The sequence below is a fragment of the Hwangdonia sp. genome (genome assembly GCF_048381975.1).
In the GTDB taxonomy this organism is placed as follows: domain Bacteria; phylum Bacteroidota; class Bacteroidia; order Flavobacteriales; family Flavobacteriaceae; genus Hwangdonia; species Hwangdonia seohaensis.
In genome coordinates this window covers 1-109,830 of the sequence record NZ_JBLWYT010000009.1, presented here as the reverse complement: position 1 = coordinate 109,830, position 109,830 = coordinate 1, and the positions used below count along the sequence as shown (strand labels likewise).

The following is a 109,830-nucleotide window of genomic DNA, read 5'->3' as shown; positions in this document are numbered from 1 at the left end:
CGAATTATCTATAATCCACTTTGATTTAACAAACGCCGGTTGTCCGTATTTTTAGCGTAAAAACAATCGAATTGTAAGTTTAAAGGTGAAGCTCAACTATTGCTTCACAACAATCATATATAATTAATATTAACTATATATCTATTATGTCTGCACTAAGATAGCAAATCTTTGATTTCTGTAAAGGAATTCATATTTTTTTTCGCACAAAACCCAATGTTTTCATATTTTATAACTTAGGTGTCTAGTTTTAAGAAATTCAGTATTTTTGGCATAATAAATGTCCCATGTTTTACAGATGAATTTTTTAAAATACATATGCGTACTTTTTCCGTTATTGGCCATGGCTCAAATCGGTGATATCGAGCCAGATTCTACGGACGTAAAGTACATTATTATTGAGGGCGATTCCATACCGCGGACAGCGATTGACTTAGACGAGGTGATGCTGTTGCACGAGCTTAAATTTGATGGTAAAGAAGATCGTATACGCTATTTGATTTTACGCCGGAAAACCATAAAAGTGTATCCGTATGCAAAAATGGCCGCCGAACGTTTGGATTCCATGAATAAACGATTGGCAAGTATTGAAAAGAAACGCCATAAAAGAAAATATGCAAAGCGTGTTCAAAAATATATTGAGGGCGAGTTTTCGGATGAATTAAAAAAATTAACGCGTACCGAAGGCCAGATTTTGGTAAAATTGATTCACAGGCAAACCGGTGAAACGGCCTTTAATTTGGTTAAGGAATTGCGCAACGGTTGGCGCGCCTTTTGGTACAACACCACGGCGAGTATGTTCGATATTTCCTTAAAGCGGGAGTTCGATCCGCTTAACGTAAAGGAAGATTATTTAATTGAAGATATTTTACAACGCAATTTTCAAAGCGGTCGTTTAGAGCGGCAAAAATCGGCCACCAAATACGATTTTTTCGATTTGACCAATAAATGGCTAAAACCAACTACAAACAACCAATAATTTATGCGTACACAAAGCCCCTTTGAGGAAAATTTAAACAGCATCACGCACGGTATTGGTGCTTTATTTGGTATTGCGGCATTGGTGTTGCTTATTGTTTTTAATACCGAAAAAACAAATTGGAGCTTATTTAGCGTTATTGTCTACGGCATTTCCATTATCGTGTTGTTTATGGCCTCAACCTTTTATCATGCGGTAAAAGGGGAGAAGCGCAAGCATTATTTTAGGATTGTAGACCACATAAGTATTTACATTTTAATAGCCGGAACCTACACACCGGTGTGTTTAATAGCCCTTGAAGGAAGTTTGGGCTGGCCACTATTTTGGGCAGTTTGGATTATTGCCGCTTTTGGGGTGATTTTAAAACTGTTTTTTACAGGGCGTTTTGAGGTGTTTTCCACACTTTTGTATTTGGTAATGGGTTGGCTTATTGTTTTTGACTTTACCAATCTATCCAAAGCTATGGGTACCGATGGCATTTTGTTTCTTTTTGCCGGCGGTTTATCGTATACGGTGGGCATTGTTTTTTATGCCATTCAAAAGATACCGTTCAATCATGTTATTTGGCATTTGTATGTTCTGGCTGGGGCCATTTGTCATTTTTTTATGATTTTCTTTTATGTGATATAAGGCTTGGAATTCTTATGAAAGAAAGATAAAACATCTATTATAATGTCCATTTTTATAAAGAATGGAATTTATAAGTTATTAATTGATAGCTTAAGAATCAATTACCTAATATTCCTTCTTAATCAATTTAAATGAACGCTCTTTTTCGTTTTGCGTGATTTTCAAAATATAGATTCCTATTGAAAGTGTATTCCCGTGCAACGGCAGCTCGTAAGTATCGTTGCCTTCGGACATGTTAAACGTATTGCTGATAATGGTTCTTCCTAAAATATCGTATAGAGCATATTTTACCGGCGCGTTTTCATCTAAGGAAACCATTCTTAAAGTCACGTTATTTATAAACGGATTTGGATATGCCATCGCGTTAAAAACATCGGCTTCTTCAACCACTAAAAACGGATCGGTTATCGACATTTTCAACTCGCTAAAGCCGTAACAGTCGCCACCAAAATTTGAGGTTGGCGTAATTAAAACAAAGCGTGCTTTAGTGGCGTTAAAATCGGGTCCTTCGGCGCCTTCGTAAGTCGATATTCCCGAAGCTTGCTCTAAGTTGAACGCTCCTAAGTTGGTCCACGTAACACCATCTAAAGAATAATCGACAATAAATTCATTGATGCCGTAATTCAGGTTTTTGGGTTCGTTGGCATTCCAAAGTTTTGTTTCGTTCAACACATAGTTATATCCCAAATCGTACATAATCCAATGGGTTTCGCCGTAAGATGCAATGGGGTTTGGAGATTTTTCGCAAGATACCCAGCCATCAAACCAATTGGTACTATGGCGATCTGGGTAACATTGGGCGCTAATAAATGGAGTGCTCAAAAACGAAAGAATCAATATGTATAAATGGCTTTTTTTCATCATGTCATATTCATAAAACCTATTGGCGGAACACCGGAATTTGTGTCGTAAAAATTTGAAATGTTCGGGAGAATGATACTTAATTCAGATGCGGGCACACCAAACCAAAGTGCCAATTCTGCCATATATAAATCGGCTGCCGTTGTTGGAATCATCACGCCATCTTGAAAATCGACATCGCTATTCAAAGCCAAAACCGGATATTCGCCGTATAGCTCTTTTCCGTTTACGGCGCCACCCATCATAAAAGCATTGCCACCCCAAGCGTGGTCGGTGCCATTTCCGTTTGATGTTAGGGTTCGTGCAAAATCCGAAACGCTAAATGTTGTAACGCAATCGTTCGTGTTTAACTCGGTCATTAAATCGTTAAAATATTTTAAGGCCTCATTCACCTGCGCCAATTTACCAGCTTGATTTATGAGGAGTTCATCGTGATGATCCCAACCACCAAGTTGCACAAAAAATGTTTGTCTGGAAAACCCTAAAGTATCTCTGGACGCAATGGTTTTTGCAACCATTCTTAATTGTTTTGCCAAATTATTGTATTCCGGAAGCGGCGTACTAAAATCCAAAACGCCATCAATGGCCGATTGAAATTCCAAATTCGCTTCGTTTGAAGATTTGATGGTGTTTTTATAGGTATTCTTGAAAATATCTTGATAATCCCTTTCCAACATCGAGTTTAAAGCTTCGGTACGCAGGCTGTTAAACAGGTTGGTGCCACCATAACCATTAATGCCAACGCTACCTTGATTGCCAATAGCGTATGGGATAATTTGGTCTCCGCGCTGAAAAATGTTACTTCCCCTTAACGAAATATTCATGGAGATATTCTGGTTGGAATTCATGGACTGTACCAAGTCTGCTATTTTTCCGCCCCAACCAATATTGGTTCTTTCGTGTGGTCTTCCCGTTTGCCATTGCTGTATTTGGTCGGCGTGCGAAAATAAACCAAGCGGTGTTTTAACCCCATTGTTTTGTATATCGGTTTTGGTTGAAGGCTCTATAAGCGTGCCCACATTGGAAAGAAAAGCCAAATTTCCGCTTTCAAATAATTGTTGCATATCGGGCATTGATGGATGCACTCCAAAAACCCTTCCGTCAGAAGTATTGGGGTTTATCTGTAAAATATCGTTTTGCGGAATGGCCAAATTGGAGCGTGTGGTGGCATATTCGTTATATTCATTAGTGCCTTTTGGCATCAGCATGTTAAAAGAATCGTTACCGCCACCAAGCATTAAACACACCAAAGCTTTGTAATCACCGCCCAAATTAGTGATTAGTGACGAATTATCCATAGCCGAGGCAGCCATGGCCTTAAGGTTGATTAAAGATGAAAACAGCGTGGTGTAACCAAGTGCAGCACAGGAATCGCCAAGGAATTTTCGTCTGGATATATTATGTTTTTCTTTGCTCATTGGTTTTATTTAAGAATCGCATAGTCTGGACTTATCAATATAAGATAGAGGGCCATTTTTACTCTATAAAAAGTATAATCAAAATCGCCACCCAAATCTGTAATGCCATCAACAGCTTCAGTTATAACGCGTTTGGTTTCATCGGATAATTGCCCATGTGTGAATAATTAATCCAATTGACTAACCAAAACCTCGCTGTCTTTTGCAAAATATTTAAGCGCTTCAAAATCTAACGGTGTGTCTTCAATATCTAAATCCCAAGTGTTTAAAACGGAATAATACTGCGGATACGTCCATAAATCAACTTCATTTATATAAGAAATACTTGTTGCGGAATTGTGGATTTCAAATTCTGGGCCAACAAGATTTGCAGTCGTAAATTTGGCATTGGGCACATATTCCGGCAAATAAAAATTAAATACGTGCGGTGCCGCTAAAGGGGATTGACCAGTGGCTTGATAAAAATTATAACCCACATTCCAATTTAATCCGCTTTTATTATCCAAATCAATTTGTCTGGTGATGTTAAAATACCGCACCATGGGTTCAATTAATTTCCCGCTTGACGGATTGTCTATCCAACTGCAACTTCTGGCTTCTTCATCCAATAAAATGGCTTTTATTACAGCTTTCATATCGCCTCTAACGCCTTTGGTATTGTTAAAGGCCGCACTAACTCGGGATATATAAGCAGGCGATGGATTGGATTTTACCATTTGCTGAATGAGGCGTATAGCTATAAACGGCGCGGTGTTTTGATGGTTGAACAGATTGTCTATTGCATCTTCCACATCTTGCATTCCCGATTGCCCGTTTGGGATAACATAGCCATTCAATAATTTTTTTTCTCCGGGCTGATGCCATTCATCATACATCACCATGGGGACATCTTTTTTCGCTAAGTATTGATTCACCCCAAATCGTGGTACAACGCCCCAAGGGTTTTCGTTAACCGCTGCGGCGCCAAGACCGGTAAATACTTTGGCAAATTCTTTTATATCGTCGTTATCGTAAGTGGGCACCCTGTTGCCTTCGCCATCCAAAACATAGCTTCCGTCTTGGTTGAGCTCGTACAAACCAATGGAAAATAATTGCATAACTTCCCTGGCAAAATTTTCGTCTGGATGTATGTTTTGGTCGGGGAAACTTCTGGGGTTGTTATAATGGCTTAAGTAAATGCCCATCATGGGGTGCAAAGTCATATCTTTTAAAAGGTCTCTAAAATTCCCGAAGGCATTATCTTTTAAAACATCGTAAAAATCGCCTAAACCAACCCCATAATCACCAAGACTTGAGTTTCTTGAAATCACCATAATTTCGCTTAAGGCCAGCGCAACTTTTTGGCGAAGTAAATCCTCATTACCTATATTGCTTTGCCACCAAGCGTATTGAAAATGCAACCAATACGGACCAAAATAATCCTCTTCATTACCGCCATTGGCCACAAAAATTGAAAGGGCCTCATCGTAAATGGTTTGGGTAAGTTCGCCCGTGGATGGCGAGTTAAAATCGAATTGTGCATCAATCCAATCTTCAAAAGAGTTTTCTGCAACGGTTTTTATGTAGTTTAAGTCTGTGCCAAAAGTGGCCTGCGCTAAAAACCGCGACGTTTCCAATAAACGCGCATCCAGCCCCGTACCATTAATAGTGTTTTCTGCGCTGGCGGTCTCGTTCCAACTTGTTCTGTTTTGCTGATTGCTGGAAGTTACCGTAATGCCATTGCTGTGTCCGGCACCCAAATAATCTCTGTATTCCTGCGAAAACATGCAAATAGGAAAGCTTAAAAATAAGGCGAGTATTAGTTTTTTCATAAGGCAATTTATAGCGTTGCTTAATAAAAAAGGAAACTGGATTTGGCAACTAAGCTATCAAATATAACTAAAAATCAGATGAATAGCTGTATTTTTCGATGAACTACAATTTAGATTTTTCAAGAATCTGCTTTTATTCATTAATTATTATTTTATTTGAATAACGATTTTTACGATGTAATATGATACACATTACTGAAGCCAACCAAACATCCGATTATATTTTATTGGAAAACTTAGCCGATACCATTTGGCGCGAACACTACATTCCCATTGTTGGTAAACCGCAGATTGATTATATGCTCGAAAAGTTTCAATCGGCCAAAGCCATAAAAAATCAAATTGTAAACGAAGGCTTTGAATATTTTATCATGCATTTTGATGAAAAACCAGCGGGTTACCTAGCCATTAAAAAGGAAAAGGAGCATTTGTTTTTAAGCAAGATTTATGTATTGCGTTCCCATAGACGAAAAAAAATAGGAAAAGCGGCCATGTTAAAAGCTGAAGAAAAAGCCAAGGCATATCATTTAAAAGCCATTAGACTTGGGGTAAATATTAACAATACAAACTCCATTAAAGCTTATGAAAAATTGGGATTTAAAAAAGTAAGCACCTTTGTAACCGATATTGGCAACGGCTTTGTAATGGACGATTTTATTATGGAGAAAAGGGTTTAAATTGTAACCGTCAATACGAAGAGCGGAGCGGATTGGTAATCTTTTAAATTGAAAATTAGAACTGTATTTAAACAGATTGCTTCACTATGTTCGCAATGTCGATTAATGATCAATTACCTCCTTGTATTCCTCAAAAAAAGCTTCAAACAAAGTCATTTTTTCATTGAAGAATTCCATCACATCGCGCCATGAGTTTTTATTATGAATCGATACTTTTTGATTTAAGGGCACATAAATTCTTGAGATTTCTTTATGGTTTTCTAAATAGTATTCTTCATCAAAAATAGCATCCGGCAAATATTCATCCAACAAAATCGATTTTAAAGCCAATAGTTTTTCCCAGTATTTAATACGGTATTCCAAATCGTCTTCAACATCCAAAGCCACCAAAGCGGACTTGGTGTCAAAATGAAATTTAAACGAGACCCCTTTCAGTTTGGTGTTGTATAAAATCCATTTCCGTGGAAACGATTTTCCAAAACTCGTCCAGAATTCTTGTCGTAATAATCGCGATTCTTCTTTTGAAAACATTGAAAATATTATTTTTTTCTATTCCCTTTTAGAAGGGAATCTGTTTTTCTGTCATTCCTGCGAAGGCAGGAATCCACTTTATCATAATTTAGTTTCAATTGATGAGATTCCTGCCTTCGCAGGAATGACAAATTAAATCAAATAAGCCACAGCTATACCCAAAATAATGGCAATAAATTTCGATAAATTAAACTTATGGCCTTCGCCACTTTCAAACAAAATAGTGGTTGAAATATGAAAAAATATACCAATTACCATGGCATTGATAATGTGCGCGTAATCTGTAATGGCTTCCCAAGTACTCGAAATATACGTCCCCAACGGGGTCATAATCGCAAAAACCACTAAAAACGCCGTGATTTGCAATTTGCTAAAATTAGACTGAAACAAAAACATACTTATTAAAGCAGCAATGGGGATTTTGTGCACCAAAACGCCATAAAGCATATCGTTGTGATCGTGAATTGGAAAACCTTCCAAAAAACTATGAATACATAAACTGATAAACAATAACCACGGAAAATCGGTTTCGTCTTTATGGATGTGCACATGCCCGTGTTCGGCACCTTTCGAGAAGAGCTCCAAAACAATTTGCAGCACGATTCCGCACATAATGTACAATCCGGTAAGCTTGCCGCTTAAATGGTGGTAAACTTCCGGGAGCAGTTCAAAAAGGGTTATTGCCAATAAAAAAGCGCCACTAAAAGAGAGTAGGAGCTTGGTGTTCCATGTTTTTTTATACTTGCTCAAACTTGCTATGAGTACGCCCAAAACAACAGCTAATACAGGAAATAAAAATTTATTCATTCAAAAAATAATATTCAATGTGATAAAATCAATCAATAATTACGCGCAACAGTGATACTAATTAAATGTCGATTATCGACCTATTTAAAAATCATGACTAAGCGTTCCGATGTTTTGGCATTAAATTTATGCAATTTATAATCGCCAAAAACATCCAATAAATGCACATCGGCAGCTTCAAACATGGTTTCAAAATCGGCTAAAGTAAAGGCCTTAACGCGCTCTTGGAATTTGTAGTCTTCGCCATCGGCCGTAAACAAAATATCTTTTATAATGTAACCCTTATCCACATAACGCTTTAAATTAAAGGTAATGCCATCAACCGTTTTCACCTCTTCGGGCACTAAATTATCAATAACAAATTCGCTGTTCATAAAATCAATCACGCCAAAACCAAAGTCGTTCAAATTGGCTTTAATGGCCTTAATCGTGCTCAGGTTGTCCTCATCTTTTTCAAAATACCCAAAACTGGTAAACAAATTAAAAACCGCGTCAAACTGTTTGTGGTAAGGTTGGCACATGTTGTGCACCTCAAAACGGAGGCTGTTGTTTTCAAATTTTTTGGCAAAATCAATGCTGTTTGCGCTCAAATCAACACCCGTAACATCGTATCCCATTTTGTTTAAATATCGGGCATGACGGCCTTTGCCGCAAGCCAAATCCAAAATGGTACCATGCTCGGGAATATTCAAATAATTGGTAAGCGTATCCATAAATGCACGCGCCTCGGTATCGTCTCTATCTTTATATAAAATGTGGTAAAAAGGCGTGTCAAACCACGATTTAAACCATTTTGTAGTATTGTTGTTCATATTATTTTTATGGGGTTACCGCGCTAAGGCGCGGTCAGGCTTTCCGCTATATCTTTTTAATGCACCATTGCGAAAACGAAGGACATGGCAATCTGCCAAATTTCTGTCCGCAACAAAATCATTACAAGTCCGCATTAAAAAGGATGCCGCATCAATCCTTAACCCATTATCTGCAATTGCTAGTTAATTTGTGCAAAATTACGTTATTTTTGCAATCTATTCGACGTAAAAAATGGAAGAAAATTTTAACATGGTGGCCAAAACCTTATTTGGTTTTGAAGAATTACTGGCAAACGAACTCACGCAACTCGGTGCGCAACACGTAAAAAAAGGCGTGCGGAACGTCGCTTTTTCAGGCGATAAAGGCTTTATGTACAAAGCAAATTTAGCATTACGTACGGCCGTTAAAATTTTAAAACCCATCCATTCGTTTACCGTAAATAGCGAAAAAGATTTATACGATAAAATCTACGCCATGGATTGGTCGCCATACCTTAAGCCAACAGGCACATTGGCGGTTGATGCTACCATACATTCCGATTTGTTTTCGCATTCGCTTTACATCGCGCAAAAAACAAAAGATGCGATTGTCGATAAGTTTAGGGATACCGACGGACAGCGGCCAAACGTCGATTTAAAGTTCCCCGACCTAAAAATAAACGTGCATATCGATAGGCGCCAATGTACCATTTCGTTGGATTCTTCGGGCGAATCGCTGCACAAACGTGGCTATAAAACCGCCACCAATATTGCGCCCATAAACGAGGTGTTGGCAGCCGGATTAATCATGTTGTCCGGTTGGGACGGACAGTCCGATTTTATGGATCCCATGTGCGGTTCGGGCACCATGCTTATTGAAGCGGCGATGATAGCCTGCAACATACCACCAAACCTCATGCGCAAAGAATTTGCCTTTGAGCGTTGGCAAGATTGGGATGTTGAATTGTTTGAAAAAATTGAAGAATCCTTATTGGGTAAAACCCGCGATTTCCACCATAAAATTATAGGTTACGATAAAGCACCAAGTGCCGTAGCCAAAGCCAAGGAAAACGTAAAAAATGCCCAATTGGAGGATTTTATTGAAGTTAAGCACGAAGACTTCTTTAAAACCCAAAAAGGTGGCGACCAAAAACTGCACATGGTATTTAACCCACCCTATGGCGAGCGTTTAAACTTGGATATGGAATCTTTTTACGCCAACATTGGCGATACCCTAAAACAAAACTACCCCGGCACCGATGCTTGGTTTATTACCTCAAACCTCGATGCCCTTAAACATGTGGGCTTGCGACCTTCGCGGAAAATACATTTATACAACGCCAAGCTCGAAGCGCGTTTGGTTAAATATGTGATGTACGAAGGCAGTAAAAAAGGGAAGTATATGAAGTAGCTGTCATTGCGAGGGAGGAACGACTGTGGCAATCTGTTTAATGTAAATAATAATTTTTATCTATTATGTTGTCATTCCGAACGCTTGTGAGGAATCTCATTATCTTTTTTCGAGTGACTTTATGAGATTTCTCCTAGTGCCGAAATGACAGCACCGTAAAAAACTCAAAGCGTTTGGTTAAATATGTAATTTACGAAGGCAGTAAAAAAGAGGAATTTATAAAGTAGAATTCTAAGAGTTACGCTTATCGGTCTCGGCTATGAGTAGTTGCGTGGTTTAGTACTTAACTTTGCAAGTACGCACGAAACTGAAAATCCTCGAGGATTTTCAGAAGTAGGCGAGGACAAGCAATTACTTATAGCCATTGTTGTGCGTTCGTTTTTATTCTCTTGTGTCTATTCCGTCCTTGCCCCAATATTCATAAAAAAGTTTACCAATTTCTGCTGAAAATTCAAATCCTGCATTCGTCGAATTAAGCGGTTTTGAATCATCCACATCGGTACATTTTAGTCCAATAACATATTCATTTTTGGATGTTTTGATATAAGCGACATCTCCTCGATAACCAGGTGTATATCCCGCTTTACCATATAACTCAATTCCTGCATAAATTGGTTTGTATTTTTCGAATGCTTGCATAGTTGTCACTTCTTCAACAAATGGACTCCAAGGCAAGTGACGAGCCAATCCATTATCCTCATAATGTTTTAGCATAATGCTTTTGCATAAATCAGCTGCTTTTTTCGAATAGCCATATTTTTCTGGTCGAGCTAAAATCTGAGCTGCATTTGCTAATGACTTTGCCGAAGTTGAAATCCATTCTCCTTTAAAAACCTCTCCTTTCACTTCGGCATCATTAATGCCAACTTTTTTCAAAAATTTGTCAACCGCTTCTATTCCTCCGACTTCTCTTAATAATATATTGGTTGCAACATTATCGGAAATAGACATCATCAGGTATGCAACAAATGATAGTGAAACTTGATTTCCAGCTATTTCAAAACGCAACACACCTGAACCATAAACTTTGTCTTTTTCTGATAGTGTTATTAGGCTCGTTGGGTCTAAAGTGCCATTAATAACTTGTTCGGCATACGTAAGTAAGATGTAAAGTTTTGCTTCACTTGCTGCATTATGAACACTACTTGCTTCAATATCTATTACTTGTCCAGTTTTGAGATTTTCAGCGTATAAATGAGCATTGCCATCGAAGTTTTCAATCAATTCATTTAATCGACTTTCAAGGCCATAATCCTCTTTAACTTTAGCATTACAAGATACAAGTAGTATAAATAAAGCAAGTATTGATATTCTAAATGGATTGATTTTCATTAATGATAGTTATTCTGTTGGTTAGTTTTGTCAAATGACGCACAATGGTTTTTGGATATCAATCCGTTTCAATGATTTATATCCACCGATAAGCGAAGTTATATTTTTTTTATCAGAAAATCAATACGTACTTCTACGTAGTTTTAGTATTAAAGGTTATTTGAAAGAATGTATGCGGAAGTCATCTTTTAAATTAAAACCTGTTCGTTTTAAATTAATTAATAAACAGATTGACATGTCGCTTTAATACGGACCTAATAATTATCATCGCTGTGTAAAACGAATGTTTTAATTACTTTGCCATCTTTTAATTCATTTAGAACCCAAGTATCTTTGTTTTTGCCTGCTTTTAAGGTCCAGTTTTTTTTAGGGTTAACCAATAATTTTTTTACACGTATTGGAAATGCATTGGCGCTACGGGCGTCTTCCCACGTTCGAATGGCTTTAAAAATAGCATCTTTTTCTGGACAGCTTTCCACATCTTTCTGATTTAAAATGAGACTGTACGTGGTTCCCATCCCAACTGAAATAGCTTGTATATGCTCGTATTGTTCAACGGTTGACTGTGCATTGATAGCAAAATTACCTCCCATACCAACTGGGAAATAGTTGGCAAATGTTACATCACGAAGGTCCTTACCTTGGCTCGTGGTGCTGCCCCATTCTCTGGTGTTAACATCGTACAGGTTTTTACCACTACCAACATTCCAAATACTTTGATAATGCCACGAACCTTCTGATAGGGTAGCTCCAGTAAAGCGAATAGGAGGTATGCCAAGTGCTTCTGCCTTTTCAAACATTTTACGAAAAAAACGTTTTGCCGAGTAATACCCATGCCCATTGTTAAACAAAAATTCCTGTCCGTCGAAATCGTAATAGCCTAAACCATTAATAAAAGAAACATCGGCATAATATTCGGCTATTTTATCCTGAAGTTCCATATTGGGTATCAGGCCATCATATCCATAGTTTAAGGTAACCTGCAACTTGTAAATAGTATCGTTCTTTTGATGGTTTGCGGGTGTGGTATTCCAATACCCGCGTTTTACATTTAAAAGGCGGTAGGGTTCATTATTTGAAACACCCAGATAATGAATTAATTCTTTACCGATTTTTATCATATTCAGGTTTTTTGCATGTCCTTCCCAACTAGCAATCTCTTCCATATACTTAGGGTCGTTTACAAAAATGAGTGTATCACTAGGGTTTATACTTTTCGTTAATAAACGTTTTTGCTGATAACACAAGCTGTCACTTGGAATGGGGCTAGCATCTTTGGTTTTTGGTGCCAATGCATTTGTAATTGGTGTTCTCCCAATGGTTATTCCGTATGCCGCTGCCACTTCGGAAAATGCTTTATGCGATAGGTTGCCACTTGTTAGTTTTATTGGTTTATTTTCAAAATTTTTACCATCAATATAACCTTCATTACCACGGTCGGGCAATATAAAACCCTGGTCGTACAAACTGATGGCTTTAAAACCTAGTTGTGAAGTATAAGTAATTATACTATCGTATAAATTACCACTGGTAAGTGCATCCGGAACAAAAGCTGTTGGATCTTTTACCCACTTTCCATTAATGGTTGGATACGGCAAGTTTTCTTTTAATACAATGTCTTGAATCACATCCATCAACGCCGTACTATCGGCACTTCCCCATAAAGCAATAGAAGACCCAATATAATCGACTCCCGGCAATGGCTGAACTTCCAAATGATTAGGCGTATTGGCTGCCATATTTGGTATTAGTGAATAATATACTTCTCTTTCAAATGTTCTGTCTCTGGAGTGGTAATTAATTGAAATTCTTCCTTTGTCATCAACGTGTGCTGAGTTGCCATACATAATTCTGTAATACGGCTCTTTGTGTGCATAAAAGGCAACATCACTAATTCCATTCCCTCCCAGAGTAAAAATTTGTCCTTCGTGTAATGAATCTGGTAGCGGGTAAAGTTCCGCATCGGGAGAATGGATGATGTACTGAAAAGGTGCGGCGTCGGCTATGGTTTCAGAAGTACCGCCTAATGTGTTGTCGTCGAGGGCAAGCATTCCAACTGCATAATTGACCACCTTGCTAGTATCTCTTGCAACACCTATAATTTCTCCAATCAGGTTTGTAATATTTGTGTGGTATGGTCCCCATTGAATACCATCAACTCCATGGCGTGGTGTAAGTGACTGGAGTGTGAATTTGAAATATTTTTCTTGAGGTGTCAGTTTGATTTGAGCAACTGAACCATTGGTGTAGCTTAGTGTGATAGATTGTTCTATGCTGTTAAATTTTGCCTTTATAGGTTTATAATATATTTTCTTTTTACCATCGTAAAGTTGCATTAATGGGGATGGTTTATCAAGAGGGCTAAATTCTCTATAGGGTTCTTTTGTGGTGTTTTTCATGCTTTTTATAAAGCCCTTATTATCAATATGTATTTGAAAATAGTTCGTGCTAAATTTGGTCTTTTTGTCGTTTGAGCAGTTGTAAAGCAAGATTGCAAGCATTAGTAATATTAAATTACTCCAGGAATTTTTAAAAATTAACATGTACGTTTTTTTAGTTTGTCGTAACAATTAGGATATGAATCCGTTATTAGAGATTTATATCCACTCATAAGCGAAGTTAGATTTTTTTATCAGAAAATCAATGTGAACTTCTGCGTAGTTTTAACAATAAAGGTTATTAGGAAGGAAGTATTGAAGTAATTTTTAAAATTTAACCTTTACAGTTTTTTAGGGATTAAAAAAACGAATAACAAATTGCCACGTCGTTTGCTTCTCGCAATGACGTAACTTTGACTGTGTTCATTATGAACTAATTGAATGGAATAAGATAATACTACTATTAAAGCATTTCAAAAACCAAAATCAGTTTTGATAATTCCCAACGGCATACCGCGCCACAATTTTACGGTCTGCTGTTCTGCAGGCATTGGGGAAATCGAAAAAATAAAGGCACTCCGGTAAACCGTCGGTAAATGTTATTCTAACCGAGCCATTGTTGCGTCCGCTAAAACCTTGGTACACGTATTTGGTTCGTATTTCGATAAGTTTGCCTTGGTTGTCTTTTATTTCGGAAACGTCAGATATGCTTCCGCGTTGGTAGCGGTTCATGGCCCATGTTTTGGAGTGTTCGAACACCAAATCTTCGGCTAGTTTTGTTAAATTTTGGTTTTTAGAAGACACCACAGCTTTTGCTTTTCCGCTTATAGGAATGGGTTGTTTACCCAATGCAAACAGACGTAAATTGTCTTGAAAACGCATTAAACCCTCACTTTTGCAACCGTTCATTTTAAGCAGCGCTTTCATATCGGCATCGGCAGCCTGCGAATTGTTTAAAACGCTCGATGCGATTCCAATGGGGTTGTCCTGTTTCATCATTTTATACATATTCCGGAATGCATCTCCAGCTTGTAAATTATCAAGAATTACTTTGGTATTAAACATTTCGGGTGCCGCGTATAAACCTGTGCCAACATCAATCCACTCTATACAAGTTCTGCTAATTTCCCAACCATAACCATCTGTAGTTACCCGTTCTTTAACGCATTCCGGTCGGGTTAATTCAATTTTGTTAGCCGGCAAACTGGAGGTGCAATGTTTGGCGTAAGTGGTTACATAGGCGTTAAAAAGCAATATAAAGGTGGTTTCGTCTCTATCAAAAGGAATATCGATAAAATTGCCTTCAAAAATGTTGGTTAATACGGTTTCAAAATGAAGGCCCTTAGCATTAAATGTAATATTATCTGGTTTGTTGTTTGAAGGTGAATCTGAATAGCGATTGTTTTTAGGACTTGCGGAAGTTAACAGCAACGACAGGGTAAATAACACCATTAATTTGAAGGTAAAAAGGGCTTTTGATTGATACGGATTCGTTTTCATATTCATTGTAATGTTGGATTAATCACTTTTTTTTGAAATTTTTAGGCATTCCAAACTTGTGAAGCGTGTGTTAAAGCACAGTATTTCACTAATATATGCTATATGAAAAAAGGGAGTAATCTAAAGTACAACAACTTTATGAATGGTGCAAATATTTGTCAATTCGGGTGAATTTCACTCATCTTTACATGAGAAAACAGGATCGATAATCAATTTTATTTTCACCTTTTGAAAACCTCTTATCTATCCAATTTTCTTCTATTGGAAAATCGCTCAAACAGGCATGGTTTCAACAAATAAGAAGATAAACCGTTTGTTTTAATTTTTTAGCAGATTAGGGTTGTCTGTAATAATGCCATCAACCCCAAGTGAAATTAATTCCTTGGCGTAACCAGCGTCATTTAAATTCCAAACGTTGACTTCTTTACCTTTGGATTTTAAAAGATTGATGATGTCGCGATTGGCGAAAGCATAATTTATACTGTATGCTTTTATGTACGGCCGTTTATCAATATGAAAAGATTCAAATTGATTTGAAATGATAAATGGCATAAATTTTAATTTGCCAACCAACAATTTATGCAACGCAATATTTGGGTTTAATTGATGCACGCGTTCCAAAACCTTAGAATCGAACGAATGAATTATCACCCAAGATTCAGCTTGGTGTTTCGTTATAATATTTACGATGTTTTTTTCGATATTCGGATAGTAATCATCGCCTTTTTTAATCTCGATAATTAATTGGCATTGGCCATCAATTAATTTAATAATAGCTTCTAAAGTGGGAATTCTTTCATTTGAAAAATCACTCGAAAACCAAGAGCCCGCATCTAATTTTGAAAGCGCTGAAAAGGTGTTTTCTTTTATTAATCCCGTGCCATTGGTTGTTCTATCCAAAGTAGTATCGTGCATTAAAACCACCACCGAATCTTTAGTTTGTTGTACATCAATTTCAATACGATCGGGTTGCTGTTTTAAAGCCGCTTTTACCGACGATATCGTGTTTTCCGGCGCTAATTGTGCCGCACCACGATGGGAGATTATTAAGAAATCATGGGTTGTTTCACTCGAAAAATCTTGAAAGAAAATAGGTGAAATGGATAGGCATACATAAACAACACCAATTACCATAATGCTGCCAATGATTTTTACTAATTTCTTCATTTTAAAAATGAATTAAAAGCTATTTGTCCTTTTTATAAAGCGGAATGCGATACGAAATGGTATAGCTGTAACCCACGCCAATACGACTGCTATCGTAGGTTTTGTTAAATCCGGGAATGTATATATTTTGAAAATTCCCAGGCTCTGTTTCGCTTGCCAAAACCTTAAGCTGCACATTTAAGACCATGTATAAATTGGTGAACAATTCTGCCTTTAAACCCAAAATAAGTTCTGCCCAAATAGCGGTTAAGCCATTAAATTCCTGAGGCGTATCAGATGAAAGTTGCTCGCCCCAATATTGGTTGGTATTATAAACCGTAAAGCTATTTAAAGTATGGCTAAACGAACTGGCACCAACGCGAAACCCAAAGTAAATCATGTTGTCCATATCCAACCAGTTTTGATAGGCGTTGTAATCGATACCGCCTTTAAAATAGCTGCCTTTGGTTGTAATATCTAAATAATCGGTTGCGTTGTTTTTTTCTTCAACACCAATTTCCCCGGCTAAGTAAAGCTTCTTTTTAAGTCGGTAATCGCCAACAATTTCGAAACCGGAATACTCATCGTCAACAGCCGTTCGAATCAATTTGCCAATATCGGCACCAACCCGAAGTCCGTATTTTTGCTTGATTTTTACAGAGTCGTTTACCGTATTGGGAATACTGTCGTTTTGCGCATTTACAGAAACACAAAATAGCAGTAAAAACGCACTACTAATGAAATAAGTTAAAATGTGTCGCTGTTTCATCTTCTACAGATTGTGGGTTATTTACAGGTTGTATTAATTGGATCCAATTGTCGCTATCGGCTTCAACAACAACTTCAACATCTTTAAAAATAGTTTTGTAACCGCAGGCACGCGAAACAAAAACTTCTTCTCTGGTGTAGCTTATGGTTATTATATCTTGGTTGCCATCATAAAAATCATCTGTGGTATCATCAGGCGTGCCGTTATCGTTTATGGTGGCCTCATTTATAAGTACATATTGCGTGGTGTCCTCCGTGGTTTTTAATGGCAGAATAAGGTTGGCGGTTCGGGTAATGGCGTATCCGGGCAACACACTGTTGTTGCCAATACCGGCGACAACCAAATCGAAAACGTTTTTGACATCCTCTTGATTGTCAATATCGAAAGCGTCAATAATTAAACTGGGAGTGGTCGAGGTGCTTTCGGGACAAATATCGTCGCGTTCGCAACTTGCTGTAATTCCAATTACCAATACCATAATTGGTAAAAAAAGATATTTAAAATACTTCATTTTCATTTTATACAAATAAACGAATAAACTTTTAACGTTTTTCCAGCAACACCACATTTTCAACATGGTGCGTTTGCGGAAACATATCAACCGCTTGGGTTTTTACAACTTTATACATAGCATCCATTAACGCCAAGTCCCTGGCCTGTGTGGCACTGTTACAGCTTACATACACTATTTTTTTTGGCGCAATATTTAATATTTGCTGCACCACATCTTTATGCATACCATCGCGTGGCGGATCGGTAATAATAACATCGGGTTGCCCATGCGCTGTGATAAACGCGGTGTTAAAAACCTGTTTCATATCGCCAACAAAGAACTCAACGTTATTAATGTTATTTAATTGTGCATTTTCCTTTGCAGCTGTTATGGCATCGGGCACTGCTTCAACACCAACCACTTTACTCGCTTTTTTTGCGACAAATTGTGCAATGGTGCCTGTGCCTGTGTATAAATCGTAAACGAGTTCGTTGCCTGTTAATCCAGCAAAATCGCGTGTTATTTTATAAAGTTCGTACGCTTGCGCGGAATTGGTTTGATAAAACGATTTGGCATTTATTTTAAAGCGCAAACCTTCCATTTCTTCAAAAATGTGGTCGGTACCTTTATAACAAATTACGTTTTGATCGTAAATGGTATCGTTCGCCTTTCCGTTTATAACATATTGTAATGAGGTTATTTCCGGAAAAGTTTCAGCAATAAAATCCAATAGCAATTCACGTTTTTCTTGATCGTCTTTAAAAAACTGAATCATAACCATAATATCGCCCGTACTGGATGTGCGAATCATCATGGTACGCAACAATCCGGTTTGATTTCTGGTATTGAAAAATTCCAATTCATTTTCAATGGCAAACGCCTTTACCGCATTCCTAATCGCATTTGAAGGATCGGCCTGTAAATGGCATTTTTTAACATCTAAAATCTTATCCCACATTCCGGGAATATGAAAACCTAAAGCATTTCTGTCGCCCAAATCTTTATCCGATTGTACTTCTTCAAAAGTTAACCAACGCGAATCGCTAAACGAAAACTCCATTTTATTTCTGTAGAAATAAGGATTGGCAGAACCCAAAATAGGGGTAACTTCCGGTAACTCAATGTGCCCAATTCGGGTTAAATTATTGGTAACTTCCTTTTGCTTGTAAAACAGTTGGTGTTCGTAAGCCATATCTTGCCATTTGCAACCGCCACAGGTTCCAAAATGCTCGCATACAGGCTCGGTTCTTTTATCGGATAATTTATGAAAAACCGTTGCTTTTCCTTCATAATAAGCTTTTCGCTTTTTAAAGGTTTGCACATCAACCACATCGCCAGGAACGGCATTGGGTAAAAAAATAACTTTCCCGTCGGGTGCTTTGGCAATGGTTTTTCCTTTTGCCCCGGCATCGATTACTTCTACGTTTTCAAAAACTTGTTTTCTCTGTTTTCTTCTTTTTGACATGCTGCAAAAATACTGAACTCATTTATACTTTTTCAATTCAATTTTAAGAAGTTTAAATAAGTTCTAAAATCGCATTAAAAACTTGTCGTTTTATTTCCATTAACTTTAGGCACATGGTAAAATAAGTTGAAAATAAATGAACCTTTTATAAAATTTGCCGTCTTTATAGTATGGTGGTTATAATTATCCGTAAACGAAAAATCAATCAATTTGATATAAACCTTTATAAATGGTAAAATCAGTTTTCATCAGAAAAAAAAGAAACAAAATATAATTTTTGGGTAAAATTTCTTAGAATGATTAAAGGCAAAAAAAGGAAAAAGCAATATAAACCAAACCGCATTGAAAAAGGATAAAACCATAGATGCGATGTTGGTTACCCAATACCTTTCTGGGCATGCAAGCGCACTTACAGAATTGGTTAAACGCTGGCACAAGCTGTTTTGCGAAAAGGCATTTTGGCTGGTTAAAGATGCCGATGTTGCCAAAGATATTGCGCAGGAAAGCTGGAAAACCATCATTGATAAAATATACAAGCTAAAAGACCCTAGTAGCTTTGGTTCTTGGGCATTACGCATTGTTTACACCAAGGCTTTAGATTACATCAATTCTAATAATCGAACACGAGATAATTTAGAACATTACAAATACGAACAAGACACCCTAGACATTGAAAACGAGACTGATGAAGCCTTAAAAAAAGCACTTTTAAAAGCGATTAATAATTTAGTGGAACATCAGCAAACCGTGATTAAATTGTTTTATGTTGAAGACTATTCGTTAAAGGAAATTAGCGCTATTTTGAATATATCGGTAGGTACTGCAAAATCAAGATTATTTCATGCCAGGGAAAAATTAAAAGACACATTAAAAGAAAAACGAAACGATTATTAATAATTAAAAACGACACAAATGAAAAATAATATGGAAGACATCGATAAATTAATAAAAGAAACATTAACCCAGGAAGAGGCTAAGTTTTACGACGATTTGGATGAGCAAAACACATGGCAAATGGTTGGTGGTTTGTTTAAGGGAAAAAACAAATGGCTGTTGGTTATGATGAATATTATGACTTTGGTTTTTTTCGGACTGTTCATTTATTGCCTCGTGCAATTTTTTAATACTGAAACAACTAAAGACCTTTTAAAATGGGGATTGGGAAGCATTGTATTCTTGCTTGGTGTAAGTATGTTAAAGGTGTTTGCGTGGATGCAAATGGACAAAAATGCGATTTTAAGAGAGATGAAACGGTTGGAATTGCAAGTGTCATCATTATATCATAAAATGAAATAGAATTTTAAAACGCCATAAATATTTGTTAATATTGCAATTCCTAGGGATGATTTCTCTCCCACGCTGCTTTTTCGTCCCGATAAACATTGGGATTCCGAAAGAATAAAGGTACAGAAGGAATTGCATTTTTTTAATATTTAAATTCTTTAAAATGGCAATTTTAAACCAATTAACTTCGCAACAAGCGATCGATTTAGAAAACAAGTATGGTGCACACAATTACCATCCGTTACCTGTGGTATTAAGCAGGGGAGAAGGTGTGTATGTATGGGATGTAGAAGGAAAACAGTATTACGATTTTCTATCTGCATATTCAGCGGTAAACCAAGGGCATTGTCATCCAAAAATTGTTGGAGCCATGACCAATCAAGCACAAACCTTAACATTAACATCTAGGGCATTTTACAATGATATGCTTGGGAAATACGAAAAATTCGCTTGCGAGTTTTTTGGATTTGATAAGTTATTACCCATGAATACAGGGGCCGAAGCCGTAGAAACAGCTTTGAAAATTTGTAGAAAATGGGCTTACGAGGTTAAAGGCATTGATGAAAACAAAGCCGAAATTATTGTTTGCGAAAACAACTTTCATGGACGGACAACCACTATTATTTCATTTTCAAACGATCCTGTGGCGCGTAAAAATTTTGGACCCTATACTAAAGGATTTATAAAAATTGAATATGATAATTTAGAAGCCTTAGAAGATGCTTTAAAAAACAATCCAAATGTTGGTGGTTTTTTAGTAGAGCCCATTCAAGGGGAAGCTGGTGTTTATGTTCCGAGCGAAGGGTATTTAACAAAAGCAAAGGCATTATGCGAAAAATACAATGTGCTTTTTATCGCAGATGAAGTGCAAACGGGCATTGCACGAACCGGAAAACTTTTGGCTGTAAACCATGAAAATGTAAACCCCGATATTTTAATTCTTGGTAAAGCCTTAAGCGGTGGTGCGTATCCGGTTTCTGCGGTTTTAGCAAATGATAACATTATGAAGGTTATAAAACCAGGAAACCACGGAAGTACTTTTGGCGGAAACCCTATTGCTGCTGCTGTAGCTATGGCTGCTTTAACGGTTGTAAAAGAGGAAGCATTGTCAAATAATGCCGAAACATTGGGGCAATTGTTTAGAAGCGAAATAAATAAATATATAGAAACAAGCAACATTGCTACTTTAGTAAGAGGTAAAGGCCTTTTAAATGCTATTGTTATTAATGATGATGAAGACAGCGATACGGCTTGGAATATCTGTTTGGCGTTGCGCGATAACGGTTTATTAGCAAAACCTACACACGGAAACATCATTCGATTTGCGCCTCCTTTGGTTATGACTGAAGAGCAATTGTTGGACTGTGTGCGTATTATTACTGATACCTTAAAACAGTTTGAAGCCTAAAAAATATGGAACAGAAATCGGCTTTTGAAAGCTTTGAATTGGAAATAGGTGAAGACATTAAAGGACTTTTAAAAGAAACCTCCTCTTGGACTTATTTGTTATCTATAATTGGTTTTATAGGAATAGGTTTAATGGTAATTGCCGGCGTGTTTTTAGGCGCCATGATGGGAACCAACACTTTTGGAAGTAGCAACCCATATGATGCTATGGGGTTTCCAATGGGGTATTTCGGGCTTATTTATGTGGGCATGGGCCTCATTTATTTTTTCCCGGTACTCTATTTGTTTAATTTTTCAAGAAAGATGAAAAATGCTTTGAGCACAACAAATAAAGCGGATTTTAAATCGGCTTTTACCAATTTAAAGTCTCATTATAAATTTATGGGCATTTTTGCCATTGTAATTATTAGTATTTATGTTTTAATGTTTTTGGGTGGTATGTTGTTTGCATCAACGTCATTTTAATAATAAGGATATTATGTTATAAAAAAAGCGACCGATTGGTCGCTTTTTTTATTGGTTCTTCAATTTATTATTCTAAGTAGTCTATGGCAATATTTTTGTCAAGGTAATCAGCCAAACCATCGTTATTGGAATCTACTATGGTTACCGTTTTTATGGTAATAATACCGGCACTTTTTGATCGGCTAAACTCAAATTCTTCAGCAGCTAAAACAGGTTCTTCTTCGCCTTGGTTGGTGTCAACCGTATAGGTTTTATGCTCAAGTTCATTAAGGGTCGGTACGCCATCGCCATCATCATCTATATCAAAATAATCAGGAATACCGTCATTATCGGTATCATCGCCATCATTCGTGTCTACACCCGTATTCAGGGTAAATTCCCCATCGCCATTTAAATCTTCTAAATAAGATGGAATGCCATCATTATCATGGTCGTTTTCAGCAACTTGGAACAAATCAAACTTAAAAGCAATGGATGTATATGCTGAAATTCCGCCTGTAGCATTGCTAAAATAGCCCAATCCAGAAGGCAAAAACATAACGCCAACACCGTGGTTTGTAAAACTAACGGTACCGTCGTTCTCGTTGGTAAAAGATTCGGCTGCCTTAAAAAATGGCATAACCTTTCTCCATCCCGGTACAAGCGAAATCAAATCGAAATCTACTGGGGTTACGGCACTATCAAAAACTTTATTATCAAGTGTGAAACCTTCATAGTTTACGCGAATTTGATCTGAGAATTTAGGCGATTCACCTCCAGCATTTGGGTTTAAATCAAGAATATAAAACTCGTAATCTGTTTCAGAGAACTTCACCGTTTTTAGGTCTACGGCATTAATTAACAAAGAATCGGCATCGCTGGAAATGACTTCGTCGGTTATTGTGGTTATTACTAAATCTTTAATACTCGGGTTGGTATTATTGATAAATGCACTCGCATTGTAATAATGTCCGTTTAAATATTTAACTAAAGAATCTTTGTCTGAAGCCTGCTGTTCGGTTCGGTCTCTTTGTGGCACTTCAGTAAAACTGCCACCGTCATCTTTGTTACAAGACAGAAATCCAACTATTAAACATAAAATAGATAAAGCTATTTTTCCTTTTCTCATTATTGATTATTTTTGAGGCGCAAGATACAATTTTAATATAGTTTTGCACAACAACATTAACGTAGTTTTTAGAATAATTGTATGCGGATAGACAAGTATTTATGGTGTATTAGATATTACAAAACCCGATCTTTGGCTACAACAGCTTGTAAAAAAGGACAGGTTAAAATAAACAACGATGTTGTTAAACCCAGTAGAGAAGTGTTTGCGCAGGATATTGTGGAGTTACGGAAGAACCAAATTAACTATAAACTAAAAGTTAATGATATACCTGAAAGTAGAATTGGCGCAAAACTGGTTGATATTTATAGAACCGATATGACGCCAAAAGAACAATTTGAAGCCCAAGAGCTTTTAAAGTACGCTAAAGATTATTACCGAAAAAAGGGCGTTGGCAGACCTACAAAAAAAGATAGACGCGATATTGATGATTTTACTGAAGGAAATGAGTAATTTTAAACCTTAATTTAACAAGCTGAACCCTAGTGCCATGAACAATGTAATCCTGACCCATACCGAAATCAATCATAAAATAAGACGTATTGCTTTTCAGATATACGAAAACAACGTGAATGAAACCGAGGTTATTTTGGCTGGCATAGACCGAAATGGTTACATTCTTGCAAAAAAACTAAAAACAGCGCTGAGTAAAATATCTGATATAAATCCGGTGCTTTGTAAAGTTAGTATTGATAAAAAAAATCCGTTATCGCCAATTAAAACATCAATTCCTGCCAAGGAGTATCAAAATAAATCTTTGGTTTTAATTGATGATGTTTTAAACTCTGGCACCACTTTAATTTATGGTGTAAAGCATTTTTTAGATGTGCCATTAAAACAATTTAAAACCGCTGTTTTGGTTAATAGAAATCATAAAAAATATCCTATTAAAGCCGATTTTAAAGGAATTTCTTTATCAACATCGTTACACGAGCATGTTAATGTTTTTTTAGAAGGTGAAAAAATTGAAGCGGTTTTAGAATAACTCCAAAAGGATAGCTTCAATAATCTCTTTTTCAGTTTTGTTGTCGGTTGAAATAATTTTATCGGCTTGACCGTAAAACGGCGCGCGTTCAAACAAATGCTTTCCTATAAATTCGGCGAGTAAATCGTCCGTTTCAATATGCGCGATTAAAGGTCGTTTGGCTTTTTCGTTTTTCAATCGGTTAACCAAGGTTGGTATAGTAGCTTTTAAATAGATGCTTACCACATCCTTTGAATTTAAAACGGTTTCCATATTGTTTCCGTAGCAGGGTGTGCCACCGCCTAAAGACAAAATCAGCTTCTTTTTGGTTTGTAAAATATCGGTTAAGTATTGGGTTTCTTTTTTTCTGAAATAGATTTCGCCCTTCAGTTTGAAAATGTCGCTAATGGTTGTGTTTTCCCTTTCTTCAATATAATCGTCTAAATCAATAAAGTCGTAACTTAATTTTTTTGCTAAAATCCTACCAAAAGTAGATTTTCCAGAAGCCATATACCCAATTAAAACTACAATCATTTTTATGCTATAAATTGATTATTAAAAACATACGTTTAAGAGCTGCAAAAAAACGAAAATTTAATTAAAAAAAGTATTGTTTTATTAATTAAACATTTTATATTTGCACCCGCTAACGGTAATAAGGTTGGCAACGTTGAAATAATGACCGGGTAGCTCAGTTGGTAGAGCATCTCCCTTTTAAGGAGAGGGTCCTGGGTTCGAGCCCCAGCCCGGTCACAAAACAAAATATCTTTTTTAAATCAAAACCTTGCTAATTATTTAGCAAGGTTTTTTGGTTTTTGGAATTGTTTTTACTTCTTCTCAAAGTCTTCCACGAGGCTCTGCTTCTGGTTTTCGTTGAAACTGTCATTCCCGAGACATCGGGACTCTAATTAACAAATTTCGGTTTTTAGCCCTAAGAACAAAATGAAACGAGCTAAATACCTTTATGGCTTTGCCTCGAAGATACTTCGCTTCAAGAAATTTTTTATTTCTGCGTAAAGTCTTCGACCATTTTATTTCCGCTTTTATTTTTGTTAAATTAGTACTGTCGAACAGGTGATATAATTTTATAAAAAGATCGATTGCGCTAAGTTTGAAAAACAAAAAATTCATTGATATGGAAAATTGGATTGCACAGATAGACAAGACGACTCAAAATTTTTCTGAAACTTTTGGTGAATTAAGTTTCGAACAATTAAATTGGAAACCAAACGCCGAGACTTGGAGTATTTCTCAAAATATGGAACATTTAATTGTAATCAACGAGAGCTATTTCCCGGTAATCGATTCCATTCGGAAGGACACTTATAAAACCCCATTTTTAGCCAAATTTGGATTTCTTGTATCATTTTTTGGGAAAACTGTTTTAAAGGCAGTTCAGCCCGATAGGAAAAAGAAAATGAAAACATTTACCATGTGGGAGCCAAATGAAAGCGATATCGCAATTGGGATTCTCGATAGATTTAGAAAGCATCAATCTGAATTGAAAAACATCATTCAAAATTCGAAAGACCTGATAGAAAAAGGAACCGTAATCTCATCTCCGGCAAATAAAAATATAGTTTACAAATTAGAAAAAGCTTTTGATATTATAGTGACCCACGAACAAAGACATTTTGAACAGGCCTTGGAAGTCCATCAATTAATGAAAAAGAAAGCAGCCAAAAACTAAAAGGCTATAACCGAAATTTGCATTAAAAAAAACTAAACAATAAGGTTGTTGCTTAGGTTTTTATCCGATAAAATCTTGGGTCATTTATTTTGCGACTAGACAATTTTTTTAATCACCCTTAGTTTATGCGTGTGCATTTTTTTATCTACATTATAAATACCGGAATGGTCTAATCTGTCAATGCGTACTTTGCCGTAAGCGTGAATAATGTAATTGTCTTTCATGATAATGCCAACATGCGTTATGATGCCTTCGTTGTCATCAAAAAAAGCCAAATCCCCGGGTTCGCTTTCTTCAATAAAACTCAATGCTTCACCCTGTGTGGCTTGCTGCGAGGCCTCTCGTAACAATTTATAACCATTTAGTTTGTACACCATTTGGGTAAAACCAGAGCAATCAATACCAAAAGGCGTTTTTCCGCCCCAAAGGTAGGGTGCGTTTAAGTATAAAAAAGATGTTTTTATAAGGTTGCTTTTTGATAAATTTTCGGTGTTTGAATTTCCATCGAAATGATGTTTTAAAATCGATAACCCATTTAACGAAGACCCCAATGGAATGGAATACAACTGTTTGTCCGCATCTTGAACAAACTCAACCAAATCCAGCGAAAGCTTTGGGGTTTCTTGGTTTAAAGCTTGGTATTGTTCTTCGGTAATTTCAATGTATTGTTTATTGTCTATCCAACCTTCATAATTATCAAAAGCGACTCTGATTTTGCTCCAATATTTACGCTGTTCTAAAACTTTAAAATATTCACCGTATAATACTTGCGAAATAAGTTCACTTTTATCAGAGGGTTCTAACCTTAAGGAAACAATGCTTAAATTACAAATTCCGTATTGCATTCAATATTAGTTTCGTTCAATAACAACTGCCGATGCACCACCGCCGCCATTGCAAATAGCCGCTGCACCAATTCTAGCATTATTCTGTTCTAAAACATTTAATAAGGTAATTAGAATCCGTACCCCAGAGCAACCTAACGGATGCCCAAGAGAAACCGCACCACCATTAACATTAACGTTGCTATCATTAAGTCCGAGAATTTTCATATTGGCCAAACCAACAACTGAAAACGCTTCGTTAAATTCAAAATAATCAACATTGTCCATGGTAATACCTGCTTTGTTTAAAGCTTTAGGTAACGCTTTTGCCGGTGCCGTTGTAAACCATTCTGGTTCGTGTGCGGCATCAGCATAGCCTTTTATGGTTGCCAAAGGTTTTAAGCCCAATTCCTCTGCTTTTTCCTTACTCATTAAAACCATGGCTCCCGCGCCATCGTTAATGGTAGAAGCATTGGCCGCAGTTACGGTACCATCCTTTGTAAAGGCTGGCCGCAATGCAGGGATTTTTTCCATTTTCACATTGGTAAATTCTTCATCTTTGTTAACTATAATAGGTTCGCCTCGGCGTTGTGGCACTTCAACAGGAACAACTTCGTTATCAAATTTTCCGGCGTTCCATGCTGCTGCAGAACGTGTGTACGATTGTATGGCAAAAGCGTCTTGATCTTCTCTGGAAAACTTATATTCAACAGCACAGGCATCGGCGCAAACACCCATGGCATTTTGGTCGTAAGCATCAACCAATCCGTCTTTTTGCATCCCATCAATTAAAGTGGTTGGGCCAAATTTTGTACCCGTTCTCGCATATAAATAATGCGGAATTAAACTCATGTTTTCCATTCCGCCGGCAACAATAATATCGGCATCGCCAAGGGCAATACTTTGAGCGGCTTGCATAACGGATTTCATGCCTGAAGCACAAACTTTATTTATAGTAGTACAAGGCACTGTATTGGGTATGCCGGCATAAATTGCGGCTTGTCTTGCCGGTGCTTGTCCGGTACCGGCTTGAATAACATTGCCCATTAAAACCTCTTCGACCAACTCGGGTTTAAGGTTGATTTTTTCCAGGGCACCTTTAATTGCAATGGCGCCCAATTTTGTAGCGGGAACTGTAGATAAAGCCCCTAAAAAGCTACCAATTGGTGTTCTTGCAGCCGATACAATAACAACTTCTTTGCTCATTTTTTTATGCTTAAATTTTGATGCAACGAAAATAATCAATTTTTAGTAGAAATTTGAATGATTACTATATTATAAAATAAATAGAATACGCTTAGAAATTTATTACATTTGAAAATACTAAAGTATTAAATGAAAGACTTTATTAATAAACTTTACCGAAACCATTCCTTAATCTATAAAGGATTATTGTTTATATGCACAACGTTTTTAATTGTGTATTTATTCCCGAAAAGCGGAAAATTCAAATATAATTTTGAAAAAGGAAAACCTTGGCAATCCGAAAATTTATACGCCCCGTTTAATTTCGCCATTAAAAAAACCGAAGATGAAATAAAGGAGGAGAAACAAACCATTAGAACCAACTCCATTGTATATTTTAATATTGATAACTCTATTGAAACTAAAGTAATCAATACGTTTGAAGCCCAATTTAAAAACACGTTTACCGATTCCATTAGTAAAACCGACTTAGATAATTTATTAAAAACAGGACATAAAATCATAGACGAATTATATCGGTTTGGTATTTTAAATGAAGATTATAGTTTTTCAGACAATCAAGTTGTAGCCTTACTTGACGACCGGGTTGAAAAAGAAAAAGTATTGTTTTCAAACTTAATCAAGCAAGATGAAGTGGTGCAGGTTATTGAAAAAACACTGTCGAGTCAGAACTTATTAAAATATAAAAACAATTTTGTATCGCTGTTTTTCGATTTGGTTGAACCGAATTTGGTTTTCGATAAATCGACTACCGATAAGGTTTTACAAGAAGAGTTTGACAAAATAGCCTATGCCCGGGGAAGTGTTGAAAAAGGTACCTTGATAATTTCGAAAGGTGAAGTTATTGAAGGTGACAAATACCAAATCTTAAAATCGTTACAATCGGAATACGAATCGCAAGTTTGGACCAAATCCAATTACAACTGGATATTGTTTGCGTACATTTTGTTGGTGGCATTGGCTTTATTAATGTTGTTATTGTTCCTTAGAAAATACAGGCCAGATGTATTTGAAAACAACACCAAAGTCACTTTTATTTTCTTCAATATATTATTAATGGTTTTTATTACAACATTGGTTGTAAACTATAATTCAAAGTACATTTACGTGGTGCCCATTTGTATTTTACCGTTGGTTTTAAAGGCTTTCTTCGATGCCCGATTGGGAATGTTTGCACATGTTATAACCGTGCTATTGTTGGGCTTTATTGTACCTAATAGTTACGAGTATATGTTCCTTCAGATTATAGCGGGGATTGTAACTATTTTAACGGTTTCGGAATTATACAAAAGAGCCAATTTATTTATTTCCGTAGGGCAAATTACCCTGATTTATATCGTGGCGTACTTTGCTTTTTTTGTAATACACGAAGGCACGGTTGAAACCATTGAATGGCAAACTTTTATTTGGTTTATTCTGTGCGGGCTTGCCACTTTATTTGTTCAACCTTTAATTTATATTTATGAAAAAATATTCGGTTTAGTTTCAGATGTATCGCTTTTAGAATTGTCCGATACCAATTCAAAATTATTAAAGGAACTTTCAAATATAGCTCCGGGAACATTTCACCATTCGTTAAACGTAGCTAATTTAGCTGAAGCATCGGCTAACGAAATTGGTGCCAATGCCATGTTAATTAGAGTAGGGGCGCTGTACCACGATATTGGGAAAATGAAAAGCCCAACCTATTTTACCGAAAACCAGTCCACGGGAATCAATCCACACGATGAATTATTGGCAACAGAAAGCGCAAAAATTATAACCGACCACGTTATAGATGGTATTGAAATTGCCAGAAAAAACAATCTGCCCGATCGGGTTATAGATTTTATACGAACGCATCATGGTACAAGCATGGTGTATTATTTTTATAAGAAAGAAAAAGAGCAGAATAAAGATGTTGATGAGGCGGATTTTAGTTATCCCGGACCAAAACCATTTAGCAAGGAAACCGCTATTTTAATGATGTGCGATAGCGTTGAAGCGGCTTCGAAAAGCTTAAAAGAACCAACATCCTCTAAGATTGATGCTTTTGTTGAAAACATTATAAACAAACAAATAGAAGAGGGTCAATTCTTAAATGCAAACATCACGTTTAAAGAAATACAGTCTATAAAAAAAGTGTTAAAGCACAAGCTTGCAAATATTTACCATTTGCGTATTGAATACCCAGAATAAATTTTACAAAAAAGTAAATAAAATAGTTGCGTTCTTACAGATGATATGTTACATTTGCATCCGCAATTTTATTGCAAAGTTCATTAAAAAGGAGAGGTGCCTGAGTGGCCGAAAGGAGCGGTTTGCTAAATCGTCGTACCCCAAAAGGGTACCCGGGGTTCGAATCCCCGTCTCTCCGCAATAATTAGATAACCAAATCGGGGTGTAGTCTCTTGCTTAACGCGAGATAAACTACACTGCGATTATACATTTTCGGGGTGTAGCGTAGCCCGGTTATCGCGCCGCGTTTGGGACGCGGAGGTCGCAGGTTCGAATCCTGCCACCCCGACATTTTACTTAATAAAAGCCTGATAATTAAATGATTATCGGGTTTTTTATTTTTATAGTATTGTGTGTTTGATAAATTCTTATTTCGAGGCATGTATAATCGGGGTAGTATAGTTTGTTTTATATCACAATTTGCTATAGACCGGGTTGTTTAAAGATATTTCTCCAATTTTTTTGGTTAATTCAATATCTTGGTAAAATTCAATTATTCGATCTTCAAATTGGTACGTAAACATAGGACTTGGAATAGTAATATTAGCTGTATTTAATTCTTTATAAACAATACGAACCTTTATAGCAGAATAGATGAATTCTGTTGACCTTCGACTATTAAAGTCTATACCTCTATTATTTAGAAAATCTTCTGCCTTATCTGCAGATATGGGTAACAATATTTTTGGATAAGTATTTTTAATACTGTTTAAATAAGCATTCTCAAAAGATTCTTCTGGAAAAAATTCGAAGAAAAAGGCTTCGTCTAATATGCCAAAACCAAAATACTCTTTACTATGTGGGGGCAATTGTACCCAAAACCCGCCTTTATCAAAATCGTACTGTCCAAATTTATGCCGCGTAACAAAATACCCAATTTCATCATTATTCTTAAAAAAATCAACGCTCCAGTTTCTTAATTCTTCTAAGTTGGCTGCAACAAAAGCAGCGTATTTTTCCTGTGCTACAAATTCATCTCTTGTGCCTCCCCACTTACCAGTAAATCTACATTTTGGATTTTTTTCTATGTCACAGAAATAGGTACGCTTTATTTCCTCAGAAACTAAAGTATGCATGGCTCTTAATAAGTGATTTTGGGCTGTAAATGAATGTATGTCTTTTTTGTTATCTCGGTTTTCATGTGTTAGCGCAGTTATATACGTGTTGTCTATATCATTATAATAGCGTGCCATATATTTCATTTTAACCATGTTGGCATAATTGGTAAAACCTTCTTTTATCAGCGTATTTTTGGGTCTGTCTAAACCCAAACTATTATACTTATTTATAAAGCGATATTGATTGTGTGCACCAAACCTTGGTAATCCTTTATGGGCTTGCAGATGTATTGATTTAAACTTGTTTGAGGGCGAATTGATTGTAAGCACATCGGTCATGTCGATAGCTACTTCGCTTGTTTCTTGCGCTACGGTATTATTTGTTGATAATGAAAATATTACGGTAATTACGAATGAGTAAATAAATGATTTTTTTTTGCGTGTCATAATTAATACTATTTAGTGTTTAAATTATCCACTGAGATTTCTCCTATTTTTTGAGTTAGCGTTTTGTCTTTATAAACCTCTATGATTCTACTTTCTAGGGAAAAAGACAGTTTTAACTTATTGTGCTTGGTATCTTCGGAAGCTTTTATTTTTACCTTATAAACTAAAAAAATTGGACTCCCTTTTTGAAACTTAAGCGCTTTTGCTTTTTCAACGGCCATTGGTAAAAAGATACCACTACTGCTGTGCTTTAGTTTTTTCTCATTTTCATCAGTGGCTTCAAACCAAGAAGAATGAAGAAATTGCTTTCCGTTCAAGGGATTAAAGATAAAATAGCCTTTTTTATTAAAATCATAAGGGTTTTGACCAAATTTAGCACTTATGCCTGCCTTACTTACGTAATATGCTATAAGCTCATCCTTAGGGAAAAATGTTTGGCTCCAAGTTTGTAATTCTTCTAAAATATCTTTTGTAAAGCTCGTATAGCTTCGGTGTTGTTTAAACTCATTTACATTAAAATTACGCACACCACCCCAGTAAGATGGTTTCGGGCGCTCACCATATTTGCCTATGGCATAAGAACAGGGTTGGGTACTTGAATCATCACAAAAATATTTCTCCAACACCATTTCAGAACACACCAAACCTGCCAATCTTAATAAATGACTTTGTGCAAAAACCGAATTATCAACTTTTTTATCAGCAGCTTGAGAATAATCTTTTTTAGTGAGTTTGTTTTTATCCATATCACTATAGGCAACAGACATATACTTCATTTTCACTAACTCTTCAAATGCCTTTTGAGTACTTAATTCTTTGTTTATCTTTTTAAAAAGAAGGTCTCCGAATCTTGGCAAACCATTATGGGCTTCAATTTCTACATCGATAAAGTTAGAAGAAGGAGCCATAAATGTTATATAACCATCATTAACGTTTTTGGATTGCGCGTTTAATTGTAAGGTTATCGCGCATAATACATAGAAAGTAATGGTTTTTAAAATGATTTTGTTATAAAGCTTCATGGTATAATTTATTTAACCGATAAGTTTTCATCTATCGAAATTTCGCCTATTTTAGTTTTTAAATCTTCGGTATCGTACAATTCTATGGTAGAGTTTTCTAATGAAAAAGATGATTTAATAGCCTCTCTATATGGGTCTATGCCCTTTAACAATACCTTTATTTTAAAAACCATATAGATAACCCTCGTCTTTTCAGAAAATTGTTCAGCATTATTTGCAGGCATTTTATATAAAATAGATGAAACATTTGAACTTGTTAGTTTTCGCTCATTAGCTGTATTAGGAGCCAAATTGTAAAACCGAAGGGAAAACCAACTACTCTGGCTGCTATGGAAACTTAGCCAAAACCCCTTATTTTTAAAATCGTAAGTACCAAGTCTAGATGTTAAAACCATATAAGCATCTATGGTATTGTTTGTAAATAAACTAGTACTCCAATTTTTTAATGGTTCGAGATGTTGCGAAACGTAACTTGTATAACTATTTAATTTTCTAAACTCGTTGGCTCCTTGGCCTCCCCAGGGTAATAAATGGCGAGTTCCTCTATAAAAATTTTCAGGTGTATAATTGCAGTCGTTTATTTTTGGATTACAGAAATATTTATTTATAAGCCTAACACTACTTACGGCATTTGCAAGCTTTAGCAATTGGTTTTGAGCTTGCAACGAGTTTTTTTCGTTTTTATACATACTACTAGCTTGCACAGTGAATGATTCTTTATCCAAATCTTTGTAAACTTCTGCCATATATTTCATGCGTAGAAGTTGTATAAAAGCTTGTCTGCTTTCAGAAAGTTTAGCATTTTTTATGTCAATTCCTTGTGCTTGAACTATTTTATGACTTAAATGGCTACCGTCTGGCAGTAGGGAGTAACTGTTTTGTTTTCCAAACCTTAAAAGGCCATTATGGGTTTGCAAAACAAGAGGTATATGGTTTTGAGAGGTCGACTTAAATGTTTTTGTATCGTTATATCCTATTTTTTTGATAGCATCGGTGGTGTCTGTTTGGGCATTTGCTATGCCGTAAAACATTACAAATTGTATTACAAATAATACTTTCAATTTTTTTATGTGTATCATAGTTTAGTTTTCTAAAGAAATCTCACCAACCTTTTTTGTTAAAGCTGCATCTTTGTATAATACAATAATCGGGCTTATAAAATGATGATCAAACTCAGGGATTTCTGGAGTTCTATTGTTTTGATCTTCAACAAAGGGTTTAATTGTAACTTTTATTTTAGCAGCTGCATACAAGGTATTAAGCATTACAGTTCCTCTATTTAATTTAGTTGGTTGTTGTATTTTTTCTGCCTCTTCGGGCGAGATTTTAAATAAAACTTTTATAGCAGGTGTTGTATTGAGTTTGTTTTTTTCTGAATACAATTTAGTTTCGAAACCATGTTTTGGGACATAATTTTTAAAAAAATTATACTTAGTTGAAAACCTACTATTACGCTGACGCACGGTAGAGAGTATAATGTTTACCCAATAGCCTTTTTTATCAAAGTCATAATCTTTTAGTCTTATCATATTTACCCAATAGCCATTAATGCTATTGTTTTTTAGTATTGTGTTGCTCCAATTTCTTAAACCATCTAAATTATTAGCTACAAAATCTTTATAATTTCTCCTGCGTTCAAACTCATTTGTACCCGCATGAATATCTCCAGTGGTTTCAGTACAGATTTGACTAGCAAGTTTCCAGAAATGTTGTTGCGCTTTATATGAGTTTTCCTCTTTTTTGGTAGTGCCATTAGGCCTGGTTAAAGCCCGAACGGTTCTATTAAAATCGTTGTACATCGCTTTCATATAATCCATTTGAATTAGGCCTATGTAACTTGAATAGCTTTCACTTATTAACTTTGATTTCTCTCTTGAATTGGGCTCAATTTTACCTCGAGATATTTCATATCTATTTAAAACACCAAACCGTGGTAAACCATTATGGCTTTGCAATAGAATGTCTTTATAGTTTTCAGAAGGGGATTTTATCATAAAAACATCACTCGTATCAAAATTATAGGTGCTGGTTTGTGCATTTATTGAAATGCAAAAAAGAAGAATATACGGAAGCAGTTTTATAGTTTTCATACCAGAATATTTATTTCATAGCTAATTAAATTTAGGCATAAACTTTATAGGTAATTTTTATAATTAGTATTCGGGGTATTTCGGTTTATATTCGGGAATATTTGAAGCAAATCAATTCGACTCTCCATTTTATATCAAGATACTGTTTTTGTTTTATTCCACATTATTTTTGGAATTCGTAAAACATGTACGATGTAAACCAGATTAGATTAATCTTATTAAGTATGGGCAAATCAAGTATAACACAGTGTTATATCATGGATTACAAATGGTAAAAAAATATTTTGACTTGCAGCAAAATTCGCATACAAAAAGGATTATATTTACATTATAACCGTAAACTTAGTTGAAATTGAATGAAAATTTTAAAGAAAAAAATAATATTACTTCTACTTTTTTTAATTCAATTTACTTTCGCACAAAAACAAGATTCAATTTCGACACTATTAAATAGCTACATTCCTTCAGACACTTTAAGGAGCAGGCAACTAATAAATGCCTCTAATTATTTCACATATAGCAATCCGCAAAGAGCCTTAAAGTATATTAATGAAGGCTTGACTATTGCAAAGAAAAAGAATTGGAAAAACGGAACAGCTCTAGCCTTAAATCAAAAAGGTAGTATCTATTACACAATGGCCGACAATCTGAAGGCTTTAGATAATTTTTTAGAAGCTTTGAGTATGGCGGAACAAGTTAACAACCAAAAGCTTACACTTAATTTATACAACAATATCGCCAATATTTATGCCGACATGAAAGATTTTGATAAGGCTTTGGATAATTACAATAAATGCTTAAATATTTCTGCGCAACAAAAAGACAGTATCAATCAAATAAGGGCATTTAATAATATTGGCAATGTGTATAGCGAAACGCATCAAGTAGATAAATCGCTAACCTATTTTGATAAGGCATTGTTTTTAGCCCAAGAACTAAACAATACTTTTTTTGTTGCTGCAATTATTAACAATAAAGGACTAGCGTATAAAAGAAAAGAAGACTATAAAAATTCTTTAAAATATTACTCAGAAGCACTACGGCTTTCGCAAAATATTAATAATAAATATATTGAAGCAACGGCGTTAAACAGTTTAGGCAAGGTATATGTGTTACAAAATGAATTTAATCAAGCAAAAAAATATGCCGAAAAAGCGCTAATAGTTTCTAAAAATATTGATGCTGTTGAGTGGCAAGCAGATTCGTGGCAGGTTTTAAACCAAGCTTACGAAAATGATAAGAATTACGAAAGGTCTTTATTCGCCTATAAACAATATATAAAATTAAGAGATAGTGTTACTTCTCAAGAAAAAAATGCTGATTTAACAAAAAAGGATATGCAGTATCAGCTTGATAAGCAAGACGCTTTGGCCTCTGCAGAAATTAGAAGGCAATCTTTAATTAAAAATACGGCCATTGGTATTGGAGGCTTTTTATTGCTGTTTGCTGTAGTTGGCTATTTATTATACAAACGAAAGCGCGATGCCGATCAGCTGAAAAACACGGCAGAAATTAAAGCAAAAATGGCAGAAACTGAGTTAAAGGCATTACGCTCACAAATGAACCCTCATTTTATTTTTAATTCCTTAAACTCTATTAGCAATTATTTACAAACCAATAATACGGTAAAAGCAGACGAATATTTAGCTAAATTCTCTAGATTAACACGTTCTATTTTAGAAAATTCTGAAAAAAAATGGATTCCGCTTCGTGAAGATTTAGAGCTTTTAAAACTTTATATAGAGATAGAATCATTACGTCTTAAAAATAAATTGTCTTATCATATAAAAATTGATGAAAACATGGATATTGACAACACTTTGATTCCACCATTAATTTTACAGCCATTTATTGAAAACAGTATATGGCATGGAATATCAAAGAAAGAAAATGATGGCACTATTTTAATAGAAATTAGCAGTGCCAATCAAAACTTAATTTGTGCTGTTGAAGATAATGGCCTTGGCAGAAATGGTACAATTAAAAATCCTAATAAAAACAATAATTCTATGGGCATAAAAATTACGAATCAAAGATTAGACATTATTAACGAGATTAAAAATGTAAAAGGAACCATCAATTTTATTGATAAAAAACAGGGGTTACGCGTTGAAATTTCTCTGCCTCTTGAGCTTAAATTTTAATTAGGATGATAAAAGCAATATTAATAGATGACGAACTGCATTGTACAGAGCGCTTACAGACCTTACTTTTAAAATATTCAGATAATATACATATCATCGGCGTATATCATAACGTAGAAGATGCCAAAAATAGTATAGAAAAGTTAAAGCCAAATTTAGTCTTTTTGGATATTCATTTAAATGAAAGTACCGCCTTCGATTTATTAAAGTCCCTTAAACAAAAAAAATTTCAAATTATATTCACAACCGCTTATGATAAATATGCTATAGAAGCAATAAAATTTAGTGCTTTTGATTATTTATTGAAACCCATTGATAGCTTCGAACTAAAAGATACTTTGGCAAGACTAAAAAACACAACAAACTCACACAAAAAGTTAGACGCATTGTTTTACAACACCTCTAAAGAAGTGGAAAAAAAAATAATTATTGCTACCGAGAAAGAAACTTTCTTTTTAAATATATCTGACATTGTACGCTGTAAAGCAGACGGAAGTTATACAACGTTTTTTTTAGCAAATGGAAAAAGTGTCATTGCCTCAAAAACTTTAAAACACTTTGATGAATTACTAAGCACATATGCATTTTATAGAACGCACCAATCTCATCTTATAAACACAAAATTTATTGGCAAAAATATTAAAGGAACAAATGCTTATGTTATTATGAACGACAAAAGTGAAATCCCTATCGCAAAGAGAAGAAAAGAAGATTTTTTAAACACCATAAACGAGTTATAAAATAAACAACTCTAAACAAAACCGCGTAAAACCTTCAAACACGCTCCATCTTGCAAAACAGATTGACTATTCTTACCACGTATAATTTATTTCAGTGAATAATACTGCACAAAGGTATTGGTTATAATCGCTATATTTGGTCTTAAAATCAGACAGCCAATAGCTGACAATATAAAATTAACTTAAAACACTAAAAATGAGAACGATTAAATATGCATTAGCATTTATTTTTTCCTGCGCCATATTGCTTGGTTGTGGAGGAAAAGAAGAAAAAAAGAAAGAAGGTTTTACTTACGAAAACAAAAAAAGTACGACAAAAAAAGTTGAAGAAAGCGACCCTAACCAGGTGGTCTTAACCTCTAATGACCAAATGCAGTTTAATAAAACTGAAATTAGGGTAAAAGCAGGTAAAAAGGTCAAGTTAACGCTTAAGCATATAGGGAAGTTAGACAAGAAAATAATGGGACATAATTTCGTTTTACTAAAACAGGGCATAAGTGTTTCTGCTTTTGGTAACCAGGCAGCCACTTTTGCTGAAAACGAATATATTCCTGAAGATACCAAAGATATTATTGTACACACCAAACTAATTGGCGCTGGTGAAACAACGGTGATAGAATTTGATGCTCCGGCAGTTGGCGAATACGATTTTTTATGTAGTTTTCCGGGGCATTATGCCATTATGAAAGGTAAATTTATTGTAGAGTAATTTAAAATAAACCATACCAATTGTACCAAAAAGTCTGAGATTTATATCCTCAGACTTTTTTGTTTTCTAGCATTGGCGCAACGATTAGTGGTTTGTTTTTTTAGTTTAATTTTTTTCAGTGAATAATACTGAACAACATTATTGATATAAATATCTATATTGTATGTTTTAACAAGATATATTTATGAAACTTCTATAACGAGAATTCAATATCCAAGAAGATGATTATATGGAAGCTACATGTGACCATTGAATAACAATTAACATAAACACATGAAAATCAAATTTTTATTAATCCTTGTCCTTTTTGGGCTTTGTCTATCTGCTCAAGAAGAAATAAAACTCGATAACTTAAACGACTTCAAAGCACAAGCCGGAAACTGGCAAATAGTGGGTGACGTAACGGTAAATAGGCATGTTGATGTGCATCACGAAGCAACAGAAGAAGACGATTCAAAAAAGAAAAAGAAACGTAGAAAGAAAAAAAGAAATGCCATCGAGCCTCCAAAAGCCATTGTGTCTACCCCAGGAACAGGGATTCTTTTAAATATAAATGATAAAGAAAAGCATGATGCTTTAATTACCAATTGGGAACACGGAGATTTACTTTTGGAGTTGGAGGTATTGCTTCCCAAAGGATCCAATTCTGGGATCTATTTTCAAGGGCGTTATGAATTGCAGTTAAAAGACAGTTGGGGCGTTAAAAACCCCTTAGGGTCTGATATGGGTGGATTTCATAACAATTGGGAAACAGATGAAGCTAAAATTTTCAGAGGCATACCGCCAACTAGCAATGCTTCAAAAGCACCGGGGTTATGGCAAACATATAAAGTGCATTTTCAGGCACCACGTTTTGATGAGACGGGTAAAAAAACAGCAAACGCTAAATTTATTTCAGTCGATTTAAATGGTGTTCGAATCCATAGCAATGTCGAAGTTCCAACATATACCGGCGGCCCCATTGAAAAGAACGAAGTGGCCAAAGGCCCGCTATTAATACAAGGAAACCACGGACCCGTTGCCATCAGGAATTTTAAATATCAATTATTGAAAGAATCTTCAGTGGAGCTCACATCACTTTCGCATGTTATCTACAAAGGCGCGTTTAAGGGATTGGACGAATTGAACGAAAACGCTAAAGTGGCAACCGGTAAATCCAATAAAATCGATATTCTTAGTGTTGGTGAAGAAGATGAATATGGTATCATGTACATCGGAACTTTGGATGTTGCCGAAAAAGATGATTATATAATTAGCGTGGGTTATACCGGAGGTGTAAAGCTTATTTTTGATAATAAAAAAATAGTAGAAGATAATTCTTCGAGCGGTGAAGGCTGGCTAAATGAAGAAGTGACCTTATCAAAAGGAACACATAAATTCATTCTTATCAATATTAAATCTGCTGCGTGGAGAGCACCACGATTGGGATTGTCTATTAAAAGCAAATCCACCAATTCAAAAGATTTTCACACCTATGATTCTTATCCGCCCAATATAAATACGGTATCTCCAATTTTTGTGCAACCGGATTCTAAACCCCGTTTGTTAAGAGCCTTTGTGAGTTTTAATGGTAACGGCAAACGCTTGTCGCACACCATTGGCGTTGGCACACCGGAAGGTGTCAATTATATTTACGATTTAGGCGCAGGCAACCTTGTGGGTGTTTGGCGTGGCGAGTTTGTCGATGCAACGCCCATGTGGCACAGCCGTGGTGATGGATCGTTTAAACCAAAAGGTGCGGTGCAGTGGACGTTCTTGAACCAACCTATTGCGCAACTTTCTGATTTAAATACTGCTTTTCCGGAAACAGGAACCGCACCAGAATTTGTTTCAAAAGGTTATGTAATCAATAAAACCACTTGGTTGCCAGTCTTTAAATACCGTTACAAAGATGTTGATATTGAAAATAGAATCACACCCGACCCTAACAATAATTATGTGGTTCACGACATTCAATTTTCAAAATCCGGATTAACAAATTGGTATTGCAAATTGGCTTCCGGCGAGGTTGAAAAAATGTCTGACGGCGCTTATCTTATAAAGGATAAACAGTATTATGTTAAAGTACGCACAGGTCAAAATCCTATAGTTCGAAAAGTTAACGGCGAAACAGAATTGATAATTCCTGTTGATGGTAGTAACATTAAATATGAAATAATTTGGTAAAGATGATAAACAAAGTAATTCATAATAAAATTAAAGTAATAATCGTATTGATTGTGATTGGTTTTTCACAAATTGTACTGGCTCAAAATGCACCTAAAGAAGAAGATTACTACCGCATAACAAAAGTGCCCACTCCAGAAGGGGTTAAGGTTGAAGGCGGCGGTGTTTTGTCGTTACCCGATGGCACCATTGCGGTTTGTACCAGACGTGGCGATGTTTGGATTATCGAAAACCCAACCATGGCAAATGGCTATCCGTCCAAATTTATAAAGTTTGCATCCGGATTGCACGAACCTTTGGGTTTGGCCTATAAAGATGGCGCGCTATACACGGCACAACGCGGCGAACTCACTAAGCTTGTAGATACTGATGGCGATAGGATAGCCGATGTTTACGAAACGGTTTATGCATGGCCATTATCAACACATTATCACGAATATTCTTTTGGTCCCGTTATAGCTCCAGATAACGCTTTTTTTGTAACGGCTAATGTGGCTTTTGGAAATGAAGAGTGGTGGCGAGGCGAAAGTCGTGTGCCATGGCGCGGATGGACCATGAAGATTTATGAAGATGGCCGAATGGAACCTTGGGCCACTGGAATGCGTTCGCCAGCGGGTTACGGACTTATTGATGATGAATTGTTTTATACCGATAACCAAGGCGATTGGGTTGGTTCTGGAGGTTTGTGGCACTTGCCTAAAGGCGTGTTTACAGCACATCCGGCGGGTCTTAAATGGAGCGAACATAAAGATTCGCCTATAAAGCTTACCAAAGAAGCATTTTATGGTAAAATTGATAAACGCCAAGTTAAAAAAAATGGACGCTATGTAAAGCCTGAAAATATTATAGATGAGGAAGACCCCGATTTTGTTTATGAAGCAAAAGCATCTTTTCCCGAAGTGCAATTGCCTGCAGTGGTATTGCCACACGGTATTTTGGGTATTTCAAATTCCGAAATAAAAGTAGATAAAACAGGAGGGAAGTTTGGGCCATTTAGCGGACAGGTTTTTGTTGGCGATATGGGACAAAGCAAAATCATGCGCGTGGTTCTTGAAAAAGTAAAAGGCGAATATCAAGGTGTGGCTTTCGATTTTAGATCGGGCTTCCAATCGGGTGTGATGCGTATGGATTTTGACCAAAACGGAAACCTTTTTGTAGGCGAAACCAATAGAGGTTGGGGGTCGGCCGGAACTACTAATTCTGGTTTGGAGTTCCTTACTTGGACAGGACGTATACCATTTGAAATGAAAACCGTAAAATCGATGCCCGATGGTTTTGAGATTGAATTCACAAAACCAGTCGATAAAAGTTCTGCTGAAGATTTAGACTCGTATCAAGGTAAAAGTTATATTTATAAATATCATGCCGCTTACGGAAGTCCGCAAGCCAATCTGGAAACCATTAATTTAAAAGGGGTTAAAGTAAGTGACGATGGTTATAAGGTGCGTATTGTAACCGATAATTTAAGACCGTTTTATGTACACGAAATCACTTTAAATGGTGTTAAGGAAAAGGGATCGGGGCAGATAACATTGCACCCAACGTTTTATTATACTTTAAATAATATTGCTGAAGGCGACAAGCTAGCATTATCTCAACTTTCAACCAAACGATCTTCAAGTATTAAAAAGAAAGTTGCAAAAAAAACCAAGGCCTCTAAAACAGCCGTAGCTAAAAAAACAAAAACGGTTTTAACCGATGCACAGGTGCAACCACTTTTAACCAACAATACCTGTGTAGCTTGTCATCATAAAGAAAAAAGAATTGTTGGGCCATCTTTTAAGCTAATAGCCAAACGCAATTATACCGATGAGGAAATGGTAGACCTTATTTACAATCCGCAGCCTAAAAACTGGCCGGAATATGCCACACCAATGGCGCCGATGCCTCAGGTTCCAAAAGACGAAGCGCTTAAAATTGCGGCTTGGATTAATTCTTTAAAATAGTTATTGATATAGTTTATTCAAGATTTAAGTTCAATTTTTTAGCAATTTCTTGGGTTATTAAAGTAGCTTCAATCTTAACACCCTCATTGTTAAAGTGTACGCCATCATTTGTGTAATAATTTAAGTTATGAGCTGTATTTGAATAAAAATCTATAAGAGGAATATTGTTCTCTTTTGTGAAATTAGTAAGGTATTTGTTGCGCTCAATAATTTGCTTATTTCTAGGAGCAAATTCATTCAAATTATTCTTGTCCCTTATAGCGGTTGAATTCACCCAAATAACAGATTTTTTTGCATTTTTATTTAGCAAATTATAAGCTATAGGCACATATTTTGAATAGGCTTCAATAGGATAATCTTCTCCGTGCAAACCGTTGTTAAAGGATATAACATCAAATGTGTATTGCTTTAAAACCAATTCGAGTTGTTCAATAAAAATAGGGTCTCCAAGGCTTTTAGATGTTGTAAATTTACTGCAGCTCGCATACGATTCGAGGTTGCTTGCAACAATACCATAATATCTTTCTACATGAGAATCTCCCACAATTAAAACTTTAGGAAGCTTGGTGTCATTAGTGTTAACAATCCAAGACCGTGTCCATTCTGTATTTTCATTGATAGTAATCCCGTTTTTCTTGTCAGTTTGATTAACGCATCCTAAAATTAAGCAGCATAACAATAGTAAAACACCTTTATTTAACATGAGATTTTTATTTATTAGTTGCTAGTTTTAGTATTTCTTTTTTAACGTTTATAATTCAACAAAATCCAATTGGCATTTGTAATGTATTGTTTTTTATCTTTTTCATTTTTAAATACAAGAAATAGCTCAGCTTCACCTGTTGTTGGTTTTACGGGTATGTTGTAATATTTCATTTGGCCTTTGTCTTTGTTGAAATATTTTAAATGGGTTTTACCAATAAGATTTCCGTTAGGTGCGTTTTCTCTAATTTCAATAGCACCTTCGTAAGCATAATTGCCCGCAAAAAAGGCAGCGAACTTTATGCTTTCCAACCCTTTTAAAGGCACCGTATCAAATTTTAAATAGGAATTATGAACAATAGAACCCACAAGATTTTCACCTGCGGCACTCCAATTACCTAAGCCACTACTTTTTTCAATGGCGCTTTCGGCTTGGATTTTTGGCGCTTTAAAAATAATTTGGTCTCTGGCCGAAAGTGTGGATTCTGGTTGTCCGTCGTTGCCACTATCCAAATAAGAAGCCATTAAAACGTACATGCCTTCGTTTTTACTGCCCATGTGTTCGTTAAATGTAATGCTGCCTTTAATTGGCAATTGCTTTTTTGTTTCGGCTTTGCCTGGTTTTAGCGATAAAATATAGGTAACCATTTTGTTAACTTCATCGGGCTTTAATTGCGGGTGCGCAGACATCATGGTTTCTCCCCAAACACCGCTTCCGCCTTCGATGATTTTACTGACTAAGTAACCAGCATCTTTGGTGTTGTATTTATTGGCAATCTCGATGTAAGTGGGGCCATTTACTTTTTCCTTGGTTGCATGACAAGCTTTACAATCGCTGCCATCAATAAGTTTTCTGCCTTCGGGCACCGTGTTTTGTTGATGCCCCAAAGTGGCTTTTATTAAATCGTTTCCTTCCGGAATATAATCTAAAGTTACTTTTACTTTATTGGCATCAATAGAGCCGTCTTCGGTACTTCCGTCTTGCTTGTCGTTAACAATTACGGTGTAATTTACTTTTTTATTATCCCAATAAGACTTGTTATTGGGCTCAATTTGAATGCTAATTTCGGGCGGGTCGTTTCCTATCAAAAGTTTGGTGTTTGCCGTTGATGTTTCGCCTTCTTTATCGGTTACTTTTAATTGGACGTTATACGTTCCAGATTGCTTAAAGGTGAACGAGGGAGTTGCTTCCGTTGATTGCACTTCGTTATTGGTAAAGGACCATGCGTAAGTTAGTTTATCATTATCATAATCTACAGACTTCAACCCTGAAAAATTAACCGTTAATGGTGCGGCTCCAACCGTTTTATCTGATGTTATTTTGGCAATTGGTTTTCTGTTTCCGCGTATATAGGAAACTCTATTTAAACGCGCATCCAGATTTTGGGTGTTCCATTTTTGACCATATTCCAAAACATATAAATTTCCGTCTGAACCAAAAATCATATCCATAGGATGCGAAAATTCGGTGTTAGGCATAAACGGTTCTGCTTTTTTATAGTTGTGGTTTTCGTCAAGCGTCACTACATAAATCCAATCCCTCATCCATTCGTAAACTATAAGTTTGCCTTCAAAATATTCGGGAAAAGCATTCGCGTTGGCATTAGGGTAATTTGAAGCGTGATAAATAGGACCCGACATGGGGTTTACACCACCAACGCCCAACCAAGGGAATTCTTCTGACTTATCATAAGAATACCAAATGAGTGATTCCTGAGCCACGGGAAGTTCTTTTAAACCCGTGTTATTTGGCGAATTATTGACCAAATGATTCGGGTCGAATTTTGCTCCCGATTCTTGGGTTGTAAAATTATAGTCGTTATAAACTTGATTGTTCCCTCGGGTGTATGGCCATCCCCAAAACCCGGCTGTTCTGGCTTGGTTGAACTCTCCCATACCTTTGGGGCCTCGGTTGGCATTATCAACACCAGCGTCTGGACCAACATCGCCCCAATATAAGAATCCTGTTTTGCTGTCGATTGAGGGTCTGAAAGGGTTTCTACAGCCCATCACATAAATTTCCGGTTTTGTATTTGGTGTGCCTTTGGGGAACAGATTGCCCTCTGGAATGGAATACGTGCCATCGTCTTCGGGCTTAATCCTTAAAATTTTTCCTCTAAAATCGTTGGTGTTGGCGGCTGATTTTTGAGCATCCCAAAGTACTCTCCCTTCGCGCTCGTCAATGGGAGCATAGCCAGAAGATTCAAAAGGGTTGGTGTTATCGCCTGTTGTGATAAATAAATTTCCATTAGGGCCAAACTCTAAAGAGCCACCGCTATGGCAGCACTCTCTAATCGTGGGAATTTTGATAAGTATTTTTTCAGAATCTAAATCCAGTTTTTTGTCAATTAGATTAAAACGCGAAACATGTTGCAAAGGTTCTTCACCTGGTGCTGAATAAAACAAATAAATCCAATGGTTTGATTTATAATTGGGGTCTACAGCCAAACCCAACAAACCATCTTCGTTGCCATAAAATAAATCGAGTTGCGCAATGGTTTCGGTTTGTTCTGTTTTAAAATCAAATAATTTTAACGCGCCTCGTCGTTCGACAAATAAGATACCTTCACCTGGAAGCTCATCCAACTCCATAGGTTCATTCAAATTGAAGTCTAACACCTGTTTTACAAATCGATTTTCTGGAGGTATGCGATCCGATTTTGCTTTTGCATAATCGAGTGTGTTTTTACCTATGGCATATTTAATTCCACCCAATAAATGTTTTAAAAATATGGGGTTTTTAAAGGTTTCGTCTGTGTGTCCCATTTCGGTATAAAAGGCACGCCCGCCATCAAAATCATGATACCACGAAATTGGATGATTTTCACCATTCGTGCCACCTTCGTAGCTTGTTTCATCAATGGTAATTAAAACATTAATATCTGGATTGATGTCTTTAAAATTATACCATTCATCTTCTTTTACCCAAGGAGTTTCAAGGTTTTTGGTCGACTCATGATTTTTATCTATCACATTGAGTGTCGCTTTTTGAATTTTTGGATGCCCATCAAAATAGGCGCCAACAAGTTTGTTGTACCAAGGCCATTCGTATTCCGTATCGGTAGCAGCATGCACGCCAACAAACCCACCACCGGCTTGAATATAGCGCTCAAAATCGGCTTGTTGTTCGTCGTTTAGAATATTGCCCGTGGTGTTTAAAAAAACGACTGCTGAAAAATGTTTTAAGGAATCCTCAACAAAATATAATGAATCTTCAGTGGCAACCACTTTAAAGTTGTTTTCTTTTCCCAGTTTTTTCAATGCTGTTATTCCAGCTTCAATTGAACCGTGTCTGAAACCTGCAGTTTTACTAAATACCAGTATTTTTTCTTCTTTTGTGCCACACGAAATAATCAAAATACTTATGATGAAAATCAGAATGGATTTTATAAATTTAGGTTTCATTTTAATGATAGTTAAGTTAAATATTGGTTGTTATATATAGCTGTTTATAAGCTGTTCCAAAAGTTCTTGTTTGCCGCTTTTCAATTCGGGTTCTCCATTTTTTGAAGCTAATTGATATAAGTCTTTTAAGCTTAGTTTGCCTGCTTCAAAATCCTTACCCGAACCGGAAATAAACGACTCATATCTTTTTTGCTTCATTTCCAAATAATTGGAATCAGACAATATTTTTTCTGCAGTTAAAAGTGCTCTCGCAAAGGTGTCCATACCGCTAATATGGGCTATAAATAAATCTTCCATATCGGTAGAATTCCGTCTCGTTTTAGCATCGAAATTAATACCGCCATGTTCAAAACCCTTGTATTGCAATATAATCATCATTGCCTCTGTGACCTCGTATATATTGGTTGGGAATTCGTCGGTATCCCAGCCATTTTGATAATCGCCTTTGTTGGCATCAATGCTTCCCAACATATTCGCATCGGCAGCTACTTGTAATTCATGGGCAAAAGAATGACCCGCTAAGGTGGCGTGATTGACTTCTAAATTTAATTTAAAATCCTTTTCCAAACAGTATTTATTTAGAAAACCCAATACGGTTGCGGCATCAAAATCGTATTGATGTTTGGTAGGCTCCATAGGTTTGGGTTCAATAAAAAAGGTGCCCGTGAAGCCTTGAGCCCTAGCATAATCTCTCGATTTGGTTAAAAACATGGCTAAGTGCTCTATTTCCTTTTTCATGTTGGTATTGTGTAACGACATATAACCTTCGCGTCCTCCCCAAAACACATAACCAGTGCCTCCAAGTGCTATGGTGGCATCAATGGCATTTTTCACCTGAACTGCCGCATTAGTTAATACATTAAAATCTGGATTTGTTGCCGCGCCATTCATGTATCGCGGGTTTGAAAACACATTGGCAGTGCCCCAAAGTAGTTTAATACCGTATTCGGCTTGTTTGGCTTGGGCGTAAGGTAAAATTTGATGTAATCGTTTTTCGATGTCAAAAACACTGCCATCACCCACTAAATCGGTATCATGGAAGCAATAATAAGGAATACTAAGCTTATCAATAAACTCGAAAGCCGCATCCATTTTGTGTCTTGCAGCGGTTAAAGGATCCGTATGGGCCCAAGGAAACGTTTTTGTTCCGGGACCAAAAGGGTCGCCGCCTTCGCCACAGAAGGTGTGCCAATACGACACAGCAAATTTTAAATGGTCTTTCATAGTTTTGCCGTTAACGAGTTGGTCTTCGTTATACCATTTGAAAGCGAGAGGATCTTTTGAATTTTTTCCTTCGTATTTAATTTTATTGATTTTTGGAAAGTATGTGCTCATCTTAGTATGTTTTTTTTAATTCTTTTTCCCAATTTTGATACGCATCTTCTAATTTAGATTGCATTTGCTTATTGGGTTGAATGGTTTCTAGTTTTTTAAACCGGCTAAAGGCTTCGTCTGAAGATTTATAAACACCAGCGCCAAGACCACTGCCAATTGCTGCTCCAATGGCGCCATCGGTGTCGTATATTTCTATTTGTGCACCAGATAGGGTCGCTAAGGTTTCTTTAAAAATGCGACTTTGAAACATATTATTGTTTCCTGCTTTTATAACATCTAACTTCAATCCCATGGATTTCATAATATTAATGCCATACTGAAAAGAAAAAACAATGCCTTCTTGTGCCGCGCGTAATACGTGCGCTTTGTTATGGATGTTAAAGTTAAGAAGTTTCCAAGTGCAGCCATTATTTGCGTCTTCCAAAATACGTTCGGCACCGTTCCCAAAAGGAAACACTTGCAAACCATTTGAACCCACCTCAACAGTTTCAGCCAATGCATTCATTTCGGAATAACTCAAACCCTGGGTTATGTTTTTTCTAATCCATGCATTCAATATGCCTGTGCCATTAATACAGGCCAATACGCCATATCGTGGTTGCCCGACTTTATGGTTAACATGCGCAAATACATTAACACGCGAACGTAAATCGGGTTTTATATCATCAACAACGCCATAAATAACACCGGATGTTCCCGCCGTTGCTGCAATTTCTCCGGGTTTTAATACGTTTAACGATAGGGCATTATTAGGTTGGTCACCAGATTTATAAGACACGGGGATGCCTTCGGGAAGTCCTAATTGTTTCGCAATTTCGCTTGTAATCGTGCCATGCGAGCTAAACGTATCGTGGATTTCCGGGATTAAAGAGTCTTTTAAATCATAATGGTTTAAAAGCGTTTCCGAAATGTTATCGGTTTTAAAATCCCAAAAAACACCTTCGGATAAACCGCTTACGGTAATTGTAATTTTATTGGTGAGTTTCATGGCAATAAAATCACCGGGTAGCATTATTTTGTAAATACACTCATACACATCGGGTTCATTGTCTTTAACCCATTTTAGTTTTGATGCGGTAAAATTTCCGGGAGAATTCAATAGGCTGTCCAAGCAGTATTTTTGGCCTAAAGCGTTAAAGGCTTCCTTTCCAATTTCGGATGCGCGACTATCGCACCAAATAATTGAAGGCCTTAATACCTGTTTGTTTTTATCAACTAAAACAAGTCCGTGCATTTGATAAGAAATACCTATGGCCGTAATAAGCGACTTATCAATTTTTGCGCTTTCAATGAGTTTTGGAACGATTAGTTTAACATAATCCCACCAAAGTTCGGGATCTTGTTCTGCCCACCCATGGCGATGCGCCATAATATCCATTTCGTTTTTTGGTTCGAAATTTTGAGCAATTATGGCACCATCAGAAGCTTGCAATAAGCTTGCTTTTATAGATGATGAACCAATATCCAATCCTAATAAATACATCGTTAAACTAGTTTATTTTTTTTTAGGTTTATGCTAAAAACTATAATTTAATTTCAATAAAGCCCTTCTTCGCAAAACGGGAAAAACCACAAAACTGGCATCCGGATTTGCGGCAATAAATTCGGGTGTTGCGCCATTGGCATTGGCTCCAAAACTATTGGCACCAAAAAAATTAGCTAAGCCTTCTGAATTAAAAAGATTGGTGACTAAAATATCTGCTGAAAGGTTTTTACTTATTTGATAGCCCGCGCCTATGTTAAAAATACTATAGGCCGGAAGCTTAAATCCGTTTGAAACGTTGCCATCTCGTTTACCCATAAACTGCCATTTGATAAAGGCTGAAATTTTATCTTTTTGATATTCGTTACTCAGATTAAACATAAGTTTAGGATTAAAAGGAAGCATGTTTCCTGAAAAATCTAAAATACTGTCGTCACTTGTATCAACGGAACCTGCGGCGTCATAAACTTTCCATTCGGTAGCTTTTGGATTTTGGAGAATCCCGTTAAAACGGAAGGTGAAATTTTGAAGCGGTGAATACGCGCTTTCCCACTCTAAACCTATGGTTCTCGATGTGTTAAATTGAATGGGCGTGTAAAAAATACTGTTATCGTCTGAGTCAAATTCAAAATTAGCAACACCAATATTTTTAAGCTGACTCCAAAATAAAGTGCTTGTAAATGAAAAGTCTTTAAGGTTATATTTTACACCAACTTCGGCTTGATATATTTTTTGTACTTCGCCTTTTTTGTTGATGGGAACGTTAGAGAAATTATTAAAATAATAGTTTAATTCAGGCGCTTTGTTTCCTTGTGAAAATCTGGCAAATAAAGCGGCTTCGTCATCAATTTTAAAGTTGATGCCGCCTGAAAAAGACAGATAGCTGTAGTTGTAATTGAAATTATCTTGTTCGCCTGTTGGCGCTAAAATACCATTATCGTAAGCTGTATTGTCATTTCCGTCTAAACCACCATTTTGTGTGAATGGTGCAAAACGGTCTTTGCTACCTTTATGTTTAATGGTCTCATAACGCAAACCTAAATCTAAATGCACGTTGTTGGAAACCTTCCATCGGTCATTAATAAACGTTGCTACTTGACTTACTTTAGCTCTGGAGTTCACAAAAAACAACCCGCCGTAATTACTAAGGCCGTTGGCATCTGATAATTCAATTACTGGGTCTCCAGGATTTTCAAGCGTTACCTGTAGCATTCTCGGGTTTGGTTCGTAGGTTACAAAGGCAAAACTTCCTTGTGTAAATAAAGAGGTGTCTGAAAAACCTAAAGCAAATCCTGTCGTAATATCATGACTTTCTAATGTTTTTTGCAAAGTAAATTGATTCATAAACTCGTCGGCTTTATTGTCTTTGTACCAAGCCGAGGTTCCCATAATGGCATCATTGGGCAAAGTGCCACTATCTAAATACTGTGCAGGTTGTCCAGCTAAAATACCGCTGTTATTTACTCTAGCGAGTTCAGAGCCTGATTGCGCATCATGAAAAACAACTTGCCCAATGGGGAAACTGGCACCACTAATAAAATAGGCTAGTGGGTTGTTTAAAGACACAAAAGCGTTACTTATTGAAGTTTGCCAATTCGCATCTTTGGTAGAAAATTTAATATTATTTTTTAGCAACCAATTATTGCCTAAATCTTGGAAGATATCAAAACCAAAAGCCAAATCTTTGGCGTGAACGCCCTGTGATGGATCAAAACTATTTGATGCACCTTGTGTAAGGTGTCGCCCGTCTGGAATACGGCCGTTAAAACTTGGCATTAACAGCGATGTTGAACCAAAATCCTGACCAAAAGCGGGCGTAGGGTTATCCCAATTTGTGGCAGCAACACCTGTGTATCTATTAGTTTTATCGTTTAAAATCTTTCCATAAAATTTTAAATATCCACGAGCATTCTTTTTAATGACATTGAATTTAAACTGTCCGCCTTTGCTAAACGTAAAATCTGTGTTTCTTGCGCCATCATCATGTCTGTAATGTCCGCCAGCATTGATAAACCAATCATTGCCTAATGGACCACCAAAGCTCGCATCAATTTTATATAAACTATTCCCTTCACCTTGAAAACCGTTGGATAATTGGATATCGCCACTAAACTTATTTCGAATACCTTGCGAAATAAAATTATAAATACCTCCGGGAGCATTAAGCGCCGTAATAGATGAACTGCCACCTCGTATGGCTTCCACTTTTTGGGTGGTTAAATCTAAACGATGGAAAAGGTCTGGACTATAATACGAGTGTTGCACAAGGCTAACGGGCAGCCCATCTTCTTGAAGCGATACATAATACCATCCCGTATCGTCTTCAGCGGAAGCTGAAATACCTCGTGTATAAACTTTCGTGAATACTTCACCTGCAGAGGCATCGGTGAATGTTCCCGGAATATTTTGAAGCAAATTTGCGGTACCTTGTGGATACACCTGTTGCATGTCTTTTGAACTGAGCGTGCTCATTGAGGTGCTTGATTCCAATTGAATTCTGGGATCAAAAGTACCTGTAACCACTATGGTTTGTAAGTTTAACAAATCTTCTTCCATATTAAATGAAAGTGTTACATCATTTTGTTCAACTTTAATAGTGTCTTTTATGGTTTTATATCCTAAATGGGATATGGTAATTATATAATTGTTAGAGCTGATATTAAGGATTTTAAAAACGCCATCTGTATTGGTTGTAGCCGCTTGGTTTGAAGGGCTTAATTGAATATTTGCACCTTGCAAAGGATTGCCAGAGGTATCTTTTACCATTCCGTTTATGTTAGCTTGAGATGAAACGGTTTTGCAAAAAACACATGTTATTGCTATTAAAAAAAGTACTGTAATTTTATTCATTTTTTATTTTGAAATAGGTTAAGTTTTTAAAATTAAGTTTTAATTATCATTTGAAAAAATGGAACGATTTTGAATCTTTTATCAACAATTATAACTAGGTTTTATGGCTGTTTTTTCTAATCCTTAATTGATAAAAAATGCCAAAAGCAGCTATTATAAGCCCAATAAATTCTCGGGTGCCTTCCAAATAAGGTTTGTCGTAAACCATTTCGCCGAAAATTTCTTCTTTGTTTTCTGTGTTTAAATAATCCATAAACAATGAAAAATGAAACACAGCGTAAGCCAACAAAGCGACTAGCGTTATGACTAAAAAGAGTTTTGGGATAGGTTTAAAACTGTTATAAAGGCACATAATTGCTACAATAAGGTAAATGGCGAACCATAAAATGCCATCGGGGTCATTCAATTGTAAAAGCGCAAAAATGATGAAGAGAATACAAAGGATAAAATTAATAACCTTCTTCTTTTTGCTTAATGGTTGAATAGGAATCATTGGTTTAATGTTGCTTTATAAGGTCCAGCCCTCGCGATAGGTTCTTTTTACAAATTGGTTGGCTTCATCAAAATTCGTGATTTTCATGGTTTCACCATGCCACAATAGTTTTTTTCTTCCTGGGTATTCAAATCCATTTCCTTTTGGTGTTCTTAAATTATAACTTCTAATGGCAAGATTACCCATTAAAACGCTTTCGGTTAATGGTCCGGCATAATCAAAAGAGGAGGTAAGTGCTTTGTGCTTTTCTTTGCCATAGCCGTCTTTACAAGCTTCGACCCATGAGGCATTATGCCCGCTTTCAGGAAGTGTGCTTTTTTCGGTATCTTCAAATGTTAGTATATCTCCATTATTCAAATACACTTTCGGAGCCACGCCATAGGTGCCACAGGTCATAATCCCTTTGTCGCCAATCATAATAACGCCATTTGCGCTATCGTGATCTCCAATAGGGTGGTCGGCCGGAATTAAATCCGGGTGGAAAGGTCTTAAGCCGCCATCAGACCATGTTAATGATACTTCCGATTCGTTTTTAGCTGAAGCCGGAAATTTTAACTGCGTTCTTGATGAAGGCGGACAAGATTCCGGTAAATACTCAGGCGACCAATCTTTTTTGAAAACCGCGCCAACACTACTCTCAACTTCTGTAGGATAACCTAATCCTAAAACCCTAAACGGTGGATCGATTAAGTGGCAGCCCATATCGCCTAAAGCACCCGTGCCAAAATTCCACCAACCACGCCATTTAAACGGATGGTATAACGGATGGTAATCGACCATTTTAGCGGGTCCAACCCAAGAGTCCCAATCCAATCCATCTAACATAGCTGGTTTGTCTGTCGGCGTATGTATACCTTGGGGCCAAACGGGTCTGTTGGTCCAAACATGAACTTTATTTACGGTGCCTATTTTGCCTTCATCAAACCATTTAATCATTTGTTTAACGCCATTTCCAGAAGCCCCTTGGTTGCCCATTTGCGTTACCACTTTGTATTGGTTTGCTGCTTCGGTAAGCATTCTGGCTTCGTAAATGCTATGCGTTAATGGCTTTTGCACATACACGTGTTTGTTCGATTTTATGGCAGTCATGGCAATAACAGCATGGGTGTGGTCTGGTGTGGAAACTGTAACCGCATCGATGTTTTTTACATCGTCAAATAACTTACGATAATCGCGATACTTTAATGCTTTTGGGAATTTCTCCATCAATCTTTTTGACTGATTCCAATCTACATCGCAAATGGCTGCAATGTTTGATGCCCCATGGTTCCAAGCGTTTACGGCATCAGAATACCCTTTACCACCACCGCCAATAACGGCAATATTCAGTTTATCGCTTGGTGCAACAAACCCTTTGCCCATAACATGTCTTGGAATGATTGATATTCCCAACGATGTCAACGCGGTTTTCTTAATGAACGACCTTCTGTTATTTGCTTTGTGATTTTTTTTCATTTGTTAATAATTTAAAAATTATCTGAAGCTTTATAAGCTTCAATAACCGCTAATTCACCTTTTTTACCATGCGTTGAATTTCCGTGTTCCATTCCTAAAATGCCTTTAAATCCTTTTGAATGAATGTGTTTGAAAACATTTTTGTAATTTATTTCGCCTGTTGTTGGCTCGTTTCTGCCAGGGTTATCGCCGATTTGAAAATAAGCAATTTCGTCCCAACACGCATCAATATTTGGGATTAAATTACCTTCTTGGATTTGTTGATGATAAATATCGAACAGGATTTTGCAGGTAGGCGAATTTACAGCTTTACATATTTGATAAGCTTGAGGTGATTCCGTTAAGAATAGCCCCGGATGATCTCTAAAATTTAAAGGTTCTAACACCATCGTTAAATTATGAGGCTCTAAAATCGCCGACGCTTGTTTTAGGGTTTCAACAATATGAGCGGTTTGATAATCGATATTTTGACGTAAATCTACATGACCCGGAACCACCGTCATCCATTTGGCATTAACCCGTTTTGCCACTTCTACTGAAGCTTTAATCTCATTTAAAAACTCCTGTCGTTTGTCGGGGTTTCCACTTGCAAGGTTGGGCTCTTTCCAGTAAATTTTATGTGCTACAAAAACGCCCATCGTCATATTTCTGTCACTCATGGTTTTCGCCATTTTTCCTTGGGTTTCAACAGAACGATTTTTCATTCCGTTGTCTTCAAAAGCAGTAAAACCTTGATCTGCCATAAAATTCAACTGGTCTATGGGGTCATCTCCCGCATGATTTTTAAACATCCCCAAATGCGGTGCGTATTTTAAATTAAAATTATGACTGTTTTTTGGCGCATCTAAAATATTCATCGCATTAACTCCAGTTACACTAACACCAATTAAAGATGCCGTAGCTGTGCTTTTTTTTATGAAAGATCTTCGTTTCATCTGTTTATATTTATTATGTTTTAGAGACCATAGAATTTGATTTCTAAACGCCTATTTTGGGAACATGTTATGAGAAATTGGTTTTTCCGGGAATGGGAATCGGATAATTGCCAAATTCGTCTGGTGTAATGGGCGGCACAGTATCAAAGGTAAGGGTGTCTTCATCCGGAACCAAATTATGGTCAAGCGCCATAGCTTCATCCCAAGTTATTTCTTTTCCCGAATAGGTTGCCATTCTTCCTAAAATAGCGGTCATTGTGCTTTTTGCACCGTTTTCAGTATCGCTAATTACCTCACCATTTCGTATAGCTTTAAACAAGAGATTGTGTTCCTGTTGATAGGGATTGATATCATTTTCATTATCGTGCGTGTAGATGCTTGTTCCATCGTATTTCTTTAATTTTGCAGAGCCGCCTCCATCGGTGTAAGCGGTTCCTAAAGTGCCTTGAAAAGATTCATCAACTCGTGTTTTTGTTCCCGGTTGATGTCTGCACTGGCTGGAGATAATAATGCCATTTTCATATTCAAATTCTACCACGTGATGGTCAAAAATATGTCCATGATCTTTCCCTTTGCGAACTTCCCTTCCTCCAGTTCCGCTTGCTTTTATTGGGTAGCCACCAATAAACCAATTGGCAACATCAATGTTATGAATGTGTTGTTCTAAAATATGATCGCCGCAAATCCAATTAAAATAGTACCAATTTCTCATTTGGTATTCCATTTCTGTTTGGCTCGCTTCACGAGGCCTTACCCAAACGCCTGCGCCGTTCCAATACACTTGCCCGGAAACAATTTGACCAATATCGCCATTTTGAATGCGATTATAGGTTTCCATATAACTTGCTTGGTAGTGCCTTTGGAGGCCAACCACCACATTTAATTTTTTGGCTTTTGCAACTTTAGCGGCTTCCAAAACCTTTTTAATTCCCGCCACATCGGTAGCCAAAGGTTTTTCCATAAAAACATGTTTTCCTTGAGATACGGCATACTCAAAATGCTGAGGCCTAAACCCCGGAGGTGTGGTTAAAATAACAACATCGGCGGCATCAATGGCTTTTTTATAAGAACCAAAGCCTACAAATTTATGCGATGGTTTGACGTTAAGTTTCCCTGTTTGAAACATTTTTGTTAAGTTGGAATAAGCGTTTTCCAACCGATCCTCAAAAGCATCGGCCATAGCTACCAGTTCTACATTTTCATCTGCCCTTAACGCTTGACTTACCGCGCCTGTACCACGACCGCCACAACCAACAACAGCTAATTTTAACTTTTTAGTTTTATTGAATATTGGGCTAGCTGTGAGTAGAGAAGGGGTTAGTAAAATACCTCCCGCAGCTAAGGATGTCCCTTTTACAAAGTTGCGTCGTGTTACATTGCTCTTTTTTTGTTCCATGGTGTTTGTTTTTTAATTTAATCCGTAATCTTCAATGGCGGTTAGCCAATAGGTTTTTATGTCTTCTTTTGAGGGTTGGATTTTTGGGCGCACTACACGAAATCCCACAAAAGGCGCGTTGGTGTGCCACCAATTACTTTTTGGAATTTGCGGGTCTCTTCTTTTCCATTTTTGTTTAGATTGACCTCTTGCAGTACAACACAATTTATCTTTGGTGTCTTTCCAGGAACCTCCGCGAACTACCCTAGGATATAATTCTGATGGGGTATTCCAAGGATTTATTTTTGGAGACGTGCTGTAATAATTGGCATCATATTGGTCCATAACCCATTCTGAGACGTTGCCCAATAAGTCGTATATTCCTAGGCTGTTGGCTGTTTTCAATCCAACTTTTTCATATTTATCATTGGTGTTTTCATCAAACCATGCCACGCTTTCAAGGTCGAGATTCTCATCGGTTTTTCCTTTTTTACATACATATTCCCATTCTGCTTCGGTTGGTAATCTATAAAACACACCGGTTTTTGAGGTTAACCATTTACAATACATAAGGGCTGCATATTGGGTCATGTTTACGGCCGGATGGGTTGCTTTTCCCATATTAAAACTCATATCAACATAAGGTGGCGTTGCTCCGGAAACGGCATCAATTCCCAAATCGTTCAGTTTTTCCTTGGTTTTAAATTGTTCGGGGCCAAATTCACCAAATACAAAGGCGTCATATTGTTCCCAAGTAATTTCGTATTTGCCCATCCAGAAATCGTCAACTTCTACTTGATGACTAGGTTTTTCATCTGCTTTACGCGTTGTGTCATTTGTTCCCATTATAAATGTGCCTCCTTTTACGGCTACCATTTCAATGGTTATTTGGTCGTCTTTTAAATCTTGGGAATAATCTTCAAACTCTTGAGCGTTCATAGTTCCCATTTGAATGATGCCCAAAAAAATAAACACTAAATTTAGGTTGCTTTTCATCTTTATAACTCTAGTATTTCTATGTTTTTAAACTCAACCGGATGGCTTTCGCTTTGTAATGAAATATATCCTTTCTTTAAGGGTGTTCCCGCTTTACTTTTCCAATAAGCTTCATTGTAATCTACTGAGCCACCAATTTGGGGTTTTGAATATGTGAGCACATTTTCACCATTAATAAAATGCTTAATGATGGAATCGTTTCTAACCTCAATTTCAAGATTTACCCATTGATCGCCATTGAATGTTTTTGATGAGGAATTGACGCAATGCGGTGTAAATAATTCGCCATTCATCTCAACATGGGTTCCCGGGGTACATAAATTTCCGGTTGGGCGCTCTCCAGTTCCTAAGCCGCCTAAAAGCTGCACTTCAATAGACACCGGAAAATTTTGGTTTAAGCCTATGTTTTTAGGGTCTTCGCAATGAATCATAACACCGCTATTTCGTTTTGCCCATCCTGCGCCGTCTTTTATTTGTTCGCCAATAAATCGGTATTGCATCCTAAATTTATAATCTGAAAATTCTTTGTTGTAAAAAATATGTCCGTAAGAATTGTTAAAAGTGCCGTTGTATTCATCATAATTAACTTTCAGTACGCCATTCTCTACAATAAAAGTGTTCTTGTAATTTTCGCCTAAAGGCTGTCCCTTAATTTTAATGGTCCAATCGTTTAAATCTTTTCCGTTAAATAATTTAACCCAATTGTTTTTTTGAGGTGTTTTTGTAGATTGGTCTTTATTGCTTTTACAAGTAAATAAAAGAGCCGTAGCAATGAATACGACTGTAACTATATGGTTTTTTATCATCTGTGATGTGGTTTTATGCCCTGTGTTTTGTTATGGTGTTTCATTATAAAGGTTAGCGTATTAATAGTTATAAATGATTAAAAAGAATAAAATAACAATTAAATTCTTAAATACTTCGAAAATTAATTAATTTGCGCTATAACAATGTTCAAATTATTTCAGTGAAAATAAACATACAAAAAATACAGCCCTACGAGGCCAATGGAATTGTGTATCATGCCGATACCTGTTTGCCGTTGGTTGATGCCTATAACCGAAAAAAACTAAAATTTAAGGCATTGGCAAGACATACTTATCCGGGAGACCGATTGGATAAAAACACTTTAGGTTTAAACAGTATTGGGTATTGGGATGCCAACGAGCCACAGGATTGGGGCTTGGATTGGCACCGAAATGAAGGTATAGAATTTCATTTTTTGGAATCGGGTACCATGCCGTATTCTCAAGAAAATAAGGAAATGGTTTTGCAACCCAATTACCTGACCATTACCAGGCCATGGGAAGCCCATAAAGTAGGAAACCCACATATTGGCATGGGGAAATTTTATTGGGTTATTATCGATTTGGGTGTGCGCAGACCGCATCAGGAGTGGGTTTGGCCCGATTGGATTACACTAACGCCGGAAGATTTAACGAGACTTACAACCATTTTAAGGCAAAATGAAAAGTCTATTTTAAAGACCGATAATAATATTAGGGATTGTTTTTTGCAGATTGGTAAAGCGATTGATGCCGACGTTGACGGAAGTAGCGCTTCAAGAATAAGACTGCTTCTTAATTACTTGTTGATTTTGATACTCGATTTGTTGAATACAGACGATATTGTGTTGAACGAATCCTTAACAGACAGCTCAAGAAGCGTTAAGTTTTTTCTTAAAGAACTTGAAAACAATTTAACCGAAAACTGGACTATAGAATTAATGTCGCAGTCGGCAGGCGTTGGCTTAACACGATTTACACATCATTTTAAACGATTGACAAATTTAACGCCAATGCGCTACCTAACCATGAAGCGCCTTGAAATGTCGAAAAAAATTCTTTTAGACAAAAGAGATTTAACCATTGCCGAAGTAGCTTACATGTGTGGTTTCGCAACAAGCCAATATTTTGCAACGGTATTTAAAAAACACGAGAAATGTTCGCCAAATGCTTATAGGTTAAAGCATTCGGTTGAGCATTTTCAGTTTAATTAAGCCAAATAAAAAATACATTCTAGTTGTTTAAATTCTTTCACTGAATAAAAATACACATGCTTTTAAGTTCTTATATTTATATTCACGTGGTTAACTAAATTTTACCGTTTAATTAAATAATTACTAAACATGAAATTAAAACAGTCACTTTATAATACTACTGGGGTACTTATTATATTGTCCTTATTGGTTTTTTCTGCTTGTAAAAAAACCAAAGAAAACACAACCGCCGCAATAACCCAAAAAGAGGAACAGCCTATGTTTTTTAAAATCTCGTTAGCACAATGGTCTTTGCATAAAAAGATTGGAAGTGGAAAAATGAGTCCGTTCGATTTTGCAAAAGAGGCAAACGCTTTAGGTTTTGAAGCTATTGAATATGTTAGCGGACTTTATAACAAAGAAGTCAAGGAATTGGGTATTGATGCTGTTGTTGAAAGATTAAAAGCCGAAAGTGAAAAACATGGCGTAAAGAACCTTCTAATTATGGTTGATGGCGAAGGTAATTTGGCAAGCCATGATGAAGACGAATTAAATTCGGCTGTAGAAAACCACAAAAAATGGGTGGATGCCGCAAAAGCTTTAGGTTGTCATTCTATAAGGGTGAATGCCCACGGTAAAGGTACTTATGATGAGGTTTTGGAACAGGCCGTAACAGGTTTAACCAAATTATCCGAATACGCTAAAACCAAAGGCATTAATGTTTTGGTAGAAAACCACGGAGGTTTTACATCAAATGGAAAATGGTTGGCAACAGTTATGGAAAAAGTAACCATGCCCAATTGTGGCACGTTGCCGGATTTTGGTAATTTTTGTATCAAACGAAAAAGCGATGGGTGTGCAGATGAGTACGACAAATATAAAGGTGTTGAAGAATTGATGCCCTATGCAAAAGCTGTAAGTGCGAAGTCCTATGATTTTGACGACCAAGGGAATGACATAACAATAGATTACACTAAAATGTTGCAAATTGTAAAGGCTGCTGGCTATACGGGGTATATTGGTGTAGAGTACGAAGGCAGTAAGCTGAGTGAGAGAGACGGCATTTTGGCTACTAAAAAATTGCTATTGCGAGTTGGAAAGGAGCTTTCTAATTAAAAACTAACCAAACTATATAATAATGGAGAATATTAATAAAAACAAGCTTTTTTTAGCAAGCTGTTTGGCGTTAATTACAACAGCCATGACCTTTGCCATTAGAGCAAAACTGGAAACTGTTTTTGGTCCAGATGGTATCGGGTTAACTTTAGAACAACTTGGGTATGCTTTTGCGCCAGCCTTTTTTGGGTTTACTATTGCCATGATTGTTGGCGGGCCTTTAGTTGATTTGTTGGGAATAAAAAAAATCACTTGGATTGCGTTTTTTACCCATATTATTGGCATTGTTTTAACGTTAATGGCAGATTCCATGACCTCGCTTTTTATTGCAACACTATTTGTGGGCATAGGAAATGGGATGGTAGAAGCTGCATTAAATCCGTTAGTGGCATCCATGTACCCAGAAAGCAAAACCAAAATGCTTAATAGGTTTCATGTGTGGTTTCCGGGTGGAATTGTAATTGGTTCCATATTAGGATGGCTTATTATGGATGTAATGAGGTTAAGTTGGCAGGTTATGGTGGCTACTTTATTTATCCCGTTAATTATTTATGGCATACTGTTTTTTGGACAAAAATTCCCGGTAACAGAGCGTGTTCAGTTAGGAATTAGCAACAAGAAAATGTTTAAAAGCGTATTAAATCCATTGTTCTTATTTATGGTATTTTGTATGTTTCTTACCGCTGCTTCAGAACTGGGAACCACACAGCGCATCGAATCCTTGTTAAAAGAATCTGTTTCGGCGCCTTTGTTGGTGTTGGCTTTTATAAACGGTATTATGGCTTTGGGCCGATTATCAGCAGGTCAGGTAGTCCATAAATTAAGACCATCAGGTATGCTGTTGTATTCGGCTATCATTACTTTTATAGGTCTTTGGTTGCTCACCATTACAAGTGGCGGCATGACCTTTGTGGCGGCAGCCATTTTTGCTATTGGCGTTACTTTTTTCTGGCCAACAATGCTTGGTTTTGTAGCGGAATATTTACCGGAAACCGGAGCGTTGGGACTTTCAATTATGGGCGGAGCAGGAATGTTTTCGGTGTCCATTGTATTGCCCGTTATGGGTAAATTAATGGACGATGCTAATGCTGCCGAGGCATTGCGAACCATGTCTATACTGCCCGCTATTTTAATTGTGGCGTTTTTAGGATTGAATATTTATATGAAAAAACGAAGAACCGTAGAAGCTTAAAATATATGATGGGTAGAAAATTAAGAATGGGAATGATTGGTGGTGGTATCGGATCATTCATCGGTGATGTCCATAGAAAAGCTTCCGCAATCGACGGCATGATTGATTTAGTCTGTGGGGCCTTTAGTAGCAATGCTGAAAAATCAATAGCTTCTGGGAAAGCGCTTTATCTCTCAGAGGAAAGATGCTATGGCAGTTATGAAGAAATGATTTTAAAGGAAAAACAGCTTCCAGAGGATGTTCGAATGGATTTCGTGGCTATAGTTACACCGAATCACATGCATTTTCCACCGGCTAAAATGGCACTTGAACATGGGTTTCACGTGGTTTGCGACAAGCCCTTAACATTGACTTTGGAAGAGGCTGAGGCACTTCAAAAAGTAGTTGAAAGCAGCGGAAAATTACTTGCATTAACCCACAATTACACGGGCAACCCCATGGTTAAACAAGCCAGAGCCATGGTGGCCAATGGCGATTTAGGCGAGATTAGAAAAGTACAGGTTCAATATCTACAAGGTTGGTTATCAACTGCCGTAGAAAGTACAGATAATAAACAAGCCGCTTGGAGAGTAGATCCTAAAAAATCAGGAATTGGTGGTGCATTAGGTGATATTGGGACCCATGCTGAAAATTTATTGGAATATATAACAGGTTTAAAAATAGCTGAATTGGCTGCAGATTTAGGAAGATTTGGTAAAGGAAGGGTTCTTGATGACGATGGCAATTTATTATTGAGAATGGAAAACGGTGCCAAAGGAACCATGTCTATTTCGCAAATAGCACTGGGTGAAGAAAATAATTTGGCCATTAAAGTTTATGGCGAAAAAGGGAGCTTTGAGTGGTATCAAGAAAACCCAAACGAATTAATAACGCGTTGGATAGACCAGCCTAAAAAAGTGTATACACCCAATGGCAACGGATTGTACCAAGAGGCCCTAAACGTATCCAGAATTCCGGCAGGCCATCCCGAAGGGTATTTGGAAGCATTTGCTACCATTTACAGAAATTTCGCTTTACACATAAAAGCAGTTAATAACGGCGATATTATTAAAAATCCAGATTACCCAACGGTTGAAGACGGCATTCGAGGCATGAAATTTATTTACGCGGCCGTAGAGAGCGACAAGAACAACACCATTTGGGTGAAAGTATAAAAACCACGCTTTGGCTTATAGTCAAGGTTTTCATTAAAATAAACTATTGTAAATCCGATAGTTACCTGGAAGGAAATTGGTTTAAAGATTAATAAGATATGAAAACAATAAAAGGACCAGCAGTGTTTCTAGCGCAATTTGCCGGAAGCGAAGCTCCGTTTAATTCCCTAGAGGGCATGTGCCAATGGGCTTCAGATTTAGGGTATAAAGGCATTCAAATTCCAACATGGGAAGCTAATTTAATAGATATCGATAAAGCAGCCGAAAGTCAAATTTATTGTGATGAATTAAAGAGAAAAGTCGAATCATACGGATTGCAAATAACCGAGCTTTCAACGCATTTGCAAGGGCAGTTGGTTGCGGTAAATCCAGCTTACGATACCATGTTTGATGGTTTTGCACCCGAAGCTGTTAGAAACAATCCCAAGGAAAGAACAGCCTGGGCCATTGATTTTGTTAAAAAGTCAGGAACTGTAAGCGGTAGATTGGGTTTAAATTCGCACGCTACTTTTTCTGGTGCATTGATGTGGCACACCATGTATCCGTGGCCTCAGCGCCCTAACGGGTTGGTGGAAATGGGATTTAAAGAATTGGCAAATCGATGGATTCCCATCTTAAATCATTTTGATGAAATGGGCGTCGACGTCTGTTTTGAGCTTCATCCCGGAGAAGATTTGCACGATGGTATTTCATTTGAACGTTTTCTGGAGGCAACCAAAAACCATAAAAGAGCAAATATACTTTACGATCCCAGTCATTTTGTGCTTCAGCAGTTGGATTATTTAACTTTTATAGATTATTATCACGAACGCATTAAAGCATTTCATGTGAAGGATGCCGAATTCAATCCCACAGGAAAACAAGGTGTTTATGGCGGATATGCCAATTGGAAAGACCGCGCAGGACGCTTTAGGTCGTTGGGTGATGGGCAAGTGGATTTTAAAAGTATATTTTCAAAACTAACCACTTATGGTTGCGATGTTTGGGCGGTTATGGAATGGGAATGCTGTATAAAATCATCTTCTCAAGGTGCTAGGGAAGGAGCGCCATTCATTCAAAAACATATTATAGAGGCTGCAGAACGAAGTTTTGATGATTTTGCTGGAGGCGAAACCGATGAAAATCAAATCAAAAACATACTTGGTATATAATTATTAAAATCAATTAGATATGAAATCGTTAATTCAATTACTGTTGGTGTTGTTGGCCATTGTTTCTTGCAAACAAAAAAACACTAATTCACCTATTCAAAAAGATGAGGTTAATAGCATTGAAGCAGATGTTACCGGAGAATGGATAACTCTTTTTGATGGCTCTTCTTTGGATAATTGGCGCGGTTATTTGGCTGATTCTATGTACCCGGAATGGACCATTGAAAATAAGACTTTGGCCTTTACACCCAGTGAGAATGGCGGTAAAAATATTATAACCAATGAAAAATATACCAATTTTGTTTTATCGCTGGAATGGAAGATTTCAGAAGGGGGCAATAGCGGTATTTTCTGGGGTGTTTATGAGGACGAAGCTTACCCGGAAGCGTATCACACAGGTTTGGAAATTCAAGTATTGGACAACGATAGGCATCCGGACGCCAATGCAAATCCAAAATTTCATCAAGCGGGAGCTTTATACGATTTGGTAGAGCCAGCTTACGATGTGTGCAAACCAGCAGGAGAATGGAATTTATGTGAAATTAAAATTGACCATAACGCCAATAAAGGAAGTGCGTCGTTAAACGGAATAGTAATAGTGGAGTTTCCACTTAGGGGTGAAGCCTGGAAAAAAATGATTGAGAATTCCAAGTTTAAAGATTGGAAAGGATTTGGTACCTACAAAACCGGACATATCGGATTGCAGGACCATGGCGATAAAGTATGGTACAGAAATATTAAAATAAAAGAATTATAAATTCCTTATTCATCATTTTTTTGCGGTTTCCAAAAAATAGAATAATTTATCTTGTATAATAATGAATAGCATATTATATTTGCACCCACATTTGCAAGAGTAAAAATAAAACTTAAGTTCTTTTCAAATTAATTGCGCGTGCTACTCCGTATTACGGTTGTTAAATCGCAATTTTTATTGATTGTTTAAATAAAATAAAGGGTGTGGTATTTTATTTGCCAACTCAACCCTGTTTTCGTAGAAACACAAAAACTACGGGCTCTTAGCTCAGCTGGATAGAGCACCTCCCTTCTAAGGAGGCGGTCGAAGGTTCGAATCCTTCAGGGCTCACTTAAAGCTTCACTATTTTTTTAGTGGAGCTTTTTTGTTTTTGTAAATTACTTTGAATTTTAAAATTATTTGCTTAATTGGTTATAATATTTATTAGTTTAGCAATAGCGTATTATGAAAAACCTCTGCCTACTTATCTGCATCATACTATCTTTTAGCGCCTTCTCACAAGATGCTGAGATTGCTACGAAATTCAGTGAAAACGGTACGTTGTACGATAGTTTAGACAAACCTTCAAAACCTTTAACGCAATTTAAAAAAGATGAAAACTGTATTGTAATTGGTTATTTAGGGAAAGATAATTACAAAGTAAAATATAAAGAATGGGTTGGAGTTTTAAGTTCTGATTTTCTGTTGATAAATGATGAAATGATGGATTTATACTATGATTTTCAAGAAAAGGCAAGAAAAAAGCTTATTGAAGAAAAAGAGAACAGAAAGAAACGGTTACAAGAAATAATTAGGAATAGTCCGGAGGAAAAGGCGAAACGAAGAAAAGACTCCATTGCTAAAGCGAAAGTAGCCGAGGAAAAAGCACAGCGAAAACGCGACTCCATTGCCAAAGTTAAAGAGATAGAAAGGCAACGACTTGCTGCAGAAGCCTTATTGCGCAAACAGGCCGAGGAAAAAGCACAGCGAAAACGCGATTCCATCGCCAAGGTTAAAGAAATAGAAAGACAACGACTTGCCGCAGAAGCCTTATTGCGTATACAGGCCGAGGAAAAGGCACAACGTGAGCGCGATTCCATCGCTAAGGTAAAAGAGATAGAAAGACAGCGACTTGCCGTAGAAGCCTTATTGCGCAAGCAGGCCGAGGAAAAAGCACAACGGGAACGCGACTCCATCGCCAAGGTAAAAGAAATAGAAAGACAACGACTTGCTGCAGAAGCGCTATTGCGCAAACAGGCTGAGGAAAAGGCACAAAGGGAACGCGATTCCATCGCCAAGGTAAAAGAAATAGAAAGGCAACGACTTGCTGCAGAAGCGCTATTGCGCAAACAAGCCGAGGAAAAAGCACAGCGGGAACGGGACTCCATCACCAGGGTTAAAGCGATGGAAAGGCAGCGATTGGCAGAGGAAGAATTCCAACGCAAGAAGGCCGCTTTGCGAGCACTGAGGATAAAAGATAGCATTGCGAAAGTTGAAGAAGATGAGAAGCAACGACTTACCGAGGAAAAAGCACAGCGAGTGCGCGACTCTATCGCCAAGGTAAAAGAGAAAGAAAGACAGCGATTAGCAGAGGAAGAATTCCAACGCAAGAAGGCCGCTTTGCGAGCCCTAAGAATAAAAGACAGCATTTCGAAAGTTGAAGAAGCTGAAAAGCAACGACTTGCCGCACAAGCCCTATTGCGCAAACAAATTGAGGAAAAAGCGCAACGTGAACGCGACTCAATCGCCAAAGCCATGGAGATTGAAAAACAACGGTTGGCAGAAGAAGAGTTCCAACGCAAAAAACTAGCATTGCAAGCCCTAAGAATAAAAGACAGCATTTCGAAAGTTGAAGAAGCTGAAAAACAACGATTGGCAGCACAAGAATTACAGCTTAAACAAGCTGAGGCAAAAGCCAAAAGACATCGCGATTCCATCGCCAAAGCCAAACCATCCGAAGAACAACGTTTGGCCACCGAAGCGATGTTGTTAAAACAGGCCGAGGAAAAAGCCAAACGATTATTGGATTCTATCGCTAAAGTAAAAGAAGCACAAAAGCTTCGATTGGAAAAATCTGAATCGCGAAATACCTGTAATTACCTTATTAATGAATACGATGAGTTTTACAAAGAACAATTAATTAGAACTGAGGTATATAGGTTAAATAAGAACTTAACCGTAGAATTGTACCGGCAAGGAAATAAGGTAAATGTTTTTTTAAACCTTTCAGAAAATTTGGGTTGTGCCAGTTATTTAACACGCAACAGGTCTTCGGTAAGAATTCAGCTTGAAAACAACCAAAGCATAACGCTTTTCCATTCATGGAATATCGATTGCGAAGACTTTAATTTTAAAGGCACCATATCTAATTCGCAAATGCAAAAATTAGAACAATCTGCCATAAAATCGATTTATTTTAAAGGTACGAAAGGCGCTAAAGTAGTTTCGGATATAGAGTATAGAACGTTTTTTATTGAAAAACTAAAGTGTATTGAATAGCTCATGTTTCTGGCTATTCAATAAGCTTTTGTACAGATGATTACGGTTTTGTTTCCATCAACATCTGTAGTAAAAAATAAATACAAATTTCCGCCATCTTTAATATTGAATTTTTTTCTGATCTGTTGAACCGTTTCAGGGAAATTCCGGGTTGTAATATTGGCTTTTGTAATAGCTTCTTTTTTTAATGTCTTTTTATTGAAAGGCAATAGCTTTTCAATTTTAAAACACCGTCCGGGGAAATCCACAAGCTGTTCGCTGGTGTATAAATGCGAATGTTGATGCAGCTTAAAAACGTTTAATTGTTTAGAAATGGAATGAAAACCACCCGCTTTTAAAATAGCGGCATTTGGCTCGTACAAATAGGTGAGTGGTTTATCGTAATTGGATGGTGTGCTTTTTTCTTCTTCTAACAAAAAATTAAAATGTGCGTTTTTATCTTTTTTAATATTTACCGTTTCAATTGAAATTTCTTCAGAATAACCGCGTTCCAAAATCCAAAGCAATTCTTTTACTTCATTGTTTATAGCGACAACGTGAATGGTTTTTACATGCTTCAGTTCGTTTATCCCCACCGAAAAATCGAGTAGTGGCGATGTTTTTATCATTATATTTTTTGAATGCTTAAAAAGCAAATCGATATGTTCGGGAATATTGGGCAGGCAATCGTTTAAAAAGAAAACTTTCCCTTTGCTGTCGTGTCGTCTCGATGGGTCGATATAAATCCAATCGAAGGTTTTGTTTGAAGTTTCTAAATACGCCATGCCATCCATATTTTGGGTTGAAATATGCTGAACATGCAATTGCGTATAATTGTGTTTTACGATTTCTGAAAGCTTATGGTTAATCTCGCAATGCACCGTGGTTTTAAAGTGTTTTGAGAAGTAATAACCATCTACCCCGAAGCCACCCGTTAAATCTATAATAGAGTCGCCATCAATTAAATTGGATTTGTAATTTGCCGTAATTTCTGAAGAGGTTTGTTCAATATTCAGCTTATTCGGATAGTAAATATTTTTGGTGTTGAACCATGTTGGCAATTTTTTTTCGCAGCGTTTTTTGGCTTCAATTTGTTCGATGATGTCTTTGGTTTCAACCCCATCAAATGGTGTTCCCTTTAACAATAATTTGGAAACATCGGCATGTAAATGTTCATTTATAAACTCTTGAATTTCAGTATTTAGAATAGAAGGATTCAACAGAAATTATATGCCTTTGGTGAGTTTTTTAACAATCTTGTTTTCAGATAGAAATTCCTTTAAAATTACTTTAATGGCCGTATAAGCCGGCACCGCTATGATTAAGCCGATAACGCCAAAAAGTATGCCCGTAATTAAAATAACCAAAAATATTTCAAGTGGGTGCGATTTGACGGTTTTTGAAAATATGATGGGTTGGCTGCCAAAATTATCGACTAATTGCCCTATTAAAAACACGATAAGCACCCAAATTGTTTTTGGCAAAATAACGGCGCTAAACGATTCGCCAAGGTTGCTGGTCATGGTTAATGTAATCATTAAAAAGCCACCAATTAAAGGGCCAACGTATGGGATTAAATTAAGCAATGCACATAAAAATGCAATAACAATAGCGTTTTCAACCCCGATAATTAAAAGGCCAATGGTGTAAATAACAAATAGGATGAGGATTTGAAAAATGAGTCCGACAAAATATCTAGAAAGCAGGTCTTTTATTTTTGTTGAGGAATTTCTCCAACGTGATTCCTTGTTGTCGGGTATAAAAGTTAGAATGCCGTTTTCAAACAATTTGCTGTCTTTTAAAAAGAAAAAAGAAATAAATAAAACCGAAAATAGCCCAATGCTAAAACTGCCCAATCCGCTAACTACGGCATTTAAAAAATTAGGAATTATCGAATAATCCAATTCTGTTAACAGGTTCGAATTTTTTATGGATTGCTCGATATCAATTTGATTCAACTCGAAATACCCAATTATTTCCCGGTATAAAGCCTCAATTTTACCTTGTAATTGCTCAATATTTAAAAGCGATAAATTATGCCCTTGTTCAATAATCAAAGGAATAAACAAACTTACCAAGCCCACAAACAGTCCAACTAAAAACACCATGGTTACAATAACCGCTATGGTGTTTTTAAACTTTAATTTGCGGCGTAGAAACAAAACTATAGGTCTGCCAACTAACGAGATTACCGCGGCAATGGCCACATAAACGATTACGGATTGTATTTTGTATAAAAAGTATAATAATAAAGCAATGCCAAGTATAATGGCGATGGCTTTTAAAATACCGTTGGCTATGGTGTTGGATTTCATGTAGTAAATATAATCAATGAAGTTGGATGCACGAAGACTGAGGTTAGAAGAATTTTACAATAATTGCTTCGTAATTTCATAAAGTGCAATATTGGTGGCCTGTACCACATTCATGCTACTGTTTCGACCGAACATATCAATATGGATTATAGCGTCGGACATGTTTAAAATTGCTTCTGAAACGCCAAAATTTTCGTCGCCAATAATTAATGCGATTGGTTTTTCTTTTGAAAATTTGAATGTATGAATGGGCTTGCTCGAACTTGTAATTTCCAATGAAATGATTTGATGGTTTTCGTTTTTTAAACGTTCAACAACTGTTGAAGCAATTTCGGCAATTTCGTAATTCACCACTTTTTCTGTGGCTCTTGAAGTTTTTGCCATTTTACGCCCAAGCTGGATGTTTTCGCCACAGAGTATCAATTTTTCAACGCCAAAAGCATCGGCCATTCTAAATAAACTTCCAATATTTGGCGCGTTGGTTACATGGTCGCACACCAATGTTATTGGGAATTTTTGTTTGTTGAAATTGGTATTGTAATGGGTGAGTTGCAATTTATGTTTATTTGTTAAGCCGTTTGTTGTTTATATGTTTTGCCACGAATTCACGAATGTTTACTTAAAATAATCCAAAGAATAATTGTTAATGCAATAAAGAAAATCAAAATTTTCAAAAGTAATTTAAGAAGACCTTTAAATGTGCTTTCTTCTTTTTGGTTTTCAAAAAAGAATTCAACTATCATAACAAGAATTTCTTTCAATATTATTCGTGTATTAGTGGCTTAATTCTCAAAAGCATACTTAACAATGTTGGCGCCCATCTTTAGGGCTTTTTCCCTAACATCTGCGGGGTCGTTGTGTACTTCGGCATCTTCCCAACCATCGCCCAAATCACTTTCGTAAGTAAATAATAAAACCAATCGGTCTTTGTGAAAAATACCGAATGCTTGCGGCCGTTTACCATCGTGCTCGTGTATTTTTGGCAAGCCTTTTGGAAACTTATAAACGTTATTAAATAGTTTATGGTTTACGGGCAGTTCAGTTAATTCTTGGTTCGGGAACACTTTTTTTAATTCTTTGGTAATGTAAGGTTGCATGCCGTAATTATCATCAATATGTAAAAAACCACCAGAGATTAAATAATTACGAAGGTTTTCGGCATCGGCTTCGCTAAAAAACACATTACCATGTCCGGTCATGTGTAAAAACGGATACTGAAAAATATCTGAGCTTCCCACTTCAACAGTTTGTGGTTTGGGGTTTATTTTAGTGTTTATGTTTTGGTTGCAAAACTTGATTAGGTTGGGCAATGCCGTTGGGTTTCCGTACCAATCGCCACCTCCTTTGTATTTCAGTATTGCTAAATCTTGGCTAAACAAGAAAAGAGAAAAGAGAGAAAAGAATACAGAAAAAATCAGTTTCATATTTTATTTAATCTTCGTTTATAAAAGCCACAGAATGGCAAGCGACAATAGCCGCTGTTTCAGTACGTAATCTGGTTGCTCCCAAAGTTACAGGTTTAAATTTATTTTGAAGCGCTTGCTCGATTTCTTTAATAGAAAAATCGCCTTCGGGTCCGATTAAAATGGTGGTATTTTGCTTTGGTTTTAGTTGTTGTTTTAACGATTTTCTATCGGTTTCCTCGCAATGCGCTATAAATAAATCGCCTTTAAATTCTTGTTTTATAAAGTCTTTAAAAGATATGGCGTCATTCAGTTTAGGTAAATAACAGCTTAAAGACTGCTTCATGGCCGATTGCAAAATCTTTTCAAACCGTTCTGGTTTTATGACTTTTCGTTCGCTATGGTCGCAAATAATAGGTGTGATGCTATCAATGCCAATTTCGGTGGCTTTTTCCAAAAACCATTCGTAGCGGTCGTTCATTTTTGTAGGTGCAACGGCTAAATCTAATTGGTAATTTCGTTTGGGTTGTTGCGTTTTAGAAACAACCGTTGCTACACATTTGTTAATATTTGGTACTGTAATTTCGGCAGTAAACAACCAACCGTTACCGTTTGTAATATGCAGGGTGTCGCCAACATTTTTGCGCAATACTTTTACAATGTGTTTGCTTTCTTCTTTAGCAAAAGTGAATTGTGTGGTGTTTTCTGAAATGTCCGGGTTGAAAAAGAGTTGCATAAAGCGAAGATAAAATAATTATAATTTTGCTACGAATTCACGTATGGTTTTTGTTAAAAAAAATAAATAATTATTCGTGTATTCGTGGCAAATCCTAAATCTTCAACCGCGCCGAAGCCATAATACTTTGTTCCGCAAAATCGCCTTCTAAATACTTTAAATAGCCCACAATGGCAATCATAGCTGCATTATCGGTTGTGAATTCAAATTTAGGAATGTATGTGGTCCAACCAAATTTTTGTTCGCCATTTTTTAAGGCTTGCCTTATGCCCGAGTTAGCCGAAACGCCACCGCCAATGGCAATATGTTTTATTCCGGTTTGTTTCGATGCGAGCTTTAATTTATCAATTAAAATACCAATAATGGTGTATTGAATGGAGGCACAAATATCGTTTAAGTTCTCTTCGATAAAATTCGGATTTGCTTTCACTTCACGTTGAATAAAATACAAAATGGCCGTTTTTAAACCCGAAAAACTAAAGTTTAAACCTTCCACTTTTGGCTTGGTGAATTTAAAGGCTTTCGGGTTACCAAGTTTCGCGCGTTTGTCAATTTCCGGTCCCGCGGGATAGCCCAAACCTAAAATTTTTCCGCTTTTATCAAAGGCTTCACCAACGGCATCGTCAATGGTTTCGCCAATAACCGTCATATTAAAATAGCTATCAACCTTCACAATTTGGGTGTGTCCGCCAGAAATGGTCATGGCTAAAAACGGAAACGGTGGTTTCTCAAAACCTTCCTCGTCTATAAAATGCGCTAAAATATGCGCTTGCATGTGGTTTACATCAATTAACGGAATGTTTAAGCCATAAGCCAAAGACTTCGCAAACGATGTGCCCACCAACAGCGAGCCCATTAAACCCGGGCCACGGGTAAACGCCACAGCGTTAAGTTGTTCTTTAGTAATGTTGGCTTTTTTTAAAGCTTGGTGCACCACAGGAACAATGTTTTGTTGGTGCGCACGCGATGCCAATTCTGGTACCACACCACCAAACTCTTCGTGTATTTTTTGGCCCGCCACAACATTGCTTAAAATTTTGCCGTTGTGTATTACAGAAGCCGCTGTATCGTCGCATGAAGACTCAATTCCTAGAATATAAATATTTTGTGAAGACATTAATAAAAATTAGGCACAATAATTGTTAATTTTGACTCGATAATCGAGACTTAAATATTGCCAGTATCGTTTTATGTAAAACATCTGGCTGTGTGTAAATACTCGTAAGTACAAAAGTAGTTTATTCTTAATTAAATCGTAACTTTAAGAGCATCAAAAAAATTCTAAAAATACTGTCAAAAATAGCCGGCATCTTATTGCTGCTTTTCATCATTTTGGTGTTGGTGCTTTCTATTCCCTTTGTTCAAACAAGTTTAGGTAAACATGCCACCAAAAAACTTAATAGTGAGTTTGGTACCAATATTAATATTCATAAAGTTGGCATGCAGTTTAATGGCGATGTCGAGTTAAAAAGCATTTACATTGAAGACTACAAACAAGATACACTTATTAGCATAGCCGAACTTAACACTTCCATTTTAAGTTTTAGAAATCTGTACAACGGTAAATTGGTTTTTGGCGATATTGATATTATCGATTTGGTTTTTAATATTAAAACCTACGAGGGCGTAACCGATACCAATTTAGATGTGTTTGTTGCCAAATTAGAAGGGAATGACAACGAAGAGAAAAGCGGCGATTTTTTACTCTCGTCGAGCGATGTGTCGATTTACAACGGACATTTTAAATTATCAGACGAAAATAGGGAAACCACAAAACGACTGGATTTTGAAAATTTAAACATTAACGCCACCAATTTTTTAATTAACGGAAGCGATGTTAGTGCCAGAATTAACACGTTGGCGTTTAAAGACAGTAGGGGCGTCGAGGTTAAAAATCTAATGACCGATTTTAGCTATACGTTAACCGACATGACCTTTGGTAATTTGAAAATTAAAACACCAAATTCAGAATTAAAAGGCGATTTGAATTTTTCGTACAATCGTGAAGATTTACAGTTTTTTGAAGACAAAGTTTTGGTTACCGCTAGTTTTAAGGATTCCAATATTTTACTTAACGAATTAAACACGTTTTATAACGAGTTTGGCAGCAACCAATATGCACGATTTAGTGTTGATTTATCGGGAACTTTAAACGATTTAAAAACCACGAACCTAAAATTGAATACCAGCCGAAACACCAAAATTTACGGCGATTTAAGCTTTAAGAATTTATTTAGCAAAGAGGTGGACGATTTTTATATGAATGGCAAGTTTAACAATTTAAGCTCAACCTATAAAGATTTAACGGCACTGTTGCCCAATGTTTTGGGGGAAGCTATACCATCGTCGTTCGATAGATTGGGCCGGTTTAAAATAGTTGGGCAATCGCAAATTACGGCATCAACCATAAATGCCGATGTTAAAATTGATACCGAACTGGGCTTTGTTAATTCTACCTTGGAAATTACCAAAATCAACGATATTGATAATTCGTCATATAAAGGAAAAATTATTTTTGAAGATTTTGATTTGGGCACTTTAATTGAAGCCCCAAACGTTGGGTTAACCTCACTTAACTTAAATGTAAACGGCACGGGTTTTATTGCTGAAACCATTGACACACAGGTTGATGGCGATGTGTTTCAGATAATGTATAACAACTACAATTACAATAGGATTAAAGTAGCGGGCAACGTTAAAAACAGAATTTTTGATGGTAATTTAATAACCAACGACAGAAACCTGCAATTAAATTTTAATGGGTTAGTTGATTTTTCAGAAAATTTAAAAAAATACGATTTTACCGCAAATGTAGATTATGCCAATTTAAACGCCTTAAACTTTGTTGAAAAAGACAGCATTTCAATCTTTAGAAGTCAGGTGAAAATGAACATGAATGCAAGTGATTACGATGATGCTTATGGCAGGGTGCTGTTTCAAAATACATCGTATAGAAATCAAAAAGACACGTATTATTTTGATGAGTTTACCATATCATCCCGATTTGATAACGGCACTCGGTTTATTGAAATCAATTCACCGGATATTATTGAAGGAAGCCTAGAAGGGCAATTTGTATTTAAGGATATAAAAAAACTTTTCGAAAATTCAATAGGCCATATTTACACCAATTACATCCCGCATAAAGTTGCTGCCAATCAAAATATCAATTTCAATTTTAAAATTTACAATAAAATAGTTGAAGTGTTTTATCCAGAAATCCAACTTGGTAAAAACACCTTTGTGCGCGGTAGGGTAGAGAGCGAAGAAGAAGCGTTTAATCTAACCTTTAAGTCGCCAAAAATTAAATTAATGGATCACTTTGCAAACAATATAGAGTTGCAGGTAGATAATAACAACCCGCTGTTTAACACCTATGTAGAGGTAGATAGTATTAACACCGAATACTACAACGTTTCTAAATTCAATTTGATAAATGTTACCGTTAACGACACCTTGTTTATGCGCTCGGAATTTAAAGGCGGAAAGCGGAATAACGATATATTCAATTTAAGTTTTTACCATACCATTAATGAAGAAAACGAGTCGGTAATCGGTTTTAAAAAATCCGATGTTACCATAAAAAACAACAAATGGTTCATTAATGAAGATACAGATAGATTTAATAAAATTTCGTTCAACAAAAAACTGACCACCTTTAATATTGACCAGCTTAAAATAAATCATAACAACGAGGAAATTAAACTTTCTGGCTTTTTGAAAGATTCCACACAAAAGGATTTAAAACTGAATTTTAAAAATGTCGATTTAGCCAAAATAACCCCCGATATCGATAGTTTATCGCTGGCCGGAAATGTAAACGGAAAGTTGGATATTCTTCAAAAAAACGGAAGCTATTTGCCAAATTCATCCGTTATAATTGATAATTTTAAAGTCAATAATTTCCTTTTGGGAGATTTTGATGCCACCATAACCGGTAACGAAGATTTAACCAAGTATAATGTCGATGCCACCATAAAAAACGATTATACCAATTCTTTTAGTGCCGTGGGAGATATTACGGTAATTGGCAAACAATCAAATATTGATGTTAATTTGGCTTTCGACGAGTTTAATTTACAACCATTAAACCCATTGCTGCAAGATGTTTTGTCGAATATCAGGGGGCTTGTTTCTGGCGAAGCCAATGTAATTGGCGATTTGAAAAGGCCGGATATTAACGGCAAACTCACCTTAAATAAAGCCGGACTGGGCATTCCATATTTAAATGTCGATTATAATTTTAACGATAAGGCTTCGGTGACCTTAAAAGACCAAAGTTTTAATTTTAAAAACCTTCAATTAACCGATACAAAGTACAATTCCGTAGGGCAGTTAAATGGATCGTTAAGTCATGTAAACCTCTCGAAATGGCGTTTAAATTTAGACATAAACACCAACCGATTATTGGTTTTAGACACGAAAGAAAGCGACGAGGCTTTGTACTATGGCACAGGTTTCGTTGGCGGTAATGCACGTATTAATGGGCCAGCCGAAGCGCTGGTTATAAATGTTATTGGCGAAACCAAAGCGGGCACGGTTTTTAAAATACCGTTAAATGATACGGAATCTTTTGGAGACAACTCTTTTATCCATTTTATTACCAAAGAAGAAAAATTAGCAAAGGAAAATGGCGTAGATATTGGCTTTGAAGATATAAAAGGACTTGAGTTGGATTTTGATTTGGACATTACCGAAGATGCCGAAGTGGAAATAATTATTGACAAAAACACAGGGCATACCTTAAAGGGGCGCGGAATTGGAGGGCTTTTAGTTGAAATTAATACCAACGGAAAGTTTAATATGTGGGGTGATTTCTCGGTATTCGAAGGGGTTTATAATTTTGCCTTTGCGGGCTTGGTACAAAAAGAATTTGTGGTTCAACCCGGAGGTTCCATCAACTGGAATGGCGAACCGCTAAAAGCCAATCTTAGAATGGATGCCATTTATAAAACCCAGGCAAACCCATCGCCTTTATTGGACAACCCGATTAATAGAAGCATTCCCGTAGAGTTGAAAATTACTTTAACAGGTGCTTTGGAACAGCCGGAACCCGAGTTTGAATTTGAGTTTCCCAGTGTAAGCTCAACCATTAAATCGGAGTTACAATACCGATTGGAATCTGTGGACGACAGGCAAAATCAAGCGTTATATTTATTGTCAACCGGATCTTTCTCCCGTGGGTTAAACGATCTTAATTTCTCGGGCACCATTGCAGAACGACTTAACGGCATAGTAAATGGTATTTTTTCAAGTGAAAACGGAAAATTCGATTTTGGTTTTAATTACGAGGTTGGAGAAAACCGACCAGATTATAAAACCGACGACCGATTTAGCGCATCTATTCAAACAAAAATAAGCGATAAGGTATTGATTAACGGTAAATTGGGAGTACCTATTGGTGGGGCTACTGAAACTGTAATTGCCGGTGATGTTGAAATAAATTTTCTGCTTAATGAAGAAGGCACATTAACGGCAAAGGTGTTCAATAGGGAAAACAGTATTCGGAATTTTGGCGAAAAAATAGGGTATACCCAAGGTGTTGGTTTATCTTATAATGTAGATTTCGATACGTTTAAGGAATTAATACGTAGTCTTTTCAAAAAACAAGCCAACGAAAATAATGGGGAAAAAGATGATTCTGATACAACCGTAAAAGAAGACGAAAGCGATACGGCTCCAAGTTACATAACCCATAAATCATCTTCAAAAAAAGATAATTAGCAGTTTTTTAAACTTTTTGTTGCATATATTTTTATAAAAACGTTTTTTTTATTAACTAAAACGTTATAGTTTAACAGCTATTGTTAAAATATGACATATGTTATATAATTGTAATATTAGTTTACTAATTTTACTTTTTAATTATAAAATTAATGCCAAAAAAGATAAAAAAAATAGGTGTTTTAACATCTGGGGGAGATTCACCGGGGATGAATGCTGCAATTAGATCTGTAGTTCGAACATGTGCCTATCACAACATAGAATGTGCTGGTGTTTATCGTGGTTTTGAGGGCCTGATTGAAGGCGACTTTAAACTCATGGATGCCAGAAGCGTAAAAGGAATCATTAATAAAGGTGGGACTATTTTAAAAACGGCCCGCTCCAAGGAGTTTAGAACCAAAGAAGGCAGACAAAAAGCCTTTGATAAATTAAATCAAGCAGAAATTGAAGGACTGGTTGTTGTAGGAGGCGATGGCTCTTTTAACGGAGCTATGATTCTTAATAAAGAATTCGGTTTCCCGGTAATGGGAATTCCAGGAACTATTGATAATGATATTGTAGGAACCACACACACTTTAGGCTTTGATACCGCTTTAAACACTGTGGTTGATGCCATTGATAAAATTCGGGATACGGCAAGTTCGCATAACAGATTGTTTTTTATAGAAGTTATGGGGCGCGATGTCGGTCATATTGCTTTAAATGCAGGAATAGCCGGTGGTGCCGAAGAGATTTTAATTCCAGAAGAAGATTTGGGATTGGACAGGTTGGTAGAATCTTTAAAACGCAGCCGAAAATCCGGTAAATCTTCAAGTATTGTTATTGTGGCTGAAGGTGATAAAATAGGTAAAAATATTTTTGAACTAAAAGACTACGTCGATGAAAATATGGAAGGTTACGATGTACGCGTATCTGTTCTTGGGCACATGCAACGTGGCGGCTCACCCTCTTGTTTCGATCGGGTTTTAGCGAGCAGAATGGGTGTAAAAGCCGTAGAATCGTTGTTGGAAGGAAAATCGAATTACATGGTTGGTTTGCAAAATGGTAAAATGGAACTAACACATTTAGATAACGCCATAAAAGGAAAAACAAAAATAAATTTAGAATTATTGCGTGTCTCAGATATTATGAGCACTTAAACATTAATAAATAAGATTATGTCAAAATTAAAAATTGGAATTAACGGATTTGGTAGAATTGGTAGAATTGCTTTTAGGGTAGCTGCCGAAAGACCAAATATTGAAATAGTAGGTATTAATGACCTATTGGACGTAGAGCATTTAGCTTACTTACTGAAATTTGATTCGGTACACGGAAGATTTAATGGCACGGTTGAAACAAAAAACGGAAACCTTGTAGTTAACGGTAACGAAATAAGAATTACGGCCGAGCGTAACCCAGAAGATTTAAAATGGGATGAAGTTGGCGCAGAAGTAATTTTAGACTGTACCGGTATTTTTACAAAATTAGAAGGTGCGCAAAAGCACATTGCTGCTGGAGCTAAAAAAGTAGCTATATCGGCACCATCTGCCGATGCACCAATGTTTGTAATGGGTGTAAACCATAAAGACATTACAGCTGCTGATACTATCGTATCTAATGCATCTTGTACTACAAATTGCTTGGCGCCTTTAGCTAAAGTAATTAACGATGAGTTTGGTATTGCAGAAGGCTTAATGACGACGGTTCACGCTACAACAGCAACGCAATTAACCGTTGACGGACCATCTAAAAAAGACTGGAGAGGCGGAAGAAGTGCATTGGCAAACATTATCCCTTCATCAACGGGAGCTGCCAAAGCTGTTGGAAAAGTAATTCCTGAATTAAACGGAAAATTAACGGGTATGGCATTTAGAGTGCCAACTCCAGATGTATCTGTTGTAGATTTAACGGTTAGAACCGAAAAATCGGCAACTTGGGATGAAGTTAAAGCAGTTCTAAAAAGCGCTTCAGAAAACGATTTAAAAGGTATTTTGGGCTACACTGAAGAAGCTGTGGTTTCTCAAGATTTCGTTTCAGAGCCTATGACCAGTGTATTTGATGCGGGTGCAAGTATTGCTTTAAATGATAATTTCTTTAAATTAGTATCTTGGTACGATAACGAATATGGCTATTCAACTAAATTAGTAGATTTAGCAGAGCATATTGGTTCAATATAATTATTAACTTGAATCCGCAGAATTATCGTGTGAATGCATAATAATTCTGTGGGTTTTTTTACTTTTAAACTTATGATTTTAATTGTTGATAGTGGTTCTACTAAATCTGATTGGATAGCGGTAGACAGTAACGGGAATAGATTGCTGGAAAAAATTCGTACTAAGGGTTTAAATCCTGCCATACTTCCAGAGAAAAAGCTAAAAAAAATAATTAAAAAAAATGAAGATTTAAAAGCCAATAGCGAGCAGGTTACGCACGTCTTTTTTTATGGTGCCGGTTGTGGTACCGAAAAACCAAATGCGCTCCTAAAAAGTGTTTTAGAGGGTATTTTTATTAACGCCATTGTCGAGGTTAATGAAGACACTATGGCTGCGGTCTATGCTACCATTAACAGTATAAACGAAGCTGCCGTTGTTTGTATTTTAGGCACGGGATCAAACTGTAGTTATTATGATGGGGAAACCGAACACAAACGTGTTAAATCTCTTGGATACTCTATTATGGACGATGCTTCGGGTAACTATTACGGGCGTCAGTTAATTAGAGACTACTATTTTAACCACATGCCCGAAAATGTTAAAATTGCTTTTGAAACCAAGTTTAATGTTGAAGATGATTACATAAAATACAATCTGTACAAGCAACCCAACCCCAACGCGTATTTAGCTAGCTTTGCAGAGTTTATGTTTTTACATAAAGATTCATATTATATTGTTGAGCTTATTAAAAAAGGCATCCGTTTGTTTGCCACTAATATGATTATGCAGTATAAAGAAGAGTTATCAACTGTTCCGGTGCATTTTGCAGGTTCCATTGCCTTTTTCGCAAAAAAGGAAATTATAGAAGTGGCCGAGGAAATGGGATTCAGAACTGGTAATTTCGAACGAAGACCTATTGATGGTTTAGTGGCATTCCATACCAGTAATTTGAAAAACTAATCTAAAAAAATATAGTTTTTGCACAACCACATTGCGTTTTATATATCTAATAACGATGATAAGCAGCTCCTCATTAATCGCATTGTGACAGAGAAGTTTGTTGGCGATTTTTCAACTTTAAAAGGTGTTATATTTTCAAAAAAAACCTTAGATAAGTTTATAGATGAAGAAGTACGCCACGGCAACTATAATGTGGTTACCAGCACAAAAAACAGCTTATTGAACTCCTCCGAAGGTGAACGCAAAAAAGCATTGTTACAACACCTCATTTTACAAAATCCAGAGTATATTTTGGTCGATAACGTGTTTGGTAATTTAGATGCCAATGCACAAAAACATATTGAAAAAACATTAATCCGCTTAAGCCAAAATATACCGGTAATTCAAATTTCCAATAGAAAAAGAGATATCCTTCCTTTTATAAATCAGCTTTATAAATTAGAAAATAATCGTCCTGTTCTATACAAAAAAGCAGATGTTTTGTCCGACGACAAATCCATGGATTTTTCGTTGAGTTTACCCCAACCGTACATTCAAAACGACAATCATTTCAAGTCGTTGGTTAATTTCAAAAATGTTACGGTAAGTTATGGCGAACGTACCATTGTAAAAAACATTAATTGGGAAATTAAACCCAACGAATTTTGGCAATTAACAGGTCCAAACGGTTCAGGAAAAAGTACTCTTTTAAGTCTTATTTCCGGCGATAACCCAAAAGCTTACAACCAAGACATTACCTTGTTCGGCATTAAAAAAGGGAGCGGTGAAAGTGTTTGGGACATCAAACGAAAAATCGGTTATTTCTCTTCGGAATACTTGCGGGGTTTTGAGCGTTTACAGCCTATTGAAAAAATGATTATCTCTGGTTTTTATGATTCCATCGGGCTTTATAAAATTCCAAACGAAAGACAAATTGCCTTGGCACATCAATGGCTAAAAGTGCTAAATTTGTTCCATATAAAAAACAAAAGTTTTTTAAGTTTGTCCGTTGGGCATCAACGTTTGGTGCTTATCGCCAGGGCCATGGTTAAACATCCGCCTTTACTAATTTTAGACGAGCCAACCAACGGTTTGGACGATACCGATGCTGCCTTATTTTGTAAACTGGTAAACAAAATAGCGTCCGAAAGCAATACAGCCATTTTATACGTGTCGCACAGAAAAGAAGAAAGCTTGTTAAAACCCAACTTTATTTTCAAATTACAGCCACAAAAAACAGGCTCTATAGGTAAATCTATTAAAACTTCTTAATATTTTATTACCATCCTTAATTTGTAAGTTATACCTTTGATATTAGTAAATTTATTAATAAGTTTATTTTATTATAATAGCTCTTGATGCCGTTTTTTAAAAACCAAATAAAACCCTTGCTTGCAAAAATTATTTTATTGATTTTTGTGGGTATTGCTTTTGCATCCATCTTCTTTGTTGGCTTTAATTTCCTTGAAGAACCTTTGGCATTACAAAGCATTTCTTTACTGCTGGCTATTCTTTTGTTGGTTTTAGTAGCGATAGCCTTCAGCTTTTTTAAAAATCAATACGCCAACCAATTAGAAATAGAAAATTTAAGTAACCTGATTAATGATTTAAAGGAACAGCTAAATGAGGCCTTAGATTCGGCTGATTATAAATCGATTTATTTGGCAAATATGAGTTACGAAATCAGGACGCCCTTAAACACCGTATTGGGGATGCTTAATATGTTAAAACAAACCAATTTGGATCCCGATCAAAAGGCACAAGTTGAAATTGCGGATTACTCTTCTGAGCATTTGTTGCAATTGGTAAACATGATTATTGATAATGCTAGGGTTGACGATGGCGAAGTGGAGCTGAATTTGGCCGCAATTAATTTAAAATCGGATTTATCGAGACTATTTAAAATTTTCGAGTACCAAGCTTGGGAAAAAGGTTTGGAATTGGAGTTTAAGTTCTTGTTTGAAAGCGAAGCGAAATTTTTGGTTTTAGGCGATGTAGCTAAAATCCAGCAGGTGCTTATTAATTTGATAAACAACGCAATTAAGTTTACCAATAACGGGAAAATAACAATCATTGTTGACCAAACCGTTGGTATTGATGACGACCAAATCGTTACCTTTTATATAAAGGATACCGGTGTTGGCATGAGTTCTCACGAAGTGAAAAGAATTCTTAAAACTTCCAATAAAGTAGATGTTTCTAGATTTACTGATTATAGAGGCGGCGGTTACGGACTTTCAATTTCCAGGGATTTGGTAAAGCTGATGGGCGGCGAACTTAAAATTGAAAGCAAAGAAAATAAAGGCACCACATTTTACTTTAGCTTACAGCTAAAAAAGACTTTAAATGTTCAGGTTCCAAGCGCAGAAGTTAAACCCATACTGTTCGATAAGTTTAGCGTATTGGTCGCCGAGGATAATAGGATGAATCAGAAAGTAATTAAATTCCTGTTAGAACAGCAAGGCGCCGATTGTACCTTTGCCAAAAACGGTGTGGAGGCCGTTGATTTGTACAAGATTCTTGATTTCGATATGGTTTTTATGGATATTTATATGCCGGATTTGGATGGTTACCAAGCCACCGAAAAAATCAAGAAAACCCGAAAATACGCTAAGCATAAAACGCCAATTATTGCTGTTTCCGCAAGTGCTTTTGATGAGGATATTGAAAACGCAAAATTAGCCGGAATTGACGATTTTTTAGCAAAACCAATCGAAGTGGAAAAGCTAAAAGAGTTATTGGTAAAATACGCTTCAATTGATGAACCCGCTTAATTTCTAAGAATAGCCGTCTTTTGTTTTGTTACTAATTTTACGTCATGCTGAATTTGTTTCAGCATCTCATGAATATTTAATAAAGGTTTTTATTAATAATGTGACCCTGAAACAAGTTCAGGGTGACGTGCATTATAGGATTAATCCGTAATTACTTTACGGCAATCATGCTAATTTCAACATTCACGCTTTTAGGTAATCGAGCTACTTCAACGGTTTCACGTGCTGGCGCCGTGGCATCAACAAAATAGCTGCCGTAAATGGCGTTAATTCGTCCAAAATCATCCATGTTACTAATAAATATCGAAGACTTTATAACGTTTTCAAAAGTCATGTTGGCTGCTTTTAAAACGGCTTTCAAGTTTTCCATAACCTGTTTGGTTTCGGTTTCAATATCATCCAAAACAAGTTCTCCCGTCTCGGGATTAAATGCTATTTGACCCGACGTGTAAAGAGTGTTTCCGCTTAAAACAGCTTGATTATAGGGCCCAATAGGAGCAGGGGCATTTGATGTTGTAATAATTTTTTTCATTGGTTTGTGGTTTTTCCATTCCCTCGAAGCAGGGAATCTAGTTATTCTTTACTTCTGTTTCCGCAAAATCTAAAATTCATTTTTATAAAAATATTAAACAATGAATGAATTAAACGAAAAATTCAGCATTAATTTAATTAAAGTTGCTGGTCGGGTTGCCTGCGTTTTTCGTATTTCAGGTCTTTTAAGATATTGGATTTTATACCGATAAAGAAATTCCAGGATGCCCTAGTGCTAAATGGCACCCAACTAAAATTCATGCGCCAACTTAATAAATCGCGTTCAAATCGCAGTTGGGTGTATGTAAACCCCTTGTTTTTTAAATCGTAACCGGAAGAAGCACCAACAGACCATTTAGGCGATAATTCTATATTTCCGGAAAACATAAGCGAGTGCGACGATATTTCGTTTTGTCGCGTATTATTTGAGTAATTAACCGCGTAGGCCAAACGCAAATCCCAAGGTATTTTAAAGTTGTAAAACGCACTTGGCTCTTCATCTTTTTTGCTATCGGCATCTTCATTTTGTCTAGAAAAATCTTCAGAAACTCCAAATAAATCATCATCTCGACCACCACTTCGTAGGTTTTCTTGTATGGCACGACCTTGGTTGCGATTTTCACTGCCATCTTTTTTACTGCTTGACAGCGAATAACTCATAGTCATGTTCGCACTCGTTAACCTAAAAAGGCTACCGCCATTGTTAACGTTGAATTTATTGATGCGCCTATTGTTATTGTCCAAAGCATACGGATCTAAAGTGGCACCAAAATTCACGCTCAATTTATTGTCAAACAACTGGGTGCCACCGCTCATTCTCACTGGGCTCCATTGCAACGAATCTCCCGCAAAATTGTACGAGGTAGAAAAGTTTAGGTTGTTAAGTAAAACCACTTTTTTGGGCTCTGTGGCGGTGCTGTCTTTATCGCGTACCTTCGCTTCAAAATTATTGGCAATGGAAATTCCCATGGAGCTGGAGAAGTTTTTCCCCGGAGTTCCAAAAAGACCCCCATCAAAACGCGAGTATTCCAAATTGTTTTCGTTTTGAATAATTTCAATTTCGGCAGCGGTTAATCCATCGGCGTTAATAACTTCGGCAGTTTCATAATATTTATCGAAAGCCGGATTGATGTTATAACTAATTGAAGGCCGGATAACATGGCGAATAGCGTGGATTTTAGGGTTTTCTTTGTCTTTTTTAAAGTTGAACATCCCGTAAACCGTTGTTCCTAAACTGGTGCTAAAATTATAGGTTCTAAACGCATCAAAACCATTTACGGTTTCGGTAATCACTTCATCGGTCAAATTATCGTAAAATTTATCAATCGTTTTAAAAGTCCACACTTCATTAAAACTAGCCGATGTACTTAAGCTAAAATGTTTAAACACTTTAAAGTTTGTACTGATGGGAATGGAATGCTGAAAACCTGTTTTGGCATCATCAAACATTTCTTTTTTAAAGAACAGGGAATCGGTGGTTTGAATCCGGTTTTCACCACGCACGCTATACTGAAAATTTATATTTTGAATGATGCCTTTTTTTGACCCGTTTTTAGGGGCAAACGGAAAAATTCTGCTCACATTTCCTTGAAAAGTAGGAAGCGTCATATTAATTTGCTCCGTATTGGTATTTTGGGAATGGGTTGCGGTAACGCTGTAGTTTACCGAGGGTTCGCCTTCAAAAGTTTTGGAATACGATACCGAGGACGACAAGGTGTTATTTAAAAAAGCACCCGTATTAATTTGATTTACAGATTGCCTATAATACGTGCTACTACCCAAGTTTACCGATGCCGAAAAACGCGAACTAGGGTTTGCCTTACTATCTTGACTGTGCGACCAACGTAAATTGTACACCGTAGATTTTCCGTAATCAGGAAAACCACGCTCACTGGTAATCAGGTTTTCGTACCTAAACCCAACATTTCCTCTAAACCTATAACGTTTGGCATAGGTGTTTTCCAATCGCAAACCATAGCTTCCGTTCGTGTAATAATCGCCTAAAACCGCCAAATCTACATAATCGTTTATGGCAAAATAATACCCGCCGTTTTGCAAAAAATAACCGCGGTCGTTCTGCTCGCCAAAAGTAGGTATTAAAACACCAGAGGTTTGTTTTTCGCTTTGCGGAAAAAATGCAAAAGGCACACCAATGGGGGTTGGGACTTCGTAAATAAAAAGATTGGCTAAACCCGTTACAATTTTTTTACCCGGAACTATTTTGGCTTTTCTCAATAAAATATAATATTCTGGGTCGTCTAAATCCTCGGCGGTTGTGTATTTTCCACGGTGTATAAAATAAACCGAATCGTTTTCCTTTTTTGTCACTTGGGCAATAACGGTGCCACCGGATTGCTCAGTTTTAGAATTGTAGATTAAAGCTTTTTCGGTTTGGGTATTAAAAACAATCGAATCGGGTTCAACCACATTCTTCCCTTGGGTAAATACAGGTGCTTGCGAATAGGTGCCAACAGAATCTAAAATACCTTTGGCGTAAACCGTATTGGTGCTGTAATCTATAACAATGCTGCCCGATTTTATATTGATGTCGCCGTAATCTATTTGGGCATCGTTATATAAAAATAATTTCTGTTTTTTTTGATTGAACGACGTGTAATCCTTAGCGCTGTATCTTACAATATGCTCTAATAATTCTTTTTTTGGCTTAATGGAATCTGTAGTGGTGGAATCTTGCGCTTTTTCAGCCGGAGCTTCATTTTTTACAAAATCCTTGGCATTAACAACTACACTATCTTTAACCGTGGGTTTAATACTATCTGTAGGTTTCGGAATATCTTGAGCGAAGCTAAACGTGTTAATAAACACTGTAAAACTTAATGCAAAAAGTATTTTAAAGTTGTTTGTACGCAACGCTTTTAAATGTATTTTTGTAAAAGTATGGCTCGGTTTTTGAATTGCCAAAATTACATATATTTTTCTGTGATAATTTATTATTCAACGGAAAAATTTAAAATTAAATGTTTACTCCATGTTGTGGAGTAATAAACCGAATTTTTACGCGTTAAAAACACTTATGAAAACGTCCAGAGTATTACTTTTCGTATCTTTTATAATAGTATTAACATTTTCTTCTTTTATAAATGTTGATGATATTCAAGCCAACGATAAATTTGTTGTGGTTTTAGATGCTGGCCATGGCGGACGAGATCCGGGGAATTTGGGCAATGGTTATAAAGAAAAAGACATTGCTTTAAAAGTGGTTTTAGCCATAGGCAAAGAGCTTGAAAAAAATCCAGACATAGAGGTAGTTTATACCCGTAAAACCGATGTGCTTGTCGATTTATTCGTTCGAGGAAAAATAGCAAATAAGGCCAATGCCGATTTGTTTGTTTCGGTGCATTGCGATTCGCATACCAGTCAAGCTTATGGCGCTGGCACCTTTGTTCTGGGAACACATAGAAACCAGACAAATTTTGAAGTTGCAAAAAAAGAGAATTCAGCTATTTTTTATGAAAAAGATCACGAAACAAATTATGATGGTTTTGATCCCAATTCGCCAGAATCCGTGATTAGTATTTTATTGGGGCAAGAAGAATATTTAGACCAAAGCATACAGTTGGCAGGCTTAATTCAGGATAATTTTGCGAAAAGATTAAAACGAAAAGACCGAAAAGTAAAACAAGCCGGTTTTATTGTATTGCATCAAACCGTGATGCCTAGCGTTTTGGTAGAACTCGGGTTTTTAACCAACAAAAGGGAAGGCGCCTATTTAAATTCAAAAAAAGGGCAAACAGAAATGGCTTTGGCCATAAAAGATGCTATTTTAGAGTACAAAAAAGCCTTATATTTAAATGTTAGCCACCCTGTTTATGCCGATGATATACAAGAGGTTGCTGAGCAAACAGACGAGGTTTACACCAACATTGTCTTCAAGGTACAAATTGCTGCAAGCTCTAAGGCCCTAGAAACCAAGCCGTATAATTTTAAAGGCTTAAACAATGTTTCCAGAATTAAGGAAAACAATTTATACAAATATTTTTACGGCGAAACCTCAAATTACAATACCATAAAAAAGCTGGAAGAAGAAGCCAAAACCGCTGGTTTTAAAACCGGTTACATCGTGGCATTTAAAGATGGTGAAAAAATATCTTTAACCGAAGCTTTAAAAACAACTGCTAATTAGATTCATTCTTTTTAAATTTATCTTAAATTTGTTTATCTAAACATATTTATTTTGAATATATCAAAAGAAGTTAAAGCAGCCATATTAGTTATATCAGGAATTATCCTTTTTATTTTCGGATTCAATTATTTAAAAGGCCAAAACCTACTCGATTCTTCCCGTACATTTTACGCCGTTTACGACAATGTTGAAGGTTTAACGGCATCAACCCCAGTTACCATCAACGGTTTAATAGTTGGTAAAGTGATTAGCATAGGATTTATGGGCGATGGCTCTGGCAAATTATTGGTAAAGCTTTTAGTGGATAACGATTTTCAGTTTTCAAAAAACAGTAAAGCAGAACTTTACGAAACAGGTTTAATAGGCGGAAAAGCTATTGCCATTGTCCCTGCGTTCGATGGTGCCGAAAACGCTGAAAAAGATTCTTATTTGCAAGGTTCGGTAAAAGCCGGATTAAGCGAATTGGTGAATCAAAAACTCACGCCGTTACAAGGAAAGATTGAAAATATGATGGTGAGCGCCGATAGTTTGTTGAATAATTTAAATCAGGTTTTTGATGCTCAAACCAAAACGAATCTTAAAAAAAGTATTGCTAGTTTAAGCTCTACTATAGATTCATTTAAAAGCACGTCACTTGCTTTGAATCAGGTAATTAAGGGTAATCAGGTTAAAATTGATAGTGTTTTAACCAATGCTGAAAAACTAACTGGCGATTTGGCGAAAATAACACATACCATTTCTGAATCGGACCTTAAAAAGACGATAAAAAATTTAGAGTCAACCCTTCAAAACTTCGATAAAATTATTGCCAATTTAGAAAATGGCGAAGGCTCGATGGGCAAATTGCTAAAGGACGAAGGTTTATATGATAACCTAGAAGGTGCCACGTTACAATTAGAGCAGTTGTTGGAAGATATGAAATTAAACCCCAAGCGCTATGTGCATTTTTCATTATTCGGAAAAAAACCAAAACAATACGATGCTGAGGGAAACGAAATTAAACAAAAAGATTAACGCCTTTAAAATATGAATTACCTACCAAACGTACTTTTTGCAATCATACTTATCTTGGGTATTGGCTACTTCGCAAAAAACGTAAAAAAATTAATTCGTAATATAAAACTTGGTCAAGATGTTGATGTTAGCGACAACAAATCGCAACGCTGGAAAAACATGACCATGATTGCGTTTGGGCAAAGTAAAATGGTGCGTCGCCCCATTGCTGGATTGTTACATATTGTAGTTTATGTGGGCTTTATCATCATAAACATTGAAGTGCTGGAAATCATTATTGATGGTTTAATTGGCACGCACAGAATTGGCTTAAAAGTATTGCCAACATCGGTTTATGGGGTTTTAATAGGCGCATTCGAAGTATTGGCTATTTTGGTATTTATATCGGTTACCATATTTTGGATTCGTAGAAACATTATAAAATTAGCACGGTTCTGGAAAAGCGAAATGACGAGCTGGCCAAAAAACGATGGTAATTTTATTTTGTATTTCGAAATGGTGTTAATGACGCTGTTTTTAATAATGAATGCTACCGATGTCCATTTTCAAGAATTGAACTCCGGCAACATCATCAGTCAATTTATAGCACCGTGGTTTTCAGGATTATCCGAAGCCACATTGCATGGCATCGAACGTGCTGCTTGGTGGCTGCACATTGTCGGTATTTTGGTGTTTTTAAATTATCTATACTTTTCAAAGCATCTGCATATTTTATTGGCATTTCCAAATACCTATTACGGGAAATTAACCCCACAAGGGCAATTCAATAACCTCGAAGCGGTTACCAAAGAGGTGAAAATGATGATGGATCCCGATGCCGACCCTTATGCCGTACCCGAAGATGACGGCGAAGCACCGGCAAAATTCGGTGCCAGCGATGTACAAGATTTAAATTGGGTACAACTATTGAATGCTTATACCTGTACCGAATGTGGCAGATGCACCAGCGAATGTCCGGCAAACCAAACGGGTAAAAAGCTATCGCCCCGAAAAATAATGATGGATACCCGCGACCGTCTGGAAGAAGTGGGTAAAAATATTGACGCTAATAACGGCGAATTTAAAGACGACGGAAAACAGCTTTTAGATAATTACATTACCCGCGAAGAGCTTTGGGCCTGTACCTCGTGCAACGCCTGTGTAGAAGCTTGTCCGGTAAGTATCGATCCGCTGTCAATCATTCTGGATATGCGTCGCTATTTGGTTATGGAGCAATCCGCGGCACCCGTCGAACTCAATAATATGATGACCAACATAGAAAATAACGGCGCGCCGTGGCCATACAATCAAATGGACCGATTAAATTGGAAAAATGAATAATTAAATAATTTGGGCGTTACCCTAAAAAGGGTCGGGCTTTCCGCTATATCTTTTTGTGGAAAACAAAAAGGATGCCGCTGCAATACCTAACGCAAAAACGAACACTTAACAATAATCCTGCAAAGTTTCAAATAAGCTTGTGGGTATTAAACATAAAAAAATGAGCGAAACAATAAAAGTACCAACCATGGCCGAATTTATGGCCCAAGGCAAGCAACCCGAAGTATTATTTTGGGTAGGCTGTGCAGGTAGTTTTGACGATAGAGCAAAAAAAATAACCAAGGCATTTGTTAAACTTTTAAATAAAGCCCATGTAGAATTTGCCGTATTGGGCACCGAAGAAAGCTGTACCGGCGATCCTGCAAAACGCGCTGGAAACGAGTTTTTATTTCAAATGCAAGCCGTAACCAATATAGAAGTGCTAAATGCCTACGAAGTAAAAAAAATCGTTACCGCTTGTCCGCATTGCTTTAATACCATCAAAAACGAATACCCGGAATTGGGCGGTAGTTACGAGGTAATGCACCATACGCAGTTCTTAAAAACATTATTGGACGAAGGGCGTTTAACCATCGAGGGCGGTAAATTTAAAGGCAAACGCATTACCTTTCACGACCCCTGTTATTTAGGGCGCGCCAACAATGTTTACGAAGCGCCACGTGAGCTCATTCAAAAACTGGAGGCGGAGTTGGTAGAAATGAAAAACTGCCGACGAAACGGATTGTGCTGTGGGGCAGGAGGCGCGCAAATGTTTAAAGAACCCGAAAAAGGCGATAAAGACGTTAACGTTGAGCGTACCGAACAAGCCCTGGACGTAAAACCGGAAATTATAGCGGCAGGTTGCCCATTCTGTAACACGATGATGACCGATGGCGTTAAGGCCAAGGAAAAGGAAAACGATGTTGAAGTTATGGATATTGCAGAACTTATAGCGAATGCCCAAGATTTGTAAATGGCACCTAAAAGTTTAAAACACCAAATAATTTACGGCTTGGTAACCGGCTTAATTTATGCCGGTTTTATTGCCATTGTCGAATATTATAAGGATAAGGAATTTAATCTTCAAAAATTTATTGTTGGATTTATTCTTTTCGGAATAGGAATGATTATTGTTGTACGAATTAAACACAAGAAAGACAAATAAAATGCTAGTTGATTTTAATACATTACCCGAAGAATCACGTGTTTGGATATACCAAGCCAACCGTTCGTTTACCGAACAAGAATTGGAGGAAATACAATCGAAACTTAAAATTTTTATTGATAACTGGACGGCTCACGGTAGCGATTTACAAGCGGGCTACACCATAAAATACAAGCGTTTTATCGTGTTGGGCTTAAACCAAGATGTAAATAATGCTACAGGCTGCTCCATTGATGCATCGGTTCATTTTATACAACAATTGGAAAAGGAATACAACGTCGATTTAATGGATAAAATGAATGTATCCTATAAACAAGGCGAGTATGTGGCTTACAAAACACTAACCGATTTCAGGAAGATGGCAAAAGACAAAGCCATATCAAAAAACACCATCGTTTTTAATAATTTGGTTAATAATATTGCAGAATTTAAAGAAAACTGGGAAGTTCCGGCAAGCGAAAGTTGGCATAGTCGTTTTGTAAAATAGGTTATTTTCTAGTTTTATCTTCGGATCATTACTATTATTTCTTTTTCTATACTGTTTGGTTATATGATTGTCAAAAATTGTGATAAGCACCTATAATAACCCCAAAAAACTTTTATATTTCAAATAGAATATTGATTTTTACGTCCCTATTATGATCGGATTAAAAGAGTGAAAATTACATTATGGCTAACGAGATTTTCTTATTAACAATTTCAGGACAAGATAAACCAGGTATAACCTCGAGCTTAACAGAAGTTTTGGCTAAGTACGGTGCCAAAGTATTGGATATTGGGCAGGCAAACATACACGACACACTATCTTTGGGTATTATGTTTGTTATTGAACGCGGTAAAGAATCTGCACCCGTTTTAAAAGATTTACTGTTCAAATCTTACGAACTTGGTATCAAAGCTAAATTTATACCCATATCGCTCGAAGATTACGAAAAATGGGTAAACCTTCAGGGGAAAGACCGCTATATTGTTACCATTTTGGGTGAAAAACTGGCTGCCGAACAAATATCGGAAGTTACCAAAGTCATTTCAGATAAAAACTTAAATATAGATTCTATAAAACGACTTACAGGGCGTTTATCGTTGGTTAAAGAAGATGTATACCCTAGAGCGTCCATTCAATTATCTATTAGGGGAAAAATAGATAACAAAAGGGATTTTACAGAAAAATTCATGCAAATCTCACACGATTTGGATGTCGATATTGCATTTCAAGAAGATAATATTTACCGCAGAAACCGACGCTTGGTGTGCTTTGATATGGATTCCACATTAATTCAAACAGAGGTTATTGATGAGTTGGCAGAATTAGCGGGCGTTGGCGAAAAGGTAAAAGCCATTACGGAATCGGCCATGAACGGCGAAATAGATTTTAACGAAAGTTTTAAAAGACGCATGAAACTTTTAAAAGGTTTGAGCGAAGATGTGCTGCACGATGTTGCTGTAAATTTACCCATAACCAAAGGGGCAAGACGACTCATTGATACCTTAAAAAACTATGGATTTAAAACCGCTATTTTGTCGGGAGGCTTCACGTATTTCGGTCATTATTTACAAAAGGAATTAGGTATAGATTATGTATACGCTAACCAACTGGAAATTAAAGACGGCAAGTTAACGGGCGGCTACCTTGGCGAGATTGTCGATGGCAACAAAAAAGCAGAATACCTTAAAGAAATAGCCAAAAAAGAAGGTATTGATATAGGCCAAACCATTGCCGTTGGCGATGGTGCAAACGATTTGGCAATGCTAAATCTTGCTGGCTTAGGGATTGCTTTTCATGCAAAACCGACGGTAAAAGATAACGCGCAAAGTGCCATATCGAGTATAGGTTTAGATGGTGTTTTGTATTTGTTGGGTTACCACGACAGGCATATCGACTTATTGGAGTAAGTGAATCTTTAAGATAATTAGGGTTTTTAAGCTTTATGTTTAGTATTGCAGATTTTGTTTGTTTTTAAATTTTTCTGGGTTAGCTTTTAATCAAAAAATATAATTCAAATTACTACTGTTTGTAATTAGTTACTATTAAGTCTTGGTTCTTGATTCTATCAGCATTGCGGTCTAGAATCTCTAATCGAATACTAATGTTTAAAATCTTATTATAATTCTATCTTAAAGTCTTTTTTTCTTCTTTTTAAAAGTATTATTTTGGCATAGTTTTTCCTATTAAAGTGTTTTTCCTAAAAAAATAAAAAAATTTAACTACGCTATGCGCCATTTTGTACTCTCATTTCTGTCATTTTTTTCCATAATTTTTGCATTTGGTCAAACCACCACAAATCCATTATTGGATAAAAACGTGGAAGCACAGCAAAAATGGGTTGATAGTGTATATAGTTCTTTAACCCTAAAAGAAAAAATAGGGCAGTTGTACATGATTATGGTATTTACCAATCAAAATAAAAAAGCCATTGATGCTAATGTAAAACTCATACAAGATCATAAATTGGGAGGTGTTATTTATTCCCTCGGCGGTCCGGTAAAACAAGCCAAATTAAACAATATGTTGCAGGCCACCGCTAAAGTGCCGCTTTTGGTTGGAATGGATGCCGAATGGGGATTGGGAATGCGATTGGATTCTACCTACTCGTTCCCGTGGAATATGACACTCGGTGCCATAAAAGACAATAATTTGGTTAGGCAAGCAGGAAAACATATTGGCGAGCATTGCAAACGATTAGGGGTTCATTTTAATTTTGCACCCGTTGTAGATATCAACACCAACCCTAAAAACCCCATTATTGGCAACCGTTCGTTTGGTGAAGATAGAGATAATGTAACCGCTAAGGCCTTAGCTTTTATGGAAGGCATGCAAAGTGCTGGTGTTTTGGCCAATGCAAAGCATTTTCCGGGACACGGCGATACCGATCAGGATTCGCATAAAACGTTGCCAACCATTAACTTTAGTGAAAAGCGTATAGATTCCGTAGAACTGTATCCTTATAAAAAATTAATTAAAGAAGGACTTTCTAGCGTTATGGTTGCACATTTGAACGTACCTAGTTTAGAGTCGCGTTCAGGCTATCCTTCCTCTTTATCCAAACATATAGTTACCGATATTTTAAAGGAACGCTTAGGCTTTAAAGGGCTGATATTTACAGATGCCTTAAATATGAAAGGTGCCTCAAATTTTGATGAATCCGGAGCCATCGATTTAGCCGCGTTTAAAGCGGGGAACGATGTGTTGTTAATTTCGGAAGATGTTCCTACGGGTATTTCAAAAATAGCTGAAGCCTATGAGAAGGGCGATATTACCGAAGAGCGATTGGCACATTCGGTAAAAAAGGTGCTTCAAGCTAAATATAAAGTCGGACTGAACAATTACAAACCCATTGGATTGTATAATTTATCAAAAGATTTAAATAGAATTGAAGACGATGTTTTATACGAAGATCTTATTGAAGATGCCCTAACCATAGTGAAAAACAAAAACGATTTGTTGCCTTTGCGACAGCTTGAAACAAAAACGATTGCTTACGTTAAAATGGGTGACGATAGTGGAAAACCGTTTTTTAACGAACTTAAAAAATACACCAAAGTCCATGCTATTGAAGCTGAAAGCTTAGATGAATTAATGAATAAACTACATCCATATAATACGGTTGTGGTTGGGTTGCATCGCTCGAACGATAACCCTTGGAAGGCTCATAAATTTACGGATAAAGAATTGGTTTGGTTGTACGAAATAGCAAGAACGCACACCGTAATTTTGGATGTTTTTGTAAAACCTTATGCACTTTCCGATTTAAAAACCATTGAAAATATTGAAAGCATTGTGGTTAGTTATCAAAATAGCGAGATTGCGCAACAAAAATCGGCGCAGCTTATTTTTGGAGCTTTGGCAGCCAAAGGAACCTTGCCCGTTTCAACCGGAGCGTTTTTTAAAGAAGGCGATGGAATTCCCACTTTTTCAATAAAACGATTGGGATATTCAAGTCCCGAGCGTGTGGGGATGAATTCGATAAAACTGAATAAAATAGATTCGGTGGCACAAATCGCCGTGGATTCGTTAATGACACCAGGGATTCAGCTTTTGGTGGCGAGACGCGGGAAAGTTATTTACAATAAAAACTTTGGAAAACACACCTATGAAGGCAAAGAAAAAGTAGCTTTTGATGATGTTTACGATGTCGCTTCACTCACCAAAATCTTAGCCACATTACCCTTGCTTATGGAGTTGGTTGAGCAGGGAATTGTATCATTAGATAGTAAACTTTCAGAGATTTTGCCCGAGTATAAAAATTCAAATAAAGAAAACATTACCATTAAGCAAATGCTGTCTCACTATGCACGGTTGCGCCCATGGGAACCCTTTTATTACAAAACACTCGATTCGATAACCAAGCAGCCAAGTCCAAAATATTATAGAAAAACAAAAAGTGAAAAATTCAATATTGAAGTAACCAAGGATTTGTATTTACGAAGCGATTATAAAGATTCAATTAACGGCATCATTAAAGATTCCGAATTGTTAAGTCGTTTAAGGTATCGCTATAGTGATTTTCCGTATTACATTTTAAAGAAATTTATCGAAAAGCATTACGACAAAGGATTAGATGAAATTGTACAAGATCGTTTTTATCAATCGTTGGGTGCCAATTATACACTGTATAATCCGTATCATAAAATAAGCAATAAGAAGATTGTTCCTACCGAAGTAGACGATTATTACAGACATCAAAAAGTACATGGGTATGTGCACGATATGGGTGCGGCAATGCAAAATGGTGTAGGGGGTCACGCCGGTGTTTTTAGCAACGCTAACGATGTGGCCAAAATTATGCAATTGTACCTGCAAAAAGGGTTTTACGGTGGAAAACGGTATTTAAAACCAGAAACTGTAGATAAGTTTAATACTTGTTATTTTTGTGAAAAAGATAATAGGCGAGGCGTGGGCTTCGACAAACCACAATTGGGAGAAGAAGGGCCAACATGCGGTTGTATATCGATGACGAGTTTTGGGCATTCAGGGTTTACCGGAACCTATGCTTGGGCAGACCCTGAAGAAGAAATTATTTATGTGTTTTTGGCCAATAGAACGTATCCGAGAGCGGGTAAAAACATATTGTTAAAAAGGAATATTAGAACAGATATACAACGTTTAATTTACGAAGCGATTGAAGATTAAAGTAATCCTGCACGGTTTTTGATAACCTTGTGGGTGTAAACAAAAGATTCTCACCTTCACGAGAATTAAAAAAGAGAATTAATGAAAATAGGTATTGTTTGTTACCCCACATTTGGAGGTAGTGGCGTAGTAGCCACAGAGCTGGGTTTGGAATTATCTAAACGTGGACATGAAATTCATTTTATCACTTATAATCAGCCTGTACGATTGGATTTGTTAGGTAATAATGTGCATTACCACGAAGTAAACGTACCGGAATATCCGTTATTCCATTACCAGCCATACGAGTTGGCATTATCGAGTAAATTGGTCGATATGGTAAAGCTTCATAAAATTGAAATTTTACATGTGCACTATGCCATCCCTCATGCTTATGCGGCATATATGGCAAAAAAAATGCTGATTGAAGAAAATATTTATGTGCCCATTGTTACCACGCTTCACGGCACCGATATAACACTGGTTGGCAGTCATCCGTTTTATAAACCGGCGGTTACCTTTAGCATCAATAAATCGGATGCCGTAACCGCAGTTTCACAGAGTTTAAAGGAGGACACCCTGCGTTTATTCGATATTAAAAATGAAATAAGTGTGGTGTCTAATTTTATCGATTTAAGTAAATACAATCACGATTTTACAGATTGCCAACGCGCTATGATGGCCAGTGATAATGAGAAAATAATTACGCATATTAGTAATTTCCGGGAAGTAAAACGTGTACAAGACGTCATTACAATTTTTTATAACATCCAAAAAGAAATGCCCGCAAAACTCATGTTGGTGGGTGAAGGTCCGGAACGCGAAAAAATGGAATGGCAATGCCATGAATTGGGTATTACCGATAGAGTGGTTTTCTTTGGAAAAAGTAACGAGATAGACAAGATTTTATGCTTTAGCGACTTGTTTTTATTGCCTTCGCAAACCGAAAGTTTTGGATTGGCGGCACTGGAAGCCATGGCGTCTGGAGTGCCCGTAATATCAAGTAATACAGGTGGTATACCCGAAGTAAATATACACGGTGTTTCGGGATTTTTAAGCGATGTGGGCGATGTAGACGATATGACTAAAAATGCCTTGCATATTTTAAGTGATGAAAGCCGGTTAAAAACCTTTAAAAGCAATGCCAGAAAGGAATCATTAAAATACGATTTGCATCATATTGTACCTCAATACGAAACCATTTACGAGGATACTTTGGCTAAGTGTTTGGTGCTTTAAAGTTTGAGGGTTCGTTTAACGTGTCCTTGTATGGTTTCGAGTGGATTTTCAGCCGAAGCACCTTGTGCTAAGATGAGCCATTTATAGCGAATAATCCAATGAAAAAAGGATTGAGGCAAAGTCTTACTATTTTTCCGAGAAACCAATGATTTGTTTAAAAATATAAATTTAAATCGAAGTTCATTGTAAGGATGAACTATACAAGACTTAAGTTGGCTAACGTTTTTAGATTATTTGAGCTGTTTATTTTTGCACAAATTAAATTTAGTTTGAGTCCTTTCGAATTCAATAATACAGTCCGTTACACCAAACTTTAAGTTTAGATTAGGTTTTACAATGTCAATATTTTTAGAAAGTAATCCAAATGCATATTTTTCTTTTAATTTTAGGTGTAATTCTGTTTTAGAAGAAATAAAAAACTCTTTTTCTATAAGTTCAATTTTTAAATTATCTATATGCCAGGAATTTTGTAATCTTTCTTCATAAGACAAGTCCTTCATAAATTCTAAGAAAAAAAAGACTAAATGAAACTCCTAATGTGATTAGTGATAATGAGATTCGAATACCCATTTTGTTTGTATGCCAAAAAATAAAAACACCGAAACATAATAAATTGACCACTGTAATTACATAAACATTAGTGTAAATGAAATTAATATCAGAATTATAAATTAATAATTCTACCATAACTACAGAAATTAAAATAACTGCTAAAATGTCTTTGAGTTTTTGCTGCATCAAATGTTTTCCAATACTTTACTGATATAAAACCGTTTTATGCTTCGACTTAACTCAGCACAGGTGTTTTATATCAGATGTTAAACGAATTTATCTTTTTTTTCTGACAATGTCAAATACAGCCAAAAAATAACCCCAATAAAAAAGCGCCCAATCGGGCGCTTTTTAAAAATGATATAAATTGTTTTTTAGAACTGATAACGAATACCTAAAGCAATATCAAAATCTAAATCATTGTTGTTAAAATTGTCATTTCCAAAACCAATTTCGGGTCTAAAATCCAACGACAGTAATAAAGGAATATCAAAATTATATTCAATACCAACATCTCCAGCAACAAAAATAAAGGTATCGGTAGCGTCGTTTCCTCCTGGAACGTTAACACTAAACGACCCTAAACCACCACCGGCACCGGCATACCAGTTAAACCCGCCATCTAAATTCCATACCCATTGGTACAAACCAGCCAGTTTAAAACCGTCGTAGTTTTTGCCATCTCTCCAACCCAAATCCAATTCTAAACGATTGTTATCGCCTAAAGCATGCTGATACGATATTTCGGCACCAAAGCCATCGCTATCGCCCAAACGGAGCCCAATAGCATTGTTTGAAATCTCTTGTGCACTTGCAGCAAATGTAAAACCCAATACGGCAACTGATAATAAAAATAATTTTTTCATAAGTTTAAATGTTTTGTTTTTATTCATTAATATTTAATGTGTTTCAAATCGAACGCAAAGGTAAGATTCGTATCATAATTTATACTATAAATTTAACCATTAAAAAAGAGGTCTCAATATCAATATACGGACTATTGTAAAAAATAGATCATTTTAATATTCAGTTAACATTTACAAATGTAACGCCAAAACCATAATTATATTGGACTTTTTCTAGATTTGATGTAAAGATTTATAACGCATTCCATACGCCCAATAAACGCTTTAAAAGAAACGTTGTTTAGTCTTCGGTCAACAGTCTTCAGTCTTCGGTCATCGATTTTCAGTTAACAATTTCCGTATGTCTAATAATAGAATTATTTTAGCATCAAAATTTTACTATGGCAGGGAACTCTTTCGGAAAACTATTCAGCTTAACAACTTACGGTGAATCTCACGGCCCCGCTTTGGGTGGCGTTATAGACGGCTGTCCGTCTGGCATCGAGCTTGATTTAGAAGCCATTCAGAACGAGTTGGATAGGCGCAAGCCCGGGCAATCGGCCATTGTAACCCAACGTAAAGAACCCGATACGGTAAAATTCCATTCCGGTATTTTCGAAGGTAAAACCACGGGAACTTCCATTGGCTTTGTTATTGAAAACACCAACCAAAAATCGCACGATTACACGCATATAAAAGACAGTTACCGACCTAGTCATGCCGATTATACCTACGACCAAAAATACGGTTTTAGAGACTATCGTGGTGGCGGACGTAGTTCGGCACGCGAAACAGCATGTCGGGTGGTTGCCGGTGCCATTGCAAAACAAATGCTAAAAGGCATTGAAATTACTGCTTATGTTTCTGGGGTTGGAAACATGAAACTCAACAAACAATACACTGAGTTGGATTTAACAAAAATCGAATCAAACATGGTGCGTTGCCCAGACGAAGCCATGGCTTCAAAAATGGAAACATACATTAAAGAGGTGCGCAGTAAAGGCGATACCGTTGGCGGTATTGTAAGCTGTGTTATCAAGAATGTGCCCGTTGGTTTGGGTGAACCCGTGTTCGATAAATTGCATGCCGAACTCGGTAAAGCGATGCTCTCCATAAACGCTGTAAAAGGCTTTGAGTACGGTAGCGGATTCCACGGTAGCACCATGTACGGCAGCGACCACAACGATGCATTTAATACCGATGGCACTACAAAAACCAATTTTTCCGGTGGTATTCAAGGAGGTATCAGCAACGGGATGGATATTTATTTTAACGTCGCTTTTAAGCCCGTTGCCACACTTATCCAAGCCTACGAAACCATTGATAAAGAAGGTAAAGTAGTGCAAATGCACGGAAAAGGACGACACGATCCCTGTGTGGTGCCTAGAGCAGTGCCCATTGTTGAAGCCATGGCGGCTTTGGTTATCGCCGATTTTTATTTAATAAATAAGATTTACAGTTAGTCTTTTTTTAGAAGCTATTTCCCACTTGCAATTTATCCTGAGCGCAGTCGAAGGGCTGTATCTTTTTAAAACTACGTTATTGCGCTCCTCGTTATGACGATTATATTAACGTATTTGGGTTTCCGCGTTAGGGATAGCAGTGGAAAGCCCACAGCGAGGTACGAGCGCGGACTTGTAACGAATAACCCGACCCCTTGCCCTGAGCGCAGTCGAAGGGTCGGGGTAACGCCCAAAACAAAAAACACAGAGGCGTTTTATCTGCAAAATAAAAACATATCTTTATATTTGATATTCAATTAATAATTCACGCAAACGACGGCCAAAAACACAATATGACTTTAGGAGAGTACGTTGAATTGATTACCAACAAACTGCAGTCGGGCATTTTTGCCTCAATTGATAATGGCAATGAAAAAACAGGCATCGTCAATCAAATAGCCAAAAAACTAGACTTAACTTTTGTGCCGGATAAAGACAGCGATGGCAACGTTTGTTTTGCCAACAGCACCGAGCTTCGCGACGATTACAAAACCAGTTTTGCACCCATCGATATTTTGGATTATAACTATGCCGTGTTGCACAGCCAAAATTATAGGGAGAAATACAAAGAATTTTTAAAAATAGATTATTCCAAAGTGCCGTATCCAAAAAATGTCGATGCCTTTTGGGAATTGGTAAAATGGGGTGGCCAACTAAGGCAATTGCATTTACTGGAATCGCCAAAAACCGAAAATTATATCACCAGTTACCCCATTGATGGCGATAATGTAGTAACCCGAAAAATGACCAAAGACAGTATGGGGTTCGAGCCAAACGTCATTGCTACGTCGCAAGTGCCTCACAATGACGTGGCCGGCAAAGTCTGGATAAACGACACCCAATATTTTGACAATGTGCCACAAATCGCTTGGGAGTTTTATATTGGTGGTTACCAACCCGCGCAAAAATGGTTAATGGACAGGCAAGGGTGTACTTTAACTTTTGAAGATATTTTACACTATCAAAAAATAATTGTGGCTCTTACCGAAACCCATCGTTTAATGGGAATTATTGATGCTATAAAAATTGAGTAGTTTCAAACGCTATTTCGAGAACACAATTAGCCTACACTGAGCTTGTTGAAGTGGGGCCATCCGTTAATTAAAAATCGGTTTGATGCCTATTATGTAATCCATAAAATTTACTACCTTAATTTTTTTTAAACAATATGATTAAAATTTTAATAACATTTATAAAAAAAATAAGAACCTTCTTAATAAATAAGTTGGGCAAATACAATGTTACCTTGCCTTATGTGATTGCCCTTTTATTAGCCTTGGTTTTTGTAGTTGTGGGTATCAATTTATTTATTGAACTCACCGAAACACTTACCACAGACGTACTTGCCGAGTACGATACTAGAATTACCGATTACATTATTTCGTTTCGGTCATCAGCCTTAACAAATTATTTTGTGTTTGTAACCCATGTGGGCGATATTTATGGTTATGCATCCGTACTTGCCATTAGTATTTTTTTGTCCCTAGTTATTTTTAAACGGAAAAAATACGTGGTTCAAATTTCTGTGGTATTGTTTTTATCGGCGCTTTCAAACTTGGTATTAAAACGTTTTATAAATAGAGCAAGACCTGATATAGAACACATGGTTTCGGTTGAAACACTAAGCTATCCCAGTGGTCATGCCATGAGTGCCATGGCTTTTTATGGTTTTTTAATCTATCTTTTTTATAAGTTTAAAATGAACGGGTTTATAAAATTTACCACTATTTTTATGTTAACCTTGCTGATTTTAAGCATCGGGATCAGCCGTATTTACCTGGGTGTACATTTTCCTTCGGATATATTGGGCGGATTTATTGCGGGTGCCATTTGGGTGGTGTTTTGTATTGTTCTTTTTAATTTGATTGAAGTGTTTAGGCGCGACCCAAAAACATAGCGCTGCGTTGCAAGCAATCCTTTTGGCAAAAATTGAAAGTAAACCATGGTTGCTACACACAAAAAATACTTATATTGTTAGCCATTTTAAATTACGAATCTAAAAAAAACCTCTTGCTTAAAGAGGCTGGAAAAAACTTATGAAGAAACTCGCGCTGCACTGGAAGATTATTATAGGAATGGTTTTAGGAATCATTTGGGCTTTATTATCGAGCACGATGGGTTGGAGTGCATTTACTATAAATTGGATAGACCCCTTTGGAACCATTTTTATTAATTTATTAAAACTCATTGCGGTACCATTGGTTTTATTTTCTATTATAAGTGGCGTAGCAAATATTGGCGACCCTTCGAGTTTGGGAAGAATGGGAGGAAAGACCCTTGGGATTTATCTTCTCACAACCTTACTGGCAGTTACATTGGGTTTGGTTTTGGTAAATATTATAAAACCAGGAAAACTTATTGATGAAGAAAGTAGAATTGATAACAGGATAAGTTATGAGATTTGGGCAGATTCCCAAGGTTACGAAATTAAAGATGGCATCAATTATTTACAAAAAGAAGATTTTTTTGAACGTGCCCAAGAGATTTCAGAACTAACAAAAAGCGAACTTCAAGAAGCGGCTGTATCCGATAAATTGGAGATAGTAAAAAAGAAAAAAGAAACAACGCCATTACAGCCATTGGTAGACATTGTTCCAAGTAACTTCTTTTATTCATTATCCAATAATGGGTTAATGTTACAAATTATATTCTTCGCTGTGTTTTTTGGTGTTTGTTTATTGTTTATTCCTAATGATAAATCAGATCCTGTTTTAAATCTTGTGGACGGAATTAACGAGGTTTTTCTAAAAATGGTAGATGTTGTTATGCAAGCAGCACCATTTTTTGTCTTTGCTTTGTTAGCAGGGGTTGTAAGTAAAATGGCAGGGGATGATATTGGTAAGGTTGTTGAAATATTTAAAGGCCTTAGTTGGTATTCGCTCACGGTTTTAGCAGGATTATTACTAATGATATTTGTCGTATACCCTATGATTCTCAAATTGTTTGTTAAGAAAATTCCATACGTTGGCTTTTTCAAATCAATGAGTCCTGCTCAAACTTTAGCATTTTCAACGTCTAGTAGCGCAGCAACGTTACCTGTAACTATGGAGTGTGTTGAGCAAAACTTAGGCGTTAATAAAAAGATAAGCAGTTTTGTGTTACCAATTGGTGCGACTGTTAATATGGACGGAACGAGCTTGTACCAAGCTATAGCTGTAGTTTTCTTAGCGCAAATACACATGATAGATTTAACCATAGCACAACAGATAACTGTAGTTTTAACGGCAACGCTAGCCTCAATTGGTTCTGCAGCTGTACCTAGTGCCGGTTTGGTTATGCTTATAATTGTATTGGATTCAGTGGGGTTAAATCCTGCTTGGATTGCCATTATTTTTCCAGTAGATCGCATTTTAGATATGTTTAGAACTGTTGTTAATGTTACCGGAGATGCTACGGTTTGCTCCATAATTGCAGATGGTGAAAACATGTTGGATTACAAAGAATTAAAAGACCCGACAGAAACTTTTGATTTAGATTCGTAAATTTTAAACCGTAGATTACTAATTAATTTTTTTAACTTTAGACAAACCGTCAAAACTCCAATAAAATGAACATTTGTTTTATAATGTACCCATGGGAAGATATTGACCCAGAAAACGACACCACATTAGCTTTAATTAAAGAATGTGTAAAACGCAAACATGGTGTTGCCATGTGTACACCGGCAAATCTAACCATTAGAAACAGCGTTACCAATGCCAGTTGTACCGTTATAAATCGAATGGACAAAACGCCATCGTCGTTAAAATCGTTTTATAATAAAGCCCAATTGCGCGAAGAAATGCTACCGCTAGCAGGATTTGATGTGATATTTTTTAGAGCAAATCCGCCGTTAGACCCCATCATGCTTAACTTTTTAGATTCGGTTAAAGACGATGTGTTTATCATGAATTCGCTTCAAGGTATGCGCGAAGCGAACAATAAACTATACACGGCTGCTTTTGGCGATGCGCACAGCAACATCATTCCGGCAACCCACGTATCGAAAAATAAAAATTACTTGATTAGGCAAATTAAAGAATCTGCCGCCGATAAAATGATATTAAAACCACTTAACGGTTTTGGAGGTTCAGGCGTTATTCTTATTGAAAAATCGGCGATGAGCAATATTAACTCGCTATTGGATTTTTATATCAACAGCAGTGGCGACGGTTCTTCAAATTACGTGATTTTACAAGATTATATTGAAGGTGCCGATGAAGGCGACATCCGTATTTTAATGCTTAACGGCGAACCTGTTGGCGCTATGAAACGGGTTCCGGGAAAAGAAGATCACCGTTCCAATGTTTCTGCTGGCGGAAGCGTGCAAAGGCATACGTTAACCAAAGCCGAAAAAGCACTGTGCAAACAAATTGGCCCTAAATTGGTAAACGACGGTCTGTTTTTTGTGGGCATTGATGTGATTGGCGGAAAACTGGTTGAAGTTAATGTGATGTCTCCCGGAGGCATAACATACATCAATAAAGTGTACAAACTTAAAACGAAAATAGAGGAGAAGGTTGTCGATTTTTTAGAAATGAAAGTGATTGATAAACTTCAAGCTTTTGATAGACGTACACGATTGCGTAAAACAGTGCAAGACGCTTAATTAATTTGCAGTTGACGGTCGCAGTTTCAATTTTCAGTTTTCTATCATAAAACAATTAAAATGGATTCCAATATATATCTAAAAACACCCATTGTTTCAGCGGCATGGCTTCATGAAAATTTGAATGCCGAAAACCTCGTTGTTTTAGACGGCACGATTAATAAGGAGTTTGAAGCTTCACAAAAGCAAATTCCAAAGGCGCGTTATTTCGATATAAAAAATAAATTCAGCGATGTATCGAATCCGTTTCCGAGTGCATTTCCTTCGGCGGAACAATTTCAAAAAGAAGCCAGGGCTTTGGGTATAAATAGTAATAGCGCTATTGTGATTTCAGATGATAAAGGCATCTATTCCAGTGCGCGGGTTTGGTGGTTGTTTAAAGCTTTCGGACACTCAAATGTGGCGGTTTTAAATGGTGGGTTTCCGGCATGGTTAAAAGCAGGATTTCCAACGGAAACGTTTAAAAATTATTCAGGTGAAGCTGGTGATTTTGTGTCAAAACTTCAGCCTAAAGCCATGCAATTTTTTGAGGATGTTAGTAAAGCTTCAAAAGAAAAAACATATAAAATAATCGATGCACGTTCTGCGGCCCGATTTAATTGTACAGAGCCCGAACCCAGAGTGGGCTTACGAATGGGAACGATTCCAAATTCAAAAAACATCCCGTTTAAAAACCTATTAAACGACGATGGTTTGCTAAAATCCGAAAAGGAATTACAGGATATTTTTTCAGAAATCATTAATGAAGAGGATAACGTTATCTTTTCATGCGGCTCGGGCATAACAGCTTGTGTTTTAGCTTTAGGTGCTGAAATTTCGGGGTATAAAAAGACGTCTGTTTACGATGGCTCGTGGACGGAATGGGGCACTTTGGTTAAAGAATAAAATATGCAAAAACTTCCACTTAAAGATATAATTGCCAAAATTAAAAATGAAGAGGTGTTTGAAGCCGTGTCTTCAGATTATTCATTTACCCTAAAAATCGATAAGTATGTGCCCTATGCTTGTGCGGCCATTCATGACGGGCATCAGTTTAGAAAAGAGCTTTGGCCCAATTGCATACATACTGAATACGAGCGTTGGTACGAAGAAGACCCGGAGACCAAAAAAATGGTTAAATCGCATCCCATTGTAATTGCGGGCTGCGACTCGCGCTTTGAGTACGATTTAAACCGTGCGCCGGAAGCTGCCGTTTTTGATACCGCTTGGGGAAAGCAACTGTGGCACAAACCACTATCGGAAGACATGAAAGATAAAAGCCTACGCAAACACAACAACTTTTACAAAGTGGTACATACTTTAATTTCGGTTTTAGAATCAAAATTCGGGTTTTGTACCGTTTACGATATGCACAGTTACAACTGGAAACGATGGGAAAGGGAGGTGCCCACATGGAATTTAGGCACTTCGAATATCGATAACAACCGTTTTGGAGAGGCTGTTGAAAATTGGCGACAAAGTTTATCGGAAATAAAATTTCCGTACGGCATACCGTTCACTTCAAAAATTAACGATACTTTTCAGGGTAACGGTTATTTTTTAAAATATATAACCAACAACTTTAAAAACACCTTGGTTTTAGCCACCGAAATTGCCAAAGTGTATTGCGACGAATATGATTATATTGTTTATCCTGAAATCGTACGGCATACGGAAATTGAACTACTAAGGCGCATACCCAAACACGCCACAAACACCTACAATACCTTTAAATGATTGAAGATTTAATATGAAGACTGATAATGTAATTACAAAACCACTTTTGGAAATCGATAAAAGCATTGATGCGCTTGTTAAGCAAATTGAACTGCTTAGCTTTGTAAACCCAACTAATATTGAAGAAGAAAAAGCACGTTTTTTTTCATCGAAATACTTAACCCAACCTGTTTTTAAATATCCAGACATTAATTTTGACCGATTTAAACTGCACCGAAAATTATTTAAGCAACAGATTGAACTGATTGAAGACGAGCGGATTAAAAACCTCTATGAAGATATAATCTACACCTATTCTGGCCTAATTAAATGCATCGAGACCATTGGCAGCGGTAAAAAGTTTTATTACAATAGTTTGCATTGTTTTGGAACACCCACTGAAATTGATGTTGAAAATGCGAAATATATTCTTCATTTTGAAGATGAAGATTTAGATTCACAAGCATTTGCACCAAAATACAATGCCAAAGAAGCAGAGTCTTTCTTTAGAGCCTATTCCAAGCAATACGATTTTACATATCATATAAAACATTCCGATAAAATTTCAGCCATAGCCATGGTATCAAACAATGCCAAAACCTTGGTGTTGAATACAAATCACGTGTATTCCGATAACGAAATTGGGGTACTTACCAACCACGAAATTGGCGTGCACATGGTAACCACCATGAATGGTTTATTGCATCCCTTAAAAATATTTTCACATGGTTTTCCCAATAATGAAGAAACCCAAGAAGGTTTGGCTGTTTTTGCCGAATATATGAGCAATAATTTAACGGTAACCCGCTTAAAAGAGCTGGCATATCGTGTAATTGCGGTAAACAGTTTGTCTAAAGGCTATTCGTTTTCAAAAACTTTTAGACTGCTCCATAATCAATATGATTTGGAAAAAGAAGCTGCCTATTATATTACGGTAAGGGCGCACAGAGGAGGCGGTTTTACCAAGGATTATTTATATTTAACCGGACTAAAAAAGGTTTACGATTATTATCACGCCAATAAAAATTTAAGCTTGCTGCTAACCGGTAAAGTGTCGTTGGAATATGCCGATGATATAGAATCGCTTATTGAAAAAGGGTTGGCCGTTCCTGCAAAACATATTACCGATGCTTACACAGTAAACAGCAATACAAACAAAACCGTAGACTTTATTCTTAAAAATTTAAAGTAAGTTTTGTTTCCAATTTGCCGTAAAAACATTCAGCTTTTCTTATAAAAACCCAAGGCCAGTAAAAAGAGTCCGAGTCCAAAAACAAAAAAAGAGAACGCATTAAAAAAGGTGAGCGTGACCTGCGCATCCAATATGGCTTCGGTTCCTTTTTGGGCAGCCCAAGCATTATATACAAAACCACCAACTAAACCAACACTGTTTAAAAGGCTTCCCACAAGTAATAATAACGATGCCACAGAGCGTTTTTTTACTACGATAATTATTGAGGCTGTAAGAACAATTAAATGCACCAAGCCATTAATAAAGCCAGCTATGGCAAATTGCCATTGTATTGTATCCATGTGTTCCATAGGTTTAATTTTAAGTTAATGTGAGTTCGATTTAAAAACCCCATTTTCGAATTAGAATTGTCAATAAATTCAACCAATGCTCAAGCTGACACGACATGTATATGCTTGATTATTAACATTCAATAAAGTTAATTATATTGAACTCACGTTGAGTTAGTCGTCCAGTAAATCGGGTCGGCGTTCTTTAGTGCGTAAATAGGCTTGTTCTTCGCGCCATTTTTCAATTTCCGGTAAGTTGCCGCTAAATAAAAGCTCGGGGACTTTCCAGCCTTTGTACTCACGTGGTTTGGTGTAAATGGGCGGCGCCAATAAATTATCTTGAAACGAATCGGTTAGGGCAGAAGTCTCATTGCCCAAAACCCCGGGAATTAACCTTATAATGGCATCACAAAGTACAGCAGCACCCAATTCGCCACCAGACAGCACGTAATCGCCAATAGATATTTCGCGGGTAATAAAATGGTCGCGCACACGTTGGTCCACACCTTTATAATGGCCGCATAAAATAATAATGTTTCCTTTTAACGAGAGTTGATTGGCGATGCTTTGGTTTAAGGTTTCGCCGTCGGGTGTCATATAAATAACCTCGTCGTAGTTGCGTTTTGCCTTTAAAGCGGTAATGCATTTATCAATAGGCTCTACCATCATCACCATACCTGCGCCGCCACCAAATTGGGTGTCGTCGATAGATTTGTAATTGTCAGTTGTGTAATCGCGTAGGTTATGAAAATGAACTTGAACCAAACCAGCTTCAATAGCGCGTTTTAAAATAGAGGCTTCAAACGGACTTTTAAGTAATTCTGGTAAAACGGTAATAATATCGATGCGCATGGTGTCGTGTTAAGAATTGCAAAGATAATTTAATTGTTTGGGATTATTTGAGAAGTTTTTTGGAGGGTTCGTTTAACGGTCAAGTATAAGAATAGTAGCGGATTTATAACCACTAACTTTTCGGTTAAACACAGACCTTTTTTATTATAATTTCACTTTCGTTTTAGCGATTAAACCGCTATTATTTTTATACATTGTTGTAGCCAGTACTTTTTTTATGAACCCCAAATTTCTAATTGAGCCATACTTCCTAAAATTCGTTCATACATTGGGATTGCTAACTCGTATATATTATTATTAATTCTATCTCGATTTGATACTTGTTGTATGTCAAAACCTGGTTGTGGTAAAATTATATTATAACTCCAATTATTAATTTTGAAATTATCAGCTAATGTGTCCCAAGTAGCTTGACTAGTTTGTA

General features: G+C 36.7%; 92 protein-coding genes and 4 tRNA genes. 51 read left to right on the top strand and 45 right to left on the bottom strand.

Annotated features, from left to right (window positions below):
- Positions 1 to 298 precede the first annotated feature (298 nt).
- Both ACN5J7_RS14890 and trhA read left to right on the top strand, forming a co-directional pair.
- Positions 299 to 979 carry a DUF4294 domain-containing protein gene (locus ACN5J7_RS14890; protein ID WP_418604516.1) on the top strand — a complete coding sequence of 227 codons (681 nt, stop codon included), beginning with the start codon at positions 299 to 301 and terminating at the stop codon, positions 977 to 979.
- 3 nt (positions 980 to 982) lie between these two features.
- Positions 983 to 1,609 (top strand): PAQR family membrane homeostasis protein TrhA, encoded by a 627-nt coding sequence (gene trhA, locus ACN5J7_RS14885; RefSeq protein ID WP_418604515.1) that lies wholly within the window; start codon positions 983 to 985, stop codon positions 1,607 to 1,609.
- A 105-nt stretch (positions 1,610 to 1,714) separates the two neighbouring features.
- On the opposite strand, the gene ACN5J7_RS14880 is transcribed toward trhA, so the two are convergent.
- The 3 genes from ACN5J7_RS14880 to ACN5J7_RS14870 all read right to left on the bottom strand — a co-directional run bounded on the left by ACN5J7_RS14880 (position 1,715) and on the right by ACN5J7_RS14870 (position 5,699).
- A complete protein-coding gene (locus ACN5J7_RS14880) occupies positions 1,715 to 2,473 on the bottom strand; it encodes a T9SS type A sorting domain-containing protein (RefSeq protein ID WP_418604514.1) in 759 nt (252 codons plus the stop codon).
- Complete coding sequence (locus tag ACN5J7_RS14875) at positions 2,470 to 3,888, bottom strand: DUF1501 domain-containing protein (RefSeq protein ID WP_418604513.1); 1,419 nt, start codon at positions 3,886 to 3,888, stop codon at positions 2,470 to 2,472. The genes ACN5J7_RS14880 and ACN5J7_RS14875 overlap by 4 nt, the downstream gene beginning before the upstream one ends.
- 167 nt (positions 3,889 to 4,055) lie before the next feature.
- The gene (locus ACN5J7_RS14870) at positions 4,056 to 5,699 is read right to left on the bottom strand and encodes a DUF1800 domain-containing protein (protein WP_418604512.1); all 1,644 of its coding nucleotides are present in this window, start codon (positions 5,697 to 5,699) and stop codon (positions 4,056 to 4,058) included.
- Positions 5,700 to 5,881: 182 nt separating this feature from the next.
- On the opposite strand from ACN5J7_RS14870, the gene ACN5J7_RS14865 reads away from it, so the two are divergent.
- The gene (locus tag ACN5J7_RS14865) at positions 5,882 to 6,376 is read left to right on the top strand and encodes a GNAT family N-acetyltransferase (protein ID WP_418604511.1); all 495 of its coding nucleotides are present in this window, start codon (positions 5,882 to 5,884) and stop codon (positions 6,374 to 6,376) included.
- Between the two features lie 102 nt (positions 6,377 to 6,478).
- On the opposite strand, the gene ACN5J7_RS14860 is transcribed toward ACN5J7_RS14865, so the two are convergent.
- The 3 genes from ACN5J7_RS14860 to ACN5J7_RS14850 all read right to left on the bottom strand — a co-directional run bounded on the left by ACN5J7_RS14860 (position 6,479) and on the right by ACN5J7_RS14850 (position 8,526).
- Positions 6,479 to 6,907, bottom strand: coding sequence for a DUF4268 domain-containing protein (locus ACN5J7_RS14860; protein WP_311938769.1), 429 nt, complete (start codon positions 6,905 to 6,907; stop codon positions 6,479 to 6,481).
- 132 nt (positions 6,908 to 7,039) lie between these two features.
- Entirely contained in the window at positions 7,040 to 7,714 is a 675-nt protein-coding gene (locus ACN5J7_RS14855) for a ZIP family metal transporter (RefSeq protein WP_311938767.1), read from the bottom strand.
- An 80-nt stretch (positions 7,715 to 7,794) separates the two neighbouring features.
- Positions 7,795 to 8,526: a class I SAM-dependent methyltransferase gene (locus ACN5J7_RS14850; protein WP_418604510.1), complete on the bottom strand. Its 732-nt coding sequence runs from the start codon at positions 8,524 to 8,526 to the stop codon at positions 7,795 to 7,797.
- 232 nt (positions 8,527 to 8,758) lie between these two features.
- Here ACN5J7_RS14850 and ACN5J7_RS14845 point away from each other — a divergent pair, with 232 nt between their 5' ends.
- Positions 8,759 to 9,916, top strand: a complete 1,158-nt coding sequence (locus tag ACN5J7_RS14845; protein WP_418604509.1) for a THUMP domain-containing class I SAM-dependent RNA methyltransferase — start codon at positions 8,759 to 8,761, stop codon at positions 9,914 to 9,916.
- Positions 9,917 to 10,297: 381 nt separating this feature from the next.
- Here the strand turns inward: ACN5J7_RS14845 and ACN5J7_RS14840 are convergent, their stop codons facing one another.
- From ACN5J7_RS14840 to rlmD, 7 genes are all read right to left on the bottom strand, one after another.
- Positions 10,298 to 11,248 (bottom strand): serine hydrolase, encoded by a 951-nt coding sequence (locus ACN5J7_RS14840; protein ID WP_418604508.1) that lies wholly within the window; start codon positions 11,246 to 11,248, stop codon positions 10,298 to 10,300.
- Between the two features lie 254 nt (positions 11,249 to 11,502).
- On the bottom strand, positions 11,503 to 13,647 hold the full coding sequence (locus tag ACN5J7_RS14835) for a hypothetical protein (protein WP_311938758.1): 2,145 nt from the start codon (positions 13,645 to 13,647) through the stop codon (positions 11,503 to 11,505).
- A 465-nt stretch (positions 13,648 to 14,112) separates the two neighbouring features.
- The gene (locus tag ACN5J7_RS14830; RefSeq protein ID WP_418604507.1) at positions 14,113 to 15,132 is read right to left on the bottom strand and encodes a hypothetical protein; all 1,020 of its coding nucleotides are present in this window, start codon (positions 15,130 to 15,132) and stop codon (positions 14,113 to 14,115) included.
- A gap of 312 nt (positions 15,133 to 15,444) precedes the next feature.
- Positions 15,445 to 16,293, bottom strand: a complete 849-nt coding sequence (locus ACN5J7_RS14825; protein WP_418604506.1) for a glycerophosphodiester phosphodiesterase — start codon at positions 16,291 to 16,293, stop codon at positions 15,445 to 15,447.
- Between the two features lie 19 nt (positions 16,294 to 16,312).
- Positions 16,313 to 17,041, bottom strand: a complete 729-nt coding sequence (locus ACN5J7_RS14820) for a DUF6048 family protein (protein WP_418604505.1) — start codon at positions 17,039 to 17,041, stop codon at positions 16,313 to 16,315.
- Positions 17,007 to 17,552 carry a DUF6452 family protein gene (locus tag ACN5J7_RS14815; RefSeq protein WP_418604504.1) on the bottom strand — a complete coding sequence of 182 codons (546 nt, stop codon included), beginning with the start codon at positions 17,550 to 17,552 and terminating at the stop codon, positions 17,007 to 17,009. The genes ACN5J7_RS14820 and ACN5J7_RS14815 overlap by 35 nt, the downstream gene beginning before the upstream one ends.
- 31 nt (positions 17,553 to 17,583) lie before the next feature.
- On the bottom strand, positions 17,584 to 18,999 hold the full coding sequence (rlmD, locus tag ACN5J7_RS14810; RefSeq protein WP_418604503.1) for a 23S rRNA (uracil(1939)-C(5))-methyltransferase RlmD: 1,416 nt from the start codon (positions 18,997 to 18,999) through the stop codon (positions 17,584 to 17,586).
- Positions 19,000 to 19,341: 342 nt separating this feature from the next.
- Between rlmD and ACN5J7_RS14805 the strand changes: the two genes are divergently transcribed.
- The 4 genes from ACN5J7_RS14805 to ACN5J7_RS14790 all read left to right on the top strand — a co-directional run bounded on the left by ACN5J7_RS14805 (position 19,342) and on the right by ACN5J7_RS14790 (position 22,155).
- Positions 19,342 to 19,893, top strand: a complete 552-nt coding sequence (locus ACN5J7_RS14805) for an RNA polymerase sigma factor (RefSeq protein WP_418604502.1) — start codon at positions 19,342 to 19,344, stop codon at positions 19,891 to 19,893.
- A gap of 18 nt (positions 19,894 to 19,911) precedes the next feature.
- Positions 19,912 to 20,295 (top strand): DUF6768 family protein, encoded by a 384-nt coding sequence (locus tag ACN5J7_RS14800; protein WP_418604501.1) that lies wholly within the window; start codon positions 19,912 to 19,914, stop codon positions 20,293 to 20,295.
- 151 nt (positions 20,296 to 20,446) lie between these two features.
- Positions 20,447 to 21,691 carry an ornithine--oxo-acid transaminase gene (gene rocD / locus ACN5J7_RS14795; protein ID WP_311938744.1) on the top strand — a complete coding sequence of 415 codons (1,245 nt, stop codon included), beginning with the start codon at positions 20,447 to 20,449 and terminating at the stop codon, positions 21,689 to 21,691.
- Positions 21,692 to 21,696: 5 nt separating this feature from the next.
- Positions 21,697 to 22,155 carry a DUF5362 family protein gene (locus ACN5J7_RS14790; RefSeq protein WP_311938742.1) on the top strand — a complete coding sequence of 153 codons (459 nt, stop codon included), beginning with the start codon at positions 21,697 to 21,699 and terminating at the stop codon, positions 22,153 to 22,155.
- A 67-nt stretch (positions 22,156 to 22,222) separates the two neighbouring features.
- On the opposite strand, the gene ACN5J7_RS14785 is transcribed toward ACN5J7_RS14790, so the two are convergent.
- Positions 22,223 to 23,263 carry an FKBP-type peptidyl-prolyl cis-trans isomerase gene (locus tag ACN5J7_RS14785; protein WP_418604500.1) on the bottom strand — a complete coding sequence of 347 codons (1,041 nt, stop codon included), beginning with the start codon at positions 23,261 to 23,263 and terminating at the stop codon, positions 22,223 to 22,225.
- A gap of 81 nt (positions 23,264 to 23,344) precedes the next feature.
- Between ACN5J7_RS14785 and ACN5J7_RS14780 the strand changes: the two genes are divergently transcribed.
- Together ACN5J7_RS14780 and ACN5J7_RS14775 are read left to right on the top strand one after the other, a co-directional pair.
- A complete protein-coding gene (locus ACN5J7_RS14780; RefSeq protein ID WP_418604499.1) occupies positions 23,345 to 23,716 on the top strand; it encodes an RNA-binding S4 domain-containing protein in 372 nt (123 codons plus the stop codon).
- A gap of 37 nt (positions 23,717 to 23,753) precedes the next feature.
- Positions 23,754 to 24,248 carry a phosphoribosyltransferase family protein gene (locus tag ACN5J7_RS14775; protein WP_311938735.1) on the top strand — a complete coding sequence of 165 codons (495 nt, stop codon included), beginning with the start codon at positions 23,754 to 23,756 and terminating at the stop codon, positions 24,246 to 24,248.
- Here the strand turns inward: ACN5J7_RS14775 and ACN5J7_RS14770 are convergent.
- Positions 24,240 to 24,761 carry a shikimate kinase gene (locus ACN5J7_RS14770; RefSeq protein ID WP_311938733.1) on the bottom strand — a complete coding sequence of 174 codons (522 nt, stop codon included), beginning with the start codon at positions 24,759 to 24,761 and terminating at the stop codon, positions 24,240 to 24,242. The two genes, ACN5J7_RS14775 and ACN5J7_RS14770, sit on opposite strands and share 9 nt — an antisense overlap.
- A 146-nt stretch (positions 24,762 to 24,907) precedes the next feature.
- On the opposite strand from ACN5J7_RS14770, the gene ACN5J7_RS14765 reads away from it, so the two are divergent.
- Positions 24,908 to 24,980 (top strand) — tRNA-Lys (locus ACN5J7_RS14765).
- Between the two features lie 382 nt (positions 24,981 to 25,362).
- The gene (locus tag ACN5J7_RS14760; RefSeq protein ID WP_418604498.1) at positions 25,363 to 25,917 is read left to right on the top strand and encodes a DinB family protein; all 555 of its coding nucleotides are present in this window, start codon (positions 25,363 to 25,365) and stop codon (positions 25,915 to 25,917) included.
- Between the two features lie 95 nt (positions 25,918 to 26,012).
- Here ACN5J7_RS14760 and ACN5J7_RS14755 read toward each other — a convergent pair whose 3' ends face one another.
- Positions 26,013 to 26,762, bottom strand: a complete 750-nt coding sequence (locus ACN5J7_RS14755; RefSeq protein WP_418604497.1) for an NlpC/P60 family protein — start codon at positions 26,760 to 26,762, stop codon at positions 26,013 to 26,015.
- Between the two features lie 6 nt (positions 26,763 to 26,768).
- Positions 26,769 to 27,947, bottom strand: coding sequence for an acetyl-CoA C-acyltransferase (locus ACN5J7_RS14750; protein WP_418604496.1), 1,179 nt, complete (start codon positions 27,945 to 27,947; stop codon positions 26,769 to 26,771).
- Between the two features lie 129 nt (positions 27,948 to 28,076).
- Here ACN5J7_RS14750 and ACN5J7_RS14745 point away from each other — a divergent pair, with 129 nt between their 5' ends.
- From ACN5J7_RS14745 to ACN5J7_RS14735, 3 genes are all read left to right on the top strand, one after another.
- Positions 28,077 to 30,125, top strand: a complete 2,049-nt coding sequence (locus ACN5J7_RS14745) for an HD family phosphohydrolase (protein ID WP_418604495.1) — start codon at positions 28,077 to 28,079, stop codon at positions 30,123 to 30,125.
- A 90-nt stretch (positions 30,126 to 30,215) separates the two neighbouring features.
- Positions 30,216 to 30,303, top strand: a tRNA-Ser gene (locus ACN5J7_RS14740).
- Positions 30,304 to 30,378: 75 nt separating this feature from the next.
- Positions 30,379 to 30,453, top strand: a tRNA-Pro gene (locus ACN5J7_RS14735).
- A 124-nt stretch (positions 30,454 to 30,577) separates the two neighbouring features.
- Here the strand turns inward: ACN5J7_RS14735 and ACN5J7_RS14730 are convergent.
- From ACN5J7_RS14730 to ACN5J7_RS14715, 4 genes are read right to left on the bottom strand one after another with little or no spacing between them, the layout of a single operon-like run.
- Positions 30,578 to 31,669, bottom strand: coding sequence for a hypothetical protein (locus ACN5J7_RS14730; RefSeq protein WP_418604494.1), 1,092 nt, complete (start codon positions 31,667 to 31,669; stop codon positions 30,578 to 30,580).
- 8 nt (positions 31,670 to 31,677) lie between these two features.
- The gene (locus ACN5J7_RS14725) at positions 31,678 to 32,691 is read right to left on the bottom strand and encodes a hypothetical protein (protein WP_418604493.1); all 1,014 of its coding nucleotides are present in this window, start codon (positions 32,689 to 32,691) and stop codon (positions 31,678 to 31,680) included.
- An 8-nt stretch (positions 32,692 to 32,699) separates the two neighbouring features.
- Positions 32,700 to 33,770: a hypothetical protein gene (locus tag ACN5J7_RS14720; RefSeq protein WP_311938720.1), complete on the bottom strand. Its 1,071-nt coding sequence runs from the start codon at positions 33,768 to 33,770 to the stop codon at positions 32,700 to 32,702.
- Positions 33,771 to 33,773: 3 nt separating this feature from the next.
- Positions 33,774 to 34,781 carry a hypothetical protein gene (locus ACN5J7_RS14715; RefSeq protein ID WP_418604492.1) on the bottom strand — a complete coding sequence of 336 codons (1,008 nt, stop codon included), beginning with the start codon at positions 34,779 to 34,781 and terminating at the stop codon, positions 33,774 to 33,776.
- A gap of 356 nt (positions 34,782 to 35,137) precedes the next feature.
- Here ACN5J7_RS14715 and ACN5J7_RS14710 point away from each other — a divergent pair, with 356 nt between their 5' ends.
- The 5 genes from ACN5J7_RS14710 (at position 35,138) to ACN5J7_RS14690 (ending at position 42,486) form a co-directional block, all read left to right on the top strand.
- The gene (locus tag ACN5J7_RS14710) at positions 35,138 to 36,925 is read left to right on the top strand and encodes a tetratricopeptide repeat protein (RefSeq protein WP_418604491.1); all 1,788 of its coding nucleotides are present in this window, start codon (positions 35,138 to 35,140) and stop codon (positions 36,923 to 36,925) included.
- A gap of 5 nt (positions 36,926 to 36,930) precedes the next feature.
- Complete coding sequence (locus ACN5J7_RS14705) at positions 36,931 to 37,665, top strand: LytR/AlgR family response regulator transcription factor (protein WP_418604490.1); 735 nt, start codon at positions 36,931 to 36,933, stop codon at positions 37,663 to 37,665.
- A 196-nt stretch (positions 37,666 to 37,861) separates the two neighbouring features.
- Entirely contained in the window at positions 37,862 to 38,374 is a 513-nt protein-coding gene (gene azu / locus ACN5J7_RS14700) for an azurin (RefSeq protein WP_418604489.1), read from the top strand.
- Positions 38,375 to 38,647: 273 nt separating this feature from the next.
- A complete protein-coding gene (locus ACN5J7_RS14695; RefSeq protein WP_418604488.1) occupies positions 38,648 to 40,540 on the top strand; it encodes a family 16 glycoside hydrolase in 1,893 nt (630 codons plus the stop codon).
- 2 nt (positions 40,541 to 40,542) lie between these two features.
- Entirely contained in the window at positions 40,543 to 42,486 is a 1,944-nt protein-coding gene (locus ACN5J7_RS14690) for an auracyanin family protein (RefSeq protein WP_418604487.1), read from the top strand.
- Between the two features lie 13 nt (positions 42,487 to 42,499).
- Here ACN5J7_RS14690 and ACN5J7_RS14685 read toward each other — a convergent pair whose 3' ends face one another.
- From ACN5J7_RS14685 to ACN5J7_RS14635, 11 genes are all read right to left on the bottom strand, one after another.
- Complete coding sequence (locus ACN5J7_RS14685; protein ID WP_418604486.1) at positions 42,500 to 43,189, bottom strand: SGNH/GDSL hydrolase family protein; 690 nt, start codon at positions 43,187 to 43,189, stop codon at positions 42,500 to 42,502.
- Positions 43,190 to 43,230: 41 nt separating this feature from the next.
- Positions 43,231 to 46,593 carry a ThuA domain-containing protein gene (locus ACN5J7_RS14680; protein WP_418604485.1) on the bottom strand — a complete coding sequence of 1,121 codons (3,363 nt, stop codon included), beginning with the start codon at positions 46,591 to 46,593 and terminating at the stop codon, positions 43,231 to 43,233.
- A gap of 30 nt (positions 46,594 to 46,623) precedes the next feature.
- The gene (xylA, locus tag ACN5J7_RS14675; RefSeq protein ID WP_418604484.1) at positions 46,624 to 47,928 is read right to left on the bottom strand and encodes a xylose isomerase; all 1,305 of its coding nucleotides are present in this window, start codon (positions 47,926 to 47,928) and stop codon (positions 46,624 to 46,626) included.
- Between the two features lies 1 nt (position 47,929).
- Positions 47,930 to 49,411, bottom strand: a complete 1,482-nt coding sequence (locus ACN5J7_RS14670; RefSeq protein ID WP_418604483.1) for a xylulokinase — start codon at positions 49,409 to 49,411, stop codon at positions 47,930 to 47,932.
- 33 nt (positions 49,412 to 49,444) lie between these two features.
- Complete coding sequence (locus ACN5J7_RS14665) at positions 49,445 to 52,261, bottom strand: TonB-dependent receptor (RefSeq protein ID WP_418604482.1); 2,817 nt, start codon at positions 52,259 to 52,261, stop codon at positions 49,445 to 49,447.
- Between the two features lie 94 nt (positions 52,262 to 52,355).
- Complete coding sequence (locus ACN5J7_RS14660) at positions 52,356 to 52,754, bottom strand: transmembrane 220 family protein (protein WP_418604481.1); 399 nt, start codon at positions 52,752 to 52,754, stop codon at positions 52,356 to 52,358.
- 15 nt (positions 52,755 to 52,769) lie between these two features.
- Entirely contained in the window at positions 52,770 to 54,209 is a 1,440-nt protein-coding gene (locus tag ACN5J7_RS14655; protein ID WP_418604480.1) for a Gfo/Idh/MocA family protein, read from the bottom strand.
- An 11-nt stretch (positions 54,210 to 54,220) separates the two neighbouring features.
- The gene (locus tag ACN5J7_RS14650; protein ID WP_418604479.1) at positions 54,221 to 55,144 is read right to left on the bottom strand and encodes a hydroxypyruvate isomerase family protein; all 924 of its coding nucleotides are present in this window, start codon (positions 55,142 to 55,144) and stop codon (positions 54,221 to 54,223) included.
- Between the two features lie 67 nt (positions 55,145 to 55,211).
- Positions 55,212 to 56,540, bottom strand: coding sequence for a Gfo/Idh/MocA family oxidoreductase (locus ACN5J7_RS14645; protein WP_311938693.1), 1,329 nt, complete (start codon positions 56,538 to 56,540; stop codon positions 55,212 to 55,214).
- 12 nt (positions 56,541 to 56,552) lie between these two features.
- On the bottom strand, positions 56,553 to 57,515 hold the full coding sequence (locus ACN5J7_RS14640; protein ID WP_311938692.1) for a formylglycine-generating enzyme family protein: 963 nt from the start codon (positions 57,513 to 57,515) through the stop codon (positions 56,553 to 56,555).
- Positions 57,516 to 57,517: 2 nt separating this feature from the next.
- The gene (locus ACN5J7_RS14635; protein ID WP_418604478.1) at positions 57,518 to 58,321 is read right to left on the bottom strand and encodes a 3-keto-disaccharide hydrolase; all 804 of its coding nucleotides are present in this window, start codon (positions 58,319 to 58,321) and stop codon (positions 57,518 to 57,520) included.
- Between the two features lie 161 nt (positions 58,322 to 58,482).
- On the opposite strand from ACN5J7_RS14635, the gene ACN5J7_RS14630 reads away from it, so the two are divergent.
- From ACN5J7_RS14630 to ACN5J7_RS14595, 8 genes are all read left to right on the top strand, one after another.
- Complete coding sequence (locus ACN5J7_RS14630; protein ID WP_311938690.1) at positions 58,483 to 59,514, top strand: AraC family transcriptional regulator; 1,032 nt, start codon at positions 58,483 to 58,485, stop codon at positions 59,512 to 59,514.
- A 129-nt stretch (positions 59,515 to 59,643) separates the two neighbouring features.
- Complete coding sequence (locus ACN5J7_RS14625; protein ID WP_418604477.1) at positions 59,644 to 60,609, top strand: sugar phosphate isomerase/epimerase family protein; 966 nt, start codon at positions 59,644 to 59,646, stop codon at positions 60,607 to 60,609.
- A 22-nt stretch (positions 60,610 to 60,631) separates the two neighbouring features.
- Positions 60,632 to 61,801, top strand: a complete 1,170-nt coding sequence (locus ACN5J7_RS14620; RefSeq protein ID WP_418604476.1) for an MFS transporter — start codon at positions 60,632 to 60,634, stop codon at positions 61,799 to 61,801.
- 5 nt (positions 61,802 to 61,806) lie between these two features.
- Positions 61,807 to 62,955 carry a Gfo/Idh/MocA family oxidoreductase gene (locus ACN5J7_RS14615; protein WP_311938684.1) on the top strand — a complete coding sequence of 383 codons (1,149 nt, stop codon included), beginning with the start codon at positions 61,807 to 61,809 and terminating at the stop codon, positions 62,953 to 62,955.
- A gap of 98 nt (positions 62,956 to 63,053) precedes the next feature.
- Positions 63,054 to 64,106, top strand: a complete 1,053-nt coding sequence (locus tag ACN5J7_RS14610; RefSeq protein ID WP_311938681.1) for a sugar phosphate isomerase/epimerase — start codon at positions 63,054 to 63,056, stop codon at positions 64,104 to 64,106.
- 19 nt (positions 64,107 to 64,125) lie between these two features.
- Complete coding sequence (locus tag ACN5J7_RS14605; protein WP_311938679.1) at positions 64,126 to 64,863, top strand: DUF1080 domain-containing protein; 738 nt, start codon at positions 64,126 to 64,128, stop codon at positions 64,861 to 64,863.
- A 256-nt stretch (positions 64,864 to 65,119) separates the two neighbouring features.
- Positions 65,120 to 65,193: transfer RNA gene (locus ACN5J7_RS14600), tRNA-Arg, on the top strand.
- Between the two features lie 114 nt (positions 65,194 to 65,307).
- Positions 65,308 to 67,341 carry a hypothetical protein gene (locus ACN5J7_RS14595; protein ID WP_418604475.1) on the top strand — a complete coding sequence of 678 codons (2,034 nt, stop codon included), beginning with the start codon at positions 65,308 to 65,310 and terminating at the stop codon, positions 67,339 to 67,341.
- 17 nt (positions 67,342 to 67,358) lie between these two features.
- On the opposite strand, the gene ACN5J7_RS14590 is transcribed toward ACN5J7_RS14595, so the two are convergent.
- The 6 genes from ACN5J7_RS14590 to tsaD form a co-directional block, all read right to left on the bottom strand.
- The gene (locus ACN5J7_RS14590) at positions 67,359 to 68,540 is read right to left on the bottom strand and encodes a THUMP-like domain-containing protein (RefSeq protein ID WP_311938675.1); all 1,182 of its coding nucleotides are present in this window, start codon (positions 68,538 to 68,540) and stop codon (positions 67,359 to 67,361) included.
- 6 nt (positions 68,541 to 68,546) lie between these two features.
- Complete coding sequence (locus tag ACN5J7_RS14585; RefSeq protein WP_418604474.1) at positions 68,547 to 69,635, bottom strand: AI-2E family transporter; 1,089 nt, start codon at positions 69,633 to 69,635, stop codon at positions 68,547 to 68,549.
- 54 nt (positions 69,636 to 69,689) lie between these two features.
- Positions 69,690 to 70,190 (bottom strand): TrmH family RNA methyltransferase, encoded by a 501-nt coding sequence (locus ACN5J7_RS14580; protein ID WP_418604473.1) that lies wholly within the window; start codon positions 70,188 to 70,190, stop codon positions 69,690 to 69,692.
- A 227-nt stretch (positions 70,191 to 70,417) separates the two neighbouring features.
- Positions 70,418 to 71,059, bottom strand: a complete 642-nt coding sequence (locus tag ACN5J7_RS14575) for a DUF4159 domain-containing protein (RefSeq protein WP_418604472.1) — start codon at positions 71,057 to 71,059, stop codon at positions 70,418 to 70,420.
- A 7-nt stretch (positions 71,060 to 71,066) separates the two neighbouring features.
- Positions 71,067 to 71,774, bottom strand: a complete 708-nt coding sequence (locus ACN5J7_RS14570) for a 16S rRNA (uracil(1498)-N(3))-methyltransferase (protein WP_418604471.1) — start codon at positions 71,772 to 71,774, stop codon at positions 71,067 to 71,069.
- Positions 71,775 to 71,868: 94 nt separating this feature from the next.
- Entirely contained in the window at positions 71,869 to 72,891 is a 1,023-nt protein-coding gene (gene tsaD / locus ACN5J7_RS14565; protein WP_418604470.1) for a tRNA (adenosine(37)-N6)-threonylcarbamoyltransferase complex transferase subunit TsaD, read from the bottom strand.
- Positions 72,892 to 73,088: 197 nt separating this feature from the next.
- Here tsaD and ACN5J7_RS14560 point away from each other — a divergent pair, with 197 nt between their 5' ends.
- The 6 genes from ACN5J7_RS14560 (at position 73,089) to ACN5J7_RS14535 (ending at position 83,349) form a co-directional block, all read left to right on the top strand.
- A complete protein-coding gene (locus ACN5J7_RS14560) occupies positions 73,089 to 77,498 on the top strand; it encodes a translocation/assembly module TamB domain-containing protein (RefSeq protein WP_418604469.1) in 4,410 nt (1,469 codons plus the stop codon).
- Between the two features lie 152 nt (positions 77,499 to 77,650).
- Positions 77,651 to 78,637: a 6-phosphofructokinase gene (gene pfkA, locus ACN5J7_RS14555; RefSeq protein WP_418604468.1), complete on the top strand. Its 987-nt coding sequence runs from the start codon at positions 77,651 to 77,653 to the stop codon at positions 78,635 to 78,637.
- A gap of 18 nt (positions 78,638 to 78,655) precedes the next feature.
- The gene (gene gap, locus ACN5J7_RS14550; protein ID WP_418604467.1) at positions 78,656 to 79,657 is read left to right on the top strand and encodes a type I glyceraldehyde-3-phosphate dehydrogenase; all 1,002 of its coding nucleotides are present in this window, start codon (positions 78,656 to 78,658) and stop codon (positions 79,655 to 79,657) included.
- A gap of 72 nt (positions 79,658 to 79,729) precedes the next feature.
- Complete coding sequence (locus tag ACN5J7_RS14545) at positions 79,730 to 80,596, top strand: BadF/BadG/BcrA/BcrD ATPase family protein (RefSeq protein ID WP_418604466.1); 867 nt, start codon at positions 79,730 to 79,732, stop codon at positions 80,594 to 80,596.
- Between the two features lie 18 nt (positions 80,597 to 80,614).
- Positions 80,615 to 81,847, top strand: a complete 1,233-nt coding sequence (locus ACN5J7_RS14540) for an ATP-binding cassette domain-containing protein (protein ID WP_418604465.1) — start codon at positions 80,615 to 80,617, stop codon at positions 81,845 to 81,847.
- A gap of 86 nt (positions 81,848 to 81,933) precedes the next feature.
- Positions 81,934 to 83,349 carry a response regulator gene (locus tag ACN5J7_RS14535; protein ID WP_418604464.1) on the top strand — a complete coding sequence of 472 codons (1,416 nt, stop codon included), beginning with the start codon at positions 81,934 to 81,936 and terminating at the stop codon, positions 83,347 to 83,349.
- A 151-nt stretch (positions 83,350 to 83,500) separates the two neighbouring features.
- On the opposite strand, the gene ACN5J7_RS14530 is transcribed toward ACN5J7_RS14535, so the two are convergent.
- Both ACN5J7_RS14530 and ACN5J7_RS14525 read right to left on the bottom strand, forming a co-directional pair.
- Positions 83,501 to 83,881 carry a RidA family protein gene (locus tag ACN5J7_RS14530; protein WP_418604463.1) on the bottom strand — a complete coding sequence of 127 codons (381 nt, stop codon included), beginning with the start codon at positions 83,879 to 83,881 and terminating at the stop codon, positions 83,501 to 83,503.
- Between the two features lie 137 nt (positions 83,882 to 84,018).
- A complete protein-coding gene (locus tag ACN5J7_RS14525; RefSeq protein WP_418604462.1) occupies positions 84,019 to 86,802 on the bottom strand; it encodes a putative LPS assembly protein LptD in 2,784 nt (927 codons plus the stop codon).
- A 112-nt stretch (positions 86,803 to 86,914) separates the two neighbouring features.
- On the opposite strand from ACN5J7_RS14525, the gene ACN5J7_RS14520 reads away from it, so the two are divergent.
- The 9 genes from ACN5J7_RS14520 to bshA all read left to right on the top strand — a co-directional run bounded on the left by ACN5J7_RS14520 (position 86,915) and on the right by bshA (position 97,851).
- Positions 86,915 to 88,024 (top strand): N-acetylmuramoyl-L-alanine amidase family protein, encoded by a 1,110-nt coding sequence (locus tag ACN5J7_RS14520; protein ID WP_418604461.1) that lies wholly within the window; start codon positions 86,915 to 86,917, stop codon positions 88,022 to 88,024.
- A 51-nt stretch (positions 88,025 to 88,075) separates the two neighbouring features.
- The gene (locus tag ACN5J7_RS14515; RefSeq protein ID WP_418604459.1) at positions 88,076 to 89,038 is read left to right on the top strand and encodes an MlaD family protein; all 963 of its coding nucleotides are present in this window, start codon (positions 88,076 to 88,078) and stop codon (positions 89,036 to 89,038) included.
- A gap of 12 nt (positions 89,039 to 89,050) precedes the next feature.
- Positions 89,051 to 90,358 carry a 4Fe-4S dicluster domain-containing protein gene (locus ACN5J7_RS14510; protein ID WP_418604458.1) on the top strand — a complete coding sequence of 436 codons (1,308 nt, stop codon included), beginning with the start codon at positions 89,051 to 89,053 and terminating at the stop codon, positions 90,356 to 90,358.
- A 160-nt stretch (positions 90,359 to 90,518) separates the two neighbouring features.
- Positions 90,519 to 91,310, top strand: a complete 792-nt coding sequence (locus tag ACN5J7_RS14505) for a (Fe-S)-binding protein (RefSeq protein ID WP_311938636.1) — start codon at positions 90,519 to 90,521, stop codon at positions 91,308 to 91,310.
- Positions 91,311 to 91,502, top strand: coding sequence for a hypothetical protein (locus ACN5J7_RS14500; RefSeq protein ID WP_418604457.1), 192 nt, complete (start codon positions 91,311 to 91,313; stop codon positions 91,500 to 91,502).
- A gap of 1 nt (position 91,503) precedes the next feature.
- Positions 91,504 to 91,989: an ABC transporter ATPase gene (locus ACN5J7_RS14495; protein WP_418604456.1), complete on the top strand. Its 486-nt coding sequence runs from the start codon at positions 91,504 to 91,506 to the stop codon at positions 91,987 to 91,989.
- 182 nt (positions 91,990 to 92,171) lie between these two features.
- The gene (gene serB, locus ACN5J7_RS14490; RefSeq protein ID WP_418604455.1) at positions 92,172 to 93,395 is read left to right on the top strand and encodes a phosphoserine phosphatase SerB; all 1,224 of its coding nucleotides are present in this window, start codon (positions 92,172 to 92,174) and stop codon (positions 93,393 to 93,395) included.
- Positions 93,396 to 93,714: 319 nt separating this feature from the next.
- Entirely contained in the window at positions 93,715 to 96,633 is a 2,919-nt protein-coding gene (locus tag ACN5J7_RS14485) for a glycoside hydrolase family 3 N-terminal domain-containing protein (RefSeq protein WP_418604454.1), read from the top strand.
- Between the two features lie 81 nt (positions 96,634 to 96,714).
- Entirely contained in the window at positions 96,715 to 97,851 is a 1,137-nt protein-coding gene (gene bshA / locus ACN5J7_RS14480) for an N-acetyl-alpha-D-glucosaminyl L-malate synthase BshA (RefSeq protein WP_418604453.1), read from the top strand.
- A 230-nt stretch (positions 97,852 to 98,081) separates the two neighbouring features.
- On the opposite strand, the gene ACN5J7_RS14475 is transcribed toward bshA, so the two are convergent.
- Both ACN5J7_RS14475 and ACN5J7_RS14470 read right to left on the bottom strand, forming a co-directional pair.
- Positions 98,082 to 98,351: a hypothetical protein gene (locus ACN5J7_RS14475; RefSeq protein ID WP_418604452.1), complete on the bottom strand. Its 270-nt coding sequence runs from the start codon at positions 98,349 to 98,351 to the stop codon at positions 98,082 to 98,084.
- 426 nt (positions 98,352 to 98,777) lie between these two features.
- Complete coding sequence (locus ACN5J7_RS14470) at positions 98,778 to 99,269, bottom strand: hypothetical protein (RefSeq protein WP_311938617.1); 492 nt, start codon at positions 99,267 to 99,269, stop codon at positions 98,778 to 98,780.
- A 380-nt stretch (positions 99,270 to 99,649) separates the two neighbouring features.
- Here ACN5J7_RS14470 and aroC point away from each other — a divergent pair, with 380 nt between their 5' ends.
- The 8 genes from aroC to ACN5J7_RS14430 all read left to right on the top strand — a co-directional run bounded on the left by aroC (position 99,650) and on the right by ACN5J7_RS14430 (position 108,225).
- On the top strand, positions 99,650 to 100,711 hold the full coding sequence (gene aroC / locus ACN5J7_RS14465) for a chorismate synthase (RefSeq protein ID WP_311938615.1): 1,062 nt from the start codon (positions 99,650 to 99,652) through the stop codon (positions 100,709 to 100,711).
- Positions 100,712 to 101,043: 332 nt separating this feature from the next.
- Entirely contained in the window at positions 101,044 to 101,784 is a 741-nt protein-coding gene (locus ACN5J7_RS14460) for a type ISP restriction/modification enzyme (RefSeq protein ID WP_418604451.1), read from the top strand.
- 134 nt (positions 101,785 to 101,918) lie between these two features.
- Positions 101,919 to 102,647 (top strand): phosphatase PAP2 family protein, encoded by a 729-nt coding sequence (locus ACN5J7_RS14455; protein WP_418604450.1) that lies wholly within the window; start codon positions 101,919 to 101,921, stop codon positions 102,645 to 102,647.
- A 139-nt stretch (positions 102,648 to 102,786) separates the two neighbouring features.
- A complete protein-coding gene (locus ACN5J7_RS14450; RefSeq protein ID WP_311938609.1) occupies positions 102,787 to 104,232 on the top strand; it encodes a dicarboxylate/amino acid:cation symporter in 1,446 nt (481 codons plus the stop codon).
- Positions 104,233 to 104,297: 65 nt separating this feature from the next.
- A complete protein-coding gene (gene gshB / locus ACN5J7_RS14445) occupies positions 104,298 to 105,338 on the top strand; it encodes a glutathione synthase (RefSeq protein WP_311938607.1) in 1,041 nt (346 codons plus the stop codon).
- A gap of 60 nt (positions 105,339 to 105,398) precedes the next feature.
- Entirely contained in the window at positions 105,399 to 106,223 is an 825-nt protein-coding gene (locus ACN5J7_RS14440) for a sulfurtransferase (RefSeq protein ID WP_418604449.1), read from the top strand.
- A 3-nt stretch (positions 106,224 to 106,226) separates the two neighbouring features.
- Positions 106,227 to 107,054 (top strand): N-formylglutamate amidohydrolase, encoded by an 828-nt coding sequence (locus ACN5J7_RS14435; protein ID WP_418604448.1) that lies wholly within the window; start codon positions 106,227 to 106,229, stop codon positions 107,052 to 107,054.
- Positions 107,055 to 107,067: 13 nt separating this feature from the next.
- Positions 107,068 to 108,225 (top strand): flavohemoglobin expression-modulating QEGLA motif protein, encoded by a 1,158-nt coding sequence (locus tag ACN5J7_RS14430; RefSeq protein ID WP_418604446.1) that lies wholly within the window; start codon positions 107,068 to 107,070, stop codon positions 108,223 to 108,225.
- Between the two features lie 29 nt (positions 108,226 to 108,254).
- Here ACN5J7_RS14430 and ACN5J7_RS14425 read toward each other — a convergent pair whose 3' ends face one another.
- The 3 genes from ACN5J7_RS14425 to ACN5J7_RS14415 form a co-directional block, all read right to left on the bottom strand.
- Positions 108,255 to 108,566, bottom strand: a complete 312-nt coding sequence (locus tag ACN5J7_RS14425) for a hypothetical protein (RefSeq protein ID WP_311938599.1) — start codon at positions 108,564 to 108,566, stop codon at positions 108,255 to 108,257.
- A gap of 162 nt (positions 108,567 to 108,728) precedes the next feature.
- Positions 108,729 to 109,406, bottom strand: a complete 678-nt coding sequence (trmD, locus tag ACN5J7_RS14420) for a tRNA (guanosine(37)-N1)-methyltransferase TrmD (RefSeq protein WP_418604445.1) — start codon at positions 109,404 to 109,406, stop codon at positions 108,729 to 108,731.
- Between the two features lie 215 nt (positions 109,407 to 109,621).
- The coding region (locus tag ACN5J7_RS14415) for a hypothetical protein (protein ID WP_418604444.1) at positions 109,622 to 109,830 on the bottom strand (209 nt) is incomplete at its 5' end.

Bases quoted from the DNA above. Each gene is read 5' to 3' on its own strand.
- aroC (WP_311938615.1), top strand. From the start codon at position 99,650: ATGGCAGGGAACTCTTTCGGAAAACTATTCAGCTTAACAACTTACGGT.
- ACN5J7_RS14780 (WP_418604499.1), top strand. From the start codon at position 23,345: ATGCGGATAGACAAGTATTTATGGTGTATTAGATATTACAAAACCCGA.
- ACN5J7_RS14820 (WP_418604505.1), bottom strand. From the start codon at position 17,041: ATGAAACAGCGACACATTTTAACTTATTTCATTAGTAGTGCGTTTTTA.
- ACN5J7_RS14770 (WP_311938733.1), bottom strand. From the start codon at position 24,761: ATGATTGTAGTTTTAATTGGGTATATGGCTTCTGGAAAATCTACTTTT.
- ACN5J7_RS14485 (WP_418604454.1), top strand. From the start codon at position 93,715: ATGCGCCATTTTGTACTCTCATTTCTGTCATTTTTTTCCATAATTTTT.
- ACN5J7_RS14625 (WP_418604477.1), top strand. From the start codon at position 59,644: ATGAAATTAAAACAGTCACTTTATAATACTACTGGGGTACTTATTATA.
- ACN5J7_RS14680 (WP_418604485.1), bottom strand. From the start codon at position 46,593: ATGAAACCTAAATTTATAAAATCCATTCTGATTTTCATCATAAGTATT.
- ACN5J7_RS14800 (WP_418604501.1), top strand. From the start codon at position 19,912: ATGAAAAATAATATGGAAGACATCGATAAATTAATAAAAGAAACATTA.
- ACN5J7_RS14720 (WP_311938720.1), bottom strand. From the start codon at position 33,770: ATGATACACATAAAAAAATTGAAAGTATTATTTGTAATACAATTTGTA.
- ACN5J7_RS14440 (WP_418604449.1), top strand. From the start codon at position 105,399: ATGGATTCCAATATATATCTAAAAACACCCATTGTTTCAGCGGCATGG.
- ACN5J7_RS14865 (WP_418604511.1), top strand. From the start codon at position 5,882: ATGATACACATTACTGAAGCCAACCAAACATCCGATTATATTTTATTG.
- ACN5J7_RS14640 (WP_311938692.1), bottom strand. From the start codon at position 57,515: ATGAAAAGCAACCTAAATTTAGTGTTTATTTTTTTGGGCATCATTCAA.
- ACN5J7_RS14500 (WP_418604457.1), top strand. From the start codon at position 91,311: ATGGCACCTAAAAGTTTAAAACACCAAATAATTTACGGCTTGGTAACC.
- ACN5J7_RS14430 (WP_418604446.1), top strand. From the start codon at position 107,068: ATGAAGACTGATAATGTAATTACAAAACCACTTTTGGAAATCGATAAA.
- ACN5J7_RS14745 (WP_418604495.1), top strand. From the start codon at position 28,077: ATGAAAGACTTTATTAATAAACTTTACCGAAACCATTCCTTAATCTAT.
- ACN5J7_RS14475 (WP_418604452.1), bottom strand. From the start codon at position 98,351: ATGAAGGACTTGTCTTATGAAGAAAGATTACAAAATTCCTGGCATATA.
- bshA (WP_418604453.1), top strand. From the start codon at position 96,715: ATGAAAATAGGTATTGTTTGTTACCCCACATTTGGAGGTAGTGGCGTA.
- ACN5J7_RS14845 (WP_418604509.1), top strand. From the start codon at position 8,759: ATGGAAGAAAATTTTAACATGGTGGCCAAAACCTTATTTGGTTTTGAA.
- ACN5J7_RS14460 (WP_418604451.1), top strand. From the start codon at position 101,044: ATGACTTTAGGAGAGTACGTTGAATTGATTACCAACAAACTGCAGTCG.
- serB (WP_418604455.1), top strand. From the start codon at position 92,172: ATGGCTAACGAGATTTTCTTATTAACAATTTCAGGACAAGATAAACCA.
- ACN5J7_RS14450 (WP_311938609.1), top strand. From the start codon at position 102,787: ATGAAGAAACTCGCGCTGCACTGGAAGATTATTATAGGAATGGTTTTA.
- ACN5J7_RS14615 (WP_311938684.1), top strand. From the start codon at position 61,807: ATGATGGGTAGAAAATTAAGAATGGGAATGATTGGTGGTGGTATCGGA.
- ACN5J7_RS14585 (WP_418604474.1), bottom strand. From the start codon at position 69,635: ATGAAATCCAACACCATAGCCAACGGTATTTTAAAAGCCATCGCCATT.
- ACN5J7_RS14870 (WP_418604512.1), bottom strand. From the start codon at position 5,699: ATGAAAAAACTAATACTCGCCTTATTTTTAAGCTTTCCTATTTGCATG.
- ACN5J7_RS14890 (WP_418604516.1), top strand. From the start codon at position 299: ATGAATTTTTTAAAATACATATGCGTACTTTTTCCGTTATTGGCCATG.
- ACN5J7_RS14855 (WP_311938767.1), bottom strand. From the start codon at position 7,714: ATGAATAAATTTTTATTTCCTGTATTAGCTGTTGTTTTGGGCGTACTC.
- ACN5J7_RS14875 (WP_418604513.1), bottom strand. From the start codon at position 3,888: ATGAGCAAAGAAAAACATAATATATCCAGACGAAAATTCCTTGGCGAT.
- azu (WP_418604489.1), top strand. From the start codon at position 37,862: ATGAGAACGATTAAATATGCATTAGCATTTATTTTTTCCTGCGCCATA.
- ACN5J7_RS14825 (WP_418604506.1), bottom strand. From the start codon at position 16,293: ATGAAGAAATTAGTAAAAATCATTGGCAGCATTATGGTAATTGGTGTT.
- ACN5J7_RS14665 (WP_418604482.1), bottom strand. From the start codon at position 52,261: ATGAATAAAATTACAGTACTTTTTTTAATAGCAATAACATGTGTTTTT.
- ACN5J7_RS14650 (WP_418604479.1), bottom strand. From the start codon at position 55,144: ATGAAACGAAGATCTTTCATAAAAAAAAGCACAGCTACGGCATCTTTA.
- ACN5J7_RS14620 (WP_418604476.1), top strand. From the start codon at position 60,632: ATGGAGAATATTAATAAAAACAAGCTTTTTTTAGCAAGCTGTTTGGCG.
- ACN5J7_RS14880 (WP_418604514.1), bottom strand. From the start codon at position 2,473: ATGATGAAAAAAAGCCATTTATACATATTGATTCTTTCGTTTTTGAGC.
- tsaD (WP_418604470.1), bottom strand. From the start codon at position 72,891: ATGTCTTCACAAAATATTTATATTCTAGGAATTGAGTCTTCATGCGAC.
- ACN5J7_RS14695 (WP_418604488.1), top strand. From the start codon at position 38,648: ATGAAAATCAAATTTTTATTAATCCTTGTCCTTTTTGGGCTTTGTCTA.
- rocD (WP_311938744.1), top strand. From the start codon at position 20,447: ATGGCAATTTTAAACCAATTAACTTCGCAACAAGCGATCGATTTAGAA.
- ACN5J7_RS14660 (WP_418604481.1), bottom strand. From the start codon at position 52,754: ATGATTCCTATTCAACCATTAAGCAAAAAGAAGAAGGTTATTAATTTT.
- ACN5J7_RS14785 (WP_418604500.1), bottom strand. From the start codon at position 23,263: ATGAGAAAAGGAAAAATAGCTTTATCTATTTTATGTTTAATAGTTGGA.
- ACN5J7_RS14510 (WP_418604458.1), top strand. From the start codon at position 89,051: ATGAATTACCTACCAAACGTACTTTTTGCAATCATACTTATCTTGGGT.
- ACN5J7_RS14725 (WP_418604493.1), bottom strand. From the start codon at position 32,691: ATGAAGCTTTATAACAAAATCATTTTAAAAACCATTACTTTCTATGTA.
- rlmD (WP_418604503.1), bottom strand. From the start codon at position 18,999: ATGTCAAAAAGAAGAAAACAGAGAAAACAAGTTTTTGAAAACGTAGAA.
- ACN5J7_RS14645 (WP_311938693.1), bottom strand. From the start codon at position 56,540: ATGGAACAAAAAAAGAGCAATGTAACACGACGCAACTTTGTAAAAGGG.
- ACN5J7_RS14850 (WP_418604510.1), bottom strand. From the start codon at position 8,526: ATGAACAACAATACTACAAAATGGTTTAAATCGTGGTTTGACACGCCT.
- ACN5J7_RS14575 (WP_418604472.1), bottom strand. From the start codon at position 71,059: ATGAAACTGATTTTTTCTGTATTCTTTTCTCTCTTTTCTCTTTTCTTG.
- trmD (WP_418604445.1), bottom strand. From the start codon at position 109,406: ATGCGCATCGATATTATTACCGTTTTACCAGAATTACTTAAAAGTCCG.
- ACN5J7_RS14835 (WP_311938758.1), bottom strand. From the start codon at position 13,647: ATGAAAAACACCACAAAAGAACCCTATAGAGAATTTAGCCCTCTTGAT.
- ACN5J7_RS14535 (WP_418604464.1), top strand. From the start codon at position 81,934: ATGCCGTTTTTTAAAAACCAAATAAAACCCTTGCTTGCAAAAATTATT.
- ACN5J7_RS14455 (WP_418604450.1), top strand. From the start codon at position 101,919: ATGATTAAAATTTTAATAACATTTATAAAAAAAATAAGAACCTTCTTA.
- pfkA (WP_418604468.1), top strand. From the start codon at position 77,651: ATGCCAAAAAAGATAAAAAAAATAGGTGTTTTAACATCTGGGGGAGAT.
- ACN5J7_RS14605 (WP_311938679.1), top strand. From the start codon at position 64,126: ATGAAATCGTTAATTCAATTACTGTTGGTGTTGTTGGCCATTGTTTCT.
- ACN5J7_RS14840 (WP_418604508.1), bottom strand. From the start codon at position 11,248: ATGAAAATCAATCCATTTAGAATATCAATACTTGCTTTATTTATACTA.
- trhA (WP_418604515.1), top strand. From the start codon at position 983: ATGCGTACACAAAGCCCCTTTGAGGAAAATTTAAACAGCATCACGCAC.
- ACN5J7_RS14710 (WP_418604491.1), top strand. From the start codon at position 35,138: ATGAAAATTTTAAAGAAAAAAATAATATTACTTCTACTTTTTTTAATT.
- ACN5J7_RS14505 (WP_311938636.1), top strand. From the start codon at position 90,519: ATGAGCGAAACAATAAAAGTACCAACCATGGCCGAATTTATGGCCCAA.
- ACN5J7_RS14595 (WP_418604475.1), top strand. From the start codon at position 65,308: ATGAAAAACCTCTGCCTACTTATCTGCATCATACTATCTTTTAGCGCC.
- ACN5J7_RS14530 (WP_418604463.1), bottom strand. From the start codon at position 83,881: ATGAAAAAAATTATTACAACATCAAATGCCCCTGCTCCTATTGGGCCC.
- ACN5J7_RS14830 (WP_418604507.1), bottom strand. From the start codon at position 15,132: ATGAATATGAAAACGAATCCGTATCAATCAAAAGCCCTTTTTACCTTC.
- ACN5J7_RS14570 (WP_418604471.1), bottom strand. From the start codon at position 71,774: ATGCAACTCTTTTTCAACCCGGACATTTCAGAAAACACCACACAATTC.
- ACN5J7_RS14715 (WP_418604492.1), bottom strand. From the start codon at position 34,781: ATGAAAACTATAAAACTGCTTCCGTATATTCTTCTTTTTTGCATTTCA.
- ACN5J7_RS14775 (WP_311938735.1), top strand. From the start codon at position 23,754: ATGAACAATGTAATCCTGACCCATACCGAAATCAATCATAAAATAAGA.
- ACN5J7_RS14815 (WP_418604504.1), bottom strand. From the start codon at position 17,552: ATGAAGTATTTTAAATATCTTTTTTTACCAATTATGGTATTGGTAATT.
- ACN5J7_RS14425 (WP_311938599.1), bottom strand. From the start codon at position 108,566: ATGGATACAATACAATGGCAATTTGCCATAGCTGGCTTTATTAATGGC.
- ACN5J7_RS14790 (WP_311938742.1), top strand. From the start codon at position 21,697: ATGGAACAGAAATCGGCTTTTGAAAGCTTTGAATTGGAAATAGGTGAA.
- ACN5J7_RS14705 (WP_418604490.1), top strand. From the start codon at position 36,931: ATGATAAAAGCAATATTAATAGATGACGAACTGCATTGTACAGAGCGC.
- ACN5J7_RS14470 (WP_311938617.1), bottom strand. From the start codon at position 99,269: ATGAAAAAATTATTTTTATTATCAGTTGCCGTATTGGGTTTTACATTT.
- ACN5J7_RS14860 (WP_311938769.1), bottom strand. From the start codon at position 6,907: ATGTTTTCAAAAGAAGAATCGCGATTATTACGACAAGAATTCTGGACG.
- ACN5J7_RS14750 (WP_418604496.1), bottom strand. From the start codon at position 27,947: ATGAGCAAAGAAGTTGTTATTGTATCGGCTGCAAGAACACCAATTGGT.
- ACN5J7_RS14655 (WP_418604480.1), bottom strand. From the start codon at position 54,209: ATGAAAAAAAATCACAAAGCAAATAACAGAAGGTCGTTCATTAAGAAA.
- ACN5J7_RS14685 (WP_418604486.1), bottom strand. From the start codon at position 43,189: ATGTTAAATAAAGGTGTTTTACTATTGTTATGCTGCTTAATTTTAGGA.
- ACN5J7_RS14435 (WP_418604448.1), top strand. From the start codon at position 106,227: ATGCAAAAACTTCCACTTAAAGATATAATTGCCAAAATTAAAAATGAA.
- xylA (WP_418604484.1), bottom strand. From the start codon at position 47,928: ATGAGCACATACTTTCCAAAAATCAATAAAATTAAATACGAAGGAAAA.
- ACN5J7_RS14610 (WP_311938681.1), top strand. From the start codon at position 63,054: ATGAAAACAATAAAAGGACCAGCAGTGTTTCTAGCGCAATTTGCCGGA.
- ACN5J7_RS14520 (WP_418604461.1), top strand. From the start codon at position 86,915: ATGAAAACGTCCAGAGTATTACTTTTCGTATCTTTTATAATAGTATTA.
- ACN5J7_RS14545 (WP_418604466.1), top strand. From the start codon at position 79,730: ATGATTTTAATTGTTGATAGTGGTTCTACTAAATCTGATTGGATAGCG.
- ACN5J7_RS14635 (WP_418604478.1), bottom strand. From the start codon at position 58,321: ATGATAAAAAACCATATAGTTACAGTCGTATTCATTGCTACGGCTCTT.
- ACN5J7_RS14755 (WP_418604497.1), bottom strand. From the start codon at position 26,762: ATGCAATACGGAATTTGTAATTTAAGCATTGTTTCCTTAAGGTTAGAA.
- ACN5J7_RS14690 (WP_418604487.1), top strand. From the start codon at position 40,543: ATGATAAACAAAGTAATTCATAATAAAATTAAAGTAATAATCGTATTG.
- ACN5J7_RS14730 (WP_418604494.1), bottom strand. From the start codon at position 31,669: ATGACACGCAAAAAAAAATCATTTATTTACTCATTCGTAATTACCGTA.
- gshB (WP_311938607.1), top strand. From the start codon at position 104,298: ATGAACATTTGTTTTATAATGTACCCATGGGAAGATATTGACCCAGAA.
- ACN5J7_RS14495 (WP_418604456.1), top strand. From the start codon at position 91,504: ATGCTAGTTGATTTTAATACATTACCCGAAGAATCACGTGTTTGGATA.
- ACN5J7_RS14760 (WP_418604498.1), top strand. From the start codon at position 25,363: ATGGAAAATTGGATTGCACAGATAGACAAGACGACTCAAAATTTTTCT.
- ACN5J7_RS14670 (WP_418604483.1), bottom strand. From the start codon at position 49,411: ATGTATTTATTAGGATTGGATATTGGTTCATCATCTATAAAAGCAAGC.
- gap (WP_418604467.1), top strand. From the start codon at position 78,656: ATGTCAAAATTAAAAATTGGAATTAACGGATTTGGTAGAATTGGTAGA.